Annotated in this window: 101 protein-coding genes, 1 tRNA gene and 2 pseudogenes (1 of these 104 only partly in view); 43 read left to right on the plus strand and 61 right to left on the minus strand. The window is 66.1% G+C overall.

Annotated features, from left to right (window positions below; genetic code table 11):
• Positions 1–114: 114 nt before the first annotated feature.
• Positions 115–741 carry a glutathione S-transferase family protein gene (locus tag V5F78_RS11340; protein ID WP_394068027.1) on the minus strand — a complete coding sequence of 209 codons (627 nt, stop codon included), beginning with the start codon at positions 739–741 and terminating at the stop codon, positions 115–117.
• Between the two features lie 266 nt (positions 742–1,007).
• On the opposite strand from V5F78_RS11340, the gene V5F78_RS11345 reads away from it, so the two are divergent.
• The 5 genes from V5F78_RS11345 to msrP all read left to right on the plus strand — a co-directional run bounded on the left by V5F78_RS11345 (position 1,008) and on the right by msrP (position 5,329).
• A complete protein-coding gene (locus V5F78_RS11345; protein ID WP_394068025.1) occupies positions 1,008–2,210 on the plus strand; it encodes a pyridoxal phosphate-dependent aminotransferase in 1,203 nt (400 codons plus the stop codon).
• A 182-nt stretch (positions 2,211–2,392) separates the two neighbouring features.
• The gene (locus V5F78_RS11350; protein WP_394068024.1) at positions 2,393–2,875 is read left to right on the plus strand and encodes a DUF992 domain-containing protein; all 483 of its coding nucleotides are present in this window, start codon (positions 2,393–2,395) and stop codon (positions 2,873–2,875) included.
• Positions 2,876–3,041: 166 nt separating this feature from the next.
• Positions 3,042–3,530 carry a DUF992 domain-containing protein gene (locus V5F78_RS11355; RefSeq protein WP_394068022.1) on the plus strand — a complete coding sequence of 163 codons (489 nt, stop codon included), beginning with the start codon at positions 3,042–3,044 and terminating at the stop codon, positions 3,528–3,530.
• A gap of 20 nt (positions 3,531–3,550) precedes the next feature.
• Positions 3,551–4,243: a DUF992 domain-containing protein gene (locus V5F78_RS11360; RefSeq protein ID WP_394068021.1), complete on the plus strand. Its 693-nt coding sequence runs from the start codon at positions 3,551–3,553 to the stop codon at positions 4,241–4,243.
• Between the two features lie 120 nt (positions 4,244–4,363).
• Positions 4,364–5,329, plus strand: coding sequence for a protein-methionine-sulfoxide reductase catalytic subunit MsrP (gene msrP / locus V5F78_RS11365; protein WP_394068019.1), 966 nt, complete (start codon positions 4,364–4,366; stop codon positions 5,327–5,329).
• Between the two features lie 262 nt (positions 5,330–5,591).
• On the opposite strand, the gene V5F78_RS11370 is transcribed toward msrP, so the two are convergent.
• The 3 genes from V5F78_RS11370 to V5F78_RS11380 form a co-directional block, all read right to left on the minus strand.
• A complete protein-coding gene (locus tag V5F78_RS11370) occupies positions 5,592–6,404 on the minus strand; it encodes a COG3904 family protein (RefSeq protein WP_394068017.1) in 813 nt (270 codons plus the stop codon).
• Positions 6,405–6,409: 5 nt separating this feature from the next.
• A complete protein-coding gene (locus tag V5F78_RS11375) occupies positions 6,410–7,789 on the minus strand; it encodes a hypothetical protein (protein WP_394068015.1) in 1,380 nt (459 codons plus the stop codon).
• A gap of 125 nt (positions 7,790–7,914) precedes the next feature.
• Positions 7,915–9,147 (minus strand): type III PLP-dependent enzyme domain-containing protein, encoded by a 1,233-nt coding sequence (locus V5F78_RS11380; RefSeq protein WP_394068503.1) that lies wholly within the window; start codon positions 9,145–9,147, stop codon positions 7,915–7,917.
• Positions 9,148–9,427: 280 nt separating this feature from the next.
• Between V5F78_RS11380 and V5F78_RS11385 the strand changes: the two genes are divergently transcribed.
• The 6 genes from V5F78_RS11385 to V5F78_RS11410 all read left to right on the plus strand — a co-directional run bounded on the left by V5F78_RS11385 (position 9,428) and on the right by V5F78_RS11410 (position 14,859).
• Positions 9,428–9,892: a hypothetical protein gene (locus V5F78_RS11385; protein WP_394068013.1), complete on the plus strand. Its 465-nt coding sequence runs from the start codon at positions 9,428–9,430 to the stop codon at positions 9,890–9,892.
• Entirely contained in the window at positions 9,889–10,566 is a 678-nt protein-coding gene (locus V5F78_RS11390; RefSeq protein WP_394068011.1) for a ribonuclease T2 family protein, read from the plus strand. Before V5F78_RS11385 ends, V5F78_RS11390 begins: the two co-directional genes overlap by 4 nt.
• Positions 10,567–10,605: 39 nt before the next feature.
• Positions 10,606–11,457 (plus strand): 23S rRNA (adenine(2030)-N(6))-methyltransferase RlmJ, encoded by an 852-nt coding sequence (locus V5F78_RS11395; protein WP_394068010.1) that lies wholly within the window; start codon positions 10,606–10,608, stop codon positions 11,455–11,457.
• A 110-nt stretch (positions 11,458–11,567) separates the two neighbouring features.
• Positions 11,568–12,161 (plus strand): glutathione S-transferase N-terminal domain-containing protein, encoded by a 594-nt coding sequence (locus V5F78_RS11400; protein WP_394068008.1) that lies wholly within the window; start codon positions 11,568–11,570, stop codon positions 12,159–12,161.
• Positions 12,162–12,344: 183 nt separating this feature from the next.
• Complete coding sequence (locus V5F78_RS11405) at positions 12,345–12,734, plus strand: response regulator (RefSeq protein ID WP_394068006.1); 390 nt, start codon at positions 12,345–12,347, stop codon at positions 12,732–12,734.
• A gap of 4 nt (positions 12,735–12,738) precedes the next feature.
• The gene (locus tag V5F78_RS11410; protein ID WP_394068004.1) at positions 12,739–14,859 is read left to right on the plus strand and encodes an ATP-binding protein; all 2,121 of its coding nucleotides are present in this window, start codon (positions 12,739–12,741) and stop codon (positions 14,857–14,859) included.
• An 83-nt stretch (positions 14,860–14,942) separates the two neighbouring features.
• Here the strand turns inward: V5F78_RS11410 and V5F78_RS11415 are convergent, their stop codons facing one another.
• The 21 genes from V5F78_RS11415 to flgF form a co-directional block, all read right to left on the minus strand.
• Complete coding sequence (locus tag V5F78_RS11415; protein ID WP_394068502.1) at positions 14,943–15,773, minus strand: CheR family methyltransferase; 831 nt, start codon at positions 15,771–15,773, stop codon at positions 14,943–14,945.
• A complete protein-coding gene (locus tag V5F78_RS11420) occupies positions 15,773–17,062 on the minus strand; it encodes a protein-glutamate methylesterase/protein-glutamine glutaminase (protein ID WP_394068002.1) in 1,290 nt (429 codons plus the stop codon). The genes V5F78_RS11415 and V5F78_RS11420 overlap by 1 nt, the downstream gene beginning before the upstream one ends.
• Entirely contained in the window at positions 17,059–17,439 is a 381-nt protein-coding gene (locus tag V5F78_RS11425) for a response regulator (protein ID WP_394068000.1), read from the minus strand. Before V5F78_RS11425 ends, V5F78_RS11420 begins: the two co-directional genes overlap by 4 nt.
• A gap of 27 nt (positions 17,440–17,466) precedes the next feature.
• Entirely contained in the window at positions 17,467–17,940 is a 474-nt protein-coding gene (locus tag V5F78_RS11430) for a chemotaxis protein CheW (protein WP_394067998.1), read from the minus strand.
• Positions 17,937–20,780, minus strand: coding sequence for a hybrid sensor histidine kinase/response regulator (locus V5F78_RS11435; RefSeq protein WP_394067997.1), 2,844 nt, complete (start codon positions 20,778–20,780; stop codon positions 17,937–17,939). The genes V5F78_RS11430 and V5F78_RS11435 overlap by 4 nt, the downstream gene beginning before the upstream one ends.
• 209 nt (positions 20,781–20,989) lie before the next feature.
• Positions 20,990–22,663 carry a methyl-accepting chemotaxis protein gene (locus tag V5F78_RS11440; RefSeq protein ID WP_394067995.1) on the minus strand — a complete coding sequence of 558 codons (1,674 nt, stop codon included), beginning with the start codon at positions 22,661–22,663 and terminating at the stop codon, positions 20,990–20,992.
• A gap of 17 nt (positions 22,664–22,680) precedes the next feature.
• Positions 22,681–23,196, minus strand: coding sequence for a hypothetical protein (locus V5F78_RS11445; protein ID WP_394067993.1), 516 nt, complete (start codon positions 23,194–23,196; stop codon positions 22,681–22,683).
• A 3-nt stretch (positions 23,197–23,199) separates the two neighbouring features.
• The gene (locus V5F78_RS11450; RefSeq protein WP_394067991.1) at positions 23,200–23,598 is read right to left on the minus strand and encodes a flagellar protein FlgN; all 399 of its coding nucleotides are present in this window, start codon (positions 23,596–23,598) and stop codon (positions 23,200–23,202) included.
• A gap of 11 nt (positions 23,599–23,609) precedes the next feature.
• A complete protein-coding gene (locus tag V5F78_RS11455; RefSeq protein ID WP_394067989.1) occupies positions 23,610–24,116 on the minus strand; it encodes a rod-binding protein in 507 nt (168 codons plus the stop codon).
• Between the two features lie 50 nt (positions 24,117–24,166).
• A complete protein-coding gene (locus V5F78_RS11460) occupies positions 24,167–24,580 on the minus strand; it encodes a hypothetical protein (protein WP_394067987.1) in 414 nt (137 codons plus the stop codon).
• Positions 24,581–24,597: 17 nt separating this feature from the next.
• Complete coding sequence (gene fliR / locus V5F78_RS11465; RefSeq protein ID WP_394067985.1) at positions 24,598–25,353, minus strand: flagellar biosynthesis protein FliR; 756 nt, start codon at positions 25,351–25,353, stop codon at positions 24,598–24,600.
• Positions 25,350–27,437 (minus strand): flagellar biosynthesis protein FlhA, encoded by a 2,088-nt coding sequence (gene flhA, locus V5F78_RS11470; RefSeq protein WP_394067983.1) that lies wholly within the window; start codon positions 27,435–27,437, stop codon positions 25,350–25,352. The genes fliR and flhA overlap by 4 nt, the downstream gene beginning before the upstream one ends.
• A 75-nt stretch (positions 27,438–27,512) precedes the next feature.
• Complete coding sequence (gene fliQ / locus V5F78_RS11475) at positions 27,513–27,779, minus strand: flagellar biosynthesis protein FliQ (protein ID WP_394067981.1); 267 nt, start codon at positions 27,777–27,779, stop codon at positions 27,513–27,515.
• Between the two features lies 1 nt (position 27,780).
• On the minus strand, positions 27,781–28,194 hold the full coding sequence (gene flgD / locus V5F78_RS11480) for a flagellar hook assembly protein FlgD (protein WP_394067980.1): 414 nt from the start codon (positions 28,192–28,194) through the stop codon (positions 27,781–27,783).
• A 75-nt stretch (positions 28,195–28,269) separates the two neighbouring features.
• Entirely contained in the window at positions 28,270–28,686 is a 417-nt protein-coding gene (gene flbT, locus V5F78_RS11485) for a flagellar biosynthesis repressor FlbT (RefSeq protein WP_394067978.1), read from the minus strand.
• Positions 28,683–29,030 (minus strand): flagellar biosynthesis regulator FlaF, encoded by a 348-nt coding sequence (gene flaF / locus V5F78_RS11490; RefSeq protein WP_394067976.1) that lies wholly within the window; start codon positions 29,028–29,030, stop codon positions 28,683–28,685. The genes flbT and flaF overlap by 4 nt, the downstream gene beginning before the upstream one ends.
• A 19-nt stretch (positions 29,031–29,049) precedes the next feature.
• Complete coding sequence (locus V5F78_RS11495; RefSeq protein WP_394067974.1) at positions 29,050–30,099, minus strand: flagellar hook-associated family protein; 1,050 nt, start codon at positions 30,097–30,099, stop codon at positions 29,050–29,052.
• Positions 30,100–30,104: 5 nt separating this feature from the next.
• Positions 30,105–31,562, minus strand: coding sequence for a flagellar hook-associated protein FlgK (gene flgK, locus V5F78_RS11500; protein WP_394067972.1), 1,458 nt, complete (start codon positions 31,560–31,562; stop codon positions 30,105–30,107).
• Between the two features lie 37 nt (positions 31,563–31,599).
• Positions 31,600–32,859: a flagellar hook protein FlgE gene (locus V5F78_RS11505; RefSeq protein ID WP_394067970.1), complete on the minus strand. Its 1,260-nt coding sequence runs from the start codon at positions 32,857–32,859 to the stop codon at positions 31,600–31,602.
• A gap of 106 nt (positions 32,860–32,965) precedes the next feature.
• On the minus strand, positions 32,966–34,288 hold the full coding sequence (gene fliI / locus V5F78_RS11510) for a flagellar protein export ATPase FliI (protein WP_394067968.1): 1,323 nt from the start codon (positions 34,286–34,288) through the stop codon (positions 32,966–32,968).
• A 40-nt stretch (positions 34,289–34,328) separates the two neighbouring features.
• Entirely contained in the window at positions 34,329–35,051 is a 723-nt protein-coding gene (gene flgF, locus V5F78_RS11515; RefSeq protein ID WP_394067966.1) for a flagellar basal-body rod protein FlgF, read from the minus strand.
• 251 nt (positions 35,052–35,302) lie between these two features.
• Between flgF and motA the strand changes: the two genes are divergently transcribed.
• The 17 genes from motA to fliP all read left to right on the plus strand — a co-directional run bounded on the left by motA (position 35,303) and on the right by fliP (position 47,397).
• Positions 35,303–36,193 carry a flagellar motor stator protein MotA gene (motA, locus tag V5F78_RS11520; protein ID WP_394042701.1) on the plus strand — a complete coding sequence of 297 codons (891 nt, stop codon included), beginning with the start codon at positions 35,303–35,305 and terminating at the stop codon, positions 36,191–36,193.
• 2 nt (positions 36,194–36,195) lie between these two features.
• Complete coding sequence (locus V5F78_RS11525; protein ID WP_394067965.1) at positions 36,196–37,122, plus strand: flagellar motor switch protein FliM; 927 nt, start codon at positions 36,196–36,198, stop codon at positions 37,120–37,122.
• Complete coding sequence (locus V5F78_RS11530; RefSeq protein WP_394067963.1) at positions 37,103–37,429, plus strand: hypothetical protein; 327 nt, start codon at positions 37,103–37,105, stop codon at positions 37,427–37,429. Before V5F78_RS11525 ends, V5F78_RS11530 begins: the two co-directional genes overlap by 20 nt.
• A 58-nt stretch (positions 37,430–37,487) precedes the next feature.
• Positions 37,488–37,862 carry a flagellar motor switch protein FliN gene (gene fliN, locus V5F78_RS11535; protein WP_394067961.1) on the plus strand — a complete coding sequence of 125 codons (375 nt, stop codon included), beginning with the start codon at positions 37,488–37,490 and terminating at the stop codon, positions 37,860–37,862.
• A 12-nt stretch (positions 37,863–37,874) separates the two neighbouring features.
• The gene (locus tag V5F78_RS11540; RefSeq protein ID WP_394067959.1) at positions 37,875–38,909 is read left to right on the plus strand and encodes a flagellar motor switch protein FliG; all 1,035 of its coding nucleotides are present in this window, start codon (positions 37,875–37,877) and stop codon (positions 38,907–38,909) included.
• A gap of 11 nt (positions 38,910–38,920) precedes the next feature.
• Positions 38,921–39,997: a flagellar biosynthesis protein FlhB gene (flhB, locus tag V5F78_RS11545; protein ID WP_394067957.1), complete on the plus strand. Its 1,077-nt coding sequence runs from the start codon at positions 38,921–38,923 to the stop codon at positions 39,995–39,997.
• Entirely contained in the window at positions 39,984–40,442 is a 459-nt protein-coding gene (locus V5F78_RS11550) for a BspJ family T4SS effector nucleomodulin (RefSeq protein WP_394067955.1), read from the plus strand. Before flhB ends, V5F78_RS11550 begins: the two co-directional genes overlap by 14 nt.
• A gap of 74 nt (positions 40,443–40,516) precedes the next feature.
• Positions 40,517–40,897, plus strand: coding sequence for a flagellar basal body rod protein FlgB (flgB, locus tag V5F78_RS11555; RefSeq protein WP_394067954.1), 381 nt, complete (start codon positions 40,517–40,519; stop codon positions 40,895–40,897).
• A 2-nt stretch (positions 40,898–40,899) separates the two neighbouring features.
• Positions 40,900–41,328: a flagellar basal body rod protein FlgC gene (gene flgC / locus V5F78_RS11560; protein WP_394067952.1), complete on the plus strand. Its 429-nt coding sequence runs from the start codon at positions 40,900–40,902 to the stop codon at positions 41,326–41,328.
• 2 nt (positions 41,329–41,330) lie between these two features.
• Positions 41,331–41,675 (plus strand): flagellar hook-basal body complex protein FliE, encoded by a 345-nt coding sequence (fliE, locus tag V5F78_RS11565; RefSeq protein WP_394067951.1) that lies wholly within the window; start codon positions 41,331–41,333, stop codon positions 41,673–41,675.
• Positions 41,676–41,684: 9 nt separating this feature from the next.
• Complete coding sequence (flgG, locus tag V5F78_RS11570; protein WP_394067949.1) at positions 41,685–42,473, plus strand: flagellar basal-body rod protein FlgG; 789 nt, start codon at positions 41,685–41,687, stop codon at positions 42,471–42,473.
• Positions 42,474–42,490: 17 nt separating this feature from the next.
• Positions 42,491–43,150, plus strand: a complete 660-nt coding sequence (gene flgA / locus V5F78_RS11575; protein WP_394067948.1) for a flagellar basal body P-ring formation chaperone FlgA — start codon at positions 42,491–42,493, stop codon at positions 43,148–43,150.
• Entirely contained in the window at positions 43,147–44,295 is a 1,149-nt protein-coding gene (gene flgI / locus V5F78_RS11580; RefSeq protein ID WP_394067947.1) for a flagellar basal body P-ring protein FlgI, read from the plus strand. Before flgA ends, flgI begins: the two co-directional genes overlap by 4 nt.
• Before the next feature lie 293 nt (positions 44,296–44,588).
• Positions 44,589–45,314 (plus strand): MotE family protein, encoded by a 726-nt coding sequence (locus V5F78_RS11585; RefSeq protein WP_394067945.1) that lies wholly within the window; start codon positions 44,589–44,591, stop codon positions 45,312–45,314.
• Positions 45,315–45,325: 11 nt separating this feature from the next.
• On the plus strand, positions 45,326–46,063 hold the full coding sequence (locus V5F78_RS11590) for a flagellar basal body L-ring protein FlgH (protein WP_394068500.1): 738 nt from the start codon (positions 45,326–45,328) through the stop codon (positions 46,061–46,063).
• A gap of 18 nt (positions 46,064–46,081) precedes the next feature.
• Entirely contained in the window at positions 46,082–46,594 is a 513-nt protein-coding gene (locus tag V5F78_RS11595; protein WP_394067944.1) for a flagellar basal body-associated FliL family protein, read from the plus strand.
• A complete protein-coding gene (gene fliP / locus V5F78_RS11600; protein ID WP_394067942.1) occupies positions 46,591–47,397 on the plus strand; it encodes a flagellar type III secretion system pore protein FliP in 807 nt (268 codons plus the stop codon). Before V5F78_RS11595 ends, fliP begins: the two co-directional genes overlap by 4 nt.
• Before the next feature lie 858 nt (positions 47,398–48,255).
• On the opposite strand, the gene V5F78_RS11605 is transcribed toward fliP, so the two are convergent.
• From V5F78_RS11605 to V5F78_RS11615, 3 genes are all read right to left on the minus strand, one after another.
• Positions 48,256–49,932, minus strand: coding sequence for a methyl-accepting chemotaxis protein (locus tag V5F78_RS11605; RefSeq protein ID WP_394067940.1), 1,677 nt, complete (start codon positions 49,930–49,932; stop codon positions 48,256–48,258).
• A 189-nt stretch (positions 49,933–50,121) separates the two neighbouring features.
• Complete coding sequence (locus V5F78_RS11610) at positions 50,122–50,790, minus strand: response regulator transcription factor (protein WP_394067938.1); 669 nt, start codon at positions 50,788–50,790, stop codon at positions 50,122–50,124.
• Between the two features lie 493 nt (positions 50,791–51,283).
• On the minus strand, positions 51,284–51,667 hold the full coding sequence (locus V5F78_RS11615; RefSeq protein WP_348846252.1) for a response regulator: 384 nt from the start codon (positions 51,665–51,667) through the stop codon (positions 51,284–51,286).
• Between the two features lie 226 nt (positions 51,668–51,893).
• Here V5F78_RS11615 and V5F78_RS11620 point away from each other — a divergent pair, with 226 nt between their 5' ends.
• Positions 51,894–52,553, plus strand: a complete 660-nt coding sequence (locus V5F78_RS11620) for a protein phosphatase CheZ (protein WP_394067936.1) — start codon at positions 51,894–51,896, stop codon at positions 52,551–52,553.
• A gap of 111 nt (positions 52,554–52,664) precedes the next feature.
• On the opposite strand, the gene V5F78_RS11625 is transcribed toward V5F78_RS11620, so the two are convergent.
• The 14 genes from V5F78_RS11625 to V5F78_RS11690 all read right to left on the minus strand — a co-directional run bounded on the left by V5F78_RS11625 (position 52,665) and on the right by V5F78_RS11690 (position 70,147).
• On the minus strand, positions 52,665–53,195 hold the full coding sequence (locus tag V5F78_RS11625) for a transglycosylase SLT domain-containing protein (RefSeq protein ID WP_394067934.1): 531 nt from the start codon (positions 53,193–53,195) through the stop codon (positions 52,665–52,667).
• A gap of 178 nt (positions 53,196–53,373) precedes the next feature.
• Positions 53,374–55,251: a flagellar hook-length control protein FliK gene (fliK, locus tag V5F78_RS11630; protein WP_394067932.1), complete on the minus strand. Its 1,878-nt coding sequence runs from the start codon at positions 55,249–55,251 to the stop codon at positions 53,374–53,376.
• Positions 55,248–57,737, minus strand: coding sequence for a MotC family chemotaxis protein (locus V5F78_RS11635; RefSeq protein ID WP_394067930.1), 2,490 nt, complete (start codon positions 57,735–57,737; stop codon positions 55,248–55,250). Before V5F78_RS11635 ends, fliK begins: the two co-directional genes overlap by 4 nt.
• A complete protein-coding gene (locus V5F78_RS11640) occupies positions 57,734–59,059 on the minus strand; it encodes a MotB family protein (protein ID WP_394067928.1) in 1,326 nt (441 codons plus the stop codon). The genes V5F78_RS11635 and V5F78_RS11640 overlap by 4 nt, the downstream gene beginning before the upstream one ends.
• 9 nt (positions 59,060–59,068) lie before the next feature.
• On the minus strand, positions 59,069–59,803 hold the full coding sequence (locus V5F78_RS11645) for a hypothetical protein (protein WP_394067926.1): 735 nt from the start codon (positions 59,801–59,803) through the stop codon (positions 59,069–59,071).
• Between the two features lie 2 nt (positions 59,804–59,805).
• Entirely contained in the window at positions 59,806–61,485 is a 1,680-nt protein-coding gene (fliF, locus tag V5F78_RS11650) for a flagellar basal-body MS-ring/collar protein FliF (protein WP_394067925.1), read from the minus strand.
• Between the two features lie 328 nt (positions 61,486–61,813).
• Complete coding sequence (locus V5F78_RS11655; protein ID WP_394067923.1) at positions 61,814–62,857, minus strand: flagellin N-terminal helical domain-containing protein; 1,044 nt, start codon at positions 62,855–62,857, stop codon at positions 61,814–61,816.
• A gap of 346 nt (positions 62,858–63,203) precedes the next feature.
• A complete protein-coding gene (locus V5F78_RS11660; RefSeq protein WP_394067922.1) occupies positions 63,204–63,989 on the minus strand; it encodes a response regulator in 786 nt (261 codons plus the stop codon).
• Positions 63,990–63,992: 3 nt separating this feature from the next.
• Complete coding sequence (locus V5F78_RS11665; protein ID WP_509276222.1) at positions 63,993–65,267, minus strand: EAL domain-containing protein; 1,275 nt, start codon at positions 65,265–65,267, stop codon at positions 63,993–63,995.
• Positions 65,224–65,619, minus strand: coding sequence for a response regulator (locus V5F78_RS11670; RefSeq protein WP_394067919.1), 396 nt, complete (start codon positions 65,617–65,619; stop codon positions 65,224–65,226). Before V5F78_RS11670 ends, V5F78_RS11665 begins: the two co-directional genes overlap by 44 nt.
• Positions 65,616–67,334 carry a sensor histidine kinase gene (locus V5F78_RS11675; RefSeq protein WP_394067917.1) on the minus strand — a complete coding sequence of 573 codons (1,719 nt, stop codon included), beginning with the start codon at positions 67,332–67,334 and terminating at the stop codon, positions 65,616–65,618. The genes V5F78_RS11670 and V5F78_RS11675 overlap by 4 nt, the downstream gene beginning before the upstream one ends.
• Positions 67,335–67,350: 16 nt before the next feature.
• A complete protein-coding gene (locus V5F78_RS11680) occupies positions 67,351–67,842 on the minus strand; it encodes a putative pterin-binding protein (protein ID WP_394067915.1) in 492 nt (163 codons plus the stop codon).
• A 274-nt stretch (positions 67,843–68,116) separates the two neighbouring features.
• The gene (locus tag V5F78_RS11685; protein ID WP_394068499.1) at positions 68,117–68,515 is read right to left on the minus strand and encodes a DUF1236 domain-containing protein; all 399 of its coding nucleotides are present in this window, start codon (positions 68,513–68,515) and stop codon (positions 68,117–68,119) included.
• Positions 68,516–68,746: 231 nt separating this feature from the next.
• Entirely contained in the window at positions 68,747–70,147 is a 1,401-nt protein-coding gene (locus V5F78_RS11690) for an aspartate aminotransferase family protein (protein ID WP_394067913.1), read from the minus strand.
• Positions 70,148–70,331: 184 nt separating this feature from the next.
• Here V5F78_RS11690 and tmpT point away from each other — a divergent pair, with 184 nt between their 5' ends.
• Positions 70,332–70,970: a thiopurine S-methyltransferase gene (tmpT, locus tag V5F78_RS11695; RefSeq protein ID WP_394067912.1), complete on the plus strand. Its 639-nt coding sequence runs from the start codon at positions 70,332–70,334 to the stop codon at positions 70,968–70,970.
• Between the two features lie 13 nt (positions 70,971–70,983).
• Here tmpT and V5F78_RS11700 read toward each other — a convergent pair whose 3' ends face one another.
• From V5F78_RS11700 to V5F78_RS11710, 3 genes are all read right to left on the minus strand, one after another.
• A complete protein-coding gene (locus V5F78_RS11700; RefSeq protein WP_394067910.1) occupies positions 70,984–72,468 on the minus strand; it encodes an aldehyde dehydrogenase in 1,485 nt (494 codons plus the stop codon).
• Positions 72,469–72,659: 191 nt separating this feature from the next.
• Positions 72,660–72,881: a DNA gyrase inhibitor YacG gene (gene yacG / locus V5F78_RS11705; RefSeq protein ID WP_394067908.1), complete on the minus strand. Its 222-nt coding sequence runs from the start codon at positions 72,879–72,881 to the stop codon at positions 72,660–72,662.
• The gene (locus V5F78_RS11710; protein WP_394067906.1) at positions 72,878–73,498 is read right to left on the minus strand and encodes a Maf-like protein; all 621 of its coding nucleotides are present in this window, start codon (positions 73,496–73,498) and stop codon (positions 72,878–72,880) included. The genes yacG and V5F78_RS11710 overlap by 4 nt, the downstream gene beginning before the upstream one ends.
• Before the next feature lie 225 nt (positions 73,499–73,723).
• Between V5F78_RS11710 and V5F78_RS11715 the strand changes: the two genes are divergently transcribed.
• Complete coding sequence (locus tag V5F78_RS11715) at positions 73,724–74,731, plus strand: alpha/beta fold hydrolase (protein ID WP_394067904.1); 1,008 nt, start codon at positions 73,724–73,726, stop codon at positions 74,729–74,731.
• A gap of 272 nt (positions 74,732–75,003) precedes the next feature.
• Here V5F78_RS11715 and V5F78_RS11720 read toward each other — a convergent pair whose 3' ends face one another.
• The 6 genes from V5F78_RS11720 to V5F78_RS11745 all read right to left on the minus strand — a co-directional run bounded on the left by V5F78_RS11720 (position 75,004) and on the right by V5F78_RS11745 (position 79,596).
• Positions 75,004–75,468 carry an arsenate-mycothiol transferase ArsC gene (locus V5F78_RS11720; protein WP_394067902.1) on the minus strand — a complete coding sequence of 155 codons (465 nt, stop codon included), beginning with the start codon at positions 75,466–75,468 and terminating at the stop codon, positions 75,004–75,006.
• 1 nt (position 75,469) lies between these two features.
• Complete coding sequence (locus V5F78_RS11725; protein WP_394067900.1) at positions 75,470–75,955, minus strand: UPF0262 family protein; 486 nt, start codon at positions 75,953–75,955, stop codon at positions 75,470–75,472.
• Between the two features lie 4 nt (positions 75,956–75,959).
• Complete coding sequence (hisD, locus tag V5F78_RS11730; protein ID WP_394067898.1) at positions 75,960–77,267, minus strand: histidinol dehydrogenase; 1,308 nt, start codon at positions 77,265–77,267, stop codon at positions 75,960–75,962.
• A gap of 114 nt (positions 77,268–77,381) precedes the next feature.
• A complete protein-coding gene (locus V5F78_RS11735) occupies positions 77,382–77,831 on the minus strand; it encodes a DUF2948 family protein (protein WP_394067896.1) in 450 nt (149 codons plus the stop codon).
• A gap of 128 nt (positions 77,832–77,959) precedes the next feature.
• Positions 77,960–79,249: a UDP-N-acetylglucosamine 1-carboxyvinyltransferase gene (gene murA / locus V5F78_RS11740; protein ID WP_394013787.1), complete on the minus strand. Its 1,290-nt coding sequence runs from the start codon at positions 79,247–79,249 to the stop codon at positions 77,960–77,962.
• A 152-nt stretch (positions 79,250–79,401) separates the two neighbouring features.
• On the minus strand, positions 79,402–79,596 hold the full coding sequence (locus V5F78_RS11745) for a hypothetical protein (protein ID WP_394067895.1): 195 nt from the start codon (positions 79,594–79,596) through the stop codon (positions 79,402–79,404).
• A gap of 230 nt (positions 79,597–79,826) precedes the next feature.
• Here V5F78_RS11745 and V5F78_RS11750 point away from each other — a divergent pair.
• Positions 79,827–79,902 (plus strand) — tRNA-Thr (locus tag V5F78_RS11750).
• 166 nt (positions 79,903–80,068) lie between these two features.
• Here the strand turns inward: V5F78_RS11750 and V5F78_RS11755 are convergent.
• Positions 80,069–80,911 carry a helix-turn-helix transcriptional regulator gene (locus V5F78_RS11755; RefSeq protein WP_394067893.1) on the minus strand — a complete coding sequence of 281 codons (843 nt, stop codon included), beginning with the start codon at positions 80,909–80,911 and terminating at the stop codon, positions 80,069–80,071.
• A 91-nt stretch (positions 80,912–81,002) separates the two neighbouring features.
• Between V5F78_RS11755 and V5F78_RS11760 the strand changes: the two genes are divergently transcribed.
• Positions 81,003–81,899, plus strand: coding sequence for an SDR family oxidoreductase (locus tag V5F78_RS11760; RefSeq protein WP_394067892.1), 897 nt, complete (start codon positions 81,003–81,005; stop codon positions 81,897–81,899).
• 80 nt (positions 81,900–81,979) lie between these two features.
• Here V5F78_RS11760 and V5F78_RS11765 read toward each other — a convergent pair whose 3' ends face one another.
• From V5F78_RS11765 to V5F78_RS11775, 3 genes are read right to left on the minus strand one after another with little or no spacing between them, the layout of a single operon-like run.
• Positions 81,980–83,788 (minus strand): ShlB/FhaC/HecB family hemolysin secretion/activation protein, encoded by a 1,809-nt coding sequence (locus V5F78_RS11765; RefSeq protein WP_394067891.1) that lies wholly within the window; start codon positions 83,786–83,788, stop codon positions 81,980–81,982.
• Positions 83,789–83,792: 4 nt separating this feature from the next.
• Positions 83,793–89,951 (minus strand): MBG domain-containing protein, encoded by a 6,159-nt coding sequence (locus V5F78_RS11770; protein ID WP_509276223.1) that lies wholly within the window; start codon positions 89,949–89,951, stop codon positions 83,793–83,795.
• Between the two features lie 60 nt (positions 89,952–90,011).
• Complete coding sequence (locus V5F78_RS11775) at positions 90,012–90,788, minus strand: helix-turn-helix transcriptional regulator (protein ID WP_394067888.1); 777 nt, start codon at positions 90,786–90,788, stop codon at positions 90,012–90,014.
• 173 nt (positions 90,789–90,961) lie between these two features.
• Between V5F78_RS11775 and V5F78_RS11780 the strand changes: the two are divergent.
• Positions 90,962–91,156, plus strand: a pseudogene (locus V5F78_RS11780) (DUF4172 domain-containing protein); the annotation flags it as partial.
• A gap of 257 nt (positions 91,157–91,413) precedes the next feature.
• Here the strand turns inward: V5F78_RS11780 and V5F78_RS11785 are convergent.
• Positions 91,414–91,872, minus strand: a complete 459-nt coding sequence (locus tag V5F78_RS11785; RefSeq protein ID WP_394067886.1) for a MarR family winged helix-turn-helix transcriptional regulator — start codon at positions 91,870–91,872, stop codon at positions 91,414–91,416.
• Positions 91,873–91,929: 57 nt separating this feature from the next.
• On the opposite strand from V5F78_RS11785, the gene V5F78_RS11790 reads away from it, so the two are divergent.
• Both V5F78_RS11790 and V5F78_RS11795 read left to right on the plus strand, forming a co-directional pair.
• On the plus strand, positions 91,930–93,048 hold the full coding sequence (locus V5F78_RS11790) for an FAD-dependent oxidoreductase (protein ID WP_394067884.1): 1,119 nt from the start codon (positions 91,930–91,932) through the stop codon (positions 93,046–93,048).
• Positions 93,049–93,476: 428 nt separating this feature from the next.
• The gene (locus V5F78_RS11795; RefSeq protein ID WP_394067882.1) at positions 93,477–95,018 is read left to right on the plus strand and encodes an FAD-dependent monooxygenase; all 1,542 of its coding nucleotides are present in this window, start codon (positions 93,477–93,479) and stop codon (positions 95,016–95,018) included.
• 212 nt (positions 95,019–95,230) lie between these two features.
• Here the strand turns inward: V5F78_RS11795 and V5F78_RS11800 are convergent, their stop codons facing one another.
• A complete protein-coding gene (locus V5F78_RS11800) occupies positions 95,231–95,452 on the minus strand; it encodes a TetR/AcrR family transcriptional regulator C-terminal domain-containing protein (RefSeq protein ID WP_509276224.1) in 222 nt (73 codons plus the stop codon).
• A gap of 66 nt (positions 95,453–95,518) precedes the next feature.
• Between V5F78_RS11800 and V5F78_RS11805 the strand changes: the two are divergent.
• From V5F78_RS11805 to V5F78_RS11820, 4 genes and pseudogenes are all read left to right on the plus strand, one after another.
• Positions 95,519–95,962 (plus strand): annotated as a pseudogene (locus V5F78_RS11805) (efflux RND transporter permease subunit); the annotation flags it as partial.
• 1,011 nt (positions 95,963–96,973) lie between these two features.
• Entirely contained in the window at positions 96,974–105,067 is an 8,094-nt protein-coding gene (locus tag V5F78_RS11810) for a hypothetical protein (RefSeq protein ID WP_394067881.1), read from the plus strand.
• Between the two features lie 125 nt (positions 105,068–105,192).
• Positions 105,193–106,038 (plus strand): universal stress protein, encoded by an 846-nt coding sequence (locus V5F78_RS11815; RefSeq protein WP_394067879.1) that lies wholly within the window; start codon positions 105,193–105,195, stop codon positions 106,036–106,038.
• Between the two features lie 514 nt (positions 106,039–106,552).
• Complete coding sequence (locus tag V5F78_RS11820; RefSeq protein WP_394067877.1) at positions 106,553–106,876, plus strand: twin-arginine translocation signal domain-containing protein; 324 nt, start codon at positions 106,553–106,555, stop codon at positions 106,874–106,876.
• A gap of 80 nt (positions 106,877–106,956) precedes the next feature.
• Here the strand turns inward: V5F78_RS11820 and V5F78_RS11825 are convergent, their stop codons facing one another.
• Both V5F78_RS11825 and V5F78_RS11830 read right to left on the minus strand, forming a co-directional pair.
• Positions 106,957–107,514: a DUF1269 domain-containing protein gene (locus tag V5F78_RS11825; RefSeq protein ID WP_394067876.1), complete on the minus strand. Its 558-nt coding sequence runs from the start codon at positions 107,512–107,514 to the stop codon at positions 106,957–106,959.
• Between the two features lie 287 nt (positions 107,515–107,801).
• A complete protein-coding gene (locus tag V5F78_RS11830; protein WP_509276225.1) occupies positions 107,802–108,938 on the minus strand; it encodes a hypothetical protein in 1,137 nt (378 codons plus the stop codon).
• Positions 108,939–109,405: 467 nt separating this feature from the next.
• On the opposite strand from V5F78_RS11830, the gene egtB reads away from it, so the two are divergent.
• From egtB to V5F78_RS11845, 3 genes are all read left to right on the plus strand, one after another.
• On the plus strand, positions 109,406–110,668 hold the full coding sequence (gene egtB, locus V5F78_RS11835) for an ergothioneine biosynthesis protein EgtB (protein ID WP_394067874.1): 1,263 nt from the start codon (positions 109,406–109,408) through the stop codon (positions 110,666–110,668).
• A gap of 13 nt (positions 110,669–110,681) precedes the next feature.
• The gene (gene egtD / locus V5F78_RS11840; RefSeq protein WP_394067872.1) at positions 110,682–111,650 is read left to right on the plus strand and encodes an L-histidine N(alpha)-methyltransferase; all 969 of its coding nucleotides are present in this window, start codon (positions 110,682–110,684) and stop codon (positions 111,648–111,650) included.
• 140 nt (positions 111,651–111,790) lie between these two features.
• Entirely contained in the window at positions 111,791–113,083 is a 1,293-nt protein-coding gene (locus V5F78_RS11845; protein WP_394067870.1) for an MFS transporter, read from the plus strand.
• 40 nt (positions 113,084–113,123) lie between these two features.
• Here V5F78_RS11845 and V5F78_RS11850 read toward each other — a convergent pair whose 3' ends face one another.
• Together V5F78_RS11850 and V5F78_RS11855 are read right to left on the minus strand one after the other, a co-directional pair.
• Positions 113,124–114,179: a heme-dependent oxidative N-demethylase family protein gene (locus tag V5F78_RS11850; RefSeq protein WP_394067868.1), complete on the minus strand. Its 1,056-nt coding sequence runs from the start codon at positions 114,177–114,179 to the stop codon at positions 113,124–113,126.
• Between the two features lie 219 nt (positions 114,180–114,398).
• Positions 114,399–115,004: the 3' portion of a PDR/VanB family oxidoreductase gene (locus V5F78_RS11855; RefSeq protein WP_394072448.1), read on the minus strand. Its footprint extends 351 nt past the window's final position; 606 of the gene's 957 nt are visible here — the last part of the coding sequence; the start codon falls outside the window, past its right edge — the gene reads right to left on this strand; its stop codon occupies positions 114,399–114,401.

Below are 115,004 nucleotides of genomic sequence, written 5' to 3' on the forward strand. Positions count from 1 at the left end.
TGGCGTTTTCGTGACTTAGATCACGCAGGCGCGATCCATGCCGTAGGATAAAGTTGTAGCCCCTGCGCCGTTCGGCCCCGGCGTGCAAGCTCACATTACCGAGCGGAGCTTGCCTCAGGCTGCCTTTTCCAGCGGGCGCCAGGAAATTTCCACATGGTCGGGCTCGCGCGCCACCCGCTTCAGCCACCGCCGCACGGCGGCGAAGGGGGAAAGATCGAACTCGCCTTCATGGGCAACGTGCGTATGGGCGTAGAGCGCGATATCGGCGATGGTCAGCCCGTCGCCGACGAAGAAATCGCGGCCTTCAAGATGGCGTTCCATGACGGTGAGCGCGCCATAGCCCTCCTCCATCCAGCGGTCGATGTCATGGGTGCGCAATTCGCGCCCGCCCCGCACCTGCTGGAGCCAGAATCGGGCCTGGCCGATGCCGGGCTCGTGGTTGTTCTGCTCGAAGAACATCCAGCGCAGGGTCTCCGCCCGGGCCAGGGGCGCTGCGGGCAGCAAGGGCGTGCCGTCGGCGAGATAGAACAGAATCGCGTTCGACTCGGCGAGCGTCGCGCCGCCGGGCAGCTCCAGCAGCGGCAGGCGGCCATCGGCGTTCTTGGCCAGGAATTCGGGGGTGCGGTGCTCGCCGGAGAGGATATCCACCTCGGTCAGGCGGAACGGCAGGCCGAGCTTGGCCAGCAGCATGCGCACCTTGTAGGAATTCCCCGATGCCTGGGTGGAATAGAGCGTCAGCACGGCGTTTCCCTCTCGGCCCCCGCCTAGATGGAGGCTTGCGCGGCGCCTCGCAAGACGGGCCGGAAGGTAGTGCGCCGGCAATCCATCAGTGCATTGCGGCCCACCCATTCACAATGCTTGCTTGTTCGGGAAATCGCCCTCGACTAATAAAGTGCCGCATGCCGGCCTGCCTCGCGGCGGACCGGCGCTTCGTCTCACCCTTCGCGTCCGACGGCACCAGCGCATTCGCGTGCGGCACCGCCGGCCTGCGTCCGGAGTCAAAGGCCATGAGCCTCCTTTCGCCCGCTTTGATGCGCATCAAGCCCTCGCCGACCATCTCCATCTCCAACAAGGCGCGGGAGCTGAAAGCGGCCGGCCGCGACGTGATCGCGCTCAGCGCCGGCGAGCCGGACTTCGAGACCCCCGAGAACATCAAGGAAGCGGCCATCGCCGCCATTCGCCGCGGCGAGACGCGCTATACCGCGGTCGACGGCATTCCCGAGCTGAAGGCCGCCATCGTCGCCAAGTTCAAGCGCGACAACGGCCTCACCTACAAGGCGAGCCAGGTGTCGGTCGGCACCGGCGGCAAGCAGGTGCTGTTCAACGCGCTGGTGGCCACCGTCGGCCCCGGCGACGAAGTGATCATCCCGGCGCCGTACTGGGTGAGCTATCCCGACATCGTGGAATTCTGCGGCGGCACGCCGGTGAGCGTGCCCACCACGCTGGAAGACAATTTCAAGCTGCGCGCCGATGTGCTGGAAGCCGCCATCACGCCCAAGACCAAGTGGCTGATCTTCAACTCGCCGTCCAACCCCTCGGGCGCCGCCTATACCCATGACGAGTTGAAGGCCATCACCGACGTGCTGGTGCGCCATCCCCATGTCTGGATCCTCACCGACGACATGTACGAGCACCTCGTCTATGACGACTTCAAGTTCGCCACCCCGGCCCAGGTGGAGCCGAGCCTGTATGACCGCACGCTCACGCTGAACGGCGTGTCGAAGGCCTATTGCATGACCGGCTGGCGCATCGGCTATGCGGCCGGGCCGGAGGCGCTCATCAAGGCCATGGGCACGCTTCAGTCGCAGTCCACGTCCAACCCCTCCTCGATCGCCCAATGGGCGGCGGTGGAAGCGCTGAACGGGCCGCAGGACTTCATTCCCCGCAACAATGCGGTGTTCAAGGAGCGGCGCGACCTCGTGGTGTCCATGCTCAACCAGGCGAAGGGCCTCACCTGCCCCAAGCCGGAGGGCGCGTTCTACGTGTTCCCGTTCTGCTCCGGCGCCATCGGCAAAAAGGCCCCGTCGGGCAAGGTGATCGCCAACGACGAGGACTTCGCGACCGAATTGCTGGAGGCGGAAAACGTGGCGGTGGTGCACGGCTCGGCCTTCGGCCTCGGCCCGGCATTCCGCATCTCGTATGCGACCGCGACCTCGGCCTTGGAAGAAGCCTGCACGCGCATCCAGCGCTTCTGCGGGGCGCTCAGCTGAGCCTTGCCATAAGCCAGGCGTGACTTATTCGTCGCAGGGCGCGCGGAATCTTCAAGATCCGCGCGCCCGGCATGGAACCTGAGCCTTTCGTAAGCGTTGGCGGAACACTTGGTCCAGGCTAAGGCTTAACGGCGCCGGCGTTGCCCCCCCGCTTGCTGGCGTTTTATTGGAGGAAGCACATCATGAAGATTGCTCTGAAGGCCGGCTTCGCTGCCGCTCTGGCTGCGTCCGCCCTCGCGCTCGGCGCCGCGCCGGCCGCTGCCCAGTCCCGCATCCAGGTCGGGACCCTGGTCTGCCAGATGGCGCCGAACGTGGCGTTCATCATCGGTTCGATCCGCGAAATGTCCTGCACCCTGCGTCCGGCGAGCCGCCACGTTCCCCGCGCGTCCTACACCGGCACCGTGCGCCGCTTCGGCCTGGATATCGGCGTGAACGGCCAGGGCACCTTGATGTGGACGGTGCTCGCGCCGACCCGCAAGATCAGCCCGAACGACCTGCGCGGCACCTATGTGGGCGCTTCCGCCAACGCCGCCTTCGGCGTCGGCCTCGGCGCCAACGCGCTGGTCGGTGGCTCGCGCAACACCATCGCGCTCCAGCCGCTGTCGGTTGAAGCCCAGACCGGCGTCAATCTCGCCCTCGGCGTCGCCGACCTGACCCTGCGCTGAGCCTGACGGCATCGGCGCCACCGCGCGCCGATCGTCGCAGTTCCACCCCGCCGCCTCGGCGGCGGGGCATTCCAGGGCCGGCGGTCCGGCACCTCGGGACTATTCCGCTATTGTACCCCTTCCGTCGCGGACGTAGGACTGACACGTCAGACATTTGGGGGATTCCATGCGAATCTATACTTTATTCGGCGCCCTGCTGGCCGGTGGCCTGATGGCCACCTCCGCACAGGCGCAGACCGCGCCCAAGATCCAGGTGGGCGTGCTGCAATGCAAGGTCGCGCCCGCGGTCGGCTTCATCGTCGGATCGGTGCGGGAGCTGAGCTGCCAGCTGCTCACCGGCACGCCCACCGCCCCGGTGGTGCGCGCCTCCTATAAGGGCACCGTGGCGCGCTTCGGCCTCGATATCGGCGTCACCAATGCCGGCACCCTGAGCTGGGCGGTGTTCGCCCCCAACACCTCGCCGGCCGCCAGCGATCTCGCGGGCAAATATGTCGGCGTCAGCGCCGATGCGGCCTGGGGCCTCGGCGGCGGCGCGAACGTGCTGCTCGGCGGCTCCAAGAGCACCATCGCGCTCCAGCCACTCTCGCTTCAAGGCACCGCGGGTGTCACACTCGCCGCGGGCGTTTCCGACCTGACCCTGACCCCGGCCAAGTGAAGCCGAACGGAGGACACGACATGGCCTCGATCCTCCGCTCCCTTCTCTTCGGTTCGGCCGTGATCCCGGCGCTCGCCGCGCCGCTTTCGGCCGCGCAGATGGAACTGGTGCCGGGCGCGGACCAACCCGCCTCGGCCCAGACCCCCGCGCAACAGACCACGGTGCAACTGCCCACCATCCAGGCCGTCCAGGCGCCGCTGCCGGCGCCCGTTGCGCCCGCGCCAGCCCAGCCCGCCCCGCCGGCGGCGAGCGAGCCGGCGAAGACAGAGATGCAGAAGGTGGAATCCGGGCTTCTGGAGTGCCGGGGCGAATCCGCCATCGCCTATGGCTTCGGCTCCACCCGCAAGGTGGACTGCGAGTTTCGCGCCACCCTCGGCATGAACCAATATTATACCGGCACGCTCGAGCGCGCGGGGCTGGATTTCGGCGTCTCGGACCAGGGCAGCATGCTCTGGGCGGTGCTCGCCACCACGCCGAAGCTGGGGCCTGGCGCGCTCTCCGGCCAATATGTCGGCATCTCCTCCGGCGCCTCGCTCGGCCCCGGCTTCTCCGCCAACGTGCTGATGGCCAAGGATGCGAAGGCCGGCATCGCCCTGCAGCCGCTGAGCGTTTCGGCCGACAGTGGCCTGAGCATCTCGCTCGCCGCCGCGACGCTCACCCTGCGCGCGACCTTGCCCCCGGTGCGCACCAACGAGCAGGTGCTCTCCCGCTGAGAATCGCCGCCGGGAGGTCTCACGGCACCGTGAGACCTATATTCTGATACCTTTCACACGGGCGTTTGAATTGCCTCCCCCTGCGTGGGCTTGAATGCTGCGCCGCGATGGAGGCCACTCATGCTCATTCGACGTAAACGCGGCTGGGAAATCCCCGAAAGCCAGGCGACGCCCGAAAGCGTCTTTCTCTCGCGGCGCGCGCTCCTTGGCGCGGGCGCAGGACTGATCGGCGCCGGGGTGCTTCCGAGCCTCGCGGCCGCGCAGAGCGCGGGCCCGGCGGATCCTTCGGCCAGCCTCTACCCCGCCAAGCGCAATCCCACCTATACGCTCGACCGCCCGGTGACTCCCGAGGCCGCGGCGAGCACGCTGAACAATTATTACGAGTTCGGCACCAATTACGATGTCGCCAAGGCCGCCGCCAAGCTGAAGGTGCGCCCCTGGACGGTGCATATCGACGGCCTCGTGGAGCAGCCGCGCGATGTCGCCATCGACGACCTGCTCAAGGCCATGCCCCTGGAGGAGCGGCTCTATCGCCACCGCTGCGTGGAAGCCTGGTCCATGGCCGTACCCTGGACCGGCTTTCCCCTGAAGGCGCTGGTGGATTACGCCAAGCCGCTGAGCGGGGCGAAATATGTGCGCTTCGAGACCTTCCTCGACCGCGACGTGGCGCCCGGCCAATATGGCCGCTTCTATCCCTGGCCCTATGTGGAAGGGGTGACGATCGAGGAAGCCACCAACGACCTCGCCTTCATGGTCACGGGCATTTATGGCAAGCCGGCACCCAACCAGTTCGGCGCCCCGCTGCGCCTCGCCCTGCCCTGGAAATACGGCTTCAAGTCCATCAAGGCGATCGTCAAGGTCTCGTTCGTGGACAAGCGGCCGAAGAGCTTCTGGGAAGTGGTGCAGGGCGCGGAATACGGCTTCTGGGCCAATGTGAATCCCGCCGTCTCCCATCCGCGCTGGAGCCAGGCGACCGAGAAGGACATCGCCACCGGCGAGCGCCGTCCCACCTTGCTCTATAACGGCTATGGCGAATATGTCGCTTCGCTCTACACCGGGCTGGAGAAGGAAAAGCTCTATATGTGAGCGCCTGGCCCGCTCCGCGTCGGGAGATGCGGCGTTGCGGGCGGAACCATCGGCCCCCTCTCCCCGCTGGGGAGAGGGCTGGGGTGAGGGGTGGGGCCTCACCCGCCTTGCCCGTGCCCCCTCACCCGTCCGCTGCGCGGCCGACCTCTCCCCGAGGGGGAGAGGTGGCATACCAGACTCCATAGGCCCACGGGAGAGAAGCGGCGCGCGGAGGCGAGGGGAAACGCCCCCGCCTCCTTCGGCTGTGACGGGAGGTGCAGTCCTAACCGCGCGGCGGCACAGGCGCCGCCGCCGGGTTCGCAAGCGGCACGAGGGCCGGCGTGGTGAGTTTCAGCCGCGCCATTTCCTCGGGCGTGAAATAGAACAGCTTGTCCTTCGGCGTCTCCATGGCGCGCAGCCACACTTCCAGATCCACCCCCATGTCGCGCAGATAGCGCTGGCATTCGGCCGAGACCCGCTGCGCCTGCGCCATGCCGTCGGGCGGCGCGGCCCCCGCCGGCACGCTCGCGCCATAGACCTGATGCACGCCGAGCGCCGCCTTTTTCCCCACCCGCCGCTCGACGCCGCCGGAGAACACCAGCGGGCAGGAGGAGGCGCAATAGGCACCCGCCGGCACTTCGGTGGCAAATCCCTTGGCGCGGATCAGCCGGCCCATGGCGAGCGCATCCTGAACCGAACCGCCGGGCGAGCGCAGCACCACGGTCTTCACATAGGAACCACGCTTCTCCACCTCCGCCACGAACAGGGCCGCCGTGCCGGGCGCGATGGTGCCGGTCGCAGCAAGGCGGCCGTCGCTCTGGAGATCGAACGTCATGGGCGCGTTGAGCGTGCCGTCGGCGGCGGGCGCCTCCGGCCCGCCCTCCCGCGCCGGGCCGAGGGGGGTTGCGGGCGGCGCTTCCACCTGCCCCGGAGCCGGGGCGGAAAGCGCGGCCTGGGCTTTGCGCAGCTGGCCGAAATCCTGCACCAGCATGGCTCCGCTCGCGATCAGCAGCACCGCGAACAGCAGATGCAGCAGCGCATCGTCGGGGCGCTGACGCCAATCGCGCAGCGCCTGAAGAAAGACGGCCGGAGTCATGGCGATCAGTCCCGCTTGGCGGGGCGCAGGCCGTGGCCGTGCAAGGTCGTCACCTTTTCCTCGTCCGCAGGCTCGGGCGGCTGCACGGGTTGCGGCGCGGCCGGCCGGGACATCTCGGCATGGGGTGCCTCCGCCGGTTCGGCGATTTCAGCGCGCTGCGGCGCGGCCGGCGTGGCGGCAAGGTCCGGAACCAGCGGCGCGCGCAAATCCGCATGCGCCAGCTCGACCGCACGAGCCATGCGCAGGGCGGCGAGAAGCTCGCCGGCGGTCATGGTGTCCGCTCCCGCCTGGGGCTGGCCCTCGCGGCGCAGGCTGGCGTGCACGATGCACAGGATGAACACGAGCACCGCCGGCAGCAGGTCGATGGAGATGGCGCCCGCCCAGCTCGGGATGAAATCGGAGGCATAGCGCAGCACCGCTTCGGCGGGCGAGATGTGCGCGAAGCGCGGCGGCACGTAAGCCGGCATCTGGATGACCTTGTCCGCCGCGCCCGCGAGCGCCTTCGACTGCGCCGCCACCGCCCCCTGCACCCGGCCCACCACCTCGTTCTGCCGCCCGACCACATCGGGGGAGCGCCCATCGGCGGCGGGGGCGATGAAGCCCGAGGCGAAATCGGTGGCCGCGCGTTTCACCGCCGGCGCAATGGAGGCCTGCTGGAGCGCGGTCAGCACGCCCGCGAGCGCGGTCGCCTCGCCGCCGAACGCATCGGCGCGCGGCGTCACGCGCCCCGAGCCGGAGGCCAGCTCACGCATGGTGGCAAGATGCTTGGCGCCTTGGTCATAGGCCTCCTTCACCTTGTCGCCGGAGGCCGCGACCTCCTTCGAAAGGGCTCCGAGCTGGCTCGCCATCTGCGTCAGCAGTTGCACCACGGTGCCCGAGCCGGTGGTGCCGGTGAGCGAGCCGGTGCGTTCGGCATCCGCCAGCTGGGAGAAGCGCGCGGCCGCCATGGCGATATCCGGCGCCAAGCCCTGCGCGGCCAGCGCCTTGCCGTGATTTTCCTCCAGCGCGCGGTCATAATCCTCGATCGCCCGGCCCATGTGCTGCTCGATGGCGGCGGAGCCTGCCAGCGCGCTCGCGTTCAGCCACGAGCACATGGCGACGATCATCAAGGAGCCCAGCGCCATGGCGCCGAACATCAGGGCCCGGCTCGCCGCATCCTCCACATGGGGCAGGAAGCGCATCATGAAGGTCCAGAAGGCATAGATGCCCACCGACACCGCGACCGAATAGATGATCGCCGCAAAGAACACCGCCGTCGCGCCGCCGTCCAGCAGGTCCCGCACGCCGATATAGGTATAAACACCGCTTGCAAGGGCAAGCACCATCAAGCAGATGCGCGCCGTCGTCTCAAGCTGACGCACACCATCCCGCAGGGCCGTGGCCATGGCGATCTCCATGCACGCCCCGCGGGGCGGCATCAATGTCTGTAGGAACAGTCGGATGACGCAGGATTAACCATGAAATCGGTCGGCATTTTGTTGCCATTGCGCCGATTTCGGCCGTGTCGCGTTCAAGCTTCCTCTACGTTCGCCCGTCGCTCGGGCTCTGCGAAGCCCGCCACAATTCCATCCGCCTCGAACGGCCGCGCGACCTCCACGAAGGTGTCGGGGTAGAAGCCGTTGAAATGGGTGCGCAGGGAGAGGGAATAGGCGCCGATATGGCCAATCTCGATCCAGTCGCCGGTGTCGATGCTCTCGGGCAGATAGAAGGGGCGCGAGAGCACGTCCACGCTGTCGCAGGTGGCCCCATAGATGCGGAACGGCACCACCTTGTCCGAGGAACCGGCACGCCGCCGGCGGGCGGGATCGGGGATATGGCGCGCCGGCAGCAGGATCTTGCCGGTCCAGCTGTCCGACAGCGAGGCCCAGATGCCGTCGTTGATATAAAGCCGCTGCCCCTTCTTCAGCAGCACCCGCACGATCACCGAAAAGGCGCGCGCGACGATCACGCGCCCCGGCTCCGCCACCAGGGGCGTATCGGCGAAGCCATGGCGCTTCACCGCGTCCAGCACGGTGCCCATCAGGTCCGGCAAGGGCGGCAGCACGGGCGCCGGGCGGCGCGGGTCCTCGGCATAATGGGCCGGAAAGCCGCCGCCGATGTCGAGCACCGCGATCGGCACCTTGGCGATGTCCCGCACCTCGGCGGCGGTTGCGATGGCGCGCTCATAAGTGGTGGGATCCACCATCTGGCTGCCCACGTGAAAGGCGATGCCGCAGCGAAAGCCGATGTGGTGGATGCGCTGGAGCAGTTCGGCCGCGTGCATGGGGGCGGCGCCGAACTTCTTGGAGAGTTCGTAGGCCGCCTCCCCCTTGCTGGCGATGCGCACGAACAAGGTGATCTGCGTCGGGTCGAGATCGAGCGCCCGGACCATGCGCAGGATCTTGGCGACCTCGTCCTCATGGTCCAGCGCCAGCACGGAAATGCCGTAGCGCTCCAAGGCGAGGCGGATATCCGACTGCGCCTTCACCGGGTGCATATAAAGCAGCTCGGCCCGCGGCGCCGCGGCACGGGCGGCGGCAAATTCCGCCGGGCTGGCCACGTCGAAGGCGGCGATGCCGAGGCCGGCGAGGGTTTCCAGCACCATGGGCTCGCCATTGGTCTTCACCGCATAGGCGGTCTTGCCGGGAAAGGCGGAGAGGAAAGCGCGCGCATCCGCCCGCAGCACCGAGGGGCGGAAGCAATAGACCGGCTGGTCCGGCCGCAGGCGCAGCGCCGCCTCGCGCCCGGTCTCGAACCGCTCCAGGCTCCCGGCGGCCCCTTTCACCGCTTGCGATGCGCCGATGATCTCGGGGGCGAAGCGGGCGTGCGACATGCGGGCATCCATTTCATTGACGCTACGGGAGCGTGACCGCGCCCGGATAGGCGCGCAATTTGGCCGAGGCGGCATGATGGCGGAATTTCGCAGCACAAGGATGGCGGCCGAACGCTTTTTCGCCGGGGTGTGTCTCCGCTGCGCTTGACCGGGACAAGCGCCGGTTCCATCGTCCCGCCAAATATCGGATTGAAGTGACGGGAGAGTGGGAATGGGTCGCACGATGCGCAGCGGGCGGGCTTTTGCCGGGATCGCGGCCCTGTTGGCCGGTCTCGCCGTTGGAGTGCCTGCCAAGGCTGCGAGCATTCTCGACAATTTCTGGCTGCCCAACGACAGCTATAGCGGCAACCTTCCCGCCTGCACCGAGCCGCTGGCGCTCGGCACCATCTCCATGCGCTTCGCCGAAACCGAGCGCATGTATTGGAACGCGCCGCTGAACATCGTGTCTTATTCCAACGTGCGCGAAACCGCCTACCGCCCCTGGGGCGAGGCGTTCCAGCCGCGCCGCTATTGCACCGCCAAGGTGGTGCTCTCGGATAACAAGATCCACCAGATCGACTATTCCATCATCGAGGACTCGAGCTTCCAGGGCTACACCTGGGGCGTGGAATGGTGCGTCAGCGGGCTGGATCGCAACATGGCCTATGCCCCCGGCTGCAAGATGGCCCGTCCGTGATTCGACGCTTCTGCGCCGCCGCGCTGCTGCTGCTCGCGGCTGCGGGAGCGGCGCGGGCCGAGACGCCGGGCACGCCCGGCGCTTTTGATTTCTACATTCTCGCTTTGTCCTGGTCGCCCACCTATTGCGCGGAACAGACCCGCGCGGACGGCGCCCAATGCCGCGCCGGCCGGCCGTTCGGCTTCATCGTTCACGGCCTGTGGCCGCAGAACGAGCGCGGCTATCCCCAATCCTGCCAGAACCCGGCGCCCTACATTCCCACCGAGACGCTCAACGGCATCCAGGACCTGATGCCGAGCCGCGGCCTGGTGATCCACGAATGGCGCCGGCACGGCACCTGCTCCGGCCTTGCGCCCGATGCCTTCTTCGCCAAGCTGCGGGCGGCACGCGAGAAAATCATCATACCGGCGGCCTTCGTCGCCCCCGCTCAGGCCGCAACCGTGACCCCCGCAGAGGTGGAAAAGGCCTTCATCGCCGCCAATCCTGGCCTGACCCATGAGATGATCGCCGTCGATTGCGGCGCCAACCGCTTGCGCGAAGTGCGCCTTTGCTTCAGCAAGGACCTTACATTTCGGCCCTGTCCCGAAGCGGACCGGCGGGGATGCCGGGCCGGGCGCTCCCTGGAGGTTCCTCCCGTGCAGGTTCCCCCTGTTCGGGTGCCTTCCGCGCGATAGGGCGCAGGGAAAGCCGACGCCGCTCATGACGTATCGCCGATGAATTATCGCCACGCCTTCCATGCGGGAAACGCCGCCGACGTGATGAAGCATGCCGCGCTCGCCCGCGTGCTTGCTTATCTCAACAAGAAGGACACGCCCTATCGCGTGCTCGATACCCATGCGGGCGCCGGGCTCTACGATCTCGGCGGCGCCTCGGCGCAGCGCACGGGCGAGGCGGAAGCCGGCATCGAACGGGTGCTGGAAGCCGACCTTCCCGCCCCGGCGGCCGAACTGCTGGCGCCCTATCTCGACGCGGTGCGCCATCTGCGCACCTATGCCGGCGCGCGCCGCTATCCCGGCTCCCCGGCGCTGGCGATGGCGCTCGCCCGGCCGCAGGATCGCTTCCTGTTCTCCGAATTGCATTTCGAAGAGCGCGCGAAGCTGGAAAAGAACGTCGGCGACGATCCGCGCGTGAAAGTGCTGTCGCAGGACGGCTGGAACGCCATCGCCGCCCATCTGCCCCCGCGCGAGCGGCGCGGCGTGGTGCTGGTGGACCCGCCGTTCGAGGAAGGCGGCGAGTTTCAGCGCCTCGTCGGCGCCCTCACCACGTTCCACGAGCGTTTCGCCACCGGCATCCTGATGCTCTGGTATCCCATCAAAGACCTGCGCGCGGTGGACGCGTTCCGCCGCGAGGTGGCCCAGGTCGGCCTGCCCAAGACGCTACGGGTGGAACTGGATTTCGCCGAGGTGCGCACCACCACGGCCCTTTCCGGCAGCGGGCTCATCATCGTCAATCCGCCCTTCACGCTTGCGGACGAGATGCGCGTCATCCTCACCGCGCTCGCGCCGCTGCTGGCCCATGACGGCAAAGGCCGCTCCCGCATCTCCTGGATCGTGCCCGAACGCTGAGTGCGCGCCCTGCGCGTGCTCCATGCGAAAAAATGCGGGAGGCCCCTTCTCGCATATGGCAAAGGGGTTTAGCTCTGCTGCGGGATCCTCACGCCAGAAGAGCCAGCCTCATGCGCCTGCGTTACTCGCCGTCCTCGCCCTTCGCCCGCAAGGCGCGCGTCGCCGCCGCCCATCTCGGCCTCCCGCTCGAGCTGGAAACGGCCGATACGATGAATGCGGACGACACCGTCCGCCAGCAGAACCCGCTCGGCAAAATCCCCGTCCTGCTGCGCGAGAACGGGCCGGCCCTGTTCGATTCTCCGGTGATCCTGGCTTATTTCGACCATGTCGCCGGCGGCGGCCGCATCCTGCCCGAAGATGCGGAGGCGCGCTTCACGGCCCTTCGGCTCGAGGCGCTCGCGGACGGCATCATGGATGCCGCCCTGCTGCAGGTCTATGAAGGCCGCTACCGCAGCGCCGACAAGCGCGTGGAAAGCTGGGTCCAGATCCAGGCCGGCAAGGTCACCCGCGCGCTCGCGGCGCTGGAAGCCGACCTGCCGAGCGAGGGCGAGCCCAATGTCGGCGACATCACGCTCGCGTGTGCGCTCGAATATCTGGACTTCCGTCTCCCCGGCACCTGGCGCGAGGGCCATCCGCAGCTGGTGGCTTGGCTGGAGCGCTTTTCCGCCCGCTGCCCGGTGTTCGCGGACAGCCGGCCCGCGTGACGTGCGTGCCGCCGGTGATGCCGCCGGCGGCAATGCTTCCAAAGCGGAAGCATCTCGCCTTGACCTGACAGCGCCGCGCGTGCTCGCTGACCTTGGTTCCACTTGCCGGTTCCGGCGGCGATGAACCACAGGTGCGGTTCGCCAAAGGGGACGACCCGATGGGCGGCCGAGCGCGGTGAGAACATGTCCCATCTGCTGATCGTGGACGATGAGCCCGAATATCTCGACGAACTGATCGAGGCCTTGGGGTTCGACGATCTGAAGGCTCATTCTGCCCGCAGCGCGGCGCAGGCGCTGGAGCTCGTCGACACGCATCCGCACGTCAACGTGGTGCTCACCGACATCCGCATGCCCGATCTGGACGGCATTCGCCTGCTGAACGAAATCCAGCACCGATATCCGGAGCGCGCGTTCAAATTCATCGTCATGACCGGCCATGCCTCCGCCGAGGACATTTCGCGGGCGGTCAACGCCGGCGTGGAGGCCTGCCTGTCGAAGCCACTGGTGATGGAAGACCTTCAGCGGGTGCTGAACCGTGTCCTGACGGTCGGCGAAAACGGTAGAAAGGGCTGAGGGCGTGCGCCCCATTCCCCAACTCTTGCCGGCCCTGACCTTCGGACGTCGCGCCCTGCTGATCCTGGGCTCGATCATGCTGCTCGCCTCCATCACCCTGGTGGGGGCGATCCTTCTGTTCACGCTGCACCACAATGCGGAGGTCAAAGAATTTCGAGAGCTGGCGCAGCGCAATGCCTATCTGGTGCTCAACAGCTTCGAGCAGACGGTCGCGCCCATCGACGCGGCTTTGCTGAATTTCGACCGGGAATTCTCCACCAAATGGAACCGGCAGCAGGTCTATCAAGCGGTGCGCGCGTTCAACTTGCCGAATTCCATCGTGCTGCTGAGCGTGGTCGACCGTAACGGCAAATTGGTCGCAACCAGCTCCGAGGAGCCGGACTATGCCCTGCCCCAGCTCGACCTTTCCGATCGCGAACATATCCGCGTGCACATGGATGGCAGCTCCGGGGAGAGCATGTTCATCTCCAAGCCGGTGCTCGGCCGGGTCTCCAAGCAATGGACGATCCAGTTCACCCGCGCCCTGCACGCGGAGGACGGCAGCTTCGCCGGGGTGGTGGTGGCGTCCTTCAACATCCAGGAATTCCTCAATCTCTACAGCCGCGTGCGCACCGAGCCCAATGCCCTGATCGCGCTGATCGGGTTCGACGGCATCGTGCGGGCGCGCGCCAGCGCCAACACCAGCTTCGGCGGCGATGTCTCCGGCAGCCCGACCTTCAAGCGCATGCTGACCATGAACGAGGGCACGTACGAGACCAGCAGCGTCATCGACGGCATCGACCGCATCGGTTATTTCGTGCGCTCGCCCCGCTATCCCATCATCGTCGTGGTGGCGTTCGATAAAGCGTTCGTGTGGGCGCAGACGAACGATTTCCGCCATGTGATCTGGGTCACCTTCATCGGCCTGTTCCTGATGCTGGCGGCCGTGGCGGTGATCGCGGCGCGCTATATCCAGCTCCAGGACAAGGTGCGCACCGGCGCCATCGAGGCCAGCGCGCGCCAGCGCGAGGTGATGTTTCTCCATGCCATCGGCCGGGTGCCGGGGGTATGCGTCATCCATGTCACGGTGGACGGGGTGGCGCAGGTGGGAGAGGACGAGGACTCAGTGATCGCCGAGTTGATGGTGGATTTCGTCTCCACCGATACCTTCCGCGCCACCCTTTCCATGCTGCGTCGTCCTTTGCTCAGTCTCGAGCATTTCACGCGCGAGGGCCAGGAATACGAGGTCCAGGTGGTGATCGCGCCGCTGGAGCCGATCCGGCCCGGCGCCAATCCCGGCGCGCCGGAGGAGGTGGTGGTGTTCGCGCTCGACCAGACCTCCCAACGCATCGAGGCCAACAAGCTCTATCAGATGTCGAAGCTCGCCTCCCTCGGCGAGGTCGCGACCGGGCTTGCCCATGAAATCAACCAGCCGCTGGGCGTGATCCGGCTCGCGGCGGCGAACGCCCTCACCGGGCTGCGGCGCGGCCTCTCGCACGAACATATGGAATCCAAGCTCAACCGGATCCTCCAGCAGACCATCCGCATGAGCCGGATCATCGACCACATGCGCATTTTCGGCCGGACCAGTGACGAGGTGTTCACGCCCTCCGAGCCGACCGAATCCATCGAGGGCGCGCTTCAGGTGGTCGGCGCGCAGCTGCGGCTGCAGAATATCAACGTGAAGGTGCTCGGCAACGGCCCCACACCGTCGGTCATGTGCCGCCAGGACCAGCTGGAACAGGTGCTCATCAACCTGCTCCAGAACGCCGCCGACGCAATCAACGAGAAGCGCGCGCGAGACGGTGCGGACCAGGGGCTCGATACCATCGAGCTGTCGGTCTCCGAATGCCGGCCGGAGGGCGCAAAGCAGATGATCTGCATCCGCGTGAAGGACAATGCCGGCGGCGTTCCGGACGCGGTGATCGAAAAGGTGTTCCAGCCGTTCTTCACCACCAAGCCGGTCGGCAAGGGCACCGGGCTCGGCCTTTCCGTGAGCTTCGGCATCATCCGCGACCACGGCGGCACGCTGAGCGTGGAGAATGACGCAACCGGCGCGGTGTTCACCATCGCCCTCCCCGCCGCGCCGCGCGACAAGACCGGCGAGGCGGAGGGCGAGCGCGAGGCAAGTCGGGCCTTTCCCTAAACCGCAATCCCAGCCGAGGCGAACGAAAAAGGGCGCCCCGGGGGCGCCCTTTCTCTCACCGGCGCTCCCGCTCGAGACCGGCGCTAAGCGCCGGCCATGGCCGGCACGTTCGGCACATAATATCCGGTCTGCGAGGCCACCGACCGGAACGCATCCGAAATCCCCAGCACGGTTTCCGCGCCGCCCAGCAGCAGATACCCATCCGGGCGGGTCACGCGGGCGATCCGGCCGAGGATGTCCCGCTTGGTGGCGGCGTCGAAATAGATCAGCACGTTGCGGCAGAACACGATGTCGAACACGCCGAGATTGCTGAAGTTATGCAGCAGGTTCAGCTTGCGATAGTCCACCATGGAGCGCAGCTTCGGCTTCACCTGCCAGTTGTCGCCGTCCTTTTCGAAATATTTCAGCAGCAATTGCACCGGCATGCCGCGCTGAACCTCGAACTGGGTGTAGCGGCCCGAGCGCGCACGCTCCAGCACTTCGCTGGAAAGGTCGGTGCCGATGATCTCCACCCGGCGCCCGCCCGTAAGGTGCGGGTTCTCGAGCAGCGTCATGGCGATGGAATAGGGCTCTTGCCCGGTGGAGGCGGCGGCGCACCAGATGCGCAGCGCATCGCCAGGACCGCGGGTCGCGTTGAGCTTCGGCAACATGATCTTGGTGAAGTGCTCGAACGGCGACTTGTCGCGGAAGAACAGCGATTCATTGGTGGTCATCGCTTCAAGCACCGCTTCGGCGATGAGGCCGGACGGCTGCTCGCGTACGATCGCCGCGAGGCGGGCGAAATCGGCGAGCTCGAACTTCCGCAGCAGGGGCAGCAGGCGGCTTTCCAATAGATATTGCTTGTCGACTCCAAGGATCAGCCCGGAATGAAGCTTCAAGAACCTGGAAACAGATTCGAAATCGACTGCCGAGATCATGCCCGTCCCCCCATCAGCAGGCGCGTGACCTTCGCGCCGATATTGTTTACGGAGATCAGCTCGCTCGCGTTGCCGGCCGCATAGGTTGCCCCCGGCATGCCCCAGACGACGCTGGATTCCTCATCCTGCACGATCACGCTGCCGCCGGCATCGGCGATCACGCCCGCGCCCTTCGCCCCGTCGCTGCCCATGCCGGTCAGCACGATGGCGAGTACGTGGCTGCCGTAGATCGCCGCCACGCTGTCGAACAGCGGATCAACCGCCGGCTTGCAGAAATTCACCGCCGGCCCGTCCGACAGGCGGATCACGGTATCCGCACCCGACTTGGCGACCAGCATGTGCTTGCCGCCAGGCGCGATATAGATCCGGCCCGGCTTGAGGACCTCCCCGTCCACGCCCTCGGCGGCTGTGCGGGCCGCTGCGCGCCCCACATGCTCGGCCAGGATGGCGGTGAAGGTGGGCGGCATATGCTGGGCGATCACCACCGGCACATTGGCGATGGCGGCGCCGAAATCGCTGAAAATGCGCGTCAGAGCCTGCGGCCCGCCGGTGGAGCTGCCGACCGCGATAATTTCCACGGGCGACATGGAATAGGGCCGCTTGCGCACCGTCTTCGGCGGTGCACCCACACCGACCACAGGGGTTGCGGTGGAAAGGGCTGGGCGCGCCAGCGCCGGCGCCGGGGGCGAGGCCAGGGCGGCCGGGGATGCCGGCGCCCTGGGGGCCGGCGCGGGCGAAGCCGGTGCGGCCGCAGGCGCGGGGGCAGGCGCAGGCGCCGTCATGGCCCGCGGCGGCGGGGCGGCGGCGACGCTGGCCACGGATGCGCCACGCCGGCGCGCGCGATCCACGAGCCCGCGCAACTTGCCGAGCAGCTCGGAGCGGAACTCTTCCGCCGCGATGCTGCCCCGGTCCGCATTGGGCTTGGCGAGATAATCGGCGGCCCCGAGACCCAGCGCCTTCATGCTGATCTCGGCCCCGCGCCGGGTCAGCGCCGAGGCGACGAGAACCACGGCATTGGGCTTGCGCTCCAGGATCAGCGGCAGGGCGGTGAGGCCGTCCATCTCCGGCATTTCAAGGTCGAGGATGATGGCATCGGGCGCCGTGCGCACGACGTCGTCCGCCGCCCGCTTGCCGTTGGAATGGGTGGCGACCACCTCGAAGCTCTTGTCGCCATCGAGCCAACTGGAAATGATTCCGCGAACGAACACGGAATCGTCGACGATCATCACGCGTATGGGTCCTCCGACCGGCGGGGTCCCCGAGGGCGTCAGCGGCTGCGGGCTCATGTCACTGCCTTTTCCAATGCGCCGACTTCCTGCAGCTTCTCGCGAAGCAGATCGAAATCGAAGGGTTTCATGATGTATTCGTTCGCGCCGGCGGCGATCGCCGTCGAAATATGATCGAGATCGTTCTCGGCCGAACAGAAGATGACCAGCGGGACCAGACCCGCCGGTCGCGACCGCAATTGCGTGAGGAAGCCGAGGCCATCGACCACGGGCATGTTCCAGTCCAGCAAGATGACGTCCGGCAAGGCGTTGTCGCACGCCGCGAGGGCCTCCTGGCCGTTCGCTGCCTCGGTCACGCTGAAGGACAGGTCTTCCAGCATGCGTCGCGCGACTTTGCGCACGACGCCGGAATCATCGACCACAAGGCAAGTCTTCATGGGTTCATCCTGTTGTGCGGCCGGCTATCAAGCCGCGCGGTCCATGGTGAGACGCCCCAGGGCGAGTTCCACATCCAGCACCAGCAGAAGCTCGCTCGGCAGGCGATGCACACCGGTCGCAAGGCCGGCCCATTGCGGGTCGAGATTGGTCGGATTGGCCTCTCGCGAGGCATTGTCGAGCATCATCACCTCGCCCATGGAGTCGATGATGAGCCCGAAGGATTCCCCCTTGTGCTCAATGCCGACGGCCATGCTCGCGCGGCCGCCGTCGGGAAGGCCCAGCAGGCGGCGCATGTTCACCATGGTGACGATGCGGCCGCGCAGGTTCAGCACCCCCTCGATCTGCGGAATGCAGAGCGGAACATGGGTGATGTGATCGGGCACGAACACTTCCTGCACCGCCTCGATGGGCAGGCCGAACAATTGCGGCCCGATGCGGACGGTGACGAATTGCGAGCCGCCGGGGCTCACATCCTGCTTGATGACGACGTGCTGGCTCATGCCGCTTCTCCATGGATGGCGCCGGTGAATTCCTTGAGCGCGGCGATGAGGCCGGCGCGATCGGACTTGGCAATGTAGTCGGTGAAGCCGGCCGCACGGCCGCGCTCGACCAGGTCGTAGGCCCCCTCACTCGCCAGGGCGATGATCGGCACGTTGCGGATCTGCGGATCCCCGCGCACCGCCTGGGCGAACTGGAAGCCGTCCATTCCCGGCATCTCCACGTCGCTGACGATGATGTCGAAGCGGGTTTCGCCGCCGAGCCGGTCCAGCGCCTCGCGGGCCGAGCCGCAGGCCGTCACCTCGAAGCCGTTGCCCTTCAGCACCGGCTCGATGAGGTTGCGATAGAAGGCGCTGTCATCGACCACCAGCAGCTTGCCGCCGGCCTTGTCCCGCGTGCCGGAGAGGCGCTTGAACCAGCTGCCGAAGGCCTGGTCGATATAATGGCCGACATCGAGGATCTCGGCGGCCTGGCCGTCGATGATCGCCGCGCCCAGCAGGTTCTCCGCGTCCGAGGAGAGTTGCATGTCGAGGTGGGCGTCCACCACGTCCACGATCTCGTCCACGACCAGGCCCATGGTCTTCCCCTCGTCCGAGAAGATCAGCATCGGCTGGGTGCCGGTGGTGGCGCGCTTCACCTTCTCGTTCACATAGACGATGGGGATCAAGGCCCCGCGATACTGGATCACCGGGTGGCCGTTCACATGCTCCAGCTTGTTGGCCTCCAGTTCCTCCAGGCGCGTCACCAGCGAGAGCGGCACCGCCTTCAGTTCGTCCGAGCCGGCGCGGATCAGCAGCAGCGGCGTCGTCTGGCCCTGCGCGGCGGTCGCGGCGGCGGCCGTGTTTTGCAGGTCGGAGCCGAGGCTCTCGTCCGGCGAGGCGGCGACCTTGGCGAGCCCGACCGGGTCCACGATCATGATCACCCGGCCATCGCCGAGGATCGTGCTGCCCGACACCATGGGCAGCTGGCGCAGCACCGAGGCCATGGGCTTCACGACGATTTCCTCGGTGTGGGACACCGCGTCCACCACCACGCCGAACAATTGGTTGCCGACCTGGAGCACCACGATCAGCGCGTCGTCGAACTTCTGCTCCTTGCCCTCGTCGGCGATGCCGAGCAATTGCGCGAGCGGCACGATGGGCAACAGCTTCTCGCGCAAGCACAGCACCGGCGCATCCTTCAGGCGCTTCACCTGGTGGAAGGAATTGGGCTGCACGCGCACCAGCTCCACCACCGAGCTTTGCGGCAGGGCGAACCGCTCGCCCATGGCCTCGACGATCAGCGCCGGGACGATCGCAAGCGTCAGCGGGATCTTGATGGTGAAGGTGCAGCCGGCGCCGGGACGGGAGGTGACGTCCACCGCCCCGCCGATCACCTCGATATTGCTGCGCACCACATCCATGCCGACGCCGCGGCCGGACACGTTGGTGATCTTCGCGGCGGTCGAGAAGCCGGCGGCGAAGATGAAGCGGAACACCTGCGAGTCCGGCATCTTGGCCAGCTCGGCAGCGGTGGCGAGGCCGTTTTCCTGCGCCTTGGCCTTGATCCGGGCCACGTCGAGGCCCTTGCCGTCGTCGGAAATCTCGACGATCACATGGCCGCCCTGGTGATAGGCGGAGAGGCGGATCGTGCCCTTGTCGGGCTTGCCCGCGCGGCGGCGCTCCTCGGTGGTCTCCAACCCGTGGTCGGCGGAATTGCGCACCATATGGGTGAGCGGATCCTTGATCTGCTCCAGCACCTGCCGGTCCAGCTCGGTTTCCGCGCCGATCTGCTCCAGCTCGATATGCTTGCCCAGCTCCTGCGCGAGGTCGCGCACGATGCGGGGCAGCTTCTGCCAGGCATTGCCAATGGGCTGCATGCGGGTGCGCATGATCGCGCCCTGCAACTCGCCGGTGACGTTGGAGAGGCGCTGCAGAGCGACCTTGAAGTCGGAACTCTCGTCGCGGCGGGCGATTTCCAGCAGCTGGTTCCGCGTCAGCACGAGTTCGGACACCATGGTCATCAGGTGTTCGAGCAAGGTCACGTTGACGCGGATGGACTGGTTGGAGACGCTGAGCGCATGGTCTTCCGCGCGGGCGCCCTTTGCTTCGTGGTCAGCGACGGGCGTGGCCTCGCGCACCGCGGGAAGCGATGCAGCGGGCGGCGCGGCGTCCGGAGCAGGCGCTGCGGTGGAGCCAGGGGAAGTCGCGGCGGCCTTGGCATTGTCCAGTTCCGCGAGCTTCGCCCGGGCAGCCGGAACCTCGACGGCGGTTTCGCGGAACACGCGCTCCAATTCATCCAGCGAGACTTCGCCGGGCTTGAGGGCGCGTTCCAGCTGCTGCATCACCGCCGCAACACCCGGCTTGGGCTCGCTGACGGGCGCTGCGGCCCCGTTCATCACGGATTTTACCGGCGCAGGCACGGCGGGGGGGGCCGGGGGAGCGGGAGGAGGCGGCGCGGCGATCACGGCGGCGGGAGCGGCGGCGGGAGCGGCGGAGAGCGCGTCCAGCTGGGAGATCAGATCCTCATCCGAGCCGGGCGGCTCGCTGCCTTCCGACGCCTCGATCTCGACCAGGATTTCCTTGATCCGGTCCACCGTGATGAGCACCAGGTCCACCGCCTCGGTGGTCACCGGTATCCCCTGGCGGAACTGGTCCATCAAGGTTTCGGCGGCATGCGCCAGGGTTGCGAGGCGCGATAGGCCGATGAAGCCGCAGGTGCCCTTCATCGTATGCACCAGGCGGAAGATATTGTTGAGAATCTGAGCGTTGTTCGGGTCCTGCTCGAACTTCACCAACTCGACGTCCGCAACGTCGAGGCTCTCATTCGTCTCAGTCAGGAACTCTCGCAGCAGATCGTCCATGGGGTTCACTCCGGGTCGAAGACAGGCAGTTCAGGCATCCCGCGACGCCGCCCGGCACCGCCGGAACAACGGCAAGGCCGGACCGCGCCGCGCGCCTCGCTCTGGAGGCGCCCGGCGCACGGGAGCACACGCTCGGGAGAGGCCGGATCGCCGGCCTCGGATTTTGCTCGGGCAGGGCGATGCCCTGCCCGCGTGAGACGGCGGGCCGATCAGGCTGCCCGCACGCGCTCGATGAAGATGTTCACCTGCTTGCGCAGGGTCGCGGCCTGCGAGGACAGATCGGTGGCCGCGTGGACGATGTCGCCGGACACCTTGCCGGTGGTGGCCGCCACGGAGCTGACCTGGGTGATGCTGGAAGAGACTTCCTGCGTTCCGCGCGCCGCCTGATGGACGTTCTTGGCGATTTCGCCGGTCGCCGCGCCCTGCTCCTCGATCGAGGTGGCGATCGCCGTGGAAATCTCGTCGATGCGCCGGATGGTGCCGGAAATCCCCTCGATCGCCTTCACCACTTCATTGGTGGCGCCCTGAACGGCGGAGATCTGCGAGGAAATCTCGTCGGTCGCCTTGGAGGTCTGTTCCGCCAGGGTCTTCACTTCCTGGGCCACCACGGCGAAGCCGCGGCCGGCTTCCCCGGCCCGCGCCGCCTCGATGGTGGCGTTCAGGGCCAGCAGATTGGTCTGCGAGGCGATGTCGGTGATCAGGTTCACCACCTGGCCGATGCGCGCGGCGCTGGCGGCAAGGCCCCGCACCACTTCGGCGGTCTCACTGGCCTGGTCGGTGGCCTCGCCGGCGATCTTCGCGGCGGAGGACACCTGGGCCCCGATCTCGCGCACCGAGGCGGCAAGCTCCTCGGCGGCGGAAGCGGCGGTCTGCACATTGCCGGTCGCCTCCTCGGCGGCGGCGGCGACGATGGTGGACTGGCGGCTGGTCTCGGCCGCCGAGCTGCTCATGGAACTGGCATTGCGCTCCAGCAGGGTCACGGCATCCGCAACCGTGCGCACCACGCCGGAAACCTCGGCGTCGAACTGGTCCGCGAGGCGTTCCATGGCGGCGCGCTTGTCGGTCTCGGCCCGGGTGGCGGCGACCTCCTGCTGTGCGCGCAGATCCTCAGCGGCCCGCAGCTTCGCCACCAATTGCTTGGTGCTGTTCCAAAGGTCCGCGATCTCATCGTGCGAGTGCGGCTGCTCCAGAGCAACGTCGAGCTTGCCGGCGGCGAGTTCATGCAGCGTGCGGGACACGCGGACGATGGGTCCGCTGAGCATGCGTTTGCCGATGAATACGGCGATCGCGATGCCAACCGCGAGGCCGACGACGAAGATCGCGATGACCGCCGCCTTGACGCTTTCCTGCACAGCCTCCTGCTCGGCACGCAGGGGAGCCACGGTGTCCTGGATTTTCGCCGTGAAGGTCCGCAGGGATTCCTGCAACGCCTTGCGGTTGTTGCGGTTCGCGTCGTTATTGCCCTGGAGGTTCGCGGCCTGTGGACCCTCGGTCAGCGCCAGGCGAACGGTCTCTGAGCGGAACTCGCGGAATTTGGCGAGGTCGGCGATGGTGCGCGCCAGGGCGGCGGCATCGGCGGGCGGCGTCGACGTCTTGAGCTCGGCGACCTTAACGTCGATCCGATCCAGCGCCTTCGTGAGGCCGGCGGCAAACTGCTTGAGGGCATTTGGGTCCGTCGCCAGGTACAGGCCGCGCGATTCCATCACCACAGCGGTCACGTCGCCGTTCAGTTGCTCCGTCAGGAACGCCCGGCGCGACGCCTGGGCGATTTCCGCGGCGATGTCCGATTCCCGGTTGAGACCCCACAGGGAAACCCCGCAAACCAGTGCGGTGGCGCACCCGAGTACACCGACGATGCTGTAGATTTTACCGATGATCTTCACGGTTCGCCCTCTTATTGCTAGTGCGCGGCCTTCGGCGGCGCGGTTGATTCCGCCGGCTTGACGGGTGCATTGCTTCCGCTCGCGGCCCGCATGTCGGTCTTGTCGATGTAATTGATGGAATCCACGAGCACTTCTTGAATAACATCTCCATTCAGATGCGTATTTGTGCTCACCTTGATGCGATCCATCATGTCTTTTATGTTGTACTTAGATAGCTTTCCCGTATCGACGCGACCATTGTTGTAGATCTCGGCAAACGCATCGTTGACCACGAAAATCGCCGGATCCAACGGCAGCTGACGCAAGGTGGTCGCATCGGCAGTGAAGACCAGCTTGGCAAGCACATAGCCCTTCACCTTGCCGTCGATAATCATCGGCACGGTGATCGGAGGAAGGCGCTTGTATTCGAGCCCAGGCATGTAAGGTTCGGCGGACTTCGCCTTGGCCGCCCCGGCCGCCCAATAGGCGGCGCCGTAGCTGGAGCCGAGCGCGACCACGCACACCCACAGGCCGATGATGATGAAGCGCACCATCGCTCAGACCCCGTCCTTGGAAGGTGTGCTGGAATAGGTGCCGTCGGAATCCGCGTCGCGCAGCGCCGTGGCGAGAATGCCGCTGATTTCCTGCGAGGCCGCAAGGTTGATCGACAGCAGATAGAGATTGCGGGCCAGCTTCTCCCGCACCGTCCCGAGCCGGAGCGCGACCACCGGATCGGCATCGCGGGGCAGCGCCCGGCTGGCGCGGCTCAGTTCCAGCAGGCTGCGGCTCTTGCGGCGGTTGACCTCGTGCAGGTCGATCGGCAGATGAGCTTCGAGCGATCCGGTTTCCTGGTCGATGATCTCCTCGAGCCGGTCGAGGGCCGCGATCATGGTATCGCGCGCCGGGCCTTCCGGGCTCAGCAAACGCGGCAGGACGGTGGACTCATCGTGTCTCATCTGGCGCATCCTCAGGCCGCCGCGGCGGAGCTGGTCGCGGACGCGACGGGCAGCGCGGGCGCGGTGGCAGCCGACGGCGAGAGCCGCGCCTGGGCCGAGGCGATGCGATCCGCGATGCCGATGCCGCCGTGCTTGGCCACCTGATCGGCGACCTTCTCGGCCAGCATGGATTTCCAGATCTGCCCGGCATTGCCGCTGCCGTAGACCGAGGTCGCATGGCTCGGCAGCATGGATTGAACGAATTGGGACAACACCATGCTCTCAAACTTGCGATGGGCGCTCGCGGCGGCTCCACCGGCGGCGGAGGTCTTCGTCAGCGCGGTCGCATTCTGCAGCCCGACCGCGGAGGTGGGCGCATAGGCCAGCCCATTCGCCGGCCCGATGGCGCCCTCCTGGCTCATCGCCTGGGAGAAGCCCGAGCCGAGCGCCTTGAGATTTGACGTGATCTTCTGGGTGCGGGCCGGATTTCCGGCCTTGACCACGTCCATCACAATGTCTGTGGTGAGTTGAATGCCCATGGCCCGATCATCAAACGGTGTTTCGATCGGGGCAGTTTGCGGGGGCTTGCTTATGTGAGGCTTGCATCCGCCGGCGTCGCAGCGCCGGGTCGCAAGGCGGCCGATTCCGTCAATTCCTGAAAGGCCTTACGATCCTCGTGCGCGCGGGTTTCGCGCGCCACCCGCTCGGCCATGCGCTCGGCCCGCTTGAGCGCGAATGCCTGCGCCTGCACGTGCTCGGCTTGCGCGACCTCCTCGACGGCGAGGCGCGTCGCCTCCTGCGAGAGCCGCTTCAAGGTGCGCGAGACCATGTCCACCAGAAGCGGGCCGAACATGGCGCTGTTCAGCGTTGCCATGACGCTCGCGCGATTCTCCTCAAGCGCCGCCTGCTCCTGCCGGATGCGGGCGAGCTCCCATTCGGCGGTGCGGTGCATCTGCGCGCGCACGGCAACGATGCGCTTGGTGGTGGCCCGACGATCGCCCATGATTCCTCTGCCCTCCCCTACCCGGCCGCCAGCCACTGGCTGAACGCCAACATGAACCCGGCGAGCAATTGATCCACGATCGCATAAAGCAGCAGCATGCCGCCCGCGGTGATGAACGGCGTCGCGATGAAATAGACCGGAAGCTGAGGGGTGAACTTATTGGTGATGCCCACCGCGAAATTGACGATGATGGAATAGACGATGAACGGGCTCGCGATCCGCAGCGCCAGCAGGAAGGCGGCGGTGAGCTGGTCCACCACGTCGCTCAACCCCAGGCGGGCCGTGAAAACGGTGCCAGGCGGAAGGCGGCGATAGCTCTCGAAAAGCGCGCGAACCAGCTCGAGATGCTGGTCGCTGAGGAACAGCAATATCGTTGCGCTGAACGCAAACAGGGTGGCGATGGGCGGCAGGGCCTCATCGTCCTCGATCATCGTCCCGGCCATGGAGGCAAGGCCGATCGCCTGGGCAATGGCGCTGGCCATGGATTGCAGGGCGAGGAAGAAGATGCGCGCCAGCAGGCCGATCATGGCGCCTGTGGCACTTTCCGATGCAATCGCGCCCAGCAGGGTGAAGGTTCCCGCATCGCGGGCGAAGGCCTCCACGCTCGGCTGGAGCAGCGGCACGAAGGCCAGCGACAGGCCGATGGCCAGGAATAGGCGGAACTGGGGGGAGAGATGGCGCCCGCCGACGCCGGGCATCAGCATCAGGCATCCGCCGATGCGGCAGAAGATGAGGAACGCCGAGATCACGCCCTCGGCGGCCAGGGCATTCACGAAATGGTCCCGAGGGACTGCACCTCCACCCCGCGCGCGATCTCCACATGGGACAGCACAGGCAGCGCGGGGAACATGCGCTCGATGATCATGCGCACATAGGGGCGCGCGTCCGGGGCGGTGACCAGCGCGAACGGCCGGCCCTCGCGCAGATGCTCGCGCACCGAGGCGGCGGCCTCTATGCCGAACTGCTCCACCAGGCGCGGGTCGATGTCGAATTCCACCACGTCGCCCTTGGCGTCGCGCTTCAGACTCTGATGGAAGGTGAGATCCCACTTGCCGCCCAGCCGCAGCACGCGCAGCACACCGCCTTCGGCGAGATCGCCGCAGATCTGCTGCGCCATGCGCATGCGCACATGCTCGGCCACCTGCTCGGAACGGCGGGCGTGGGGCACGATCTCGGCGATGGCTTCCAGGATCAGATGCAGGTTGCGGATCGAGACCCGCTCCGCAAGCAGCAGCTTCAACACCGCCTGGAGCCCGGAATAGGAGATCTGGGCCGGGCACATGTCCTCGATCAGGCGCTTATATTCCGGATCGAGCCGGTCGAGCAGGTTGCGCATATCCTTGTAGGAGAGGAGCTGCGGCAGGTTGTTGGCGATCACCTCGCTGAGATGGGTCAGGATCACGCTGATATTGTCGATGGGCGAGAAGCCCTCGCGCTTCACTTCGCCGGCATAGGCCTCGGGGATCCACATCGCCTTCATGCCGAAGGCCGGCTCGCGCGTGTCGTCGCCTGGCACATCCGGCCGCGCGCCGTCGCCCAGCACCACCAGCAGTTCGCCGATGCGCATCTCCTGCGAGGACACGACGGTGCCATGGATGCGGATCTGGTAGTTCTTGGCCGGAACGCTCAGGCTTTCGGTCATGCGGATGTCGGGCACCACGAAGCCGTAGCGCAGCGCGAACTTGCGGCGCATCTTGGCGATGCGGTTCTGCACCTCCACCGGCAGGCGCAGCACCTGGCCTGACAGCTGCTTGCCGATGCCGACCTCGATCTCCGCCGTGCGCAGGGATTCCTTCACCGAATTTTGGACGTCGCGTGCCGCCTGCTCCTCGTTCTCCTGCTGCTTGGCCTCTTCCACGGCCCGCTTGCGCGCGAGCTTGCGAGGGATCGCATAGCCGACGAACGCCATCGTCCCGCCCAGCAGCGCAAACGGGACAAAGGGCAGACCGGGCATGATGGCGAGGCCGAACATCAGGCCGGCGGAGACGAACAGCGCCCGCGGATAGGCGCCGAGCTGCCCGAGCACCGCGACTTCCGCGCGGCCGCGCGTGCCGCCCTTCGAAACCAGGAGGCCGGCGGAGAGCGAGACGATCAGCGCCGGAATCTGCGACACCAACCCATCGCCCACCGAGAGGCGGGTGTAGATGTCCGCCGCCTCAGAGAGCGGCAGGCCGTGGCGCGTCACGCCGATGATGATGCCGCCGAAGATGTTGACGGCGATCGTGATCAGGCTCGCCACCGCCTCGCCGCGCACGAATTTCGAAGCGCCGTCCATGGAGCCGAAGAAGGCGCTCTCCTCCTCCAGCTCGGACCGCCGCAGCTGGGCTTCCTTGTCGGTGATGAGGCCGGCGTTGAGATCGGCGTCGATCGCCATCTGCTTGCCGGGAATGGCATCGAGGGTGAAGCGCGCGCCGACTTCCGCGATGCGGGTCGCGCCCTTGGTGATGACCAGGAAATTCACCGTCACCAGGATCATGAACACCACGATGCCGATGACGAAATCGCCGCCCATGACGAGCTGCGAGAAGCCGTGGATGATATGGCCAGCCGAATTCACCCCATCGGAGCCGTGGGCGAGGATGAGGCGCGTCGTCGCCACCCCGAGCGCGAGGCGCAGGATGGTCGCGAGCAGCAGCACGGTGGGAAAGGCCGAGAAGTCGAGCGGCTTCTGAATCCACAGCCCGACCATGAGGATCAGCACCGCCAGCGCGATGGAGAGCGCGAGCCCGATGTCGATCAGGAACGGCGGGACAGGGACGAACAGGATCGCCAGGATCGTGACGATGCCGATGGCAAAGCCGATATCGCGCCGTGACTGCGGCGGCACCGCTGCAATTCCCACCCGAACATCCGACATCGTCTGGCGCCCCTCCCCCGAGGCGAGCTTGGCGCGTCCGGCTGCCGGGCAGTCCGGGCGGCGTGCGAAGGTTTTTTAAAATCCCGTGGCGATCCGGCCGTAGATGCCTTCCGTGAAGGCGAGGATCTGCGAGCCCATGAAGGACGCGGTGAGCGCGGCCACCACGAGCACCGCGATAATCTTGGGAATGAAGGTCAGCGTGACCTCCTGGATCTGCGTCAGCGCCTGAAGCAAAGCGATGACGATGCCGACCAGCATCGCGGCCGCGACCGCAGGGCCGGCGGCGACGATGATGGTCCAGATCGCGGCATGGACCACGTCCAGCGCATCGGCCTGGTTCATGTCAGGACAGCGTGACGCCGGCGCCGAGGGCGAGGGTCGCACCGTTGGAGAGCGTCGCCACCGGACCTGCGGAGGTGATCTGCACCGAGGCCACCTGGCCGCTTACGGAGCCATCCGCCGAAGTTACCGTGCGGCCGAGCGCCCGGTCGGCGGTCTGGAGCGCGGTGGCGGAAAGGAGGGAATCGAGCTTGGTGTTGCTCGCCACGCTCTGTTCCACCTGCGAGAAGGACGCCAGCTGCGACATGTAGGCGGTGGAATCCATCGGCGAGGTCGGGTCCTGATTCTTCAGCTGGGCAACCAGGAGCTGGAGAAAGGCATTGTAGTCCACGCTCGCCGGCTTGCCGGCGGAGGTGGAAGACGTGCTGGCTGTCTGGCTGGTGCTCGCGGAGCCCTGAAGGCCGGAAATCGCTGTCATTTGGGATCCTCCTGCCCCTTCAATGCCCCATGAAGGTTGCGCGAGGCCGACTCCCGCGTGAGGCCGACTCCCGCCTCAGGCGGCGCGCGGCGGCAAGGCGCCTCGCCCGAGGATCTCGTCCTCGATGGGAAACAGGGCCCGCAAGGCCCGAAGCGCCTCGAAGGTGCGCCCGCCCTCCATCAGCTGGGCGATCCCGTCGAGCGCCAGCAGCACGGTCGGGTTCGAGAACGAACCGAACAGGGACGCCAGCTGCTGGAAGAACAACGTGCGCGCGGTGGCGGCATTGACCGGATCCACCAGGATGGCCTGGGCGACGAAATAGAGCTGCCGCAGCGGCGTCGTGGTGTCTTCCACCTGCATGACGTGGCTCTCCAGCAGGAAGGTCACGTCGTTCAGCAATTCCACGGTGACCTTTCGGTCCACCCGCAGCACGGCGCCATTGATGTAGATCTTTTCTCCCGGCCGCAGGCTGATCTGCATCGTCTTGCTCATCTCAGCCCGTCCCGGATGGTCCGGTTGATGTCGATCAGCCCGGCGAAATTCTGCGAGCGATCCTGCACGATCTGGTCGGCTTCCTTCAGCATCCACAGGCCGATGGAAATGAGGTTCGCGCGCAGCGCTTCGGCGAGCTCGTTGTTGGGATTGGCCAAATCGCGGATCAGGAACGCCCACAGCCGCTGGAGATATTCCAGCGCCGCGGTCGCCTCGCGCGAATTGGGGCCGGCGCTTTCGGCCACCGTCAGCAGCTCGATCGCATGGTCGAGCGCCATGCGCTCGCGCTCGCGCGTGACGGCGCCCGATTCCTCGAAGATCTCGTCATATGAAAACCGATACATCGCGCCCTCCTCCGGCTGCTTAGACGTAATTGAGAATGCTCAGCTGCATGAGCTTGGCGGTAGTGGCGTAGGACATCTGGAGCTGCGTCGTCAGCGTATCCATGCGTGTCTTGGCTTCCGCCGGATCCACCCCTTCCAGGGCGGAGATCTGGGCCTGCGTCGCGCCCACCACGCGGATCATGCTCTCATTCGAGGTGGCGACGCGCTGCTCGGTGACGCCGAGCGCTGCCTGGGTGTCCGTGACGCCGGAAACCGCCGCGCCCACGATGATGCGCGCCTTGTCGAGCACCACCTGGAGCGTGCTGGCCGACATGCGGCCGATGCCGAGTTCGCCCACCATGGCATAGGCCTTGGCGAGATCGCGCATCGGCTGGGTGTTGGCATTGGTGGACACCGTCGCCCGCTCGGTCTGCGAGATCCGGCTGGTGAGATTCTCGCTGGAGGCGGACGACCAGGAAGCGCCCCAAGCGGGATCGGCGAACAGGGACGCAAACTCAGTGTCGAGGAAGCTCGACATGTCGGCGGGCGCGATGTTCGCGATCTTCGGATCATTCTGCGGATCGGTGGGATCAAGCCCGAACTTGGCGGCGAATACGGCGTTAAGGGCCGTTTTCGGCGTGCTGCCGTAATCGGCCACCGGCTTCACCGCACTGTTGACGCCGGCGAAGATGAAGCGCTTGCCGTCGCTGGTGTTCAGCGTCGCGGTGAGGGCGCTCATGGAGGTTTTTCCGTGCGCCTCCAACGAAGCCGCGCCGCCGGACGTATCGGGCACCGACATCAGGTTCTGGAGAAAGCTGTTCGCGGTGTCGGCCACGTCGGTCAGCGCGTTCTGGGTCAGGCTGAGCTGGTTCGTGGTCAGGGCATTGCCGTCGATCAGCGATTGGACCGCGGTTTCCTTGATGTGCAGATCCACGCTGCGGCCGGTGGTGATGCCCAGCGTCAGCCCGACGTCCGCGTGGCGGCCGGTCGCGATCTCCGTGTTCACCTTGGAGATGTCCGATTGCAGCTTCGGCAGCGTGTTCAGCGCGGTGTTCGTCCACGAGAGCGTGGAGATGTAGGAGCTCATCATCTCAGTCACCTGATGGCCGCGAAGAGGGAATCATAAAGCTGCCCGATCACGCCGATCAGCTTCGAGGAGGCCTGGTAGCTGCGTTCCAGCTCCAGCTGGGCGGCATATTCCTGGTCGAGATTGATGCCGGTGACCGTGGAGAGCGCATTGGAGGCCTGGGACAGCACGGCGCGCGCGCTGTCGGAGGCGGCGGACGCGCCCTGTCGCTGCGCCTCCAGCCAGCTCACCGAGGCGGCGGCAAAGGTCGCAAGGTCGGTGCCGGACGAGAGCTGCCCGGCGGGATCGAAGGTCCGCGCCGCTTCGAGCGTCGTCACGGTCGCGTGCAGACGGGCGCCGTATGCGGCGGAGGCCGTGGTGTTGGCGACATAGGCGGCGCCATTGGCGCCGCCGTCCCGCAGCAGGGCGGGGCTGCCGCCGAGCGTCGGTTCGAACGCCGGATTGACCGCGATGGTGCCGGCAAGGCCGGGCGTGAGCGCACCGGGTACGCCCGCCGAGCCAGCGGTGAAAAGGCCGGGCAGCGTCGGCGCACCGCCGCCGGTCTGGTCGCTCTCGGCGAACGTCGTCACAAGGCCGCGCGCGATCTCGTCCAGCTGGTTCTGATAGGTGACGGTGAGGGAATCGCGCACCCGCGTGAAGCCGGCGATCTCGCCGCTCTGCAACGGCATGGCCGCCGACGGGCCGCTGACCGAAACCCCATCCACGAACACCGAATTGCCGGTGGTCGCGGCATCGAAGACCGGCGTGGACTTGAACGAGACGGCGCGGGCCGTGGTTTCGAACAAAGTGGCGCCGCTGTCGGTGTAGACCACCATGTCATTATAGGCGCGGGTCACCGTCGTGACGCCCATCTTCTCCGCGATCTTGGAGAGGATCGCATCGCGCTTGTCGAGCGCGTCGGTCACGTCGGTGCCATTCTCGGTGCCGACCACCACTGCCGTATTCTGCGCCTGGAACTGGCTGAGCAGGTCGTTCACCTGGCTCACGGCGTCGGCGATCTTGCTGTCCGCGGTGCCGCGCAATTCCTGCACCGTCGCGGTTGCCGCATTAAGGCCGACGGCAACATCCTTAGCCGCCGTCACCACCGCCGTGGCGAGGGTCGAATTGTCCGGCGCGTTGGCATAGGTGTTCAGCGCATTGTCGAGCACGCCAAGCTTGGCCGCCGGCGAAGTGGTGTCCGTGGTATCGCCCACCGTCAGCTTCAGCTGTCCGAGCCCGAGCAGGATCGCCTGCTGTCCTGCGCTGGCGGAAGTGGCGCCGAGCGTGCGCTCATAGAGCAGATTGTCGCTCGCGCGCGCGATGTTGACGACACGCGCCGACCCGTCCGCCGTGGTGGTGGTGACGGTGATCTTGCGCGAAGCCGCGGGATCTCCCGCGCCCGCCACGTTGCGGGCGGACGTGGAAATCTGCGTCGCCGTGGTGAGCAGCGAAGACTGCGCGGTATTGAAAGCCGTCGTCAGGCTCATAACGCACTCGCAGGGTCAGGAGGAAAAAGAAATACGCTCACCGCTTCAGGTTCATCAGCACATCGAGCAATTCCGTGCCGGTCTGGAACACCTTGGAGTTGGCCGTATAGTCGCGCTGTGCGACGATCATCTTGGTCAACTCCGAGGCCATGTCGACGTTGGACTGCTCGGTGGCGCCTGAAATCACGCTGCCGACCCCGGCGGTCTCGGCGAAACCGACCTGCGCCGCCCCCGATTCCTGGTTGGCGATGAAGGCGTTGCCGGCCACCGGCGTGAGATGGTCCGGGCTCTCCACGGTCGCCAGGGGAATCTTGAAGATGGCGGATTGGCGCCCGTTGGAATCGGTGGCGTAGACCGTGCCGTCCTTATTGATGGTGACGCCGGAGACCGAGCTTGGCGCATTGCCGTTCACGCTCGCCGTCAGCGGCGTGTAATTGGCGGCAAGCTGGGTCATGCCGCTCATGTCGATGGCCAGGGTCTGGCCGCCGGGCACCCCGAGGCTGATCGACCCGCCGGACGCAAGATTGCCATAGCTGTCGAAGGTCAGCGTCTGGGTGGCCAAGGCGGCGCTGGAATAGGGGAAATTGCCGGTCGCCGGAGCATCCGCCTGGTTGAACACGGCGACTTCCCAGGTGGCGGGCGCTGCCGCGGTCTTGCTCATATAGAGGTCGAGCGTCACCTGGTTGCCCACATTGTCATAGGCCACCAGAGAGGACTTCTGGCTGAACGAAGATGCGGCGGCATTGGCGCCCGCGGTCGGCGCCGCGACCACCGCCGCGTTGGACGGCAGATTGGCCGCGAACAAGCCGGCGGTGGACGGATTGGCGGCGAGCTTGGTGTTCTGCAGATTGATCGGCGCAAGGCCGCCGGCGCCGTTCAGCACCACGTTCGGGCTCTTGCCGTCCGCGATGTCGTAGCCCATCAGCGTCAGGCCGGCACTGTTGGTGAGGTTGCCGGTCGCGGCATCCACCTGGAACCCGCCGGCGCGCGTCAGCAGCGTCTGGCCTGAAGGGTCCTGCACCATGAAGAAGCCGTTGCCCTGCACCGCAAGATCCGTGGAGGAGCCGGAATAGGACAGGTTCCCCTGCTTGCTGACCGCGTGGCGCACATCGGTGACCACCGATCCCGACTCGTAGGAAGAACTGTCGGTCTGGAGCAGAAGAGACGAGAATTCCGTGGAAGAACTCTTGTATCCGGCGGTACCGGAATTGGCGATATTGTCCGAAACGGTGCTCAGCAGGTTCGACTGGGCATTCATTCCGGACACGCTCGTGCGCAGCATTCCATAAAGGCTCATGTATCTCTGTCCTCGGTTTGGCGCGACGCCGGAACGGCCAGGGTTTGCTTTGGGTCCACCCTTCCGGCCATCTGATCAAAGTTAGCTTGTGTGAAACTGCCGGGCCTCAGCCCTGGATCGCCTCGGCCAGCTCGCGGAACGGGTCGATGCTGGGCGGGGAATGGGGGTCCTGGCGCAGGCAATCGTAGATGCGGGGCACCAGTTCCACCGCCCGGTCGAGGTCGAGATCGCTGCCGGGCTGATAGCCACCCATGAGCCTCAGGTCGCGGGTGTCCTCGAACCGCGCGATCATGCCCTTGAGCTTCTGCACCAGGTCCCGCTCCGGGCGCGTCCAGACCAGGTCGGCGAGGCGCGAGATGGACCCGAGCACGTTGACGGCGGGAAAGCGGCCCTGATCGGCGATCGCGCGGTCGAGCACGATATGTCCGTCGAGCGTTCCGCGAATGGCATCGGCGATTGGGTCATTGTGGTCATCGCCGTCCACCAGCACCGAGAACACCCCGGAAATGCTTCCGGCGCCCTGCGGGCCGGGGCCGGCGCGCTCCAGCAGCTTCGGCAAGGTGGAAAACACGCTCGGCGCATAGCCCCGCGCCACCGCCGGTTCGCCGGCGGCAAGGGCCACGTCGCGCGCCGCATGGGCGTAGCGGGTGACGGAATCCACGATCAGCAGAACGGACTCGCCGCGATCGCGAAAATATTCCGCAATGCCCAGCGCCGCCTGGGGCGCGAGGCGCCGCATCATGGGGCTCTCGTCGCTGGTGGAGACCACCACCACCGCCTTGTCGCGATTGGGCGCCAAGGGGCCTTCGAGAAATTCGCGCACCTCGCGGCCGCGCTCGCCCACCAGGGCGACCACCACCGTATCGAAGCCGGGACAGCCGGCAAACATGGAGAGCAGGGTCGATTTCCCAACCCCTGAGCCGGCGAAGATACCGATGCGCTGGCCCTCGCAGATGGGGGTGAAGATGTCGATCACCCGCACCCCCGTGCGCAGCGGCTTTTCGATTCGGTTGCGGCTCATGGCGGCGGGTGGCTCGGCATCGAGCGGCATGCGCGTCGCGCCCCGGGTCAGCGGCCCGCGTGCGTCGAGCGGCACGCCGAGGGCGTTCACCACCCGCCCTTTCCAACTGGCGTTCGGGGCAAGGGTGAGCGGCCCGATCCGATAGGCGGTGGCGCCGACGCCGATGCTGGCACGCTCGTCGAACGGCTTCACCACGGCGCCCGCATCGTCCACGCGCACCACTTCGCCGATGCGCATGCGCCCGTCCACGTCGATGCCGACACGCTCGCCGAGCTTCACCAGATGCGAGAGGCCGCAGACGCGGAAATGGGTGGGCGCCACCTCGCGCACGACGCCGCCGACACGCACCGGCGGGCTGTCCTCCAGGCCGGATTCCAATGTGGCGCGCAGCTTCAGCAGGGCGTTCATATCAAGCTCTCCGCGCACGGACGGACCAAAGCGCAGGCGATCATGTCGGGCCAAGGGTGCGGATGGCCGAATCGGTGCCGCTTTCGCTCTGCTGGATGGCCGTCGCCGCTTGCTCAAAGGCACGCTGCACCATGATGAGCCGCGTCATCTCCATGATGGGATCGACGTTCGATCCCTCGATATAGCCTTGGGCCACCTTGTTATGGGTGAAATCGCGCACGGGTTCTGTCGGACCGTCCGGGATGACCGTGGAATTTTCGCCACGCGTCAGCCTGGCCGAGGCGGGAATCATGAACACGCCGATCGAGCCGACGGTATTGCCGCCCTGGGTGATGCTGCCGTCCGATCCGATGCCAACCGGCCCCGCCGCCGGATTGAGCGTGATGGGGCCGCCGCTATTGTCCAGCACCGGATAATTATTGACCGAGCGAAGCTGACCCTGGTCATCCAGGTGCATGCGCCCGTCGCGGGTATAGGCGGTGCCGTCCGGCCCCTTCACGGCAAGCCAGCCCTCGCCCTGGATCGCCACATCAAGCGGGTTTCCGGTGTAATTCACCGGGCCCGACCGCAGCGAGGTATAGGTCTCGCCGGCCGAAGTGAACGCAACCGAGCGACCGCCCGCCTGCGATACCAGCGTCTCGAAGCGGATGTGCTCGGCGCGAAAACCGGCCGTGTTCGCATTCGCGATATTGTTCGCGACGGTCGCGAGACGACGTTCCGTCGCCATCTGGGCGGAAAGCGCGACATAGGCGCTTGACGACATAAGCTGCCTCCGGGGCGGTTGCGGGCGGCCGGCCGCGGGCAGATGGAGACCGCCGGACCTTCGCGTGAGCCGGACCTTCGCGGGTGAAGCTTGCTTGAGCCTTTGCTGGCCGGCGTGCGCGCTGCACCGCCCCTTCACCGATCGCCCATTCTTTTTCGTGCTTACGGGTTCAACGGGACGCCCCCGCCCACTCCAGCCTCGCGCAATCCACGCGCCGTACCACGGCACAACAGCACAGGAGGAGAAGCGCCTTGGGCGTCCTGATCGGCATCATCCTAGGCCTCGTCGCGACGTTCGGCGGCTTCATGGCCATGGGCGGCCACATTGATGTGGTGTGGCAGCCCTTCGAATACGTCATCATCGGGGGCATCGCCCTCGGCACCTTCATCATCGCCAACCCCATGTCCACCATCAAGGACACCGGAAAGGCCGTGATGCAGGGCGCGATGGGTGTCGCCCCCAAGCGCAAGGACTTCATCGCGCTGCTCGGCCTGCTCTACACGCTGATGCGCGACATGCGCCAGAAGCCGCGCAACGAAGTGGAAGCCCACATCGACAATCCGGGCGAGTCCACGCTGTTCGCGCACTTCCCGACCATCCTGAAGGACAAGGAGCTGACGCAGTTCATCTGCGACTATGCCCGCCTCATCATCATCGGCAACGCCAAGTCGCACGAGATCGAGGGCCTGATGGAGCAGGAAATCTCCACCATCAAGAAGCACAAGACCAAGCCCGCGGGCGCACTGAGCACCGTGGCCGAGGGCCTGCCCGCGCTCGGCATCTGCGCCGCCGTGCTCGGCATCGTGAAGGCCATGGGCGCCATCGACCAGTCGCCGGAGATCCTCGGCCATTACATCGGCTCGGCGCTGATCGGCACCTTCTTCGGCATCTATTCGTCCTACGCGATCCTCGGCCCGCTGGCCAACAAGGTGAAGATCACGCGCGAGAAGCAATGCGCGCCCTTCATCATCGCCAAGCAGACGTTGATCGCCTTCATGAACGGCGCCCTGCCGCCGATCGCCCTGGAACATGGACGCAAGACCATTTCCGCCGGCGACCGGCCGAGCATCGACGAAGTCGAAAGCGAGGTCATCTCCTCGGCGCCGTCCTCTTCCTCCGCGCCCCAACAGCAGGCGGCCTGACCATGAGCGAGCACAAGCACCAAGACATTCGGGACATGTTGCTGGACGCGGCCGGGCTCTCGCTCGACCGCCTGCCGATGCTGCACGTGATCTTCGACCGCATGAGCACGTTCTGCGCCGACAGCCTGCGCACGCTGGCCGCCTCGCAGGCCTATTATTCGCTCTCCAGCGTGGAGAGCGGGCGCATCGGCGACGTGCTGGAAATGTACGAGGGCATGGCGGTTGCCGGCATTTTCCACGCGCCCAGCTGGGACAGCCACATCATCGTCGGCTTCGACCGCGACTTCATCTTCACCATGATGGAAGTGCTGTTCGGCGCCGATGGCTCCGAACCGCCGGTCGACGACGAGCGCAGCTTCTCGAACATCGAGTCGCGCGTGGCGCAATTGCTGTTCGAGCAGATGAGCAAGGTGCTGCGCTCGAGCTTCGCGCCCGTGACCGATACGACCTTCACCTTCGAGCGCCAGGAAACCCGCATGGATTTCGCCGTGATCGGACGGCGCAATAACCTCGCGATCGTGACCAAATTCCTGCTCCAGGCGCTGAACCGCGGGGGCGAGATGTTCGTCGTCATCCCGCAATCGGCCCTAACCCCCATGCGCCAGGCGCTCTCGCGCACCACGTCGGCGGAATCCAGCGGGCGCGATCCCAAATGGACGCAGCAGATCCGTGGCGAGGTCAATCGCACCCAGGTCAAGGTTCGCGCGATCCTGGAGGAGCGGCATTTCCCGCTCGGCGAGATCGCCGAGCTGAAGGTTGGACAGGTCATCAAGCTCCAGGCCACGCCGCGCACGCGCATCAAGCTTGAGAGCAAGGATCAGCCGCTGTTCTGGTGCCACCTCGGCCAGGCGGAAGGCTCCTATGTGCTGCGGGTGGACGACCTCATCAGCCCAGAACAGGAGTTTCTGAATGACCTCTTTCCCCGCTGACCTGCTGCTGCTGGCAGCGCTGCTCGCCACCACGGTCTGCGTGGTGATGGTCCATCGCAAGCTCAAGCGGCTCGACGTGCTGAACGCCGATTACGAGCGCGCGCTGGCGGATACCTCGCGCGCCCTGATCGCGGCGCGCGACGCGCTGGTGACGCTCGACCTCGACGGCAAGGAAACGCTGATCCTGCTCGCCACCCGGATCGACCAGGCGCACGCCCTGATCGACGAAATCGACCGCCGGGACGGTGCACGGCGCCCCGTCAGCGATAACGCGCGCTCGCAGCCCGGCGATACACGCCGCCGGTGAGCACGAAGACTTCAAACCAAGCTAATGCCTCACGCCAATACGCAAAGGGGGAGTTCCCATGGCCAGCCTGCCCGTAGATGAAATGGAATTGAACGATACCGCCGCCAATGCCCAGGACGAGGCGCTTCTGGCGCGCGTGGGTGGCGTGCGCGAGGAAACCCTCGCCAGCGGGCGCGGGCTGGAATCGGTCATGCGCATCCCCGTCCTGCTCCAGGTGGTGCTCGGCTCGGCCTCCATGCCGGTGTCGAACCTGCTGAAGCTCGGCCGCGGCGCCATCGTGCCGCTCGACCATCGGGTGGGCGAGCCGGTGGACGTCGTGGTGAACGGGCGCATCATCGCGCGCGGCGAGGTGATGGTGGTGGAGGACGACAATTCGCGCTTCGGCGTCTCCCTCACCGAGATCGTCGGCCCGAGCGGCCCCGAGACCGCCTGATAAGGCCGCCCGATGCCCAACTCATCCCCCTCCTACGCGGCGAGTAAAAGCCGGCCGCTGCACGGCACCGACAAGGTGGCGGCGCTGCTCATGACCATGGGCGCGCCGGTCGCCAACCGGATCATGAAGCATTTCGAGGCGGACGAGATCAAGCTTGTCACGCGCTCGATCGCCGAGCTGAAGCCGGTCAGCAATGCGCAGATCGAAACCCTGATCGAGGACTTCGCGACCCATTTCGTCGCCGGCGCCAATCTGGTTGGCACCGCCGCGGATGTGGAGCGCCTGCTGACCGGCGTGTTGCCGCCCGAGCAGATCGCCGAGATCATGCTGGAGCTGCGCGGGGCCTCGAACCATACGATCTGGGATCGCATCTCCACGGTCACCGAGAACGTGCTCGCCACCTACATCATGAAGGAGCATCCCCAGACGGCGGCCCTCATGCTGTCCAAGGTGAAGCCGGCCTGCGCCGCCAAGGTGATGGGCTTCATTCCCGAGGATCGCCGCAACGGCATCATGCGGCGCATGCTCACCTTCAAGCCGATCGTCGACAGCACCATGCAGGTCATCGAGAAGACCGTTCATGAAGACTTCATGATGAATTTCTCGCGCAATGCCGGCGCCGATCCGCACGCCCGCATGGCTGACATCATCAACAAGATGGAGCGCGACGACATGGAGACGGTGCTCAACAGCCTCGCCGCCACGCGCCCCAAGTCGGCCGAGATCCTCAAGGGTCTTCTGTTCACCTTCGACGACATCATCAAGCTGACGCCCAAGGCCCGCACCGCTTTGTTCGACCAGGTGCCGAACGACAAGCTGATCCTGGCCCTCAAGGGGACCGATCTGGATTTCCGCGAGATCATCCTGCAATCGCTGGGCGCCCGCGTGCGCCGCATGGTGGAGCAGGAACTTGGCGGCGGCGAGCCGGTGGCCCAGCGCGACGTGCACGATGCCCGCCGCACCATCACCGACCTCGCGCTCGACATGGCCGGGCGCGGCGAAATCGAACTCAACTCCGGCAATGAGGAAGACACCTATGTGCGCTAGGGCGTCGGCCGATGTCTGAAGCCCCGGACAAGGAGAGCCAGACAGAAGAGGCGAGCGAAAAAAAGATCAACGACGCCGTTGAGAAGGGCAATGTGCCGTTTTCGCGCGAAGCGACGCTGTTCGCCTCCCTGGTGGGCATTCTCCTGTGCCTGACGTTCTTCGCATCGAACCCCGTGCGCCGCCTCGCGGACGATCTCGCGCGGTTCATCGACGATCCCGCCGGCTTCCGACTGGAGGAGAGCGGAGACGCTGTGGATCTGCTGATGGGCCTGCTGATGGTGGCGGCGCGCTTTCTCACGCCCATCGTCATCATTCTCGCGCTGGCCGGCGTGGTGGCGACGGTGTTCCAGAACATGCCGCGCGTGGTGCTGGACCGCATCACGCCCAAATGGTCGCGAGTCTCGCCGGTCGCCGGCTGGTCGCGCATCTTCGGCACGCAGGGTCATGTCGAGTTCGGCAAGTCGCTGTTCAAGTTCTTCATCATCGGCCTGATCTGCGCGATCCTGCTCTATTCGCAGCAGTACCAGATGGTGAACGCCATGTTCTCCGATCCGCTGCTGATTCCCTCGGTTGTTCTGTCCTTGTCGACGCACCTGGTCTCGGCGGTGTGCATCGGCACCATCGCCCTGGTGGGGGCGGACCTGGTGTGGGCGCGCTTCCACTGGCGCGCCGATCTGCGCATGTCGCACCAGGAACTGAAGGATGAGTTCAAGCAGGCCGAAGGCGACCCCATGGTGAAGGCGCGCATGCGCGCGCTCGCCCAGCAACGGGCGCGCCAGCGCATGCTGACGAACGTGCCCAAGGCTTCGCTCGTGATCGCCAACCCGACCCATTACGCGATCGCCCTGCAATACGATCGCGCCAAGGGCGGCGCCCCGCTGGTGGTGGCCAAGGGCATGGACCTGATCGCGCTGAAAATTCGCGAGATCGCCGAGCGCAACGACATCCCCGTGATCGAGGACCGGGCGCTTGCCCGCGCCATGTATGACGCGGTCCAGGTCGATCAATGGATACCCAACGAATTCTATCGCCCGGTGGCGAAGATACTTTACTTTATTTATTCGAGGAAATCCAATGCGCCCCGGTGATGGCCCCCACATCCTCGAAATCCAGCACCTGGAGCATGCCGAGGTCGAGCGCTACGAGAAGCTGCTGGCCAATGCCCTCAAGCAGGTCATCACTGAGCTCGCGTTCACCAACGCGGGCCTCATGCTGTCCTATGTCAGCGCGGGACAGGAAAGCATCATCGCCGACATCCTCGCCTCGTCGGCGGAAATGTCGTTGAAGCCGGGCATCCTGCGCTACGCGCATCAGGCCACCAGCTCCGCCGAATGGGGCACCGCGCCGGTGATGAGCCTGAGCCTGGAGCTTCATCACGCCACGCTCAGCGCCTTTTTCCGGCTGGTCTTCGACCAGTTCGCCATCGGCGTGGACATCGATTCGATCCGCTTCGCCCGTGCCGCCGGCACGCCCGAGGAAGACCTCGCGTGCTTTGCGGCGGCGCTGGAAGACATGCGGATCACCAAGCAATAAGCCCGGCCCGGCGATGACCAGCCTGGGGCAAGGTTCTGATCCTAGCTTGCGAACAGGTTATCCGGGAGGTCGGTTTGCAGCCCCTATTTCTGTTCAGCCTCGCATCGCGCCACGCCGAATGGGCGTCGGTGCGTCAGGCCGCCATTTCTGGAAACATCGCCAATGCCAACACGCCCGGCTTCAAGGCCGCCGACGTGGAGCCGTTTACCGCGGTGCTCGACAAGACGCACCTTTCGCTGAACCGCACCTCGGCCCGTCATATGGACGTGGCGGGTGCCGGCGTGCCGACCAGCAAGGTCAACAAGGCCGAAGGCTGGGATATCAGCCATTCCGGCAACACCGTCAGCCTGGAGCAGGAAATGCTCAAGGCGGACGAGGTGAACCGCGCCTTCTCCCTCAACACGAACGTCGTGCGCTCGTTCCAGCGCATGATGCTCGCAAGCGTGAAGACCTGAGCATGTCCGTTCTGTCCCTCGATCCGCTGCGGGCCGCCTCCGGGATCGCCGCGGCCGGCTTGGAAGCCCAGTCGACCCGCCTGCGCATCGCGGCGGAAAATGTCGCCAACGCGCGCTCCACCGGCAACACGCCGGGCGCCGATCCCTATGCACGCAAGACCGTCCAATTCTCGGCCGAACTGGACCGCGCCCTCGGCGCCTCGACGGTTCGCGTCAAATCCCTCGGCCGCGACCGCGCGCCGTTCCAAACCGAATTCGACCCCGGCAATCCGGCCGCAGATGCCTCCGGCCAGGTGAAAATGCCGAACGTGAACACATTGCTTGAAATGGCCGACATGCGCGAGGCGGGCCGCTCCTATGAGGCCAACCTCCAGATGATCAAGCAGGCCCGCTCCATGGTGGCGATGACCATTGATCTCCTGAGGAGTTGAGCATGATCGACGCGGTCAATTTCAGCGCGCTTTCGCGCAGCTCCAGCACCAGCCTCGGCCAGACGCGCACCGACACGCAGATGACGTCGCAATTGACGTCCAAGGTCGCGCCGGGCGCCGCGGCAGCCCCCTCCGATTTCACCGACATGCTCTCGCAGATGTCGTCGAACGCCGTCACCACCCTGAAGCAGGGCGAAAGCGCGGCGATCTCCGGCATCTCCGGCAAGGCCTCGGTTCACCACGTGGTCGAGGCGATCATGTCGGCGGAACAGACCCTGCAAACTGCGATCGCGGTGCGCGACAAGGTTGTCGCCGCCTACCAGGAAATCAGCCGGATGGCGATCTGAGGATAAGACATGCGCGCCCTAGCCATTGCCGCAACCGGAATGTCGGCCCAGCAGACCAATGTGGAGGTGATTGCGAACAATATCGCGAACATCAACACCACGGGGTTCAAGCGCGCCCGCGCCGAATTCTCCGATCTGTTGTATCAGGCCGAACGCGCCCAAGGGGTGCCCAACCAGGATGGCGCGGGGCCGATCCCCGAGGGGGCCCGCATCGGGCTCGGCGTGCGCACGGTCGGCATCCGCAACCTGCACATCCAGGGACCGCTCGCCCAAACCGGCAACCCCCTGGATCTCGCCATCAACGGGCGCGGCTGGTTCGAGGTGACGAGCCCGTCCGGCGAGACGCTCTATACGCGCGCGGGCTCCTTCAACAAGGGACCCGCCGGGCAGCTCGTCACGTCCGACGGCTATGAAGTGATGCCGGCCATCACCTTCCCCGCCAACGCGACCGGCATCGTCGTCAATGATTCCGGGCAGGTCTATGCCCAGATCCCGAACCAGCAGAATCCGCAATTGCTGGGCCAGCTCAGCGTCGCGAATTTCGCCAATGATTCCGGCCTCGACCCCATGGGGAACAATCTCTACCGCGAGACCGCGGCCTCCGGCCAGCCGGTGGTGAGCGTTGCCGGAGACGTCGGGTTCGGCACCATCCACCAGGGCTATCTGGAAGGCTCCAACGTCGATCCGGTGAAGGAAATCACCGAACTGATCTCCGCCCAGCGCGCCTATGAAATGAATTCGAAGGTGATCCAGGCCGCCGACGAAATGGCGAGCACGGTCTCCAAGGGCATTCGCTGACCGTCATGAGGCACCCCATGTCCGCACATCGCCAAGCGCAGGCGCTGCTTCGCGCGTCCCGCACCGAACGTGCGCACATGCGGCGTTTCGGTGGCGTTCCGGCACGCTGCCTCGTGCTCGGCCTGCTCGCGCTGTCCTGCGCCATGCCGGCCGGGCCCGGCCGCGCGCAGACCATATCCGCCATGGCCGCGCAGGCGGAAGCCAGCCGCGAACCCTCGCCTGCGGCACCAAGCGCGGAGGCGGCCCCCGCGCCGCGCGCGTCCGCGCCTGCGGTCGCGGCGAGCGAGGATATTCCCGTGCCGGTTCCCGCCGTAACGATCTTCCCCGGCGACGTCATCACCGCCGGCATGCTCACCGAGCGCATGATGCCGCAATCCGCCGTCGCCCGCTCGGGCACGATGGCCGGAGCGCCGTCGCTGATCGGGAAGGCCGCCCGCCGCCTGCTGGTGGCCGGCCAGCCGATCCCGCTCAATTCCGTTTCCGAGGTTCCCCTCGTCACCAAGGGCACGGCGACCCGGGTGCGCCTGGAAGAAGGTGGCCTCTCCATTTCCGGCTATGCGACCGCGCTGGAATCCGGTGTCGCCGGCGCCGTCGTTCGCCTCAAGAACATGGACAGCGGCCAGACCATCCTCGGCGTCGTGCAGACCGACGGCTCCGTGCGCGTGAGCATGAAATGAAGGACCGGACCCACCTTCGCCCGCCGCTTCGCGGCCTCTTGACTGTCGCCGTCGCCCTCGGGCTGATGCTGGCGGGTGGACTGGCGGGCGCCGATCGCGCTGCAGCCGGCACCCGGATCAAGGACATCTCCAGCATCCAGGGCGTGCGTGACAACCAATTGATCGGCTACGGCCTCGTCATCGGCCTCCAGGGCACGGGCGACACGCTGCGCAACTCCCCGTTCACGGAACAGGCGCTGCAATCCATGCTCGACCGCATGGGCATCAATGTGCAGGGTCTCCAATTGCGGGCCCGTAACATCGCCGCCGTGGCGGTGACGGCCAATCTCCCCGCCTTCGCCGCGATCGGCACCCGCATCGACGTCACCATCGCTTCGCTAGGCGATGCCACCTCGCTGCGCGGCGGCACCTTGCTCGCCACCCCGCTCAGCGGCGCAGATAATCTCGTGTATGCGGTGGCGCAGGGCCAGCTGGTGTCCGGTATCGCCATAACCGGCCAGGCGGAATCCCTCTCCCAGGGCGTCCCCACGGCCGGGCGCATCGCCAATGGTGCCCTGGTGGAGCGCCAGCTCTCCGGTCAGCTGCGCGACCTGCCCGAGATCGTCATTGATCTCAACAATCCCGATTTCAAGACCGCCGCCATGATGGCGGACGTGATCAACGCCTACACCCGCGAACGCTACGGCCGCCCGCTCGCCCGCGAGCGCGACCTGCGCACCGTGGCGGTGCAGCGTCCGCCGCAGGCCAACCCCGCGCGCTTCATCGCCGAACTGGGCGATCTCACGGTCAATCCCGACACCCCGGCGAAAGTGGTGGTGGACCAGCGCACCGGCACCGTTGTGATCGGACGTAACGTGCAGGTCTCCACGTTCGCCGTCACCCAGGGCAATCTCACGGTGCAGGTGCAGGAAACCCCGGTGGTGTCGCAGCCCGCGCCGTTCTCCTATGGCGAGACGGTGGTTGTGCCGCGCACCGACATCACCGCGCAGGAGACCGGCGGCCCGATCGGCATCGTCTCCGGCACCAATCTGCAAACCCTGGTCAACGGGCTCAATCGCTTTGGCCTGAAGCCGAACGATATCATCTCGATCCTGCAGGCGGTGAAGACCTCGGGCGCGCTCCAGGCGGAACTGGTGTTCCAGTAAAGGCCCCCTGACCGTAAAGGGTCACCTGCCCGTAAAGGATCACCTGCCCCCACGGCGGTCAGCGTCGCGCAAGCCACTCCCCCTAGAACGGAATCATGGAGAGAAGCGGGACGTGAGGCGGCGCAAAGCCGCCCGCGCGCAAGAATGGACCACCATTCTGCGGGACCCGCACGACAGCGCGAAAAAGCTGTCTCGGCGACATCCGGCTTTGATCCTGAAACCCGCGCCCTCTGCAGGAGACGGCATCGCCCCGCCGCCGCAGAGCCCGTGCCCGATTGAACGGGAGGATGCTCATGACCGCAACCATGTCCGCTCTGCTTCCATCTGTGCTGATTTTCATGACCGGCCTCGTCACCGGAGCCGCCAGCATCTCGCTGCTGGTCCATGCGCGGATAAAGCGTCTGCGGGACGACAAGCGCTATCTGGTCGAGCTGCTCGACGGCGCGATCCTGATGCGGCGTGATGTGGGCCTGAAGGCCGGACCGATGCGTCAGCGCGCCCTGCCCCTTCTGCTGGTGCTGTGTGCCGCGCTGATCGGCGTCGGCCGCGAAGCCCACGCCCAGAGCGCGCCCGCGGCCAAGCCTGTGGAAGTCGCGGCTGCCGACGCCGGCCGCGAGGACAATGCGATCCAATATTGCCGTGCCATCGTGAACGCCGCATCCGACGCCCGCTTCGCGCGGCAGAAGGAGGCGCTGGCGGCCATGGAAAAGGACATCGAGGCCCGCATCGCCGCGTTGGAAGCCAAGCGCGCGGAATATCAGGACTGGCTGCAGCGGCGCGAAGTGTTCCTGAAGAAAGCCGACGATTCCCTGATTTCCGTCATCTCCCAGATGCGCCCGGATGCCGCCTCCGCGCAGATCTCCGCCATGAGCGAGGAGGCCGCCGCCGCCGTGCTGGCGAAGTTGACCCCTCGGGTGGCAAGCGCGATCCTCAACGAGATGGACCCGCCCCGCGCGGCGCGCCTCACCTCCATCATGGTCGGCCTCGGCCGCCGCACGGTCGACGGACGGGCCAGCTGATGAACCATCTGATGCCGAACCGGCCGCGCATCGCCCGCGTGGCGTCCGCCCTTGGCCTCGCGATCGCGCTGGCCGGCTGCCAGACCACCTATGACAGCCTCGCCTTTGGGCCGGCCCTGACCCCGGTGGGAACCGGGCTCGACACCACGCGCCAGCCGGTGCCCATGGCGTTCCGCCAGCCGGCCCAGCGCAGCTTCAGGTCGACCTGGGACCAGGCCAACGGGCAGAGCATGTATCGCGACCTGCGGGCCTCCAAAGTGGGCGACGTGATCCGCGTGGCGATCGCCATCGACGACAAGGCGCAGTTCGACAATGCGACTGATCGCTCCCGCGATTCCAAGACTAAGCTCGGTGCCGATGCCGCGCTGAACCTCTCGGGTTTCGGCAAGGGCGCCAATGCCGCCGCCGGCTCCGGCAATCTCGATACCAATTCCTCCACCAGCTCCAGCGGCAAGGGCACCATCGACCGCTCGGAAAAGCTGCGCCTGTCGATCGCGGTGGTGGTCACCGAGGTCATGCCGGACGGCAATCTCGTGATCAGCGGCTCGCAGGAGATCCTGGTGAACTACGAGGTACGGGTTCTGAACATCGGCGGCATCGTCAACCCGCTCGACGTCTCCGCGACCAACATCATTCCCTACGACAAGATCGCCGAGGCGCGCATTTCCTACGCCGGACGCGGTCGTCAGACCGATGTGCAGCAGCCCGCCTGGGGCCAGCGCATCTATGACATGGTCGTTCCCTTTTAGGTGGAGAAGACAGAAAAAATGGCCGCCGCTCCCGCCAAGAAAGCCGCCCCGGAGGCCGGGGCCGCCCCCGCCAAGAAAGGCGGCGGCATGATCCTCGCGCTGCTCATCCTCACCGTCCTCGGTGTGGTGATGGGCGGCGGGCTCGGCTATCAGCTCGCCGGCACGGTCGAGAAGGTGGTGGCCGCAAAGCCGCCGGCCGAGCCGGAAAAGAAGCCGGAGCCGCTGGCCTATACCGGCAATCTCTCCTCCCAGGCCCTGAAGCCGGTGGTGGTGAATCTCGCGGCCCCGTCGGGAACCTTCGCGCGCCTTGAATCCACGATCATCTTCAAGACCGGCGCCCTGGCCAATCCGCAACTCACCGCAAGCGAGATTCGCGAAGACATCATGGCCTTTATGCGCACGCTCTCCCTCAGCCAGCTGGAGGGCCCGAGCGCGCTCCAGCACCTGCGCGAGGATCTCAACGAGCGCGCTGGCATCCGCTCCGAAGGCAAGGTGAGCGAACTCGTGCTCGAAACGCTGGTGGTGCAGTGAACCGGCCGCCCCTGCCCGCTTGCGCCCTGCTGCTCGCCGGCGCCCTGCTGCTCGCGGCCGGCCCGGCCACGGCCCAGACCCTCAATCTCGATCAATTGCTGCCCGATAGCGGCGGCGGCAGCACCAGCGGGCGCATCATCCAGATGGTGGCGCTGCTCACCGTTCTTTCGGTGGCGCCGGGCTTGCTCATCATGATGACGAGCTTCACGCGCCTCGCCATCGCCTTGTCGTTCCTGCGGTCCGGCCTCGGCCTGCAATCGACGCCGGCGAATCTGGTGCTGATCAGCCTGTCGCTGTTCATGACCTTCTACATCATGGGCCCGACCTTCGATCGCGCCTGGCAGGAGGGCGTGCGCCCGCTGACCGAACAGAAGATCACCGAGGAGGAAGCAATCACGCGGATCGCCGATCCCTTCCGCGACTTCATGCTCTCCCAGGTGCGCAGCAAGGATCTGCAATTGTTCGCGGATATCGCCCAGGCGAATGCCGAGAAGCCCGACCGCAAGCTCGCCGCCCCGCTGCCCGCCCCGCCGAAGGCGGCCAACGCGCCGGAAGAGAAGATCGACATGCGTATCCTGATCCCGGCCTTCATGATCTCCGAGCTGCGGCGCGGCTTCGAGATCGGCTTCCTGATTGTGCTGCCCTTCCTGATCATCGACATGATCGTGGCGACGCTGGTGATGTCCATGGGCATGATGATGATGCCGCCCTCGGTGATCTCCTTGCCCTTCAAGGTCCTGTTCTTCATCCTGATCGACGGCTGGAACATCCTGGTGAGCGGGCTGGTGCGCTCGTTCTACTGACAGCTCGCCCGAGCGTCCTGCCCGGTCCGCCCTGACAGGCGCTGAAGACGCGCGCCAGGCGCCCACCCTCACCGACCAACCCCGCCCCTCGGCGGGGTTTCTTTTTGGATGGGGTGGTGAGGAGCATCCTCGGTCCTACCGCAGAGGCGACCGCTCTTGAGACCCTGCCAAAGACGCTCCCGGAGGTCCGCGCGTGGCGCCAGCGCCGTCCCTCGCACCCTTTGATCCACGCGCTGGCCCACCGCCCAGGTCGGAAAAAACAAGAGCTGACAACACGCGGATGCGCGGCGAGAGACCTTTCATGGCGAGGCCAGCCGCACGCTCAGCCGCGCACGCTCCGAACCGGGATCCTAATGGAACGGGCTGAAACCGTTCAGGCTTCGCGAGGCTTCGGCCCGCGCCCCCTGATCGCCCGCGCCTTCGGGCCGGAGCAAGGCCGGAACGGGCATAGCCGGAGCGGTAGGTGACGCCGGGTCGGACGAAAATGAGAGCGGGATAAAGGAGTGCCACGACGATCAGCCGGCCGAAAGGCTACCTGCCGCACGCGGCGATCGCGGTCTCCCATGCGGGCCCCCTTGCGCCGGGACATCTCCCGCGCGCCGGCCGGCCCGCGAAACCATCAATCGAAATGGGGCGCTAGGTCCGCGGCGCGGCGGACAACACGGCGGGCTCTCATCGGGCGGGCGGCGCACAATCTGTCGCGGCCGGGGGGGGGGCGCCGCTCGGATCGGGCCTCGCCATGGCGGGCGGCGCGATGGCGGGAGGAACAATGAGGAGAGGAACGGCGGCTTGCGAGGGGATTAAAACGCAACAAGGCGGCGCCACCGGGCGCCGCCTTGAGTCTTGGATGCGCTGCGTTCAGGCGGCGCGCAGGGAGCTGACGAAGCGGCTCACCTCGGTCTCCATGGACTGCGATTGCTCCGACAGGGCCGAGGACAGGCTCATGAGCTGGGTCGCGGCGGAGCCGGTGGAACCGGCGGCCTTTCCGACCTCGGTCATGTTGACGGTCACCTGGCTCGCGCCTTCGGCGGCGCGATGGGTGTTGCCGGCGATTTCGCTGGTGGCGACGCGCTGTTCCTCGATGGCGCTGGAAATGGCGCCCGTCACGTCCCGGATCGAGTTGATGGTGGAGACGATGGAGCTGATCGACGTCACGGTCGCGCCGGTCGCCTCCTGGATCTCGCCGATCTTGGCGGCGATCTCGTCGGTGGCCTTGGCGGTCTGTGCCGCCAGTTCCTTCACCTCGGCGGCGACCACCGCAAAGCCGCGCCCCGCATCTCCCGCACGCGCCGCCTCGATGGTGGCATTGAGGGCAAGCAGATTGGTCTGCTCGGCGATGTCCTTGATCAGGTTTAGCACGCCGCCGATGGAATTGGCGGCCGCCGAAAGGGCCCGGATATTGTCGCTGGTGCGGCTGGCCTCATCGGCGGCGGAATGGGCGATCTTGGAGGAATTGGCCACCTGCTCGCTCACTTCGCGGATCGAGGCGGAAAGCTCCTCGGCGGACGCCGCGACGGTCTGGACGTTGCTGGAGGCACCTTCCGCGGCGCTGGACACAGCATGGGCTTGGCGCGAGGTTTCCTCGGCGCTGGCGGAGAGGCCGCGCGCCGCATCGGCCACCTCGTTGGAGGAGGAGGCGAAGCGTTCGGCAAGGCTGCCCATGGTCTGCTGGAAGGCATTGGCGATGGAATTGCGCTCCGCGATGATCTTCGCGGTCATCTCCTCATCCTTGCGGATTTGCTCGAGGCGCATGCGCTCATTCTCGGCCAGATTGTCGCGGAACACGCTGAGCGCGCGGGCCATCTCGCCGATCTCGTTGGACTTGGTGAGCCCGGAGATCTCGGTCTCCAGCGCACCGCCGGAGATGCGCTTCATGGCTTCCGTGATGTTGGTGAGCGGACGCGTGACGCCGAAGAAGATGAAGCAAATGGCAGCGATGGCGACCGCCGTCGCGGCGCCGCTTGCAACCAACATCGACAACCGGCCATCCGAGAATGCTTTGTCCGCGACATTCGCCGCAACGGCGGAGCTTTCGTTGTTCAGCTTGACATCGGCATTCAGCGGCTCGAGCATTTCATCGAAAGCATCCGAAGATTCCGTCAATAGCTTCGCAACCACCTCCGTGCTTCCGGCTGCTTGAGCTGCGAATAATTTTTCGATGATAGCGCCATATTCAGCATATTTTCGTTCGACACTGTGCCAAATCTCAGTCTCTTCGGGCGAGGAGATCAAGGTTATATAGAGCTTCACGGACTCTTTGACGTCGTTCTGCAACGCGGCGATGCGTTGATCGAGCACCTTGATCTGGTCGGCATTTGCTGTGACCGACCTGCGGATCTGCGCGGCGCGCACACGGGCCATCTCATATTTGATCTCGCCGAGCACCCGCACGCTGGGGAGCCAGTTGGTGGAAATATCCTGGGTTGCGACATTCAGGCGGTTGAGCATGAGCGTACCGATGACCGCCTGCCCCAAGAGACAGACCAGCAGAACGAGCACGGTTCCGATAAGCGAAGTTTTGAGCGTGAGGCGCATGTGTCTCTCCGGGGAGGCAAGTCCAGGCGGTTCCTGCCGTCGCATGTGGAAGGCCAGGATCGCCCCGGTGTTAAACGCGGAAGCTGGATCGAGGCTTGCGAGGCAAAAGGCTGGCAACGACCTGATGGAAAAAGAAAAGCCGCCTCGTCGGGGAGGACGAGGCGGCCAGTGGCGTCGGACTGTGGGAGATCAACCGACGAATTGATAACCGATGTAGCGCTTGGCATCGATCACGTCGTGGCCGAGGCGCATGCGCAGCTTCTTGCGCAGCTTGCTCATGTGTCCCTCGATCACGCTCTCATCCACGTCTTCGTTGAAGATGCCGTAGATGGTGTTGAAGATCTGGGTCTTGGTGACGCGGCGCTTGCTGTTCTTGACCAGGTATTCGAGGATGTGGCGCTCGCGGCGGGGCAAGGGCAGCGGCACGCCGTCCACCGCCGGATCGCGGCCGTCGAAGTACACGCTGAGGCGGCCCGTGGTGGCGGGGCCGTTATTGGTGTTCATGCGGCGCCACACGGCGTCCGACCGGGCAACGATCTCCCGGACATGAACCGGCTTGCGCACCACGTCGTCAATGCCCGCGGTATAGAGTTCGAGCGTCTGGGACAACGACTTGATGTCTTCCAGCGCGATCACCGGCGCACGGGAGTGGGTGCGGATCATTTCCGGATAGGAATTGCGGGTCTCGAAATCGCCGAGCAAGAACCCCTGGACCGCGCCCAAGTCTTGATCGGATGCAGACTGCAGCCATTCCTTGAATTCACCGTGGCCAAAACCGAGAGAGGAGAATCCTTCACGAGAAAAGCCGGAAACATAGCTCTCGGCGACAGATGCGCGGGGATCGACAACCACGTACATTGGACTTCTCCTCAGAATTTTGGCCGTTCAGGCTCAATCTTAATTCTTGGGTCAGAATGTATTTCCGGTGAGAGCCAGTTGCTCGCCTTCCGTTGTTGAATTGGTATGAAGGAATTGCTTCTGCCACAACGAGAGTTGATGCGGATTTGGAGCGCCATCAGCGGTGGTTTCGGCTTAGCGCAGCGATTTGGAGCAGGTTTTTCGGGCTGAACGGTGCTCGGGTGGGGAAGATGCGTCCGACACGTCATGGGTGCGAAGTCATGCGTCCGTTTCCGGGACCTATTCCCTCCATTTTGGGGGGATTTAGAATGATTGAAAGGAAAGATGGATGGATCCTTTTTCGGCGTCGCCTGCGGGTTCGGTAGGCGTGCGCTCCCGGAAAGGGCCAGAATCCAAACGCCCGGCACGAGGGCCGGGCGCTGGAGGTACTACTCTGGATGGCTTTGTCCGCGACTCGCGCACATTGGTGACGCGCCGAACGCAGATCGGAAGATCAGGCCTCGAAAACGGTGTCGATCTTGCCCTTCAGCGTCTGTGCGTTGAACGGCTTGACGATGTAATTGCTGACACCGGCCTTCTTGGCCGCGATGACGTTTTCCGACTTGGCTTCGGCGGTCACCATGATGAACGGGGTTTCCTTGAGAACCTCGTCGTCACGCACGCGCTTGAGCAGTTCGTATCCGGTCATGGGCTCCATGTTCCAGTCGGAGATCACGAGGCCGTATTTGTTCACCTTCAGCAGCGAGAGCGCCTCGGTTCCGTCGGACGCCTCGTCGACGTCCTCGAAGCCGATTTGCTTCAAGAGGTTCCGAATGATCCGGACCATGGTCTTGTAGTCGTCCACCACAAGAATTTTCATCGAAAGGTCTACCGCCATGGGACGCTCCGTTTGAGGGCATAAGAAATGCCGACCGAGAGATGTCTCATCGGCTCCGTTCGTTTCTTTTACCGGAGATCGCCTTGCGCGAAGCTTGCAGCGCTGCAGGCGGTGGGCTGGTGTTCGGGCGGGGAGTTGAAATATAAAGGGACAACTTAATCTTCGAATACTGGAGGTCGGGATGTCCGCGAGTCGGCGACCGTTTCGCATTGAAGCTTCGACGCGCATGTCCGCTGATGCCGACTTCGGTCAGCACAGCCCGGTCGATGGCCAGCTGGATCGCATTCTGACCGAACTTGCCCAGATGCGCAGCGAAATCGAGACGTTCAAATATCGCAATCCGCTGATGGACAAGGAGCGCGATCGCAACGCCCTGTGGGCGGGGCTGGAGACCATCCAGGAAGCAATCCAGAACACCAAGTCCGAGATCGCAGCCCTGCACTCGGAGGGCGGCGGGGGCGAGCAATTGTTCCGCGCCACCGACGAGCTGGATGCCGTCGTGGCCGCGACCGAAACCGCGACCGAAACCATTCTGAGCGCGGCCGAGGATATCGAGGTGCTCGCCGCCAAGCTCTCCCGCTCCCTGGTGGGCGACGACCTGGCGCTGGCGGAAGCGATCCAGGCCCAGACCATCAAGGTCTTCGAGGCCTGCAATTTCCAGGACATCTCTGGCCAGCGCATCGGCAAGGTGGTGAAGCTGCTGCGCTTCGTGGAAGAGCGCATTTCCAGCATGGCGAACATCTGGGGCGGCGCGGCGGAGGTTGCGACGGCCAATTCCATCATCCCCAAGGCTCGCGAGGGCGATGCTGCCCTGTTGAACGGCCCCTCGCTCGCCGACGATGCCAACGTGGTCTCGCAGGACGATATCGACTCCCTGTTCAACTGAGCGTCTCAAATAAAACCCCGCGCCCGCCGTCTCCATGACCGGCGGGCGCGGGGTTTTTTGTGCGTGGATGCAAGATCAAGACGCCGCATAACGGGAGCCCTGCCCGCCCCCTCAGCTGCTGCAGAGGTTGCGCGCTTCCGGCGTCCAGTCGCCCATCCCCGTGTCCACGAGGCGGCGGATGACGGCGCACACATAGCGCTTCTGGCCCGCCACATTGTTCTTCGAGGCATTGTAGCGCGCAACGGCCATGGTCCAATTGCCCTGGCTCTTGCGCCAGTCCCGCAATTCCTGCGCCGCCACGTCCACATTCAGCCGTGGATCGAACATCTGCTCGACGGAGCGGAATTTTTTGCCGTGATAATAGTAATTGACCTGGAGACACCCGACGTCGATCAGCTTGATGCCTTGCGCCCGCGCCTCGTTGAAGGCGCGCATGGCGTCGGGAAGCGAGGTGCCGAGGTAATCCTTGCCGGCGATGTTCAGCATATATTGTTGCAGGTGTCCGTTGACCCCAGTCTCCTGCAATCCCACCGCATAGAGTACGGGTAGCGGAATATTGTAGAGCGCCGACGCGCGCGCCAGCTCGCGCTCGCACACATTGGAGGTGGAAGGCGCGTTGCGCTTGGCTTTGCCGGGTTGCACAGCGGAGGCTGGCCGCGCGCCAGGCACCGGCTGTGGCGCGTTCGCGGGAACGCGGCCGATGGTGCCCAGCGGCGCCGACGGGGAGCCGGCAGGAGCTGCAGCCGACGCGGTCGCGGCATTTTTTCGTGCGCCGATGGGCTCGGGAATGCCGGTGGAAAATGTTTGCGCGCAGACGGGACTAGCGAGAGAAATCGCCCCGGCCAAAGCTGTCGCGATCACCCGTTTCATCGCGTCGTGCACCTTTCTGTTCGGAAGAATCGGAGGGTTGGCGGCCTGAACCGCCACCCGGCTGACGCTCGCTGCCGCGCTCTTCGGGCGCCGAGGGCTGAGCCGCCGCGAACGGGGTGGGCTCATGGCCCGTCAGACCGGTGAAACCGCTCCCGTCGGTGGTGAGGATCTGAATGTCGCCCGGTTGATAGCCTGCGGAGCGCAAGATCTCTCCCAAAGCGGCGCGATCCTGCTCCAGCATCCGCGCGGTGTCGGAATTGCTGGCGCGCAAGCGCACCTCCAGCCCCTGGGGAGTCAGGCGCAGGCGCACATTCACCGTGCCGAGATCGTCGGGGTGAAGCTGAATCTCCAGCACCCGAACCGGACCGGCGAGCGAGCGCGCATCCTCTCCTGGGACGTCCGGAGCGCCGAGGCTGGACATCTCGTTGGAAATTGCTTCGGCGACCTGGCGCACCGTGGGCATTTCGGCGAGCGCGCTCAGGCCGGCCGCAGCCAGCACAGGCGCCGTCGCGGCGGACTGCGGGCCGGGCAAGGGCTCAGGGGAGCGGCCTTCCGCGGAAGCTTCCCGCTCCTCGCGATGCAGGGCGTGGGCATCCTGAATGGGGTCCGCCGGCGCGACCGCCTCGTCCTTGGTGCGGTGACCGGCGTCCGCCACACGGGCGGCAAGAGGCTGCCGCCCGGACGCCGACGCGGGGCGCTCACGAGCGGCGATATCCCCACGTGGCGCGATCGGCGCTGAAGCTGCCCCGGCCGTCGCGGGCTGCGCCAAGGTCGCGCGATAGGTCGAAAGCGGCACAGGGCCGGCGCCCACGGGCGGCGGCGCTTGTGGGGCGAGTGGGGGCGGCCCCGAGGGGACGCCGGAGACAGCGCCCGCCGGCAAGCCGGCGCCACCCGCCTGCGCGAACGGCAAGGCTTGGCCGGTCAAGCTGCGAATCGGCGCGAAATGGGTTTCCCGCGAGATGACGGAGACCTGGATCGGCCGCGCCGCGTCCACACCCGCCTCATCCGAAAAGGCGGAACCGGCGGTTTGGTCGGCGTCGGACCTGGCGCCCGCCTCGGATTGAGCCGTCGGCACCACGCCGGCGCTCGCATCCGCGCGGCCGAGCGCCAGCGCGAAGGCGGCCGCGGCGGCATCCTGCTCCGCCCGCGTCGGCGCGTGCGACCCGCCCGGGGCTGTAGGATCGCCGGCCCCGGAAGATGCACCCCGCGCCACCGCGTTGTCCTCCTTCGAAGAAGACGGCGACGATTGCGACGGATCCAGCGGATTTGCGGAGGGCTCGCCCAGCGCAGGGTCCTGAACTGCTACAAGCTCCGGGAGCCGCATGGGATCGCGTCCCATCGCGGAAGCCTGGAGCCCCGCCCCATCCGGCGCGGCCTGAACCGACGTGGCGGCGGGATCGTCCGCCGTATCTGGGTCCCCCGGTTCGGAAAGTGCGGGGGCGCGGGCCGGGCGGCCCAGGGCGAGAAGCAATTGGGACAGTGAGCCCGGCCCATGGGTCGCGGCGGCGCGGCCGGGGCGGGCCTGGCGCTCGCCCGCCGGCGCCGGTCCGTCATGTGCCGGCTCGTCCGGGGCAGGCCTCGTCCCGCCCTCCCCGTCATGCGGCTTCGCACCGGGGCGTGCGTTTTCGCGCCCGCCAGCGCCCGTGTCAGGCGCCTCCTGGGCGGGTGCGGCCATCTGCTTGAAGACCGCCGCGAAGCCTTGGCCCGCCGCTCCGTCCGCGCCATCGGCGGGGGCGCCGGGCGCGGTGCCTGCGCGTGCTGCGCCCTTTCCGGCGGCGACCTCACCGCGCCCGGCGCCTTGGCCGATGGAATAATCCAGCGCTGTCATCGCGGAGCCTCCTTCAGAAGCTTGTCGATCTTGGCCAATGTGCCGCGCGCCTGCTCCTCGATCGCCGAGGGTGCGGGATCTGCCTGGGCGGTGGCTTGCGTCGGAGCGGACTTCGGCGTGCCGCCGGGCGCGGTGCCAGCTTGCGACGGCGCGGATGGCGGCGAGACGGCCGGCACCGGGCGCGCCGCCGGGGATTGCGGCACGGGAGGTTGAGGCGCTGTGGCCGAAGATGCGCCGGCCGGCGACGCGCCCACGGGAGCGGGTACGCTTGGCGCGGAGACCGGCGTCGGCGTCGCATCGGAGATTTTCGGGGGCGATGCAACGCCCGCGTCCGCGACGTTCGGCGCCGTACGGACCAGATCGGCCGCCACCAGCGCGGCATCCAGCAAAGCCGCGTCGGGCGGTGCCAGCCGGTCTCGATCCAGCGCCGCGAGGGCGCTCTGGGCCTGCTCGAACCCGTCATGGGTGACCGCCTGCGCCGCTGCCTTGTAGAGGCGGGCGCGCTCGGCATCGTTGCTCAGCGGAGGCGCGCTGGCGAGCACGCGCTCGGCGGCGGTGATGGTGGTCTTGGCCTTGCCCTGGATGACCGCGCTGCGCGCCACCAGCAAGAATATTTCGCGCCGGCTGGCTTCGTCCAGCGGCTCCAGCAGATGATCGAGCCGCTGGAAACCATCGGGCGCGTCGATGAAAGGCATGCGGGTCAGCGCGGCGGCGAAACGCTGGCGGAAATTGCCCGCATAGACCGAGTGGGCGAAGCGATCCAGATACTGCCGGGAGAGGCGCCCGAACTGGTCGGTGTCGCCGCTTTGGCTGGCGACGAGGATCTGGCGGCGCAGCGCGGCTTCCTCAACCAAAGTACCGGGCATGAGAAGACGAGCCAGATCGAGCAGCTGCGCCGCCTTAGCGGGATCCTTTCGTACCGTTGTCGCCGCTTGGGCGATGGCCACCTGGGCGCCGAGCGCATTCGGCAGGGTGCGGGCGTCGATCTCGCCGAACAGGCGCAACGCCTGCTCCTCCCGGCCTTCCACATAAGCGAGCGCCCCGCGCAGCAGCCGCTCGTCGAGAGCCGGAAGCGGCTCCTGGGCGAGAATGCCGCGCAGCACGGCGGGATTGCCGCCGCTGAGCACATGGATGACCAGGGCACGGGCGTTGCGCGGGTCCTGCCACACCGCCTGCGGCGCGGCTCTGAAATCCTGGTCGATCTGCGCGAGCAGGCGCCGCTGGCCATCCACGGCTTCCACGGAGCCCGCGGCCACCTTGTCCTGCAAGCGTTGCAGGCCGCGGACCGCTTCCATGGGCGAGATCCCGTTCGCCATGGCCGGCGGCGGGGCGACGACGAGGGCCTTTACGGGAGGCGCGGACGATGCCTTGCCATCCGCCTTGTGGTCGCCGCCGTGGGCGGTCGCGTCAGCCGGCGCCGGGGAGTGGCCATCGCTTTTGCCGGGGGCGTCGTGCGCCTGTGCCGGCGCCGTGCCCGCATGAGCTTGGGCCTCACCTCGAGCTGTGTCCGCATGGGCCGTGTCGGCATGCGCCGGGGCCGGTGCTTCCGCGTCGCCATGGCCGGTCTGGACCTCACCTTGACTCGCGTCCGCATGGGTCGCGTCGGCTTGCGCCGTGGCCGGGGCTTCTGCATTGGTCTGACCGGGTGCCGACGGGACCTTCGCCGCTTGGCCCGAAGCATCATGGCCCGAAGCATCGTGGCCCGGATCTGCTTGCCCTGGAGCGTCATGGCCCGAAGCATCGTGAGGCTGCTCCGCGGCCATCGGCCCAGGTTCGCCTGCCGCAGGGGCTTGCGCTTGCGGATCGGTGGTCGGGGCGACCGCTTCGGATGTGGCCGCGTGCGTCGACGGAGCCGGCGGATTGGCAACAGGGCCAGGATCGGCCCGGTCGGGCTGGCTCACCTCTTCGACGATGGCATCGGCGCCAGCGGCAAGGGTCGCGAAGGGCGCGCGGCTTGCCTGCTGAGGGCTGGAAACCGGCGCATACGGGCTCGAGACGCTGGGCGGCGGCAGCAAGGGCAAGGCCGCGCCGGGGAGCGTGCGCACCAGCGCCTCCCCCGCCGCGCGATCCATCCGCGCCGCAGCAACTACCGGTGCCGTTGGCGTGGCGGACGTCGGGTTCCGCGCAGCCGGGGCGGCGACGGGAGCCACGGCTGGATCGCCAAGGGTCGCAACCTCGGCGCGGCGGATTTCCGCCGGTGCGGCGAGCGGGAGTGGGATGCGAGGTTGCGTCAAGGCCGCGCGCGCAGGCGGCGCCAGCGAGAGCGGGGCACCGAGGGGCGCGGCGGGCGCGGTGGCTCCGTTTGTGGCAGGCGACACCGGCGCGGCCGCGCGCGCAGGCGGCGTGGACGGCTTCTCGGGCAGATTGGGGGCCGGTTGCTCGCCGGGCGCACGCGTGCCCGCCCAGGGATCGAGCGCCGCAGCAGGCGCCGACATCAGGCACAGCAGGCTCGCCCCCGCGAGCAGGATGCGTGCGTGCATGCTCATTGGGCCGGCTCGCGCAGCAGAATTTCGATGCGGCGGTTCCCGGCCGCATAAGGATCGGTGCGGTTTTTCAGATCGCGATCGGCGACGCCCTCGATCCGGCGCACACGTGCCTCCTCCAGCCCGCCGCGCACGAGCATGTAATAGGCCATCTGGGCGCGTGCGGTGGAAAGGCGCCAATTGTCATAAGTATCGGAACGAAACGGCCGCCCGTCCGTATGGCCGCGCAAGATGATCTCACCCGGCCGCGCGGCCAGGATCTTCGCCATCTTCTCCATGGCCCGCACCAGCTTGGCGTCCGGAATCGCAGAACCCACGCCGAACATGGAATAATCAATGTCGTCGGTGAGGTTGATGACGAGGCCTTCCTTCGTTGCCTTCACATCCAGGTTCGGGGCATGGGCCTGCCCCATCGTGGATTTCAGCGCCGCGCCGAGCTCGGCCTGAAGCGCCTGGGCCGCCTGGATTTGCGCCGGCTGGATCTGGCCCGCCGAAGCTTGGCCGGACATTTGCTGGCCGCTTTGGTTCTGCCCGCTTTGTGCCTGACCACTCTGAGCTTGCCCGCTCTGCGCCTGACCATTCTGAGCTTGCCCGGCGGCGGAACCGGCCTTGGGCAGGGCGCCGGCGCCCTGGCCCTTGGCGGCAGGTTGCGGCACATCGGCGGCCGCAGGCATATCCTTGTCCTGGAGCGGCTGAACATCGGCGCGGGGCGCGGTGGCGTCGGGGCGCGCGCCAGCGGGGGCGATATTGGATTTTACCGCACCAGGCGTATCGGTCTTGGTCTTGCGCGCGGCATTGGTCTGCCAATAGACCGGATCGAACGGATCGCGCGAGGTGTCGCCGGCACCGCTTCCGGGCGAACCGATATCGCCGATCGCGGTATCCGCCGTGACATTGCCGGGGCTCGGATCGGCATCGCCCGCGAGCTTGTTGAGCACCGCATAGGGGTCCTGGAACGCACTGCGCTCCTTGTCGCCCTGCTGGCGGTCGCTCCCCGCGCCGGATTTCGAGCCGGTGGTGTTCTTCAGCGAATTCTGCTTGTCGCCCTCGGCCGAGGTTCCATTGGCCTGGGTGTCCTCGGGATCGTTCAGGCCCTTCAGCTCAGTGATGGAGGAAGCCAGATCCACGGGGTTGAAGTAATTGGCGATCGCCTTGCGGGTATCCTTATCCGTGGCATTGATGAGCCACATGATGAGGAAGAACGCCATCATCGCCGTCATGAAGTCGGCATGCGCCACCTTCCACGCGCTCGAATGGGCTTCGTGCTCCTCGTCGTGGTGGCGCTTGATGATGATGATTTCGCCGTGTTCGGCCTTATCGGACATGATGCTTCCTCAAGCCGGAATCGGGCGCAGGCGCTCGGACCAGGCGGCAAGCTGTGTTTCCATGAGCGTGTCGTCGGCGACGACGCGAATTTCGGGACCCGCCTCCTCCACAAAGGCGAGGCCCGGCCTCTCGCCGAGGCCGACGCGCATGGCCTCCAGCAAATCGGCGGGGGCGCTGATCCGCACGGCCGCGCCCGACGCGCCGGCAAGGCGGGTGCGCATCAAGGCGCACAGGTCGGTCACCGCCTTGGCGCGGATTTCGGTGTCCAGGAACGGCGTCAGCACATGGGCCACCGTGTCGCTGATGCGGTGCTCCAGCTCGCCGACGGCCTTTTGGAGGTGCTGGGCCAGCACCTCGCCCTCCTCACGGGCCCAAGCCGCACGCGCTTCGGCAAGGCGGGCGTCGAATTCGGCCTGATCCTGGATCCGGGCTTGGGCCGCCGCTTCGTTCGCCGCGGCGAGCGCGGCGCTGGCTTCGCGACGGGCAAGCGCAACCGCCCGCTCCAGCTCTTCCGCGGTGATGCGGGGCACGGGTTCGGGATGCGGGGCCTCGCGTGCCGGGGCGGCAGCAGAAGGCTTCGAGGCGGCCGGCGGCGCGGCCGCGGCACGGGCCGCCGCTGGGCCGACACCCGGCGCAGGCGGACGGGTCATGGTCTCGATCACGCTCGCGGCGCGCGCCTGGGGCGTGCCGGAATTGGCCCGCACCGGGCCGAAATGGGGAAGGTGGCGCGACAAAGCGTGCATGGTCAGACCTTCACCTCCTGGTGCAGCCATTGCCGCAGGATCGCGGCCGCCTGGGCCTCATCGAATTCGACGATCTGCTCCAGCCGCTTCTGCGGTGAGCGGTTCATGCGGCTGGTGAGATCCTCGATCAGATTGACGGTGGTGGCGCCGAGCGCCTCCGGTTCGCCCTCCGCTTTCACCTCGGCGGGCAGGCCGGGCGGCCCGGTGACTGCGGGCACGGTGGGAGGTGCGAGCATGGCCGCCTCGATGGCCGCCGCATCCTCGCCATCCGCCTCGATCTCGGGACGAGCCAGGATGGCGCGAACGGCCGGGCGCAGCCCGAACCAGATCAGCAGGCCCGCGACGATCAGGATCGTAACGGCATTGATCAGCGTGCCAGCCTGGCGCAACAGCAGTTCGGTCCAGGGCAGCGGCGGGATGGGCTCGAGCGCGTGGCCGCCATCGGCGAAGGAGACGGCCGAGACCTTCATCTTGTCGCCGCGCTCCTTGTCGAAGCCCGCCGCCGAAGCGACCAATTGCTCGATCTCATAAAGCTGCTGCTCCAGCGGCACAGCGTCGGCGCCCTGGGGTGCGGAGGCCATGAGGCGATCCTTGTTCAGGAGCACCGCGACGGAGAGATTCTGAAGCGAGTAGCCCTCGTGAACGGTCTGAACCGTGCGGGAAGAAATCTCGAAATTCGTGATCTCCTCTTTATGCGTGTTGTTCTCGTTCGAATCGGCGCTGGCATCGTTGTTGGTCTGAGCAGCCGGGACATTCTGCTGCACCGAGGTATTCGGCTGCTTCGTGCGATTCTGCGATTGCCCGCTCTCCTTCACCGTGCGGATCGACCGCTCGGATTTGGAGGCTGGATCGTAGATGGTTTCATGGGTGGTGGTCTGGTCGGTATTGAGGCGCGAGGAGACAGAGATCTCGAAATTGCCGAGGCCGAGGTAAGGCGTCAGCGTCCGGCGGATCTTCTCTTCGGTCTCGCGATTGACCTGCTGCTGCAAGAGCGATTTGCGGCCCGAGGCCGCGCCTTCGCCGTCGCTCGCGCCCAGCACCACGCCGTCGGTGTTGAGCACCGAAACGGTATCGACCTTCATGCCGGGGATCGCCGAGGCGACGAGCCGGCGAATCGCCTGAGCGGTCGAGGCGTCGTCTGAATTCTCGGTGCGAATCACCACGGAGGCGGACGCGGTCTGCTGATCGCGACGGAACGAGCCCCGGTCTGGCAGCACGATGTGCACCCGTGCCGCCTTGATGCCCTTCATGGTCTGGATGGTGCGCGCCAGCTCCCCTTCCAGGGCGCGCACGCGCGTCACTTCCTGCATGAACGAGGTGAGGCCGAACGAGCGCACGTCGTTGAACAGCTCGTAGCCGGAATTGCTGCTCTGGGGCAGGCCCTTCACGGCAAGCAGCATGCGCGCGCGGGCGGTGTCGGAATGCCCCACCAGCACCGCCGCGCCGTCGGCGCTGACATCGAAGGAAATGCCCGCATCCTTGAGGGCGCCGCCGATCCGGCTCACATCCTCGCGGTTGAGGTTGGCATAGAGCGTCTCGCGCTCCGGCTGGCTGAGGAAATAGGCCCCCAGGCCCACCACCGCCACCACGGTGAGGCCGATCACGCCGAGCGCGATCAGGCGCCGGGCGCCAAGCGCCATCAGGTTGGTCCACAGGGCTGTCAATTGTTCGCGGCCGATCATCGGCGGGATCTCATCTCGATTGCATCCTTGGGAGCCCCGCGACCGCGTCCCGGCGGGACGTGAAACGGAGCCTTCGGCGGAGGTCGATCGGGCACGCGCGTCAGCCGGATGGCTTTGGCGCTGCATGTGCCTGGGGTGCAATCTCGGGACTTAATCTTGCCTGGACGTTGCAAACACAAAGGCCACGCTCCAGAGACTGGAACGTGGCCAAGTCGGCCGTCCGGGCGAGGACGACGGAGGAGCTTTGAAATGCGCGGCACACCGCGCAAAAAAACCAATCGCGCAGAAAACCGCCGCGCCGGTGAGCGGCGCGGCGGCTCTTATGCGATCAACGGAACAGCGTCATCACGTTCTGCGTGGAGTTGTTCGCGATGCTGAGGGACTGCACCGCCAGCTGCTGCTGGGTCTGAAGCGCCTTCAGCTTGGTGGATTCCTCTTCCATGTTGGCATCGACCAGCGAGCCGATGGAGGAGGTGTTGAGGTCGATCAGGCTCTGAGCAAAGGTCTGCTGCGAGGTCAGCCGGGTCGAGGTGGTGCCGAGCGTGGTGGCGCCATTCTGGAGCTGCTGCATCGTCGCGTCGACGATCTTCACATAGGCCTGGATCTTGGCGAGGTCCGCATCGGTGTTGCCGAGGGCGGAGACGTCGAAGTCCTTGATCGCCTCGGTGCCGGACGTGGCCGTGCCGCCGATCACATACTTCGTGTCCATGAAGCCCTTGAGGCTGCCGGCCGCGGTATCGACGCTGACCGTCGCGCCGCCCGACACGCTTGCCGCGGTGGCAACGGCCGTCACGGCCACGTCGGTGGTGGAGGCGGTGCCGCTGGAGGTGCCGGCAGTCGCCGCGTCGTAGATGGCGAACGCGCCGGTGTCGATCGCGGTGGAGCCCACCGTCACGGTGCTGCCGGTGCGCGAGAAGGACGAGAGCAGGTTCTTGGTGCCGTTGAAGCCGGACGCGCTGGTGTCGACGGAGAGCCAGTTGCTGCCGTTCATCACCGAGTTGTCGGAGGTCGTCTTGATCTGGCTGATGAAAGAGGCGATTTCCGTCTGCAGCTTGGTGCGATCGACGTTCGGCGACAGAGCCGCGGTCAGGTCGTTCTTGATGTTCCCCAGGGTGGAGATGATGGCATTGACGCCGCCGCTCGCCGCATCGACCGAATTCTTGTCGAGGCTCATGGCGTTCTTCACCGCACCGAGCGCGCCGTTGTCGGAGGTCAGCGTGGTGGCGATGGACCAGTAGGCCGCGCCGTCGGAAGCAGAATTGATGCGCTTGCCGGTGGAGACGTGGTTGTTGGTCGTATCGAGCGAGGTATTGATGCTCCGCAGGGTCTGGAGAGCGACCATTGCGGAGGTGTTGGTGATCATGCTGGTCATGGCGAAATGTCCCTCGATTGGGTTTGATGGATTTGGTGATTTCGGGGGGACATGCCGGACTTCAACCGGCATGGAAGGGCGGCATCATGCCTTTGGGGCCAATCTCATTTTGATTGGCGCTCTGCTCGTTCAAGCAGTCAACCTTCCATGGATCAGACACTAGACCAGCAAGCTTGCGCGAAGCTTGCATCCGGCGTCCGGCATCAAATGCGCAGCGGGAGGCGATCGCGGCGCGGGCGCACATGCAGGCGTCGGCGGAAGCCGGGGGCAGATGATGCCCGCGGCCAGAAACGCAAAAGCCCGCGCGAGGGCGCGGGCTGCGGCAATACTTAGAGCGGTTTCGGCTTCAGCCGATCTTCAGGCCCAGGCGTCCCGCCTGTCGCTGGACGAAGGCCTCCATGCGCTCGCGGCCCATGTCGGTAAGCTCCACCAGTACGCGTCGGCGATCGCCGGGATCGGGCAGCCGGTCCAGCAGGCCCGCCTCCTTCAAATCCTCGATGCGTCGTAAGGCGGTGGTGGTGGGCACGCCGGAAGCGATGCACAGGCTGGTCACGGAAATCGGCCGCCCCGTGGCCTCCGCCACCGCGAGATCGAGCAACATGTCCCAGGCCGGATCGGAGAACAGACCAGCTTGGAAGATCGCGTCCCGATCCGCGCGCGCGGCGACCAGCGCCTTGAGATAATTCGGCCGCGCCGTGGGCATGACGACGGGTGCCTGGGGCGAGACGCTGGATTCGTCCTCGACCAGGGAAAGCGCGCGTTCCACGGCATGCTTCACCTCTTCGGCAGACAGCGGCTTCTGGAGGAAATCCACCGCATGCAGGCGCAGCGCGCCAACGGCGCGATCCAGCGAGGCATGGCCCGTGATGACGATCGCCGCGAGCGGTTTGACACGGCGGCGCACCGCCAGCTTCTGGAGCAGCTCAATACCGTCGATGCGCGGCATGTGCAGATCGGTGACGATGACTTGAAGCTCGGTATGGCGGGCCACCAGATCGAGGGCTTCCACGGCGGTCTCGGCGGTCCGCGTCGGCATGTCGAGCGCCAGCAGGCCCTCGCTCAGCTCCGCGAGCACGTCTGGATCGTCATCGACGAGGAGAACCCGGGGTGCCGCTTCGATGTCTTGTTCCATAATCTAGGCCCCAGTCTTCCGGTCGCCGCTTGCCGCCTCCCGCGCTGTGTGTGCACTTAGCATGTGCAACAATTCCGGCAGGGGGCGCTTCGGCGAAATCAAGTAACCCTGAACATAATCGATCGGGAATGTGCGCGCGAGGTTAAGATCCTCGGGAAATTCAACCCCTTCCGCAACCACCTTTATACCCAGCTTTCGGCCTAATTCTGCGATCGAGGCGAAGATATTGCGCGCCTTGGTCCAGGTCCGCGCGTCGCGCACGATCTGGAGGTCGATTTTGATTTCCGTGACAGGCAGCGCGGAGAGCTGAAGCAAACCGCTCTGCCGCCGGCCCACGTCATCGAGCGCAAGGCCGAACCCCGCCATGCGCAGTCGCGCCAGCATGGACAGGGACTCGGCGCAGGAATCGTATAGCGAATCCTCGGTCAGTTCGAAGATCACGTCGCCCCGCGAAATCTGGGCAGCGTCCACGGTCTCGATCAGAGTGCGCAGGCAATCCGACTGGAGCACCACGTCCAGGGGAAGATTGACGCTGACCGGTCCCTGCCAGCCCGCTTTGATCCACTGCGCGCAGCCACGTGCGGCGACGCCGAGCACATATTGCGTCAGATCCACCAATACCGAGGGATCCGACGCGGCCGCCGCGACGATATCCAAGGGGCTGACCGGGCCGACATCAGGCAGCACGCCCGTCAGCAGCGCTTCCGCACCGGCGAAGACGAGCGTCTGTGTCCCCACCTTCGGCTGGAAGCTCACGGGCAAAGTGCGATCGGCAAGGCTAGCCTTGAGGGCGGGGAGAATTGCGCACTGCGCTTGGCGCGGTGCGGCGGGCTGTGCGGCTCCGCAATCGGGATAATCCAAAAGGCGCAGCAATTGCTCGGGATCGAGGGGCTTCGTCAGCGCACCGAGCACGGTGAGCCTTTGCTCGCCCGCCACCTGCGCCACCACCCGAAGCACATCCTCGCCTACCCCGCTGATGAGGATGAGGCGAGGCGCCTTCGCGAAGGCGGCCAGTCGGTTCATGATGTCGATGCCGTCCATGGCCGGCAGGCCGAGATCGAGCAGCACGACGTCGAAGGCGGCAAGTTCGAACATGTCGAGCGCACGGGGATCCGTCGCCCAGCGCGCGCGGTGGCCGGCGGCGGAAATCAGCTCGCACAGGTCCTCGCACAAGGGTTCTTCATCATCCAGAATGAAAACGGATCGCGCCCGCGCTGTCATCTCTACCTCGCTTCTACAAGCTGGTAGCGCCTGCAGCTTGCGCGAGGACGGCTTCAATCTGTTCGACCATCATGACGGGATCGAGAGGCTTCACATAGAGGAGGTCGGCGTCGAAATCAGCGGCCTCTGCTTCGTTGACGATATGTCCGGTGATGATCACCACAACCTGTGGCTGGAGATGCTTCGGCAGCAGGCGGGCGGCCGTCACCAGTTCGGCGCCATCGTGCTCGCCGACCCGAAGGTCGGTGATCAGGCAGAGCGGATGGTAGCCTTCGAGAAGCACCGTGAGCGCGTCCGGCGCGGAATGGCAGGTCCGCACCGACCATCCGGTCGCGGCGAAGAATTCGCTGATCTCCTCCGCGAGCTCGGGCTCGTCGTCGCAGATCAGCAGGGTGCGGGGCATGCTCATACCGCCATTTCCGGCGCGGGCACCGCGAGCCTTGGCAAATCGACCGTGAAGCGCGCACCTTCCCCAAGATTTGCCGCGCTGATGGTGCCGCCCATGTCGCGCACCACGGTGCGCGAGAGGGAAAGGCCGAGCCCGGTCCCCTTGTCCGCCGGCTTGGTGGTTGTGAAAGCTTCGAACAGGTGCGGCAGGATATCCGGCGCGATCCCGCCGGCATTATCGTCCACCTCGATGATGACGCGCTCGCCCTCGGCCCGGCAATGAACGATCACCCGTGGCGGTTGCCCCGGCAATGCCGATGGTCGGCTCTCGCAGGCATCGCGCGCGTTCACCAGGAGATTGACGATCAGCTGTTCGAACATGGTCTGTTCGCCCATCACCATGACATCGGGCGACACATTGAACCGGAGCAGCAGATGAATGCCGGCGGCGCGATATTGCTCGGCCACGAATCCCGCGGCCAGTTCCAGCGCGGCGCGGATGGAGAAACTGGTGGAATGGTCAGTGGGCATGCGGGCGTAGCGGCGCACCTGGTCGGTGATGCGCTTGGCGCGATCCACCTGCCCCTGGATGCGCTCGAGCTTCGCCTGTACCAGCTCCTGGCTCGCGCCCGATTGCACCAGGCGCGCGGCGTTGGCGGTCGCCATCTTGATCACGGCCAGCGGCTGGTTCAGTTCGTGGGCGATGGCCGTGGCCATCTCGCCCAGGCTCGCAAGCTTGGCCGCCTGCATGACCTGAAGCTCGGCGTGGCGGATGCGGCTGGTATCGGCCACGACCAGCAACGCTTGGGGAATGCCGTGCCAAAGCACTTCGCACAGGCTGCCGCGCAACGAGACGACATCGCCCTGCCGGCGTGAAAACGTCATGGTGAGCCCGCCCCAGGGATTGCCGTTGGTATCGACCGCGATATCGCGCGCCGCGCGCGTCAGGCGCTTCCAATCCGGATCGGTGAGCGGCGCGTCCACGACCGCCAGCGCGGCCGGATTGACGAACCGCACCTGCTCGCTTTTGGGATCGAACACGATCACGCAGGCCGGCGTCGCCTGGATCACCGCCAGCAGGCTTGCTTCCATGGATTGCAACGCGGCTTGCCCCGCCATCACCTCGACAAGGCGCATCTGCACGCGTCGCTCCGTCGCCAGCAGGATGAGCACAAGGATGCTGCCGGACGCGAAGAGAAGCAGCAGAGGAAGGCGGGCCGGATTGGCATCGAGCTGGGCCTCGATCTGTGCCGTCGCCTCGTTATAGGAGACCGAAGACAGCAGGACGCGCTGCAACAGCCGCCCGAGCGGCTCCAGTTCGATATCCCATGCATGGAAGACTTCTGTGCCACTGACATCGAACAGATTGGGGTGCGTCAGCGCATCAATCATGCCGTCGAGCCGTTGCTCGAAAACCTGCAATTCCCGCTTGTAGCTTGCCAGCCCCGGCAGCAGATCGGCTTCATCGGATTCGTAGAGCACGGGCAGCCGCGAGCGCAGCAATTCCAGGCGCAGCTTCAGCGCATCGAACTCGCCTGCGCCGGGCGCGACCGCAGCCAGACGCAGGCGCGACGTTGCCTTAAGGAATTCGAGCTGCGCCTGATAGACGATCCAGCCCGAATTATGGATCTTCTTGGCCAGCATCGAGCGCTGGCTGTCGGTTGAATTATAAACCATCACCGTCGCGGCAAAAAACATCACGGTCGTCAGGACCATGACGGCCGAGACGACGTGCATGCCGCGCGTTGTCAGTTTATGGAACGATAAATTCAATGGACTTGACCTGCCAGACCATGCGTTCGCGGAAGGTTGCGGAATTGAACCGTGGCTCCGCGTCGATGGGATAAATGATCCAGAACGGGCCCTTGTCGCGCACGGGCATCACCTGCTGATTGCGGCGGGTGGCCAGGATCGGGCCGGCATATGTCATGTCCTGCGCCGGTATGGCGGCGGAATAATCGTTGAGCGCCTCCACCCGGGCCTCGCGCACATCGCCCGGCACAAGCCGGGCCAAATCCACCAAGCTCGGGCCGTCGAAGGCCTGGCGGCCCAGTGTCCAAGGCGTGGCGGTCTCGATGTGGAACCTCGGAAAGGCATCAAGCTCCGCCAGGGCGACTTCCCGCTCGGCAACGAGGACGCCTCCGCTGGTGCGCCAGGTCAGCGACAAGGTCTGCGCCGCACCGGCATCGTCCAGACCCAACAGCGCACAGAGCAGCAGAACCACCTGGACCCAGAATGTCTTCATCGGTCTCATTCAGGGCAGCTGGGCGAGGCCATATCCCGTCCGCGCCCGACCCAGTCTCCACGTGATGGCGATGGGTCCATCTTCACATAAAGACCAAGGATCGGCGCGGCCAATTCCATCCAGTTTGGCGCTTCACAGCGCTCTCCCGATCCATATCGGATGCAATTTCAAGGTGCGTGGATAAAAAAATCCCGGCCGAGGACCCCGGCCGGGATTTTCGATGCTGAGATCCGACCGGCGCGTAGATCCGCGCCGGTCTTGGACCTTAGAAGGCTCAGGGCGTGACGACCTGGATCACCTTGCGGCTGCCGCGATCCACGATCACCCGGCGATCGTTGACGACCGTATAGGCATATTCATCGTGGTTGGGGACGGAATAGACCTGGACGCTGGGGGGCAGCGGCTCTCCAACCACGACTTCATTCTGGTAGCGCACCGAGGGACGGTTCTCCTGAATGACATAGGAGCGAACCTCCTGCGGGGGCTCGGCCGCAGCACCCATGGTGGCGCCCACCGCCCCGCCGACGACGGCGCCGACCGGCCCGCCCACAACAGCGCCGACCGCAGCGCCGCCAACGGCGCCGGTCGCGGTGGAAGCCTGGGCGAAGACGGCGGTCGGAGACGCAAGGGCCAGGGCCAGGGCGGCAATATAGATCGGGGACTTCATATTGATCTCCTCTCGAGGGTTGGTCGATGGTTCAAACGAAGCTGAGCGGACTTCGTTCCCCAAGGGAGAAAAACGTGAAGAGGTGAAATATTCCGTAGGAATTCTTAAGTGACGCCCCTTCCGCTTACTTAATTGCCAAGCTTCAAAATTTAGACGCATCAGCGCTCGACCCGCGCCACAATGGCACAACAGCGGAGGCTTTGCCTTGGATGCGGACCGAGCCGGGTTTCTTCTTGATCAAGCGGCCTTAAGCAGATCCCGCCGCATCAGTTCGGCGAGTGTCAGATCCAGCACGCGTTCGGCGGTGGCCACGATCTGGTCCGCCTCGGCATAGCTCAGGGTGAAGGGAGGGGCCAGGATCAGCCCATCCCGCACGGCACGCATCACCAGCCCTTCGGCGAAGGAAAAATCGCGCGCGATGAGGCCAACGGTGCCTTGCTCGCCCGCGAACTTCGCACGGCTCGCCTTGTCGGGGGTCAGTTCCAGGGCGCCGATCAGGCCGACCATGCGCGCCTCCCCCACCAGCGGATGCGCGGCAAGCTTCAGCCAGCGTTCCTGCAGATAGGGGCCGATATCAGTCTTCACCCGGGCGACGAGATTTTCCTCATGCATGATCTTGAGGTTGGCCAGCGCCGCCGCGCAGCCGCCGGGATGGCCGCTATAAGTGAAGCCGTGGTTGAAATCGCCGCCATGCGCGATGAAGCCCTCGGCGACCCGATCGCCCACGATTACCCCACCCAAGGGGAAATAGCCGGAGGTGATGCCCTTGGCGAACGTAATCAGGTCCGGCTCGACGCCCATATATTGGCAGCCGAACCATTCTCCGGTGCGGCCAAAACCACAGATCACCTCGTCGCACACCAGCAGCACATCGCGCTCGCGGCAGATCTTCTGCACTTCCGGCCAATAGCTCGCGGGCGGAATGATGACGCCGCCCGCCCCCTGGATCGGCTCGCCGATGAACGCCGCCACATTCTCCGGACCGGCCTCGTCGATGGCGCGGGCCACCTCGCGGGCCGCGAACAGGCCGAACGCCTCGCGGTCCATATCGCCGCCCTCGGCCCACCAATAAGGCTGCTGCACATGGATGATGCCGGGAATGGGCAGCCCGCCCTGGGCGTGCATGGGCTTCATGCCTCCAAGGCTCGCCCCGCCGACGGTCGAGCCGTGATAGGCGTTATGCCGGGCGATGAAGATATGCTTTTCCGGTTTGCCCATGGCGGCCCAATAGTGGCGCACCATGCGAATGACCGTATCCACCGCCTCCGACCCGCCGGAGGTGAAGAACACGCGGTTCATGCCCTGCGGCGCCACCGCCGCGATGGCGGCCGCAAGCTCGGCGGCGGCGGGATGGGTGGTCTTGAAGAAGGTGTTGTAATAGTCGAGCTTGCGCAGCTGATCGGCGATCGCGTCCACGATCTCATGCCGGCCATGCCCGACCTGGGAGCACCACAGGCCCGACATGCCGTCGAGGATCTTGTTGCCCTCGGAATCGAAGATGAAGTTCCCCTCCGCATGGGTGATCACCCGCACCCCTTCCGCATTCAGCGCCTTCGTGTCGGAGAAGGGATGAAGGTGGTGCTCGGCGTCCAGATGGCGCCAATGGGCGGTCGAATTGGAGGGGGGCACGGACGTCACGATAGCGATGCTCCTTCAGAGCCGAACGACCGATTTTCCTTACGGCCGCGCTCCGGTTTTAACAAGCGCGCCTTTGCGGGGCCCATCGGCCGGCGCAAACGCGCGCGTCCCGGCGCTCCAAGGCATGGCCGAACATGCTAGGACACGGCAATGCCATCGAGGTGCGCGGACCGGAGACGACCCTATGGATTTGGATTTTTGGCGGTCGAAGTGGGAAAACAACCAGATCGCCTTTCACGAGGGCAAGCCGAATGCGCTGCTGGTGAAGCATCTCGCCCAGCTCGACCTTTCCCGGGGCGCCCGCATCTTCGTGCCGCTCTGCGGCAAGACCCGCGATATCGCCTGGCTGCTCTCACAGGGCTTCGAGATCGTCGGCGCGGAGCTCAGTGCGCTGGCGGTCGAGCAATTGTTCGCCGACCTCGGCCTTTCGCCCCAAATGTCGAAACTCGGCACGCTGACGCGGTGCAGTGCCCGGGGCATCGACATTTTCATCGGCGATATCTTCGAATTGACCCGAGAGCGCCTCGGGCCGGTGGATGCCGTCTACGACCGGGCAGCCCTCGTCGCCCTGCCCGAGGCCCTGCGTGAACGCTACGCGGCCCATCTCGTCGACATCACAAAGGCCGCGCCGCAGCTGCTGATCTGCTTCGACTATGACCAATCCCTGATCGCCGGGCCGCCGTTCGCCGTGAGCCCGGAGCACACCCGCGCCCTTTACGGGACCGCTTATGATATCCGCCAGCTGGACAGCGTCGAGGTTCCCGGTGGCCTGAAAGGCAGATGCGCGGCGCAAGAACGGGTGCTGCTGCTGCGACGGCCCTGAGCCCGGGAGGCTTTTACAGGCGCGTCCACACCGTCTTCAGGTCGGAATATTTTTCCAGCGCATGGAGGGATTTGTCCCGCCCGAACCCGGATTGCTTGACCCCGCCGAACGGCACCGTCATGTCATCGGCGTCGAAGCAATTCACATAGACCACGCCAGCCTTGAAGCGTCGCGCCACCTTGTGGGCGGCGGCAAGATCACCGCTCCAGATGGCGGCCCCGAGGCCGTAGACCGTGCCGTTGGCAATCTTCACTGCCTCGTCGAGCCCGTCGAAGCCGATGACCGAAAGCACCGGGCCGAAGATTTCCTTCTGCTCCAGCGACGAGCCGGGGGCGACATTGTCGAAAATGGTGGGGGCCACAAAGGCGCCGCCGGTCTCCTCGCGCACGGCCGTACCGCCCACCACGAGGCGGGCGCCTTCCGCGAGGCCCTGGTCGATGGCGGAAAGAATGCGCCCCTGGTGCGCGCGGCTCACCACCGCTCCAGCCTTCGTCTGGGGATCCAACGGGTCACCCGGCATCCATTGGGCGGCGGCGGCGGCGATGCGCTCCACCAATTCGCCCTTGACGCGATTGTCCACCAGAAGGCGCGACCCGGCAGTGCACATTTCACCCTGATTGAAGAAGATGCCGGCCGCAGCCGCCTCGGCCACCGCATCCAGATCCGGCGCGTCGTGGGCGACGACGAAGCCGGTTTTGCCACCCAGCTCCAGACCCACGCGCTTCAGATTGGTTTCCGCCGAATAGCGCATGAAATAGCGCCCCACCTCGGTGGAGCCGGTGAAGGCGATGGCGTCCACATCCATGTGCCGGCCCAACGCTGCGCCCGCTTCCTCGCCGAGGCCGGTCACCACATTGAACACGCCGTCGGGAATGCCGGCCTCCTGCGCCAGCTCGGCCAGCCGCAACGCGGTGAGCGGGGATTCCTCCGCCGGCTTCAGGATCACGGAATTGCCCATGGCGAGGGCGGGGGCGAACTTCCATGCGGCCATGATCATGGGGAAGTTCCACGGGGTGACGCAGCCCACCACGCCGATCGGCTCGCGCAGGATCAGCGCGAGATTTTCGTCATTGGTGGGCGCGACCTCGCCATAGACCTTGTCCGCCGCCTCGCCGTAATAGGCGATGCAATCGGCGGTGGCGCGCACGTCGATGAATTTCGCATCCGAGATGGGCTTGCCCATGTTGAGCGTCTCGAGCAGCGCCAGTTCATCGCGATGGGTGCGGACGAGGTCGGCGAACCGCACGAGGATGTGCTTGCGTTCGGCCGGCTTCAAACCGGCCCAGCGGCGATCCTCGAAGGCCCTGCGGGCGACGGCAACGGCGCGATCCACATCGACGCCGTCACACGCGGCGATCTCAGCCAGTTCCTGCCCTGTGGCGGGGTTGATGGCGGCAAAGCGCTTGCCGCTCGCAGCCGGCACGAAGCGGCCGTCGATAAAGGCATCGGTGCGGAAGGAAGGGACGGCCGGTGCGGCGGCAAGGGTGCTGGCGCTCATGGGCTTAATCCTTCAAGCGTGGCCGTGGTGACGCGCGTGGCACCCTCGCCTTTGTCGCCTCGCCCCGTCAAGGCACGGCGCCCGATGATCGGTTGGATCGCGCCCTCCCCAGCCCTCGCCCCGAAGGCTTGGGCGCCAGAAAAGCGGCGGTCGGCTCAGAGGATCAATGCCGGGCGATGGGCAGCCGCGCCTCAGCTTTCCCGCTCGGGCGCGCTGCCTTCGCCGTCCTCATCCTCGTCCTCGACAACCGGAATGGCATAGGCGCCCTTCAGCCAGCGGTTGAGATCCACGTCGGCACAGCGCTTCGAGCAGAAGGGGCGATAGCGCTCCACCGAGGGCTTGGCGCAGATCGGGCATGGCTTGGCGGCGAACGGCACCGTGGCGCGCGCGCCCTTGGGCTGGTTATCGTTCACGCCGCGCGCTCCGCCCATCCGGCGCGCACGGGATAGCCCTCGCCCGCCAGCAGGGCGATGGTCTCGGCCAGCGGCAGGCCCACCACCGAGCTATAGGAGCCCATGAGTTTCACCACGAACGAGCCGGCAATGCCCTGGATGGCATAGCCGCCCGCCTTGCCGCGCCATTCCCCGCAGGCCAGATAGGCGGTGATGTCATCATGCGAGAGGCGGCGGAAGCGCAGGCGGGTTTCCACGAGGCGCGTGCGCGACCGCCCGCGCGGCGAGACCACGCAGAGCCCGGTGAACACCCGGTGCGCCCGTCCCGAGAGCAGCCGCAGGCATTCTTCCGCTTCGCCCTGTAGCTCCGGCTTGGGCAGAATACGCCGCCCCACCGCGACCACGGTGTCGGCGGACACCACGATCGCGGACATGCCGGCCTCCTTGGCGCGGGCCGCGACCAATTCGCCCTTTTGCCGGGCGAGCCGCTGGGCGAGGTGGCGCGGCAGTTCACCTTTATCCGGCGTCTCGTCCACGTCGGCGGGCATGAGCAGGTCCGGCTCGATGCCGGCCTGATTGAGCAGAGCGAGCCTGCGGGGCGAGCCGGAGGCCAATACGAGCTTCACCCTGTCGTTCACGTCTGCGTCACCTCGAACCTGCTGAAAGATAAGTCGCGCGGCACGGGACACGCGGCGCGCGGACGCTAGCGCAAAGGGTTGCGCGTGTGAACGCCCGTTTGCGCGCATCTGGCGGCCACCGCTTTGGCGGGCGCGGATGGCGTTGCCCTCATCCCGATGCCGCCGACCCTTCATAAACCGCTGCTAGAAGGCGCGCCGGGGGGATTTGGAACGAGGACACGCGCGATGCGCCTGAGTTTCGCAGCCACCGGTCTCCTGCTCGCCCTTTCCACCCTACCGGCCGCCGCCCAGAGCGGCATCGCCTACGGCCCCGAGCTGGAGGGCTTCGACTATCCCTACCCCGTGGGGCGATTCGACTTTACCTCGCAGCGCTTGCCGCTGCACATGGCCTATATGGACGTGAAGCCGGTGCAGGCGAACGGACGCACCGTCGTGCTGCTGCACGGCAAGAATTTCTGCGGCGCCACCTGGGAAGGTGTGATCGCCCCGCTCACTAAGGCTGGGTATCGCGTGGTGGTGCCGGACCAGGTCGGCTTCTGCAAATCCTCCAAGCCGCAGGATTATCAGTTCTCGCTGCACCAGCTCGCCGCCAACACCCATGCGCTGCTGGCGCAGCTGGATGTGGAGAAGCCCATCATCATGGGTCATTCCATGGGCGGCATGCTGGCGATCCGCTATGCCCTCACCTTCCCGCAGGATGTGTCGGGGCTGGTGCTCGTCAATCCCATCGGGCTTGAGGACTGGCGCGAAAAGGGCGTGCCCTCGCTGACCGTGGACCAATGGCTCGTCGGTGAGCAGCGAAACAATTTCGAGGGCATGAAGAAATATCAACAGAACACCTATTATGCCGGCACCTGGAAACCCGAATACGACAAATGGGTGGACATGCTGGCCGGCATGTATCTTGGCGTCGGCAAGGACAAGGTGGCCTATGATCAGGCGCTCACTTCGGACATGGTGCTGAGCCAGCCGGTGGTGCACGAGTTGCACAACATCAAGGCGCCGACCTTGCTGCTCATCGGCCAGAAGGACAACACCGCGATCGGCAAGGCCGCGGCGCCGGCGGAAGTGCAAAAGCAGCTTGGCCATTATCCCGAACTCGGCAAGGCTGCGGCCAAAGCGATCCCCGGCGCGACCCTGGTGGAATTCGCCGATCTCGGCCACGCGCCGCAGGTGCAGGATCCCGCCGCCTTCAATGCGGCGCTGCTGAAGGGGCTCGACCTGATGCACTGACCGAGCTCGTGGGGAGGGCGGGCGGCGGCTTATGCCCCGACAGGAGTGCCTGCGCCCAGCAGTCCCCGCGTGGCGGCGCGCGGCGCGCATGTGCGGCGGGCCTTATCCTTCCGGCTGGCCTGCTGGCGGCGCGGGCGGCCTTCCCCCTCCCCGACCCTCCCCCGCACGCGGGAGAGGGAGCTCAGCGGCGCTTGTCACGCTCCCGTGCCCCTTGTCCATTTTACCGTGAAATTCGTTTTCCCATGAAAAAGGCCAATCGGGAGGATGCTTCCTCAGCCCTGGCGAAACCGGGCGCGCACGTGCCGCTCCAGTTCGTCCCGCACGGCGCGATAGGCCTCCAGCCGCTGCGCGCGATTGCCGGTCTCAAGGGTGGGGTCGGCGGTGGGCCAATATTCCACGGCGAGCGCATTGGTGCGGGTGATTTCCAGCGCGCGATGGTGGGCGTCCGGCGACAGCGAGATGGCGAGATCGAAGCCCAGCCCCTCGAGTTCGTCCAGCTCCTCCACGCTCTTGGGGCGGTGGCGGCGCACGTCGAGGCCCACTTCTTCCATCACCGCGGTGACGAACGGATCGGCCTCGCCCGCGATCACACCGGCCGAGCCGACATAAAGCGACTTGCCGAACAGATGCTTCGCCCAGGCGGAGGCCATGACGGAGCGCACCACATTCTGCCCGCAGATAAAGAGAACCGATTGCGGCCGCGCTGAGCGCGAAGGTACCGCGGGAGGCTCGTCCAACTCATCCTCTCCAATGGAGCGCGCAGATCAGGGTAAACAGGCGGCGGGCGGTGTCGAAATCCACCTCGATCTTGTCCTTCAGCCGCTCCAGCAACAGTTCCGACCCTTCGTTATGGAGTCCGCGCCGGCCCATGTCGATGGCCTCAATCTGGGTCGGCGACGCGGTGCGGATGGCGTCGTAATAGCTCTCGCACACCAGAAAATAGTCCTTCACCACCTTTCGGAACGGGGTGAGGGACAAGTGGTGCTGCACCACCGGATCACCACTCTCGCGCTTGATATCGAGTACCAGGCGATTGTCCACGAGGCCGATATGCAGCGTGTACGGCCCCTCCCCCGGATCGGTCGCGAGCGCGAAGCGATTGTCCTCCAAAAGATCATAGATGGCGGTGGCGCGCTCGTGCTCCACATCCGGCCCGCCACGACCGATGGAGGTGTCGTCGAGGGTGACGTTACACAGGCGGTCGGTGCGGGAGCTTTGCGTCATGGCGTCAGGCGTCCGGGCTGCCGGCGTTGGAACGGATGAGGACCGAGCGCCCGTGGGCCTGCAGGCGCTCCACCTCGGCGAGACGCACCGCCGCTCCGCCGATCACGCGCAGGGCTTCCGGCGTGCATTTCAGCAGCGAGGTGCGCTTCATGAAATCCAGCACGCCGAGCCCGGAGGAAAAGCGGGCCGAACGCGCGGTCGGCAGGACATGGTTGGTGCCGCCCACATAATCACCGATGGCTTCGGGCGTATAGGCGCCGATAAAGATCGCACCCGCGTGCCGGATGCGGGCGGCCAGCGCCTCGGCATCGGCACTGTGGATCTCCAGGTGCTCCGGCGCCACGCGGTCCACCAGCGGGACGGCGGCGGCGAGGTCGTCCACCAGAATGATGGCACCGTGGTCGCGCCAGGAGGCGCGGGCGATCTCGGCGCGCGGCAAGGTGGCGAGCATGCTTTCCACCGAGCGCTCCACCTGTTCGGCAAGCGCGGGACTGTCCGTGACGAGGATCGACTGGGCGGCCGTGTCATGCTCGGCTTGCGCCAGCAGATCGGCGGCAATCCAGTCCGGATTGGCCTCCCCATCCGCCAGGATCAGCACCTCGGACGGGCCGGCCACCATGTCGATGCCCACCTTGCCGAACACCTGCCGCTTGGCGGCGGCCACATAGGCATTGCCGGGCCCGACGATCTTGTCCACCGGGGCGATGGTCTGGGTGCCGTAGGCGAGCGCGGCCACGGCCTGCGCGCCGCCCACGCGATACACCTCGTCGACGCCGGCAAGACGGGCGGCGGCCAGCACCAGGGGGGCAATCTGCCCGTCCGGCGCCGGCACCACCATGACCACGCGGGGAACGCCCGCGACCTTTGCCGGCACGGCGTTCATCAGCACCGAGGAGGGATAGGCGGCGGTTCCGCCGGGAACGTAAAGCCCCACCGCGTCCACGCTGGTCCAGCGCTGGCCGAGTTCCACGCCGACCGAATCGGTATAGCGCTCGTCCTGCGGCTTCTGCCGCGCATGATGGGAGAAGATTCGAGCCTTGGCGAATTCCAGCGCCTCGCGCGTCTCGGCCGGTATTGAGGCCAGCGCGGCGTCGATTTCCGCATCGGTCACGCGGAGGCCGAGCGCGGCAAGGTCGACCCGGTCGAGCCGGGCGGAGATTTCGATCAGGGCATCATCGCCCCGCGCGCGGATGTCGGCGATGATCTGCGCCACGACAGCGGCGACATCGGAATCGGTTTCCCGCTTGCTGGCGAGAAACGCGGCGAAGGCAGCGGGAAAATCGCTCTGCTGGGTATGAAGACGGATCGGCATGCCGTCTCCCTAGAGCATGTGCCGGAAAAGTTGAATGCCTTTTCCGCTCCGCTTTGGCTCAGGGCGGGTGCGATGCATCACGGGACGCATCGCCCGGTCCTCGCGCTGCACCGTTCAGCCGGCTTTCAGGTCCGGCAGCGGATCGTGCTTAGGGGCGCAGGTGCACCCCCAGGCCGGGCCGAGATCGCTCAGCCGCGCCTCGATGCATTCCACCGACAGGCGGATTTCGGCCCCACCCGAGCATGTCAGCAGGATGTGGCCCGAGGGCTCGTCTGTGGGCTCGAACGTCACCGCGAGCAGATTCAGCACCGTTCCGCTCTTGCGCGGATCGAAACCACGCGCCTGCACGGCGCTGACGCGCTCGAAATGCAGGCCGGCGCGCCGACGCACCAGTTCGTCCGCCGTTTCCATCTGGTCCCAGTCGAATCGATTGAGCAGGAGGGCGAACCGGCGGCTGCTCGGCAGGAAGCCGATATCCTCCACCTTGATCACCGCATCCTGAAGATGAGCCGAGATGATGGCGAGGTCTTCGCCATCCATGGCGAGGAGCTTGAGACTTTCCATCGGCGTGCGGCCTTCTTATCGCTTCTTGTGATGAATGGCAGATGGCGACGCCCACGCCATCCATCAAGGGACAATGCGCATTTGCGTGCCGCCCCCACGCGGCGCGCAATGCTGCGCGCGCGAATTCCTCAGCCGCTGATGCGCTCGATCTGAGCGCCGCAACGCGACAGCTTCTCTTCCAGCCGCTCGAAGCCGCGATCGAGATGATAGACCCGCTGCACCATGGTCTCGCCCTCGGCTGCAAGGCCGGCGATGACGAGCGAGACCGAGGCCCGCAGATCGGTGGCCATCACAGGTGCACCGGTAAGGCGCTCCGTGCCTTCGACGGTCGCTGTATCACCATCGAGCTGGATCTTGGCCCCGAGCCGCGCCAGTTCCTGAACGTGCATGAAGCGGTTCTCGAATATGGTCTCGGTGATGCGCGAGCGGCCCTTCGCGCGGGTCATCAGCGCCATGAACTGCGCCTGAAGATCGGTGGGGAAACCGGGGAACGGGGCGGTCGTCACATCAACGGCGGTGATACCGGCGCCGTTGCGGCGCACGCGGATGCCCTCATTGGTGGCGTCGATCTCTGCGCCCGCCGCACGCAGCGTGTCGAGGGCGCTCTCCAGCAGGTCCGGCCGCGCACCGGAAAGCATCACATCGCCCCCGACCATGGCGGTCGCCATGGCATAGGTGCCGGTCTCGATACGATCGGGCAGCACGGCGTGGCGCGCGCCCCGCAGGCGCGGCACGCCCTGAATCTCGATCCGCGGCGTGCCGGCGCCGGAAATGCGGGCGCCCATCTTCACCAGGCAGTCCGCGAGATCGACCACTTCCGGCTCGCAGGCGGCATTCTCGATCACCGTATCCCCATGGGCGACGGCCGCCGCCATGATGGCGGTGTGGGTGGCGCCCACCGAAACCTTCGGGAACACGATGCGCGCGCCCTGCAGCCCCTTCGGCGCACGGGCGAGCACATAGCCCGCGTCGATCTCAATTTCCGCGCCCAGAGCCCGAAGGGCATCCAGATGAAAATCCACCGGTCGGGTGCCGATGGCGCAGCCGCCGGGCAGCGAGACCCGCGCCTCGCCCATGCGGGCCAGCAGCGGCCCGACCACCCAGAAGCTCGCGCGCATCCGTGACACGAGGTCATAAGGCGCGGTGGTATCGACGATCACGCGCGCGTCGATCTCAAGCGTCTGGCCGGCGTGGGGATCGTCTCCGTTGCGCTTGCCGTTGGTGGTGATATCGACGCCGTGATTGCCAAGAATGCGCTGAAGCAGCGCCACGTCGGCGAGGCGCGGCACATTCTCAAGGATCAGCTTCTCTTCGGACAGCAAACTCGCGATCATCAGCGGTAACGCGGCATTCTTGGCGCCCGAGATGGGAATCGTGCCTTCAAGGGAAGACCCGCCGACAATGCGAATTTTATCCATGCGCTGAACGCTCCTGGTGCCCGGTGGCCGCCCTGCCCCTCGTCACGGCCGTCGAGTAAACGCGTTGTCTAGCAAGGCTCGCCCTCGGGCACAATGATGGCCGGCTTCAATCCACCACCCGCGGGCACCAGCACACCTTCCGATGCGGAAATTCAGGCCTTTTCGTCCCGCTCGGGAGATGGCATCTCCGGAGTGACGCCCGTCGTCGCCCCGTTGCCCGTCGCAGGCCGATCGGCCTCTTCCTTGCGGGCGCGGCCCTGTGCCTTGCGGCGGGCAAGATTGGCCCGCAAGGCCTGGGCAAGGCGAGCGGACTTATCCTGCGCGGGTGTCTTCGGATCGGCGGCCATGTCCAAGGGTTAGCCGCGTCCGCACCACGAGGCAAGAGTCGCCGTACGGAAGCTTTTGCAGGGGATGGGGGAGACGCCGATGCATGGCACCCTTGAATCTCGCGACGGCTCCACGTATGAGGAGCGCCTGTTTCGGTCGTGGGGCTGCGCGGAAGCGTGGTCACAGGCAACGCAGCGCGGGGGCTGATGGCTCTCCGAAGCCCGAGACAGGAAGCCTTGAACGCTTCAGGGCCGCAATAGCTCAGCTGGTAGAGCACCTCATTCGTAATGAGGGGGTCGGGGGTTCGAATCCCTCTTGCGGCACCATTTCTCCTAGAAAATACCTTTAATTTCAGATGCTTGGTTTGGGTCCAATTACTCCGGGCCCGCATGGCGAGGTCAAAGGTTTAGTCCGCGAAACGCAGATGGCAGCGCAAGAGCTAGCGGCGATGCGGATACCCTCCTTTGCCGGACGCGCTCCGGCATTCGCAGCTCAATCGCGCTTTGGCGCGGAACCGAGCACCGATCGGATTTTCTCGGCATCGGCAGGAGTTGCCGGATTGTAGACCACCATGCCGAGGTCCGGACGGCCATCCACCGCAAACGCGGAATATTCAAACGACACCGGGCCGATAATTGGGTGTCGCAGGTGCTTGATGCCCTCGCCATGGCCGTGGACGTCGTTATCACCCCACATGGCCGCGAACTCGGGGCTGAGGCGGCACAATTCCTCGACCAGGGGCTTCACTTCCGCGGCCGCTCCCGCCCGCGCGGCGTCCGCCCGGAAGGCGCCGACCACGAACCTTGCCACGCTTTCCCAATCATATTGGGCCGCGCGGACGCGCGGATCGAGAAAGATGAAGCGCAGGACGTTGCGCTGCTCGGGCGGCAGCTTTCCATAGTCGGTCAGGATCACCGTCGCGGCCGTGTTCCAGGCGACAATGTCCCACGTGGCGGTGCGGATGAAGGCGGGGCTCGGGTTCAGCGCATCCAACACACGTTGCAGGCGCGGCGTGACACCCTCGTTCTTGCGATAGCGCACGTCGGGCGTGTGCCCGAGACCGAGCAGGAAGAGATGCTCGCGCTCCACGTCGGTCAGCATCAAGGCGCGCGCGATCCGGTCCAGCACGTCGGCGGAGGGTGCGCCGCCGCGCCCCTGCTCCAGCCATGTGTACCAGGTGGCGCTGATATTCGCTCGTTGCGCGACTTCCTCGCGCCGCAGGCCGGGCGTGCGCCGACGCGCCGGAGAGAAGCCGAAAGCCAAGGGGTCGAGCTTCGACCGCCGGTCCTTGAGATAGGATCCGAGTGGATTGTCGCTGGTGTCGCCGGTCCCCATGCTGTTAGTTTATATACCCTGATAAGCTCACTACTTTACCAGGATATCTCAGGCGCAGACATAAGTCTCCCGCACAATCAGGAGACTGCGCATGCGTGTTTTTGTGACTGGCGCGACGGGGTTCATTGGTTCCGCCGTCGTCAAAGAACTGATTTCGGCCGGCCATCAGGTGCTCGGCCTCGCGCGTTCGGATGAGACCGCGGCGGTCCTTTCGGCCACAGGCGCCGAAGTGCATCGCGGATCGCTGGAGGATCTGGACAGCCTGGCGCGCGGAGCCGCCCGATCGGATGGCGTGATCCATCTGGCCTTCAACCACGATTTCTCGAAGTTCGTCGCAAATTGTGAGGACGATCGGCGCGTCATCAAGGCGCTCGGATCAGCTGTCGCAGGCTCCGACCGGCCCTTGATCGTCACCTCCGGGACCGGCATGGCGAACACCGTGCCAGGCCAGCCGGCCCGGGAAGACGGGGCGGTCATCGGGTCCGATGTGATCCCGCGCGCGGCTTCGGAAGAAGCGGCCGCTGCCCTTGCTGTGTCGGGGGTGAACGTGTCGGTGATGCGGCTTCCGCAGGTTCACGATACCCACAAGCAGGGGCTCGTTTCCTATGCGATCGCCATGTTCCGGGAAAAGGGCGTGTGCGCCTATGTGGGGGATGGCGGCAACCGCTGGCCGGCGGCCCATGTGCTCGATGTTGCCCGCCTCTACCGGCTCGCGATCGAGAAGGCCAAGCCGGGCGCCAAATATCATGCGGTTGCCGAAGAGGGCGTGGCATTTCGGGACATAGTGGACGTCATCGGCCGGCGCCTCGATCTGCCGGTCAAATCCATTGCTACGGACGAGGTCGAGGCTTATTTCGGCTGGCTCGCAGCGTTCGTGAAGCATGACGCCCCGGCCTCAAGCGCCCAGACGCGGGAACAGCTCGGATGGACTCCGACCGGTCCGGCCTTGCTCGCTGATCTCGAACGGATGCCTGTTTCGGCCGGTTGAGCCTCACGGATCATCGCACGGTGCTGCCGTGAACCGCGCCGCCGGAGGTGGCCAACTGTGGCGCGCCTCGATCGCTCCGCTCAGTAGCTCACATAGACCCGCGCTTGCACGTTGGCATCTCCGGCTCGCGTGTAAATGGCGTCAGTGAGGGCAATGCCGGCCACAAGGCTCACGGTGAAGTTTCGGCCGAGGGTATAATCGACGCCGGCGCCGAGGCCCGCCAGCGAATAGTCCTGACGTCCCACGGGGCCGAGTAGGCCGTCATAGCCGTAGGTGCGGCCCCAGCCGGCATCGAAGAACGCATAAGGCGAGACCTGATCGCTCATGCCCCCGACGCCGAGCGCGGGCAGCAGCTCGAAAGTGGGGGTACGCAGTTCGTTGCGCCAGACAAGGCCGGTATCCACCGTTCCATCGTCCAGTGTGTAGGCGCGCGTCGCATAGAAGCCACCGAGGCTCAATTGCTCCGTGTCCGGCAGCGGCTGGCCCGCCGCAAGACCCGTGAACTGGCTGACCCAGTTGAAGCCTCCGGACAGCCGCGTCGCCCGTGCCAGCTCTACCTGGCCGTAGGCATAGGTGATGTCCGTGACCCGGCCGCCGCTATAGGTGCTCCATTGTGCGCCGTCATTGCCGCCGATCACCCCGCCGGGGTTGCCCACCAGCTTCAGCTCCAGGCTGGTGGTGCCATAGGGGTCGGCGCGCGACACCGACCAGCCGGCGACCAGTTCGAACAGGTCCGCCTGCGCCCCACCGATGTCCGCTGTCCCGAAATAGCTGGTGCGCGACACCCTCTTGCCGGTAGCCCCCAGAAGAAGATCACCGGCATAGAGGCTCGGCAGCAGATTGGAGATGGCAATGCGATAATAGATCGGGATTTCGAGCGTGGTGTTGTCGTAGGTGAAGTCGGTTAGGGGGACAATCTGGCGCGTGGCCACGTAATTGGGCACGATCTCGATGCTCTGCCGCGTGCCCGTGGCGATCACAAGCCGCCCCGCCTGGCTGTAGTAGCTCGGCTGCTCCGGGCCGGTGCCGACGCTGCTGGGATTGCTCCAGAAATTCGGGCTTCCGGTGACCTGATACGACAGGAAGCTCTGCGGCATGCCCACCAATGCCGCGCCGAAACCGGCGAAATAGCGGTCGAACCCAGTGGAATGGGTGCCGGTGTTGGACCAGCCCGCGAATGCCTGCCAGGGCTTCTGCGGCGTGACCTCCAGGGTCAGAGTGCTGAGGCCAAGGTCGTCGCCGGGCGCGAACACGCCGTTCACCGAGCGATAGGGATAGCGGTTGAGCCAGGCAAGGTCCTCATCCAGCGCGTCCACCGAGATGCGTTGTCCCGGCGCCGCGCGGACTCGGCCTGCGAGATCCGCATCCGTGCCCGCTTCCGCGCCGGACACCTTGACCGCGCCCGTTCGGAATTCCACCACGCGCAGCGTCAGCACACCCGATGTGACCTCTTGCGGCGGCAGTGTCACCGACACGAAGGGATAGCCGGCCTCGCGATAGACCTTGGCGATGGCGGCCTGGATGTCCGAAATCAGCTTGCGCGACAGGGGCCGGCCGATGAAAGGCGAGAGCGCCTGTTCCAGGGCCGGACGGGAGATATCGCCGATGGCGCCGATGCGGATGCCGCGGCCACCATGCCCAACCACGGCCTCTTTGGCGCCGATCAGCGCCAGCCCTGAAAGCTGCACGCCAAGCGTCGTGTCGTCCGGGCTTCCCGACAGGTCCTGAGGGCCGATCGTGAGGCGCCCTTGGCCGGAGATCACAGGCGGGAGGTTGCGCTCGATAGGGGCGATCACCTGCCCCAAAGCAGGCGCCGCCAGCAGCAGGGCGCCCATGGCGGTCACGCCGAGTGCGCCATGCAGAGTTAGGTCGCGCCAGGAGAAGGGCATCTCGTCACTGGCTCCGGAAGCTCAGCCAACGGCCGCTGGGCAAGTTGGCGGCGGTGGGCAGAAGTGCGCACGGGTCGCCCGACGAGGCGCCGCATTGGGCGACGTCGGGCGGCAAGGCAGGTTGGTACAGGAGGGAGACGAGATCTTTGGTGTCGAGGGTGGCGATGAACTGGTCCGCTGCGCGTGTCTCCACGAAGTCGGTCGCGCCGGGTTGGCTATCGCCGATGACTGTCAGCACGCCGGGCAAGTAGGCCAGCGCATAATTGGCCGTGGCGGTCAGCGTTCCCTGAAGGATCGGATATTGCCCCATTGCCGAACGCGCATCTGCCGGGCTGGCAAGCGCGCCCGAGAGCGCGTCGGCATTCACCAGGCCGAGGCCCCCGAGCGTGTAGGTGAAGACCGGATTGGCAGTTCCCACCGGTCGCTGCTGATTGATAGCGGCCACAGTGATCGCCCGCGGCATCACGCGGACAAGCCCCGCACTATAGTCGACCGCATAGTTGGACGAGGCGGCGAGCGTACCCTGTTCGATGACGTAGGTGCCCACGTCGGACGTGGACGCGGCGCTCGTCGCCAACGCCCCGGTCAGCGTATCGCCATTTACCAAGCCCGCGCCGCCGACGACATAGGTGAGCGCCGGCGTGGCGTTGCCATAGATCATGCTCAGGCTATCTGCGGTCACCGAAAGCGGGCGCGGGGTGATGGAGAGGTTTGCGCCGGTATAGGTCAGGCTATAGTTGGGCGAGGCCGCGAGGCTGCCTTGCGTGATGCCGTAGAAGCCCACGCCCGTCGTGGAAGACGCTGTTGTGGCCAGCGCGCCGGAGAGCGTATCGCCATTCACCAGGCCAGCGCCGCCGACCAGATAGGTCAATCCCGGAACCGTATCGCCATACACCATGCTCTTGCCGTCGGCGGTGATGCTCAGTGGCCGAGGCGTCACCGAAACGTTCGCCCCCATATAGCTGAGCGCATAATTGGCTGACGCGGCCAGCGTGCCTTGCGTGATGGCATAGAGGCCCACGCCCGTCGTGGACGAGGCGGTTGTGGCCAGCGCGCCGGAGAGCGTATCGCCATTCACCAGGCCAGCGCCGCCGACCAAATAGGTCAGTCCCGGAACCGTATCGCCATACACCATGCTCTTGCCGTCGGCGGTGATGCTCAGTGGCCGAGGCGTCACCGAAACGTTCGCCCCCACATAGCTCAGGCTATAATTGGCTGACGCGGCCAGCGTGCCTTGCGTGATGGCATAGAGGCCCACGCCCGTCGTGGAAGACGCTGTTGTGGCCAGCGCGCCGGAGAGCGTGTCGCCATTCACCAACCCGCCGCCGCCGACCCCGTAGGTCAGCCCCGGCACCGTATCGCCATACGCCATGCTCTGGCCGTCGGCGGTGATGGTCAGCGGGCGCGGCGTCACGGAGAGGCTGCCGCCCACGTAGGAGAAGACATAGTTCCCCGCGGCAGCGCCGGAAAGGGTGCCTCCGGAAGCGCTGGTGGTGTAGCTCGTTCCCACGTCGGAGGTGGAGGTCGCGTCCGTGGTCACGTCGACACCGGTGAGCAAGCTGTCCGTCTGGCCGTTCTTCCAGCCCGAGGCGCCGTAGCCCAGCGTCGGCACCGGATCTCCATAGACCATGGTGCCACTGTCCGCGGTAACGATGAGCGTGGCGGGATCAACCGTCAGGGTGCCGGTGCCATAGGTGATGGCGAAGCCGAGGTCCGTGGTGGCGCCCGAGGCGGTGATGGTGTAGCCGCCGACATCGGCCATCGCGGCGCTGCCGGTGCTGGCGAGGGTCGGGCCGGCGGTGAAGGCGCCGCTGTCGATGCCGAGATAGGCGCCGGCCACCCCTGCCGTTTCGCCGGACAGCGTGTAGGCCGTTGGGGTCACGGCATCGCCATAGGTCTTGGTTGCCGCATCCGCCGTGATGGTCACTGTGGGCTGGACGGCGAAGACATAGCGATTGCCGCTCTGCGCCACTGCTCCGTCCGCCAGCGTCCGGTTCCAGACCGCATAATTGGCACTGTCGAGGTCGCCGTAGGTGTTGCCCGTGGAGCCCGGCAGATAGACCAGCCAGCGCCCGCCGGTGCTTGCCACCGCATCCGCGCCGCGCAGGTTGACGAAGTGGCTGCCGGACAAGGTGACATTACCTCCGCCCTGGACGGTGCCCGTTGTCGCGATCTCGAGATCGCCGCCCGCCGCGATGCCAACGGTGCCGGTGCGAGTGACGGCCGTATCCACGGCGAAGGCTCCGGAGGCCGAGACGTCGAGATTGGCGAGCCCGCTCAGCAGCGTGGCCACGGCCGTATTCGAGCCATAGGCCCCGGCGAGGGCCGTCTCCATGGCGGAATTCGTCGTGGCGCCCGTGGCCACGCGCAGGGTATTGCCCCACAGATTCAGGCCCGACGAGCCGCCGCCATAGCTGGCGGACGAGGATGTATAAGCCAGGAAGCCGGTGCCGGGATCGGTGAAGCCGGGTGCGGACAAGACGTAATAATAACCGTTGGCGCCGCTGGTCGCGCGCCCGACCTGACTGCCGCCGGCCATGACCGTGACGCCCGCGCCCTTGGAGGCCGTCGTGCCGCTGTCCGTATAGGCCGTGCCGGAAATGGCGACGGGCACCTCGCCCGCCCCGTAGAACGCCTTCAGATAGGGATACAGCCCCGGTCCCGTGCCCCAAACCGTGGGGTCGAAGCCCGCGGGCAAGGTGCCCTGCAATTGGGCCGTCGTAAGCGCAGTGCCGCCCGGAAGCGTAACGCCGCCGCCGACACTGGTCGATCGCCCGGTCGTTTCACTATCCCAGTAGACATTCATTAATGTGGGGGAGTAGCCAAAAACACCGATAAGCCCTCCTCCGACACCGCCTGAGACGTAGCCAGACGCATAGACGCTGGAAAGGGTGGTTGCCTCCGCATAGCCGATAATCCCGCCTGTGGAGCCGAGGGCAGAGACCGAACCCGTCACGTAAGAATTGACGATGCTTCCGATCCAGCTTTCCCCCAGAAGGCCACCAGTAAAGTTGTACCCGGAGATTGCGGCGCTGGAATATACTTGCAGGAGATTTGAGTTGCCAGCGTAACCCGCAATGCCACCCACTTGCCCCCGTCCCACCACGGAGCCACCGAGCAATCCGATATTGGCGATCGTGGCGCTCCCCATGGCGCCGAACAAGCCGGTATAATCGGCACTCGGCCGGTTGATATAGAGATTGGCCAGCGTATGGCCCGCGCCATTCAGGCTCCCCGTGAAGGGCGTTGCCATCGACCCAACCGGCGAAAAGCCCGCGCTGCTCCACATCTGTGCGGGCTGCTGCAGGACGGAGAGATCGATATTGGCGCCCAGCGTGTAGCTGGCGCCAAGATTCATGCTCATCAACTGGAGCTGGTGGGCGTTGGCGATGGTGGTGGAATATTCCGAGCGCAGGAAGGGCCTCGTCGAGCCCTCGATCATGTACCAAGTGTTGGCGAAGTCGAATCCGGCATAAGTGGCCTGCGCGAACGCATTCGGCGTCGCGGAAGACCTGTAGATCGCAGTAATGCCGGTGCCGCTGCCCGCGCCCACGGCATTGCTCGTGCCCGAGCTGTCGACGTCCCAATACGCGCCGCTGATCGACGCGATGTCATTGCCAATCAGCCCACCGACCGATGACGAACCTGAAACGCGGCCGGTGCTGTAGACATTCGAAATGCTTCCCCGCGCATCACCGATCAACCCGCCGACATTGCTGTCGCCGGTCACGCTCCCGACACTGTAGCTGTTGCTGACCGACACCGAGAAATCGCCGCCCACGGTAAAGCCCACCAGGCCACCGACCTGCGAGGTCCCGGCGACGCTCGCCTGACTGTGGGATCCGGAAACGGACACCGCAGATATGCTCCCATTCAACAGTCCAATCAGGCCACCGGTCCTGCCGCCTCCGGAGACAGAGCCGAGGGTGTAGGAATCCGTCACGCTCCCAACACCAAAGACGATGCCGACCAGCCCGCCGACATTATCCTGCGAGCCGACGATAATACCGTCACTGAAAGCGGTCCTAACCGAGCTGTCTATCTGGTTACCAATGAGTCCGCCGACCCTTTCGCGCCCGGTGACGCGGCTGTTGGTCAGGCCGATATTGCTGATGGTCGCGCCGCTCGTGGAGCCGAACAGGCCGACACTGTCGGTGTCGGGGCGGTTGATGGTGAGCCCGTCGATGACGTGATTCAAACCGGTGAATGTTCCGGCGAAGGCCCCGATGGGCGCGAATCCTGCACCGGCGTTCCAGCCCGCCGTGGCCGAGGCGTCGATGTCGTTGCCAAGAGCGTAGAGGCCACTGGTTCCCATAGCCTGAAGGCCTGTGGCGTCGTGGATCAAGGTATAAGCGGAGCCATTGGTGGCGAAGGAGGCGGACGCGCCCGAGAGGGTGACGTGCGCGCCATTGTTCAGGCTGTAGCTGCCGCCGAAATTCAGCGCCAATCCCGCCGTCGCGCCGGTCGCGGTGATATCCGCATTGATCAGGATGCTGCCCGCCGCGGTCAGCGTCAGCACGCTGTTCGCGCTCCAGGCAATGGGCGTGGCGACCGTAATGTTGCCCGCCTGCGAACCACTACTTCCAGTAGTCACCACCACATTCGCGCCGGCAAGGGCGGCGGTAAGCGTGGTCACATTGAGGATGCTGTTATCGGCGCTGGCATCGAAGCCGGACATACCGGAACTGGTTCCCGCCGAAATGGTGAGATCGTATGGATCGAGCAGCAAGGTGCCGAAGCTGCCGCCTTCGCTGCGTAGATCGACCGTGCCGCGAAAATCCAGCACCGCCTTTCCGGAGACTTCCGCATCGCCGCCGGCGGCCAAACCGGCGCCCGTGGCGGAAAGAGAGCCCTGGAAGCTGGTGTGCGAATCGGACCACACCACCACCTTGCCGCCGGCCCCTTGCGTGCCGTCCGCCCGGATGGTGGCGCCCGGTGCCACCGTCACCGTCTCGGCATTGGCCACCGCCGCCGATAGATATTTTGTCGCCGCGTCCTTGCCGCCTTGATAGTCGCCACCCACCAGCACCAGGCCGCCCGCGGATCCGGACACATCCAGATCGGCTCCCGCCGCCAGCTCGATCTCGCGGGCCGTCACGACGATGGTGCCGCCCGTGTCCCCCTCGCCACGGGCATCTAGCTTGCTCGCGATCGTCACTTTGCCGCCGGAGACGCGGATCTCGCCGCCCTTCGCCCGTGCTCCCGAGGGCGTGGAGCGCGCCACCATCTTCTGGGTGGCGGTGACGGTGCCCCCCTCGCCGGCGGTCAGGAAAATGCGTCCGCCCTTGCTGGCGACGCCGGTGGCCTTGGTGAGGCTGTGCGTGTTGCCCGCGAGCGCATAGACGTTGCCGCCATTGGCCTTCAGCTCCACCTCGGCGGCCTTGATGACACCGGAGGTCTTCGCCTCGGTATCGGCCCCGCCGACCTTCACCACGAACTTGCCGTCGGAAAGCGCGGCGTCGCGCACCAGCACTTCATAGCCGGCCGCCAGCCCCACTGTGCCGTTGGGCGCAGTGATGGTGCCGGCATTCTCCACCTTCCGAGCGATCAGGGCCACGTCGCCGCCGAGCGCGCCGATGGTACCGTAGTTGATGACGCTGGCCTTGCTTGATCCCCGGAAGGTCATGGCTCCGCCGGCATGGAACTCCGCATCCGAGACATCGTGCGTCGAGGCCACGAACGATCCGCCAGTGGTCACCTGGCCGCCCGGTCCGACGGTGATGCCGTTGGGATTGACCAGATAGACGCTGCCGGTCGCGGAAAGCATGCCATCGATCTGCGAGCGCGAGAGGCCGGTGACGCGGTTGAGCGTGGCGCCCGCGCCATTTTCGAAGCGCACGCTGTTTCCGGCACCGATGGAGAAGCTGCCCCAATTGATAATGGCAGTGCGCGAGCCCTGGGTGATCAGCATGCTTGATCCCGAGGAAGACGAGATGGATGCCTGCCCAGACGATACGCTGCCGCCGGTGGGCAACGCTTGAGCCAGAACCGGACCAGAAGCGAAAACCAATACCGAGCTGGATAGCAGCACAATCGCGCGCCGCGAAAGAACACGCTGGCGCGGAACGTTCGCTCCAGCACCCCCCATCAGCCCCGCCATCCCAGCCCCCATGCACAGGCGAGTGTCGTTAGCCACCCTCGCGCAGCGTCGTCGGCGAAGCATAGTATCGTGGCTTTATTTTCACCATTCCTCTAAATAGAGGATACAATTATGTGCTGGAGTTCAGCTCGCACTTTGAATCCATAGGCTCATCAGCGCTGCGCGGCTGGAAACGCCGAACTTCCGAAATATACTTGTGACCCGCTGATGCACCGTTGCCTTCGAAAGGTCCAGAGCGTGCGCGATCTCGGCTTCCGACGCCTTGGTGAGCAAAAGGCGCAGGACTTTGCGCTCGGCTGGTGTGAGTAACTCTTTCGCCAGAAATAAGCCGTTGCTCAACATTAAGTGGCGATGGAACCACTTTATCCCGCGCAACGCGTAGATCAGTTCTAAAATATGCTGATCTCGGAAGGTTTTCTTGGAATAAAAACCGAAATGCGACTCACAATCATCATTAAGCGGAAAGGCAACGAATACGGCGTCGCGCGTGCCCACGGAGGCGTAGTGGCGCTTGTAGAATTCAGATGAAAACCAGCTGCGCGGCAACTCGCGCCGCAGCGAATAGCTTCTGAAGGCCCCCACCTGCTTAAGCGGCAGCAGGAAAGACGGGTCGATCTCTCTACGGTCCCAAACATCGAGGATTTCCCTGAAGTGGGTTTCATCCGGGTGGGGCTCGACCGGATGCAACGCCTGAACCGCACCGACCCGCCACCCTTGAAGCGGATCGCCGTCGGACGCGTCGTTCACCCGAATGGCGCCGGCCCATGTGGCATTCCACGCGCCCACCTGCTTGCACAACGCGCCCATGAGGTGGGTCACGGCGGAGCCGGACTGGGTCTGCTCGAAATCGGAAATTTCATCCCAAAGGCGATGGGCGACGTCCTGAAAATCCGCGTGCATGGATCGCCTGTCAGCATTAATTTCGCTAATCCCACGCTTAAGCTAGATTGTGGGACGCGTGAATAGCCGAGCGTGAATGGTAAGACGGCAGGCTTTTGCTGGCCCGGCAGCCCCGCCCACTCTTTGCGCTTCGAGGACCTGCGACTGCTCCCTTGGACCACGGGCTGGCAGGCCTCGCCCGCCTGTTTCGCGAGGGCCCAGAAGGCTTCACCGGCGGCCTGAGCGCGGAGAACTACCTCGCGATCGCCGGCACATCACGCCCCACGGCCACGCGCGATCTACGCGATCTGGTCAAGAAAGGCGCCCTGACGCGAACGGGTGAGCGTCGATACACGCGCTACCACCTGAATCCGCCGGAAACAGCTTGAAGACCATGATTTCGGAAGAAGCATAGCGCAATGGTCGGCATCCGTCGGTCAACCGGACCCAGCGGCGAAGGGTGCCTGACCCGCAGGATGCGGCAGACCGGAAATCGGCAAGAGGTCAGAAATCGGACCTTCATCCCGGAGGTGGCGGAATGCGAACCGGCAGTACGCACCAGGATAGGCAGGGCCCGGCAGCGGAATCCGGACGTCAGCGGGCGGCGACCCAGCAGAACGCTGAAGGGCCACAGGGCATGCGCTTCCTAGGAAGCCGCCCGCCTCTCCATCTCCTGGGCATTGGCGAGCACGCGTTGCAGAAGGCTGATCAGGGTCGCCACCTCCTCTTCGGACAAGCCTTGCATTGCCTCGCGATTGCCGGCCTCCAATATCGCCCGGCCGGCCGGGAGCTTTGCGCGCGCCTCGTCGGTCAGCGCGATGAGGCTGCTGCGGCGATCCCTTGGGTCCGGCTCGCGGCGGATGATCCCGTCCCGCTCCATGCGCGCCAGAAGCTGCGCCATGCTCGGCTGCTCCACCTTGGCCCAGCGCGCCAGCTCCGTCTGCGACAGCCGTGCGCCGTCCTTGAGAGCCGTCAGCACGGGCAATTGCGCCGTGGCAAAGCCCAGCTCGCGTAACCTGATGTCGCCGATACGGGCAAAGGCACGGGCAATCCGGCTGAAATAGTGCCCCGGCGTTTGCATCGGGCTCCACTCGATTTCCGCCATTGCATAGGCCCCTATGTTTGTATTATATAGGCACCTATGTAATAGGAAGAGGCTCACATGGCAACCTTACCTCGCATCGCCATCATCGGCGGCGGCCCGGGCGGGCTGATGCTCGCGCGCCTGCTTCAGGTTCGCGGCGCGCCTGCGACCGTCTTGGAGCGCGATCCGCATTCAGCTTATCGCCCGCAGGGCGGCTCGCTGGATTTGCACGTGGAGACGGGGCAGCGCGCGCTGCGCCTCGGCGGCCTTGAGGCGGCTTTCCACGCCCATGCCCGGCCTGAGGACCAGGGCGACCGCCTCTATGATCCGTCGGGCACGTTGTTGTTCGACTATGACGGCGAGGGGTTCGAGCGGCCGGAGATCGACCGCACCGACCTGAGAGCCATTCTGCTGGACTCCCTTGACGAGGGAACCGTGCGTTGGGGCGCCAGGGTGCGCGAGGTCCGACCCCGGCCCGATGGCACCTGTGATGTGGTCACTGAAGACGGTGCAGACGTCTACGATATCGTGGTCGGTGCCGATGGCGCTTGGTCTCGGGTGCGGCCTCTGCTGTCGAACGCCCTGCCCCTCTATGAGGGTGTTGTGTTTGTCGAGCTCGGCTTCGAGGCGCAGACGCACCCGTTCGTCGCGGAATTGGCTGGCAGCGGCAAGATGTTCGCCGTGGGCGATAACCGGGCCCTCGTGGCGCAGCGCAACGGGCACGGCCACATCCGCGGATATGCGGGCTGGTGCTTGCCCGAGGCGGCGGCTCAGACCCTCGTCCACCAGTCGCCAGAGCAGGTGCGTGCGGCGATGCTGGAGGTGTTCGACGGCTGGGCGCCCAAGCTTACGGACATGGTCCGGCAGGGCACGCTTCTCGGTGTTCGCCTGCTCTCTGCTTTGCCCATCGGCCACAGCTGGACCAGCCGGGCCGGCCTCACATTGCTGGGAGACGCCGCCCATCTCATGTCGCCCTTCGCCGGCGAAGGCGTAAACCTCGCCTTGGCGGATGCGGCCGATCTGGCGGAGGCCTTGACCTCCGGGCAAGGTTGGGCGGCCGTGGCGCACGCCGAAGCGATGATCGCCGCGCGTGCCAAGGTCGCCGCCGAGGACTCGGCGGCGGGCCTGCGTTCGGTCTTCTCGCCAGAGGGCGTCGCGCCAGTGCTTCAGCATTACCGTGAGCGCTTGGCGGGATAGGCTTGCCCGCGCGCTGACAGGAGAGTGGGATCGCGCGGCCGCATGGAAGCGGGGGCATTTCCCAAGCAGATGGTGCTCGGTAATCAGCCCGGCGCCCGCCCGATGCCCGCGTGTCGGGACCGGGCGGACCCCTCCTATGCTCCCCCGCTCGCCTCCCGCCTCCCCTGACTATCTGATGCGTCCCACGCTCGCCGTGGCATCCGTTTGTTGCGGCCCAAGGCTGCCTGCGCTACATAAAGTGTGTCGGAAAAGGCAGACTTGGCTTGGTCAGCCCAAGTCCTTTCGGTAACGAAAGCTCTGGTCTTTGGCTTCGGGCCTGAGATCCCCACGACGAACGTCGGGCGCTGTTGAGGCGCCGTTGCGTTCGTCCGTGCGGTCTCGGAACCGAGGAACGCTCCGGTCGAACATCTTCGACCCAGGAGCCGTCCATGCGCATGTCCCACGCTCACAACCACGATGTCATTATTGCCGGCGCCGGCCCGGTCGGCTTGTTTCTCGCGTGCGAGCTGCGGCTCGCACAGGTCTCCGTGCTTGTCTTGGAGCAAGCCGCCGATCCGCGCTCACCCTTGAAGGCACTGCCGTTCGGGATGCGCGGCCTGTCGGCGCCGACCATCGAGGCCTTCTATCGCCGCGGCCTGCTCGATGCGATCGTCGCGGCCCAGCGCGCCAATGATGCCGCAGGCACGACCAAGGCCTCTGCGCACTGGATGCAACAAGAGCGGCGGCCGGCGGGCCACTTTGCGGGCATCCCATTCTTTCACGAGGATATCGACGCCGCGAGGTGGGCGCATCGGCTGCCCAGCCCGGCTGGAGTCAATCTTGCGGTGGAGATGCAGTCCCTCGAATCCGTCCTGGCCACGCAGGCGACGGCAATGGGGGCGGAGATCCGGCGCGGCGTCGATGTCGAGGACTTCCACGAGACGGATGTTGGGGTGATCGTCCGCGCTGGGGAAGAGACCTTCCACACACGCTGGTTGGTCGGTTGCGACGGGGGCCGCAGCACGGTGCGCAAAGCTGGCGGCTTCTCGTTCGTGGGCACCGATCCCGAGTTCACCGGCTATTCGGTCAAGGCCGATCTGGCCGACCCGGATACTCTGAGCCCGGGGCGCACCTACACCCCCACGGGCATGTACACTTATGCCAAGCCCGGCATGATCGCGATGGTCGATTTCGACGGCGGTGCCTTCCACAGGACACGGCCGATCACGCGCGAGCACGTGCAAGCGGTGCTGCGACGGATCTCGGGCACCGACGTCACCCTGTCCACGCTCCACCTTGCAGCCACCTGGACGGACAGCGCCCGCCAGGCGACGGCCTATCGCCGGGGGCGGGTGCTGCTCGCGGGCGACGCGGCGCACATCCATTCACCCCTCGGCGGCCAGGGTCTCAATCTCGGCCTCGGCGACGCCATGAACCTGGGTTGGAAGCTGGCCGCCACCCTTCACGGCCGAGCGCCCGCCGGACTGCTCGACAGCTATTTCGCCGAGCGGCATCCGGAGGGAGCCCGGATCCTCGACTGGTCGCGCGCCCAAGTGGCGCTCCTGCGGCCCACACCGAGCACCCGCGCGCTCGAAGCCATCGTCCGCGATCTCATGGGAACGCGGGACGGGGCAACCTATTTCGCTGAAAAAGTGTGGGGTTTATCCCTGCACTATGATCTCGGTGGCAGCCATCCGCGCGTCGGCCAGACCGTCCCTGATTTTGAACTGGCCGATGGAACGAAGGTGGGACGCCTTCTGCGAGACGGCCGTGGCCTGCTCCTGGACTTCGCCTCCGATGCACCGTTACGGGCGCTTGCGAACCGCTGGCCGGGGCGGATCGATTATATTTCTTCCGATGTGAAGGATCGTCTGGGATTGAGCGCGGTGCTCGTGCGCCCTGATGGTTTTATTGCCTGGGCCAGCGACACCGCCCCCCATGATGAGGGCGCCCGACAGGCCGCGTCGCGCTGGTTCGGCGTGCCCGGATGACCTTTTATCGGCCTTACTGCGCCACTTGGTCCGCGGACCAGGCATTTGGCTTGTTCAGCCGATGCCCAATTCGCGTCGCGGGACGTCCGAAACGACCGGAGCGCCGCCGCTCATGCTGAGATCTGCAATCGCAAATGAAGTCTTCTTGGCGTTTCCGGCGGACCGGCGCCTTTGATCATGTCTTGTAGAAGGCGAGAAACATGGCAATTCCGCTATTGATCAAATGATCGGCGGCGCGGGCGGGCGGGCGGAGGCGGAAAGGCGAGGGTTCCCGTCAGCTTGATATCTTCTGTGACGAGCGCGAGAAATTGGTGCGCAGCGAAGTCGGGATCGGGGATGCGCAATTGCCCGTCGCGGCTGAGCGCAGCCAAATACGCTGCGATCTGCTGAATGGCGGCGCCGGGTCCGGCGGCCACATTGATGTGGTGTGGCACCCTTCGAATACGTCATCATCGGGGGCATCGCTCTCGGCGCCTTCATCATCGCCAACACCATGTGTGGTGGCCGGCTTCATCACGGCGCCGCTGGAAAACGCCATCGCCCAGGCCAACGGCATCGACTACATGACCTCCACCAGCACCACCGGCACCAGCACCATCACCGCGAACCTGCGGCTCAATTACGATACCGTAAAGGCGCTCACCGAGATCAACACCAAGGTCAATTCGGTGCTGAACCAATTGCCCTCCGGCACGCAGCAGCCGGTGCTGACGGTGAAGGTGGGGCAAACCATCGACGCCATGTATATCGGCTTCCGAAGCGAGGCCATCGCCGCCAATCAGATCACAGATTACCTGATCCGCGTGGTGCAGCCGAAGCTGCAGGCGGTGCAAGGCGTGCAGACTGCGGAGCTACTCGGCAGCAAGACCTTCGCCATGCGCGCCTGGCTCGACCCAATCCGGCTCGCGGCCTATGGCGTGACCGCCACGGAAGTGTCCACCGCGCCGTGCAGCAAGCCTTCGGTCCGTTCGCCATCGCCCGCCGCGAGGCCTGAAACAGGAGCTCTGCAGGGCTGGAAAATCCTGCGCGAGGAGCGGCGGGGCACGCTGGACTTGCCAAGGTCCAGGGGCGCTCAACTTGCGGCGCAGCGAGAAACGCCCGGCGACGCCCTGTTTTCTTCCTGCGCTCGGCGCGAGCAAGCCGCTGAGACACCGACAACCCGAAAACTGACGCTGGGACCCTTCGGCGCGAAGCTGCCCCTGCACCTGCCGCCAAGTGTCAGCTCCCGGGCCCGCCCGCAGGCGTCTGCGGCGGTCTGGCAAACTGCTTCATGCGCTCGAAAGGTATTTCGATGAACTTCCACATGACGAAACCGACCAGCATGACGGGGATCATAGAAAGCGCCAGCTGCATATACGCCTCGCTCATGCCGCTCGAAAAAGACACACCTAAAGTAAAATGCAAATCAGCAAAGGAATGACGGGCGTTAATATTTCCCCTCTACGCGATTCAAATCGATTAAACATTTGACGATTAAAACCCCTGAAGCAGCCGCGGTATCGCATACCTGTTGTAGACCGAAAACCTCGACATTGACAGGACCGGGCGCCGGGACGACTTCCTCAATCCTTCGTGGTGACGGTAAAGAAAAAACTGTGCCTACGGCATGATGCATTAATTTCAGATTTTTTTATAAAATAAATAAAACAGTTTTCGGTTGTAAAAAGCAGGATTCTGGTCGGGCCGACCCTGGTTTCACACCGTTTCCCCGCGCGCTGGCGCAACCTGCGGAAAGCCTTCTGAAAGCGGTACGCGGCTTGGGCGCATATGCGCTTCGCGGTCTGTTTTCGCCACCGTGACGAGGCGCCAAAGCCCTGCTATTCAAGCTAAAGCCTCGCGGCGCCAGCAGCGTGCGGGAGGGGGTCTTTCGGGGGCGAGAGATGGATTTGCCATTCGGGGGTCGGGCCGGCAAAAGGCGGTCCGCGCAGGCGTCGCGCTATCTGACATCCACCTCGTTGGCATCAATCTGTCTCGGCGGCCCGCTGGCGCTTCTGCTCTCCGCGAGCGGTGCGGCGGGGCAAAGCTTCACCTGCGTCGCCACCTCCTGCACCACCGATAATGCCACTTGGTACACAGCCGACAGCAACGGCACGCAGGGCACGAACTCGTCGGACAATGATTATCCCGGCGGAACGGGAAATCCGGGAACATCGGCGCAGGTGGGCAATGCCTCGACCACCGCCATCGCCATCTACGCCACCTCGATCGGCGGCTTGGGCGGCAGCGGTGCGGAGGCGGGATTGGACGGCGGCCATCTGACCCAGGGTCCCTCCAATGGCGGCGACGGCGGCTTGGGGAACATCGCCACGGCGATCAACAGCGGAACCATTTCCATTCCCGCGGGCGCGGCGACGGTGCGATCGGCGGTGAATGCCTACGCCACCGGCGGAAACGGCGGTGCAAGCCAGGATGGATCCGGTTTCAACGGCGGTTCGGACGGCGGCTCGGGCGGCATGGGCGGCACCGCAACCGCGAACAATAGCGGCAGCCTCACCTTGATCTCGAACGGCGCCAGCGGCCTCCTCGCCGTAGCGTCGGGCGGAAACGGCGCGATGGGTGGCGACGGCGGCTTCGGCTCGGGCGCTGGCAACGGTGGCAGCGGCGGCGCGGGCGGAACGGCAAACGCCACCAATGCGGCCGGCGGTGCCATTTCCACCGCCGGCTCAGACGCCGCGGCGATGCTCCTCTATGCGCTCGGCGGCACCGGCGCGAACGGGGAAGATCCAGGCAATGATTACGGTGCCGGCAATGCCGGCAATGGCGCAAAGGGCGGCACGATCGGCGCCACAAACAATGGGATGCTGATCACCTCCGGCTACAGCTCCGCTGGCATCTGGGCCGATGCCAGCGGCGGCGCAGGCGGTGCGGGGGGCGACGACGAGGGGTCCGGCTCAGCCGGTGGGGCGGGCGCCATCGGAGGCACCGTCATTCTGGTGAATTCCGGCACCATCACGACGACCGGAGGATTGTCGTTCGGCGTCGGTGCCGCTGCCACCGGCGGCGCAGGCGGGCACGGCGGCTATGGCGCCAGCGAATACAATTCCATGGGGTCCAGCGGCGGCAACGGGCTCACCGGCGGCACCGCGACCGTCAACACCACCGCCAGCTCCGTCATCGTCACCACCGGCGCCTCGTCCTTTGGCCTTTGGGCCCAGGCGAACGGCGGCGCGGGCGGCAATGGCGGCGGCCTGGAGGCCGGCGCGGACGCGCCGGGCGCGGGTGGCACCGGCGGAAACGGCGGCGCGGCCAGCATAAATGCACTTGGCACGGTCGCCACCTCGGGCGCGAATGCGCCAGGCATCGGCGTCTTCGCGCTCGGCGGGAACGGCGGCACCAGCGGCGCGCTGACGAGCGGCGGCGCAGGCGGCAACGGCGGCACGGCAAGCGCCATCGTCAATCTCGCGGCAAACTCGAACGGCGCGCCCACCGCGTCGGGCACCGCGTCGGACGCCCTTGTGGTGATGGCGACCGGCGGCGCCGGCGGCACCGCGGATACGGGCGGCATCGGCGGGACGGGCGGGACGGCAACGGCGATCGTCACCGGCACGCTTTCCACCACCGGCGATACCGCCTCGGCGGTGGTCTGGGCCGTGGCGAATGGCGGCGCGGCAGGCAACAGCACCGCTTCGCGGGGTAGTGCCGGCAGCCTCGGCGGAACAGCCGGAACCGCCAGTGCATCCCTCGGCACGGCCCAAGGAGGCACGGCGCAGATTTCCAGCACGGGCACCTATTCCCCCGGCGCCGGCGCCACCGCGATCGGCGGGGCGGGCTCTGCGGCGTCGCCCGGCAACAATTTCGGCGACGGCGGAAATGGCGGAAACGGTGGAGGCGGCAGCTCGGCGACCGTGGTCGCCTATGGGGGAAGCACGATCTCCACCACCGGCGCCAATTCCGCAGGCCTTTATGGGGCGAGCGACGGCGGGGCCGGCGGCCAGGGGGGCAGCTTTTCCAACGGCGGCACCGGCGGCAAGGCCGGCACAACGCAGGTTACCAACGGTGCCGCGATCACCACGTCCGGACCGAGTGGCGCCGGCATCCTCGCCACCGCCATCGGCGGCGCCGGCGGCAGCAACCCCAACCCGGATTCCAGCAATCTTCAGGGTTATGGCGGAAACGGCGGCAATGGCGGCACCGTCACCCTGACAAACAGCGGCACGATCCTTACCTCCGGCGACACTTCCGACGGCCTTGCGGCAACGGCGGCCGGTGGCGCGGCCGGAACCGCGGCGCTCGGCAATGGCGCGGCGGGAAATGGCGGAACGGTCACTCTCACCACCACTGCTTCCTCGATCATCGCCACCCAAGGCACGGGATCGAGCGCGATCTGGGCGGACGCCTCTGGCGGGACCGGCGGATCGGTCACCATCACCGCGGGCGGCATCATTTCCACTGCCGCCAGCAACGCCCCTGCTCTGCTCGCCACCAGCTTCGGCGGCATCAGCAATAGCTCTGGCCTCGGTGGAGCGGGCGGCACAATCACCGTCACGGCAAACCTCGCCCTGCCCAATGGCGGCGCGACGACGGCGGCGGCCAATTCGGCGGGCCTGCTGCTCCAATCGACCGGCGGCGCGGGCGCGGGCAATGCGGCTGGCGCAGACGGGGGCGGGGGCGGCGCGGTTACGCTTAACCTCACTGGAAACGTGACCACCGGCACGAGTCTCGCCGGCGCGAACTCTTCATTTTCGCCGGCCGCATGGATCGCCAGTACCGGAGGCGCGGGCGGAGCGGCCTTGAGCGGCTATGGCGCCCATGGTGGAGCAGGCGGCAACGGCGTCACCGCCACCCTGAATTTCGGCAACAGCGCCGCCGTGGCGGCCCAGGCGGTCACCTATGGCACCAGTTCGGCGGCGCTCGGCGCGGTCAGTCAGGGCGGAACGGGCGGCGACGGCTCCTCCGCCAATGCGGGCGACGCGAACGGCGGGGCGGGCGGGACCGGCGGTGGAGCCGGCGCCAGCGCGCTCACCACTTATCTCGGCACCTCCGTAACCACCTACGGGGCCACCTCTGCCGGCCTCGTCGCCCTCAGCGTCGGCGGCGATGCGGGCACAGGTTCCGACCAGAACGGCACCGTCGGCAATGCCGGCAAGGGCGGCCAGGGCGGAAGCGGCGGCACGGTGTCCGTCACCAACGCCGCCGCCATTACGACCTACGGCACCTCCTCCTACGGCATCTATGCCGCCGCGCTGGGCGGCAAAGGCGGCGCCGGCGGGCTCTCCTCGGAGACCTTTGATTCCGATGGCGGCGCGGGCGGAGATGGCGGCTCGGGCGGCTCCTTGTCCGTGGACTACGCGGTGACGGTGACAAGTTCCGGCACCATCACCACCAGCGGCACCGGCGCATATGGCATTTACGGCCTCAGCCAGGGCGGCAGCGGCGGGGCCGGCGGGGCGGCCAACGGCCATGTTTACGAACAAGGCGGCAATGCCGGAAATGGCGGCGCGGGCGCCGGCATCTCGCTGACCAATACGGGCCTCATCAATACCTCGGGCGACCAGGGCTACGGCATGTTCGGCCAGTCCATCGGCGGCGGCGGTGATTCCGGCGGCGCAGTGGACGGGCTCGGGCCCATCTCCATCACGGTGGGCGGCAACGGCAGCGGCGGCGGCGCGGGCGGCGCGCTGAACCTGCTGAATGCCGGCCTCATCGCCACCACCAATGATTCCGCCATCGGCATGTATGCGCTGAGCGTCGGCGGCGCAGGCGGGGCGGGCGGGACGGTGGGCACCACCTCGGGAAGCTTCGTTGTGCCCAGCGTCGCGGTGGCGCTCGGCGGCGGCGGTGGCTTCGGCGGCAATGGCGGCGCCATCGAGGTCATCAACGGCGGGACCATCACCACCCAGGGCCTGGACGCGGCGGGCATCGCAGGACTCAGCATCGGCGGCGGTGGTGGCTCCGGCGGCAATGCGAATTCCAGCTCCTACAGCCTCGGCTATGGCGAAATCCCGAACATCGGCGTCACCATCGGCATCGGCGGTTCAGGCGCCTATGGCGGCAACGGCGGCGAGGTGACGGTCGGCAACCTCAATTTCATCAGCACGCAGAGCGACCAGGCCTATGCCATCCTCGCCCAGTCCATCGGCGGGGGCGGTGGCAACGGCGGCAATGCCGCCACCTCAACCTATACCTACGGCTCCTCGCTGGTGCTTGCCCTGTCGGTGGCGGTGGGCGGCGGCGGTGGGGGCGGCGGCATCGGCCAGACCGTCACCGTCATCAACAATCCCAACGCCTCGCTGACCACATCAGGCTTCGCGGCGGATGCGATCTATGCCGCCAGCATCGGCGGCGGCGGCGGCAATGGGGGCACCGGCACGGCGGCGACCTCGGTGAGCCTGCCCTGGTCCTGGTCGGGCCAGCAGGATGGCGTCGACCTGAGCACGAGCATCATCCCGTTCTCGTTCAATGAATCCTTCGCCGCATCCATCGGCGTGGGTGGCACCGGCGGATCGGGCAATATCGGCGGCACTGTGAATGTCACCAACAACGGCTTCATCAGCACCTCCGGCGTCGATGCGCGCGGCATCTTCGCCCAATCGGTCGGCGGCGGCGGCGGGACGGCGGCGGCGGGACAAGCCGCAGGCACCGACGATTACCAGTTGAACCTCTCGGTGGGCGGCAAGGGCGGAAGCGGCGGCGACGGCGGCGCGGTGACGGTTGTCAACGCCGCAGGCGCCAGCATCGCCACCACCGCCGACGGGGCTCATGGCATCGAGGCGCAATCGGTGGGCGGCGGCGGCGGCAGCGGCGGCACCGCCTCGTCCGATCCCGCGGGCGCGCTTGCCGGCGTCCTCGTCGACACGATCGAATCCGAGCTGAAGGCGATCCTCGCCGCCAAGCTGCCCGCCTATGCGAATTCCGAGGCTCTCAAGCTGTCGTTTCCCACCACCGAGGCGAATATCGCCGTCGGCGGCGCGGGAGGAGCGGCGGGCAACGGCGGCGTGGTCACCGTTTCCAACGCCGGCAGCATCACCACCCAGAACGACGCTGCGTTCGGCATCTTCGCCCAGTCGGTGGGTGGCGGCGGCGGCAATGGCGGCGGCGCCACGCTCTCGGGCAGCAACGTGATCAATGTGAATGTCGGGGTGGGCGGCGCCGGCGGCGCGGCGGGAACCGGCAATCTTGTGACCGTGACCAACACGTCGCTCATCACCACCCAGGGGGATTCCGCCTTCGGCATCCTCGCGCAGAGCGTGGGTGGCGGCGGCGGCGTTGGCGGGCTGGCGGTGGATTCGACCAGCCTCTCCCTCACCGCCTCGATCACGGTGGGCGGCGCCACGGCCGCGAACGCCAACAACAACAATACCCAGCAAGGCGCCACCGGCGGCGCCGACACGGTTCAGATCACCAATTCCGGCACCATCAAGACATCGGGCAGCGAATCCCACGCCATCGTCGGGCAGGCGATCGGCGGCGGCGGCGGCGTGTTCATCATCAATCCCGAACAGGCCGGTCTGAACGGCCCCACCAATGCCGAGATCGTCTCCCTGGAAAACCAGATCGTCCAGGGGCTGCTGGGCCTCGGCGTGGATCTCAACGCCATCGCCGCAGCCTATGCGCAGCAATTGTATGCCGCGAACGGCACCCTCGCGCTTACCATCGGCGGCTCCGCGCTGACCAGCGGCGGCGGCGGCATCGTGAACATCACCCACACCGGCACGGTCACCACCAGCGGCGAGGCTGCGTTCGGCATCCTGGCCCAATCCATCGGCGGTGGCGGCGGCTTTGCCACCGACGGCGCGGGTCCGACCATGCCGGTCACCGTCACGGGCGGCGTCGGCGGCAGCGGGGCCGGTGCCGGCGGCAACGTGAACATCCTGCTCGGCGGCGGCAGCAGCATCCACACCACGGGCACCGGCGCGATCGGCATCTTCGCCCAGTCCATCGGCGGCGGCGGCGGCTATAGCGGCGCCATGAACACGTCGGGCATGAGCGTGCTGCCGCCGAGCGTGGACCCGGACGTCAATATGCTTTCGGGCCTCGTAACCATCGCCATGGCGCCGAATACGCAGGGCGGCATGCTGATCTCCACCACCGGCGCCAATGCACACGGCATCTTCGCACAGAGCCTGAGTGGCGGTGGCGGGGCCATCGGTTCGCCCCAGGGCATCGTGCTTCCCCCCGCCACCGGCACTTTGCGTGGCGCTTACGGCTTGTTCGGCGGCGGCGGCGTGAACATCGACTTGACCGGCACCATCTCCGCCACCGGCGCGGGGGCCGCCGGCATCTTCGTGCAAAGCGGATTCCAGGGCACGAATGGCGCTATCATCGGTGGTGGCGGCACGATCAATGTGAATTTCACCGGCACCTTGGTCGGCGGCAGCGGCTCCGGCGCGGCCTTGGTGCTCCAGGGCGGAAATCCGAACAATACCGTCACTTTTGGGGCGGGCAGCACTGTCAGTGCCTTGTCCGGCACCGCGATCATCGGAACTTATGAAAACTTTGCCATCACCAATGCCGGTATCCTCTCCGGCAATGTGGACCTCACTCAAGCCCAGGCGAGCACGTTCGAGAATGCGGCCGGAGCTCTTTTCAATGCCGGGGCATTGGTCGGGCTCGGCGCCAGCACCACGTTCGAGGGCGTTCCCTATGGTGGCACGTTCACCAATGCCGGAACGCTGAATCCGGGCGGGCGGAAGGTGGAGCTTTCCACCATGTTGCAGGGAAATTTCACGCAAAGCCCAGGCGGCGTCCTCGGCATCGACATCAACGCCGCGATCAATGGCGGGCAGACCAACGACGTCCTCAACGTCTCCGGCACCACCATCCTCGGCGGCAGCGTACAGCCGCTGGTGGGCGCGAACCTGCTGCCGCTCACCTACACCATCCTCTCCAGCACCGGCGCCATGACCGGCAGCGCACAGGTGATCCAGCCTTCCGCCCTGGGCGTCGTCAAGTTCGGCCTGAACCAGCAGGACAATACGCTGCTGCTCATCCCGACCGCGAATTTCACCCCTTCGGGCGTGTCCCTCACCGCCAACGAGGCGGCGATGGCGCAGTCGCTCCAGCAATCCTGGAACACCACCTCCACCGGCTTGTCCTCGGTGTTCGCCAGCCTCGCCAATGTGCAGACGGCGGCCGGCTACCAGCGCGCCTTGCAGAATCTCTCCGGCGACCAGATGCAAGCCGCTGCCGTGAACCAGACCCGCGGCGCGCGCGCGTCTCTGAATGCGGCCTTGAGCTGCCCGGTCTTCTCCGGCACCGGAACCCTGCTGGCAGAGACCGACTGCACGTGGGCACGGGTCATCGGTAGCCGCGCGGAGCAATATGCCGATAACAAGGGCAGCGGCTTCACGCTCGACGCCCTCACCTATCGCATCGGCACCCAGAAGGAAGTGTTGACCGACTGGTTCGTGGGCGCGACCGTCGGCTATTCGGACACCTCGCTCTCCACCAATAACGGCTTCGGCACCTCGGACGGCCAGGGCGCCGACGGCGCGCTCTCGGTGAAGCACCAGGTCGGGCCGTGGCTGTTCTCGCTGGCCGGGCATGCCGGGTTCGGCAGCTATGACAACAGCCGCAACATCTTCCTCGGCGGCAACCGTTGGATCGCCGAAGGAAACGCCAGCGTGTTCACCGCCGGCGCGCGGGCCCGCGCCTCCTATGAGCTGGTATTCGCCAATTGGTATCTGCGGCCTTATGCCGATCTCGACCTGCTCTATACCTATATGCCCGGCTATTCCGAAACGCAGGCCGGGCCGCTGAACCTCTCCATCTCCTCGCTCAAGGAATGGACACTCGCCTTCAGCCCGGCGGTGGAGCTTGGCGCGCGCATCGACCTTGGCCCGGACTATTGGCTGCGGCCCTATGGCAGCGTCGGCGTGACCTTCCTGTCCAACGACAACCTGGAGTTCCAGAGCCGCCTCGCGGGCGCGGCGCCGATCGTCCCCAGTTTCATCAATTCGGTCCCCCTGCCCGCGACCCTGCTGGACGTGACGGGCGGCCTCCAGCTGGTGAACGCCAAGGGCTATGAGGTGCGCGCGGAATACAAGGCGCAGATGGGCAATGACTTCCTCGCCCAGGAATTGAGCGCGCGCCTCTCCGTGCCGTTCTGACCGCAGGCCGCGTGTCCGCCGGCACAGATCCAGGGCGCCGGCACACGGTTTTGACCTGAATCATACAGCCATGGGCGTCCAATGCCGTAACGTAAGACAATAAGGAATACGTGAGGAATAACGCCGTGACCTCTGTCTCAGATTTCAAGAGCATCCTCGTCGGCATCACGGAAGAAGGCACGGACCGCGCCAGCTCCGCATTGGCCTACGGCCTCTCCTTCGCCCAAGCGGCGGGCGCGCACCTCACGGTGCAAGCGGCGGCGCTGAAGGTGAGCGTGCCGCGCAGCGCCCTCGGCCCTTTCGCCTCGGAACTCGCCGGCTCGGAAAACCGCCGGGTTCGCGAGGCGGCGGTCGCGACATTGGAGCGCGCGCGGGGCACGGCCGATGCCTCTGGCCTCACGTGCTCGGTCGAAACATTGCAATTGCCGCTCGCGGACCTGCTGGAAGCGTTCGTCGGCCAGGCGCGGGTGCATGACATCACCGTGCTGGAAACCACGCCCGAGCCGATGGAAATCAGCCGCGACATCATCGAGAACGTGGTCACGCGTGGCGGTCGCCCGGTGCTCGCGGTGCCGCCGGGCATCACCACCTTTCGCGCCGAGCGCATCGTCATCGCCTGGGACGGCAGCGAACGCGCCAGCCGCGCCGTCGCCTTCGCCCTGCCGCTGTTGAAGGCCGCGCAGGAGGTGGAAATCCTCTGCATCGCGGGCGAAAAGGATCTCGCCCACGCCATCCCCGGCGCCGAGCTGGCGCCAAACCTCGCCCGGCATGGCGTCAATGTCAGCGTGAACGACATAAGCGTGCGCGATGGCGATGCGGCGGAGACGCTGCGCGGGCAAGCGGGCTTGTTCCGCGCTGACATGGTGGTGATGGGCGCGTTCGTTCATTCCCGGCTCCAGCAATGGGTGCTCGGCGGCTTCACCCGCGCCTTGATCGAGCGGTCGCCCGTGCCGCTGTTCCTGGCGCATTGAGCCCGGCGGATTGCGCCCGCGGTTTCCGCATACCCGACCGACCGGCGCGCCCCGCGCCGGTCTCGCGCATCCGCCGCAATGGAAGAAAATCCTCGAGTTGCGCCGGCGTGACCCATTCATTCGCGCGGAACCCTCGGCCAGCTTTTGAAGGACCGTGCGGTCGGCCTCTTGGGTGGCTGGGTCCCCGCGATGGCGAACGAGGGACGACGCGGACAGCGGCGCAGGCATCTGCCTACCCCGCGCGGAACCGTCGATCGGCCTCGCTTGGAACGCGGCGCCGGCGCACCAAAGCTCCTTTCCACAAACACGGTTAACGCAGTCTTCCAGAACGGCTTGCAGCCACCCTCGCGATTTCAATAACTTACGCGCAAGTGCCGCGCTGGGGGACAGATGGCGATGCCCCGGCCGCGCGATTGCGCCCAAAAACGCCATAAGGCTCACCCACACGTGGCTTGCCGCCAGGGGGAGTGCCTGATTCCGCCCGGTGCGCCGGACGTATTCAAGGATATCTCCCATGATTTCTCGACGGTCCCTTCTCGGCGGTCTGCTGACCGCCGGCATCGCCGCCGCCGCGCCCATTGCCGCGTCGAGCCAGGCCGATGCCCAGGTCTTCATTCAGCCGCCACCGCCGCCGCTGCGCATCGAGCGCCGCCCGCCCCCGCCCCGTCCGGGCTGGGTCTGGGTGTCCGGCTTCTGGACCTGGGATGCGCGTCGCCGCCGCTATGTGTGGGTCCCCGGCCGCTGGGTGGCCGGGCGTCCCGGCTGGCGGTATCGCGATGGCACCTGGGTGCGCCGGGGCAACACCTGGGTCTACCACCCCGGCGGCTGGTGGCGCTGAGCGCATCGCCGACATGAAAAAGGGACCGTCCGCCAAAAGGCGGGCGGTCCCTCTGTTTTGCGTAAGACGATCCGAAAGACTCACGCGGTCGGCGCGGCCGGGGCTCCGCCGATGGTCGGAGCCGGCGCGGGCTCGCTGGCGACTTCACCCGCCGCATGGGCGGCGAGCGCGTCACGCAGCGCATTTTCCTTGGTATGGTCGAAGGACGTGCTCATCACCGTGCCGCCGACGCCGCGCAGGTCTTCCAGCACCTTGTCCGTGGTCATCTTGCGGATCAGCAGGAACAGGCCGGCGGTGCCCGGCTGGAGCGCGCCGGCGGCATCCTTCACGAACTGATCATTGATGCCGACATCGGTCAGCGCGCCACCGAGCGCACCCGAGGCGGCGCCGATGGCCGTGCCCACCAGCGGCATCATGAAGATGAAGCCGATCAGCGTGCCCCACAGCGCGCCCGACATGGCGCCGGTGGCGGTGGTGTTGATCAGCTGGTTCAGCTTGATGTGGCCGTTCTCATCCTTGACGGCGATCACCGCATCGCCGAGCTCGATGAGATATTCCTTCTGCATGCCCAGGATCTTGTCACGAACCTCGACGGCCCGCTGCTCCGTGGGGAAGGCGATGAAGACAAGATCACTCATGGCCGGTTTCCTTAAAACGCGCTGCAATTATCGACCGCGCCTTCTGGCGCGGCATGGCAGCTTCGGCCGCAGGTGCCGGCGGGCGTTCAACCCGCCCGAAAGCCTCCCGCGCGCCGGAAGCCGGCGGCATGTGTGACATGGTTTCATGTCATTTCAAACAGCGGAAGCGCAGGCGCAGCGATCGCGCGCGACGGCTCCAAATCCGGCCGCCCGGCGGCAGTCGGCATGACGCAAAGTAAGCTCTGGCAGCCCATCTTGCCGATGCTTCGCCGCCGACATGGCCGGCTCTAGAGGTCGGAGGCCAGGCGCTGGCTCCGCCGCGCCGGATTGTCAGTGCTCACTGCGCCGGTGGCTTCCACCGCGCCCGGTTTGCGGCCGGCTTTCTTGGTGCCCGCCTTCTTGATGTCCGCCTTCTTTCCGAGCTTCTCCTCGGCCGTCGCCTTGGCGCTGGCCTTCTTCAGGTCGGCCTTCTTGGGCTCAGATTTTTTGGGCTCAGATTTTTTGGGCTCAGCCTTTTTGGCAATGGCCTTCTTGCGCTCGGCCTTCTTGAGTACGGCCGGCATCGCACCATCGGCGGCTGCCAAGGACGCACGCACGGGTACCAGAGCGAACCCCGCGCCCGCTCCGATCGCGGCCATGCGCTCCGAGCCCGCGCCTGACGTGCCCGAACCCGGCGCTTGCCCATTCCGCGTCTTGGCGGGCTGCTTCTTCGACGGGGATTTCCCGGGCGTGGGTTTTTTCGACGGCGAGGTCTTAGCCGGCGATGTCTTGGCAGGCGATATCTTGGCCGGCGATGTGTTCGCGATAGCTTTTCCCGAGATCCCACCCACGGCGCCGCTTGGACCGGCACCGCCTTCCTCGTCCGAAGACGAGCCTTTCCCTGCCATTGGGGACGCTAGGCGCATCGTCGGAGACGGGGCATTTTCGGCGGCGGCCTTCTTGGTCGGAGCTTTCTTGCCCGCAGCCTTCTTGGGCGAAACCTTGGCCTCTGCCTTCTTAGCGTCGGCCTTCTTAGTCTCGGCCTTCTCAGGCTCTGCTTTCTTGGCCTCTACCTTCTTGGCCTCAGCCTTCTTGGTTTCGGCCTTCTTTGTGTCGGCCTTCTTTGTGTCGGCCTTCTTGCCTGCCGGCTTCCCTGCCGCATGTTCGGCGAGGGGCGCCGCCGGTTCGATCTCCGCCGCAGCCTTGCCCTTCGCCGCCGCTTTCGGCTTGGCGGCTTTCAGCTTGGCGGCCGCATGGGTGGCGCGCTCCTCTTCCTGCGCGGCCACCTTCGCCGCGTGGCGGGCGGTGAGCACGGCGGCGAACTGGAGGATGATCTGGGCGAGGCCCTCTTCCTGCACTGCGGCAGCCGCGCTATCGGCGCTGAACCAGAAACCGACGCGCTCCAGCCGCTCCGGCCATTTCTTCACATAGCGCTTCACCTTCATGGGGAACACCATGACGTCGCACGGCACCGAGCGGGTGGGCGAAAGGCGCTTCTCATAGCTGTAGAGGCCGGCCGCCGCATGGGACATGGTGCCCATGAGCCCGGCTTCCTCATAGGCTTCGCGCGCCGCCGTCTGCGGCGGTGTGAGTCCCTTGATGGGCCAGCCCTTGGGCACCACCCAGCGGCGCGTCTCGCGCGATGTGATCAGGCGGATCTGCACTTCCCCATCCTGGCGCTGCCGGTACGGCAGGGCGGCATATTGCAGGCGGCGCAGCGAGGGTTTGTCGGTGGTTATCGGCATTTTTTGAAATAGAATCTCCCTTGCTTCATTATGAGGCCAAGCGGCCGTCATAAGCGCACCGGAGACGAAAAAAATCCTGCCCCCCTTTCGGAACCGGCCGGCAGACCCGACGTTTGACCCAATTAGGCTGCCGCGCGGCATCGCGCCGGCGGAAAATGGAGAAGCCCATGTCCTGGCCATCCCAGGCCGCGCCCGCCGCATCGCATGTTCCGGGTGAAACCGGCGCGACGACCCAGCGTTCCCGGCTGATCGCTGCCTTTCGGTCCGTGCGCGGGGAAACCGAGCGGCGCTCCGCTCCTCTTTCGGCCGAGGACCAGATCCTCCAGTCCATGCCAGATGCCAGCCCGATCAAATGGCATCGCGCTCACACCACCTGGTTCTTCGAGCAATTCGTCCTGCGCGCGCACGCACCGGCCTATGTGCCGTTCGATGATCGCTTCGCCTTCCTGTTCAATTCCTATTATGTCTCCGCCGGCCCGCGCCACGAGCGGCCCAAGCGCGGGCTGATCTCACGGCCCACCACGCAGGAGGTCGGCGCCTATCGCGCCCATGTGGACGCGGCGGTGATCACGCTGTTGGAACAGGTGGAGGACGCCCGCCTCCCTGCCCTCGCCGCCTTGATGGAGATCGGCTTCAACCACGAGCAGCAGCATCAGGAATTGATGCTCACCGACATTCTCCACGCGTTTTCCCTGAACCCCACCGACCCCGCCTATGATCCCGCCTGGACCGCCCCGTCCACCGGGCCGGACGTGGGGGAGGATCCGCGCGAACAGGTGCTGCTGGCCGGCGGCATCTATCGCGTCGGCCACGAGGGCGACGGCTTTTCCTTCGACAATGAGGGCCCAGCCCACCAGGTGCTGGTGCCGCCGACGAAAATCGACCGGCATCTGGTCACAAACGGCGACTGGCTCGCCTTCATGGAGGCCGGCGGCTACCAAGATCCGCTCCTGTGGCTCTCGGAAGGCTTCGGCGCCGCCCAGGCCGGCGGCTGGGAGGCGCCCCTTTACTGGCGGCAGGTGGACGGGCATTGGTTCGCCCTCACCCTCGGCGGCCTGCGCCCGGTGGATCTCACCGCGCCGGTCTGCCACGTGAGCTATTATGAGGCCGACGCCTTCGCCCGGTTCGCCGGCAAGTCCCTGCCCACCGAAGAGGCGTTCGAGGTGGCGGCCGGCAAGGGCCTGCTGACCGATGCCTTCGGCGTGGTGTGGCAATGGACGCGTAGCTTCTACGGCGCCTATCCCGGCTATCGGGCCGCCCCCGGCGCGCTCGGCGAATACAATGGCAAGTTCATGATCAACCAGATGGTGCTGCGCGGCTCCTCGCTGGCAACGCCGGCCGGGCATGAGCGCACGACGTATCGCAATTTCTTCCATCCCCATCAGCGCTGGCAGTTCACCGGGCTGCGCCTCGCCGACGAAGCGATCTGATCGAGGAGACATCATGTCCCTGTCCCACGCCGCCGAACGCGCGGAGCCTTTGGCGCCGAGCGCGGAATTCGCCCGCGATCTCGCGCTCGCGCTCTCGTCCCGCACCAAGCGCCTTGCGCCGAAATATTTCTATGATGCCGCCGGCTCGGCCCTGTTCGAGCAGATCACCCAGTTGCCCGAATATTATCCCACCCGCACCGAGATCAGCATCCTGCGCGACCATGCGGAGGATCTGGCGGCCCTGCTCCCGCCGGGCGGTGTATTGGTGGAATTCGGCAGCGGCGCCAGCGTGAAGGTGCGCCTGCTGCTGGATCGCATTCCCCATCTCGCGGCCTATGTGCCGGTGGATATTTCCGCCGAATTCCTGGAGCGCACCGCCACCGACCTGCGCCGCGCCTATCCCGGCATCGAGATCCTGCCGCTGGCGGATGATTTCACCCAGCGCTTCGCCTTGCCGCAGATGACGCTTGGCCGGCCGCTGCTGGGCTTCTTCCCCGGTTCCACCATCGGCAATTTCGAGCCGGCGGACGCGCGCGACTTCCTCGCCCGGGCCCGCGAGACCCTCGGCCCCGGCAGCCGCATGATCGTGGGCGTGGACCTGGTGAAGGACCCGCGCCGGCTCCATGCGGCCTATAATGACGCGGCGGGCGTCACCGCCCAGTTCAACAAGAACGTGCTGGTGCGTGCCAATCGCGAATTGGGCACGGATTTCGAGCTTTCCGCCTTCGTGCACCGCGCTTTCTTCAATGCGCCAGCGAGCCGGATCGAGATGCACCTCGTCAGCGCCGAGGCCCAGACCGTGCACCTGGAAGGGGCCGCCTATCATTTCGCGGCAGGGGAAAGCCTGCACACGGAATGCAGCTACAAATACACGCTCGACAGCTTCGCCGATCTTGCCGCCAACGCCGGTTGGCGCCGCGAGGCGGCCTGGACCGACCCGGACCGTCTGTTCAGCGTGCATCTGCTGGCGAGCCCCGGCTGACGTCGCCCCGCCTCCTCGCAAGGGGTTGAGATTTGTCCACATTTGCCGCGCTGCATACCGCAGCGCGGAAGCAAAACCGCTTGGCCTGTCGATGGCTTCATGGGACCCTGTTTGAAACGGGTCGCATTGGAGCGGGGGACATGCTTATCGAGGATCGCGGACCCGGCTTTCAGGGAAAAGCATCCCTGCACGGCTGGATGATCTGGGGCACCGCGGCCCTGTTCTATCTGTATGAATTCTTCGTCCGCGTCGCCCCTTCCGCCATGGAGCCGGAGCTGCAAACCCATTTCGGCCTGTCGGCGGCCGCACTGGGCGCGGCGGCGGGCACATATTACCTCGTCTATTCTCCCATGCAGCTCATCTCGGGCACCATCATCGACCGCTTCGGCGTGAAGCAGGTGCTGGTGTTTTCGGCGTTGATCTGCACCTCCGGCGCGTTTCTGGAAATTATCGGCTCCAACAGCTTCTTCCTGGTGGCGGCACGGTTCGCGCAGGGCTTCGGCTCGGCGTTCGCATTCGTCGGCACCATGTATATCGCCGCCGAATGGTTTCCCCGCTCCATGCTGGCGCGGCTCTCGGGCCTCACCACCTCGCTCGGCATGGCCGGCGCCATCATCGGCAATGCCGGCATCGCCCGCATGGTGGAAACGCTCGGCTGGCAGAGCGCGCTGGTGGGCGCGGGATTCGTCGGCATCGGCATCACGGCGCTGATCGTGTTCGTGATCCCGAGCCGCCCGCCGGCCGGAACCGATGTGCCCCATCCCTACAAGCCCAATGTGCTGCGGGCGCTGCGCATCGTCTATGCCAATCCGCAGAGCTGGTATCTCGGCATCATCGGCGCGGCGCTCTATATGCCGCTGTCGATCCTCGGCGCGCTGTGGGGAGCGGAATATATCTCCGCCATCACCGGCGCCTCCAAGCTGGAGGCCACCGGCGCGGTTTCCATGATGTATGTGGGCTGGCTGGTGGGCGGGCCGCTGGCCGGATATGCCTCCGACCGGCTCGGCATCCGCCGGCCGATCCTGCTCTACGCCAGCGCCGCGACGCTGCTGGTGACCTTCGTGATCGCCATCATCCCCAACATGTCGCTGCCGATGGCCTATCTGCTGCTGCTCCTGCTGGGGCTGGCCTCATGCTCGCAGGTGATCTGCTTCGCTACCGTGGTGGAGCATAATCCCCAAACCGTCACCGGTACCGCGCTCGCCTCCACCAACATGATCATCATGCTGCTGGGCGGGATCGCGGAATGGGCGTTCGGCCTGGTGCTGGATCTGGTCGGCGGCTCGGGCGATACCGGCCAATATTCCGCGCAGGCCTATCATTACGCCATTCTGATGCTGCCGGCGATTTCCCTGGTGGGCCTCGCGGCGGCGACCATGGTGAGGGAAGCCAAGGAAGCCGTCGGCGTGCAGGAAGCCGCCGCGCCGGCGTAAGCGCGCGAGGGCGGGGCCAAGTGGCCCTGCCCCGTTCGCCTCAGAGCGTGGTCAGCTCGCTCTGGATGCCCTTGGAAAGCGCCGCGCCATCGTCGAGTGGGGCGAGATAGTCCACGGCCATCTGCCGGAAGCGCGGCAGGCCCTTATAGGCCTCGATGTCCGGATGCAGGTCCCGCAGCACGCGATGCAGCCGCTTGCCCCATTTGGGCACCCGCGCCACCTCCTCCAGGCTCGCCAGATAGCAGCGGATGCCGAACAGGATCGCGTTCGAGCGCGGCAGGCGGAATAGGGTCTGCAATTCCACCCGCAGATGCACCTTCTGCCCGACGTTCTCCGGCGTCACGCTCGCCTTGTCCGGCCCCCAGACCGGATAATTCTCCGGCGAGGTGTCAAGGCGGGGGTTGATGGTCATGGTCCAGTTCAGCCGCCGCACCGGCGCGCCATATTGCAGGCGCAGCAGATATTTCAGCGCACGGTCGAACACGCCCTTCTCGTGGGCCAGCGGCACCGGGCCGTGCCATTCGTGGAAGCTCATGCCGATGTCGAATTCGAACGACCAGTCGGCCTGGGTGGTGACCATGCCGCCGTCCACATAGAGATTGTCCTCGCGCTGGTCCTGCAAGGTGAAATCACCTTGCGCCTGGCGGGTGATATATTCGAACGGCGGGCACGGCAGGGTCTCCGCCTTGCCGATGGTGAAGCTCTGGTGGATTCCGAGCGGCCGGTTGATCCAGGTCCACAGGTCTCCCGCCTTGGTGAGCGAGAAATGCTCGGGGTAATCGGCGGCGAGGCTTTCCATGAGGAGTTCGAGCGTGTCCCATTGCGCCGCCATCATGTGGGGGAGCACCTGGCAGCGCTTGGGATCCTCCGCCAGCACCTGGGCCCGCTCGCGGCACTCGGCGACATAATGCTCGTCCACGTCGAACACATGGTCATAGGCGGGGCTCGCGCCGCCCTTCACATGGGGCTCGATGTTCACCGAATACATGTACTGGTCTTCGGGGAACGGGAACGGAAAGTGCAGGATCGCCGCGCTGGAATTGCGATAGGTGAAGTCGCGGCGGAAGGTCTCGTTGGGCTTGAATTGAAGGGTCATGGAACGTCCTTCCGGTCACGATGGCAGTCTCGGGAACGCCCCTCCCCCCCGTGAGGGGTTTGAGCATGGGCATCCCCGGCTTTCACCTCTCCCCGCCGGGGAGAGGTCGGCCGCGCAGCGGACGGGTGAGGGGGCGCCACCCATTCGATCCGCAACGCTTTCGCCCCTCACCCCAGCCCTCTCCCCCTCGGGGAGAGGGAGCAGGACCGATGGGACGCGTCAAAAATCCAACACCAGCTGCGCGGTGCGGGCCCGCGAGACGCAGGGCATGATGAATTTCTGCGAGGCCTTCTCCTCCGCTGAGAGGAAGTCGTCGCGGTGCTCCACCTCGCCGTCGAGCACATCGAGCTTGCATTCCCCGCAGGCCCCGCCCCGGCACAGGCAGGGCGCCGCGATGCCCTGTGCCTCCAACGCCTCCAGCAGGGTCTGGTTGTCGGCGACCTGCACCTCGATGCCGGATTTGGCCAGCACCGCCTTGAACGGCAGGCCTCCGGAGGCATCGCCGAAGCTTTCGCGGTGGATCTTGCCCGAAGGCCAGCCGAGCGCGGCGGCGCTCGTGATCACCGCATCCATCAGAGCGCGCGGGCCGCAGGTATAGACATGGGTGCCGAGCGGCTGGCGTGCCAAAATCCCCGCAAGATCGAACGCCGCGCGTCCGTTGCCGTGGATGAAGATGTCCTCCCCCGCCGCGTGCGGCGCCAGCAGCTTCTCGAACACCGGCGCCTCTTCCGCCGTGCAGAGCTGGTGCAACTCGAACCGCGCGCCGCGCGCCTTCAGCGCCGGCACATAGGACAGCAGCGGGGTGATGCCGATGCCGCCCGCGAT

Origin of the sequence: Roseixanthobacter glucoisosaccharinicivorans, from assembly GCF_043195095.2 — a bacterium.
In the GTDB taxonomy this organism is placed as follows: domain Bacteria; phylum Pseudomonadota; class Alphaproteobacteria; order Rhizobiales; family Xanthobacteraceae; genus NCEH01.

Bases quoted from the DNA above. Each gene is read 5' to 3' on its own strand.
- V5F78_RS11375 (WP_394068015.1), bottom strand. From the start codon at position 7,789: ATGGCCACGGCCCTGCGGGATGGTGTGCGTCAGCTTGAGACGACGGCG.
- V5F78_RS11775 (WP_394067888.1), bottom strand. From the start codon at position 90,788: ATGCACGCGGATTTTCAGGACGTCGCCCATCGCCTTTGGGATGAAATT.
- V5F78_RS11620 (WP_394067936.1), top strand. From the start codon at position 51,894: ATGTCCGCTGATGCCGACTTCGGTCAGCACAGCCCGGTCGATGGCCAG.
- V5F78_RS11460 (WP_394067987.1), bottom strand. From the start codon at position 24,580: ATGGGCGATCGTCGGGCCACCACCAAGCGCATCGTTGCCGTGCGCGCG.
- egtB (WP_394067874.1), top strand. From the start codon at position 109,406: ATGTCCTGGCCATCCCAGGCCGCGCCCGCCGCATCGCATGTTCCGGGT.
- V5F78_RS11360 (WP_394068021.1), top strand. From the start codon at position 3,551: ATGGCCTCGATCCTCCGCTCCCTTCTCTTCGGTTCGGCCGTGATCCCG.
- V5F78_RS11850 (WP_394067868.1), bottom strand. From the start codon at position 114,179: ATGACCCTTCAATTCAAGCCCAACGAGACCTTCCGCCGCGACTTCACC.
- V5F78_RS11430 (WP_394067998.1), bottom strand. From the start codon at position 17,940: ATGAGCCAGCACGTCGTCATCAAGCAGGATGTGAGCCCCGGCGGCTCG.
- V5F78_RS11355 (WP_394068022.1), top strand. From the start codon at position 3,042: ATGCGAATCTATACTTTATTCGGCGCCCTGCTGGCCGGTGGCCTGATG.
- msrP (WP_394068019.1), top strand. From the start codon at position 4,364: ATGCTCATTCGACGTAAACGCGGCTGGGAAATCCCCGAAAGCCAGGCG.
- V5F78_RS11675 (WP_394067917.1), bottom strand. From the start codon at position 67,334: ATGCACGTCGTCTCGGCCGTCATGGTCCTGACGACCGTGATGTTTTTT.
- fliK (WP_394067932.1), bottom strand. From the start codon at position 55,251: ATGACAGCGCTGGATTATTCCATCGGCCAAGGCGCCGGGCGCGGTGAG.
- flbT (WP_394067978.1), bottom strand. From the start codon at position 28,686: ATGAGCAAGACGATGCAGATCAGCCTGCGGCCGGGAGAAAAGATCTAC.
- V5F78_RS11595 (WP_394067944.1), top strand. From the start codon at position 46,082: ATGGCCGCCGCTCCCGCCAAGAAAGCCGCCCCGGAGGCCGGGGCCGCC.
- flgF (WP_394067966.1), bottom strand. From the start codon at position 35,051: ATGTCGTCAAGCGCCTATGTCGCGCTTTCCGCCCAGATGGCGACGGAA.
- V5F78_RS11715 (WP_394067904.1), top strand. From the start codon at position 73,724: ATGCGCCTGAGTTTCGCAGCCACCGGTCTCCTGCTCGCCCTTTCCACC.
- V5F78_RS11435 (WP_394067997.1), bottom strand. From the start codon at position 20,780: ATGGACGATCTGCTGCGAGAGTTCCTGACTGAGACGAATGAGAGCCTC.
- V5F78_RS11845 (WP_394067870.1), top strand. From the start codon at position 111,791: ATGCTTATCGAGGATCGCGGACCCGGCTTTCAGGGAAAAGCATCCCTG.
- fliE (WP_394067951.1), top strand. From the start codon at position 41,331: ATGATCGACGCGGTCAATTTCAGCGCGCTTTCGCGCAGCTCCAGCACC.
- flgA (WP_394067948.1), top strand. From the start codon at position 42,491: ATGTCCGCACATCGCCAAGCGCAGGCGCTGCTTCGCGCGTCCCGCACC.
- murA (WP_394013787.1), bottom strand. From the start codon at position 79,249: ATGGATAAAATTCGCATTGTCGGCGGGTCTTCCCTTGAAGGCACGATT.
- V5F78_RS11605 (WP_394067940.1), bottom strand. From the start codon at position 49,932: ATGCGCCTCACGCTCAAAACTTCGCTTATCGGAACCGTGCTCGTTCTG.
- fliF (WP_394067925.1), bottom strand. From the start codon at position 61,485: ATGATCGGCCGCGAACAATTGACAGCCCTGTGGACCAACCTGATGGCG.
- V5F78_RS11525 (WP_394067965.1), top strand. From the start codon at position 36,196: ATGAGCGAGCACAAGCACCAAGACATTCGGGACATGTTGCTGGACGCG.
- V5F78_RS11700 (WP_394067910.1), bottom strand. From the start codon at position 72,468: ATGAGCGCCAGCACCCTTGCCGCCGCACCGGCCGTCCCTTCCTTCCGC.
- V5F78_RS11395 (WP_394068010.1), top strand. From the start codon at position 10,606: ATGAATTATCGCCACGCCTTCCATGCGGGAAACGCCGCCGACGTGATG.
- V5F78_RS11655 (WP_394067923.1), bottom strand. From the start codon at position 62,857: ATGACCAGCATGATCACCAACACCTCCGCAATGGTCGCTCTCCAGACC.
- flgD (WP_394067980.1), bottom strand. From the start codon at position 28,194: ATGACAGCGATTTCCGGCCTTCAGGGCTCCGCGAGCACCAGCCAGACA.
- flhB (WP_394067957.1), top strand. From the start codon at position 38,921: ATGTCTGAAGCCCCGGACAAGGAGAGCCAGACAGAAGAGGCGAGCGAA.
- V5F78_RS11425 (WP_394068000.1), bottom strand. From the start codon at position 17,439: ATGAAGACTTGCCTTGTGGTCGATGATTCCGGCGTCGTGCGCAAAGTC.
- V5F78_RS11540 (WP_394067959.1), top strand. From the start codon at position 37,875: ATGCCCAACTCATCCCCCTCCTACGCGGCGAGTAAAAGCCGGCCGCTG.
- V5F78_RS11660 (WP_394067922.1), bottom strand. From the start codon at position 63,989: ATGGAACAAGACATCGAAGCGGCACCCCGGGTTCTCCTCGTCGATGAC.
- V5F78_RS11405 (WP_394068006.1), top strand. From the start codon at position 12,345: ATGTCCCATCTGCTGATCGTGGACGATGAGCCCGAATATCTCGACGAA.
- V5F78_RS11420 (WP_394068002.1), bottom strand. From the start codon at position 17,062: ATGAGCCCGCAGCCGCTGACGCCCTCGGGGACCCCGCCGGTCGGAGGA.
- V5F78_RS11820 (WP_394067877.1), top strand. From the start codon at position 106,553: ATGATTTCTCGACGGTCCCTTCTCGGCGGTCTGCTGACCGCCGGCATC.
- flaF (WP_394067976.1), bottom strand. From the start codon at position 29,030: ATGTATCGGTTTTCATATGACGAGATCTTCGAGGAATCGGGCGCCGTC.
- flhA (WP_394067983.1), bottom strand. From the start codon at position 27,437: ATGTCGGATGTTCGGGTGGGAATTGCAGCGGTGCCGCCGCAGTCACGG.
- V5F78_RS11755 (WP_394067893.1), bottom strand. From the start codon at position 80,911: ATGGGGACCGGCGACACCAGCGACAATCCACTCGGATCCTATCTCAAG.
- V5F78_RS11760 (WP_394067892.1), top strand. From the start codon at position 81,003: ATGCGTGTTTTTGTGACTGGCGCGACGGGGTTCATTGGTTCCGCCGTC.
- V5F78_RS11640 (WP_394067928.1), bottom strand. From the start codon at position 59,059: ATGTCCGATAAGGCCGAACACGGCGAAATCATCATCATCAAGCGCCAC.
- V5F78_RS11350 (WP_394068024.1), top strand. From the start codon at position 2,393: ATGAAGATTGCTCTGAAGGCCGGCTTCGCTGCCGCTCTGGCTGCGTCC.
- fliQ (WP_394067981.1), bottom strand. From the start codon at position 27,779: ATGAACCAGGCCGATGCGCTGGACGTGGTCCATGCCGCGATCTGGACC.
- V5F78_RS11670 (WP_394067919.1), bottom strand. From the start codon at position 65,619: ATGAGCATGCCCCGCACCCTGCTGATCTGCGACGACGAGCCCGAGCTC.
- V5F78_RS11785 (WP_394067886.1), bottom strand. From the start codon at position 91,872: ATGGCGGAAATCGAGTGGAGCCCGATGCAAACGCCGGGGCACTATTTC.
- V5F78_RS11765 (WP_394067891.1), bottom strand. From the start codon at position 83,788: ATGCCCTTCTCCTGGCGCGACCTAACTCTGCATGGCGCACTCGGCGTG.
- flgK (WP_394067972.1), bottom strand. From the start codon at position 31,562: ATGAGCCTGACGACGGCTTTCAATACCGCGCAGTCTTCGCTGCTCACC.
- V5F78_RS11725 (WP_394067900.1), bottom strand. From the start codon at position 75,955: ATGACGCAAAGCTCCCGCACCGACCGCCTGTGTAACGTCACCCTCGAC.
- flgC (WP_394067952.1), top strand. From the start codon at position 40,900: ATGTCCGTTCTGTCCCTCGATCCGCTGCGGGCCGCCTCCGGGATCGCC.
- V5F78_RS11680 (WP_394067915.1), bottom strand. From the start codon at position 67,842: ATGAAGACATTCTGGGTCCAGGTGGTTCTGCTGCTCTGTGCGCTGTTG.
- tmpT (WP_394067912.1), top strand. From the start codon at position 70,332: ATGGATTTGGATTTTTGGCGGTCGAAGTGGGAAAACAACCAGATCGCC.
- V5F78_RS11610 (WP_394067938.1), bottom strand. From the start codon at position 50,790: ATGTACGTGGTTGTCGATCCCCGCGCATCTGTCGCCGAGAGCTATGTT.
- V5F78_RS11400 (WP_394068008.1), top strand. From the start codon at position 11,568: ATGCGCCTGCGTTACTCGCCGTCCTCGCCCTTCGCCCGCAAGGCGCGC.
- fliI (WP_394067968.1), bottom strand. From the start codon at position 34,288: ATGAACGCCCTGCTGAAGCTGCGCGCCACATTGGAATCCGGCCTGGAG.
- flgI (WP_394067947.1), top strand. From the start codon at position 43,147: ATGAAGGACCGGACCCACCTTCGCCCGCCGCTTCGCGGCCTCTTGACT.
- V5F78_RS11455 (WP_394067989.1), bottom strand. From the start codon at position 24,116: ATGGGCATTCAACTCACCACAGACATTGTGATGGACGTGGTCAAGGCC.
- V5F78_RS11590 (WP_394068500.1), top strand. From the start codon at position 45,326: ATGCCGAACCGGCCGCGCATCGCCCGCGTGGCGTCCGCCCTTGGCCTC.
- fliN (WP_394067961.1), top strand. From the start codon at position 37,488: ATGGCCAGCCTGCCCGTAGATGAAATGGAATTGAACGATACCGCCGCC.
- V5F78_RS11825 (WP_394067876.1), bottom strand. From the start codon at position 107,514: ATGAGTGATCTTGTCTTCATCGCCTTCCCCACGGAGCAGCGGGCCGTC.
- flgG (WP_394067949.1), top strand. From the start codon at position 41,685: ATGCGCGCCCTAGCCATTGCCGCAACCGGAATGTCGGCCCAGCAGACC.
- V5F78_RS11735 (WP_394067896.1), bottom strand. From the start codon at position 77,831: ATGGAAAGTCTCAAGCTCCTCGCCATGGATGGCGAAGACCTCGCCATC.
- egtD (WP_394067872.1), top strand. From the start codon at position 110,682: ATGTCCCTGTCCCACGCCGCCGAACGCGCGGAGCCTTTGGCGCCGAGC.
- hisD (WP_394067898.1), bottom strand. From the start codon at position 77,267: ATGCCGATCCGTCTTCATACCCAGCAGAGCGATTTTCCCGCTGCCTTC.
- V5F78_RS11450 (WP_394067991.1), bottom strand. From the start codon at position 23,598: ATGAGACACGATGAGTCCACCGTCCTGCCGCGTTTGCTGAGCCCGGAA.
- V5F78_RS11445 (WP_394067993.1), bottom strand. From the start codon at position 23,196: ATGGTGCGCTTCATCATCATCGGCCTGTGGGTGTGCGTGGTCGCGCTC.
- V5F78_RS11495 (WP_394067974.1), bottom strand. From the start codon at position 30,099: ATGATGAGCTCCTACATCTCCACGCTCTCGTGGACGAACACCGCGCTG.
- V5F78_RS11790 (WP_394067884.1), top strand. From the start codon at position 91,930: ATGGCAACCTTACCTCGCATCGCCATCATCGGCGGCGGCCCGGGCGGG.
- V5F78_RS11530 (WP_394067963.1), top strand. From the start codon at position 37,103: ATGACCTCTTTCCCCGCTGACCTGCTGCTGCTGGCAGCGCTGCTCGCC.
- V5F78_RS11550 (WP_394067955.1), top strand. From the start codon at position 39,984: ATGCGCCCCGGTGATGGCCCCCACATCCTCGAAATCCAGCACCTGGAG.
- V5F78_RS11615 (WP_348846252.1), bottom strand. From the start codon at position 51,667: ATGGCGGTAGACCTTTCGATGAAAATTCTTGTGGTGGACGACTACAAG.
- V5F78_RS11830 (WP_509276225.1), bottom strand. From the start codon at position 108,938: ATGAAGGTGAAGCGCTATGTGAAGAAATGGCCGGAGCGGCTGGAGCGC.
- V5F78_RS11345 (WP_394068025.1), top strand. From the start codon at position 1,008: ATGAGCCTCCTTTCGCCCGCTTTGATGCGCATCAAGCCCTCGCCGACC.
- V5F78_RS11385 (WP_394068013.1), top strand. From the start codon at position 9,428: ATGGGTCGCACGATGCGCAGCGGGCGGGCTTTTGCCGGGATCGCGGCC.
- V5F78_RS11370 (WP_394068017.1), bottom strand. From the start codon at position 6,404: ATGACTCCGGCCGTCTTTCTTCAGGCGCTGCGCGATTGGCGTCAGCGC.
- V5F78_RS11585 (WP_394067945.1), top strand. From the start codon at position 44,589: ATGACCGCAACCATGTCCGCTCTGCTTCCATCTGTGCTGATTTTCATG.
- V5F78_RS11505 (WP_394067970.1), bottom strand. From the start codon at position 32,859: ATGAGCCTTTATGGAATGCTGCGCACGAGCGTGTCCGGAATGAATGCC.
- V5F78_RS11745 (WP_394067895.1), bottom strand. From the start codon at position 79,596: ATGGCCGCCGATCCGAAGACACCCGCGCAGGATAAGTCCGCTCGCCTT.
- V5F78_RS11645 (WP_394067926.1), bottom strand. From the start codon at position 59,803: ATGCACGCTTTGTCGCGCCACCTTCCCCATTTCGGCCCGGTGCGGGCC.
- V5F78_RS11770 (WP_509276223.1), bottom strand. From the start codon at position 89,951: ATGCTTCGCCGACGACGCTGCGCGAGGGTGGCTAACGACACTCGCCTG.
- V5F78_RS11795 (WP_394067882.1), top strand. From the start codon at position 93,477: ATGCGCATGTCCCACGCTCACAACCACGATGTCATTATTGCCGGCGCC.
- V5F78_RS11635 (WP_394067930.1), bottom strand. From the start codon at position 57,737: ATGAGCATGCACGCACGCATCCTGCTCGCGGGGGCGAGCCTGCTGTGC.